This window comes from Sorangium sp. So ce1153, assembly GCF_051521595.1.
In the GTDB taxonomy this organism is placed as follows: domain Bacteria; phylum Myxococcota_A; class Polyangia; order Polyangiales; family Polyangiaceae; genus Sorangium.
This window is the reverse complement of record NZ_CP150361.1, coordinates 4,831,372-4,946,714: the sequence shown is the minus strand read 5'-3', so window position 1 is coordinate 4,946,714 and position 115,343 is coordinate 4,831,372. Positions and strand designations below refer to the sequence as shown.

At 72.0% G+C, this 115,343-nt stretch carries 71 protein-coding genes (2 of these 71 only partly in view); 32 read left to right on the top strand and 39 right to left on the bottom strand.

Annotation, left to right across the window (positions count from 1 at the left end; all coding sequences use genetic code 11):
* Both WME85_RS17635 and WME85_RS17630 read right to left on the bottom strand, forming a co-directional pair.
* Positions 1–1,081: the 5' portion of a GTP 3',8-cyclase MoaA gene (locus WME85_RS17635; protein WP_437839713.1), read on the bottom strand. Its footprint begins 32 nt before the window's first position; only the first 1,081 of its 1,113 coding nucleotides appear in the window; it begins with the start codon at positions 1,079–1,081; the stop codon falls past the left edge of the window.
* Between the two features lie 18 nt (positions 1,082–1,099).
* On the bottom strand, positions 1,100–1,351 hold the full coding sequence (locus tag WME85_RS17630; RefSeq protein ID WP_437310501.1) for a MoaD/ThiS family protein: 252 nt from the start codon (positions 1,349–1,351) through the stop codon (positions 1,100–1,102).
* A gap of 126 nt (positions 1,352–1,477) precedes the next feature.
* Here WME85_RS17630 and WME85_RS17625 point away from each other — a divergent pair, with 126 nt between their 5' ends.
* A complete protein-coding gene (locus WME85_RS17625; RefSeq protein ID WP_437839712.1) occupies positions 1,478–5,023 on the top strand; it encodes a protein kinase domain-containing protein in 3,546 nt (1,181 codons plus the stop codon).
* Positions 5,024–5,149: 126 nt separating this feature from the next.
* Here the strand turns inward: WME85_RS17625 and WME85_RS17620 are convergent, their stop codons facing one another.
* Positions 5,150–5,842 carry a hypothetical protein gene (locus WME85_RS17620; RefSeq protein ID WP_437839711.1) on the bottom strand — a complete coding sequence of 231 codons (693 nt, stop codon included), beginning with the start codon at positions 5,840–5,842 and terminating at the stop codon, positions 5,150–5,152.
* A gap of 315 nt (positions 5,843–6,157) precedes the next feature.
* Between WME85_RS17620 and WME85_RS17615 the strand changes: the two genes are divergently transcribed.
* On the top strand, positions 6,158–8,161 hold the full coding sequence (locus WME85_RS17615; RefSeq protein WP_437839710.1) for a PAS domain S-box protein: 2,004 nt from the start codon (positions 6,158–6,160) through the stop codon (positions 8,159–8,161).
* Between the two features lie 21 nt (positions 8,162–8,182).
* Here the strand turns inward: WME85_RS17615 and WME85_RS17610 are convergent, their stop codons facing one another.
* The 3 genes from WME85_RS17610 to WME85_RS17600 form a co-directional block, all read right to left on the bottom strand.
* Positions 8,183–11,770 (bottom strand): protein kinase domain-containing protein, encoded by a 3,588-nt coding sequence (locus WME85_RS17610; RefSeq protein WP_437839708.1) that lies wholly within the window; start codon positions 11,768–11,770, stop codon positions 8,183–8,185.
* Between the two features lie 377 nt (positions 11,771–12,147).
* On the bottom strand, positions 12,148–13,023 hold the full coding sequence (locus WME85_RS17605) for a fibro-slime domain-containing protein (RefSeq protein ID WP_437839707.1): 876 nt from the start codon (positions 13,021–13,023) through the stop codon (positions 12,148–12,150).
* A gap of 161 nt (positions 13,024–13,184) precedes the next feature.
* Complete coding sequence (locus tag WME85_RS17600) at positions 13,185–14,057, bottom strand: hypothetical protein (RefSeq protein WP_437839706.1); 873 nt, start codon at positions 14,055–14,057, stop codon at positions 13,185–13,187.
* Between WME85_RS17600 and WME85_RS17595 the strand changes: the two genes are divergently transcribed.
* Positions 14,040–14,780, top strand: a complete 741-nt coding sequence (locus WME85_RS17595; protein ID WP_437839705.1) for a hypothetical protein — start codon at positions 14,040–14,042, stop codon at positions 14,778–14,780. The genes WME85_RS17600 and WME85_RS17595 overlap by 18 nt on opposite strands.
* A gap of 162 nt (positions 14,781–14,942) precedes the next feature.
* On the opposite strand, the gene WME85_RS17590 is transcribed toward WME85_RS17595, so the two are convergent.
* From WME85_RS17590 to WME85_RS17580, 3 genes are all read right to left on the bottom strand, one after another.
* Positions 14,943–16,877, bottom strand: a complete 1,935-nt coding sequence (locus tag WME85_RS17590) for a L,D-transpeptidase (protein WP_437839704.1) — start codon at positions 16,875–16,877, stop codon at positions 14,943–14,945.
* 79 nt (positions 16,878–16,956) lie between these two features.
* The gene (locus WME85_RS17585; protein ID WP_437839703.1) at positions 16,957–18,318 is read right to left on the bottom strand and encodes a DUF1552 domain-containing protein; all 1,362 of its coding nucleotides are present in this window, start codon (positions 18,316–18,318) and stop codon (positions 16,957–16,959) included.
* Entirely contained in the window at positions 18,315–20,012 is a 1,698-nt protein-coding gene (locus WME85_RS17580; protein ID WP_437839702.1) for a DUF1592 domain-containing protein, read from the bottom strand. The genes WME85_RS17585 and WME85_RS17580 overlap by 4 nt, the downstream gene beginning before the upstream one ends.
* Positions 20,013–20,317: 305 nt before the next feature.
* Here WME85_RS17580 and WME85_RS17575 point away from each other — a divergent pair, with 305 nt between their 5' ends.
* The 3 genes from WME85_RS17575 (at position 20,318) to WME85_RS17565 (ending at position 24,928) form a co-directional block, all read left to right on the top strand.
* Positions 20,318–21,712, top strand: coding sequence for a hypothetical protein (locus WME85_RS17575; RefSeq protein ID WP_437839700.1), 1,395 nt, complete (start codon positions 20,318–20,320; stop codon positions 21,710–21,712).
* A gap of 25 nt (positions 21,713–21,737) precedes the next feature.
* Positions 21,738–22,352: a hypothetical protein gene (locus WME85_RS17570; protein WP_437839699.1), complete on the top strand. Its 615-nt coding sequence runs from the start codon at positions 21,738–21,740 to the stop codon at positions 22,350–22,352.
* Between the two features lie 131 nt (positions 22,353–22,483).
* Positions 22,484–24,928, top strand: coding sequence for a hypothetical protein (locus tag WME85_RS17565; protein WP_437839698.1), 2,445 nt, complete (start codon positions 22,484–22,486; stop codon positions 24,926–24,928).
* A 158-nt stretch (positions 24,929–25,086) separates the two neighbouring features.
* Here the strand turns inward: WME85_RS17565 and WME85_RS17560 are convergent, their stop codons facing one another.
* The 3 genes from WME85_RS17560 to WME85_RS17550 all read right to left on the bottom strand — a co-directional run bounded on the left by WME85_RS17560 (position 25,087) and on the right by WME85_RS17550 (position 29,280).
* Positions 25,087–26,712 carry a hypothetical protein gene (locus WME85_RS17560; protein ID WP_437839696.1) on the bottom strand — a complete coding sequence of 542 codons (1,626 nt, stop codon included), beginning with the start codon at positions 26,710–26,712 and terminating at the stop codon, positions 25,087–25,089.
* A gap of 136 nt (positions 26,713–26,848) precedes the next feature.
* Positions 26,849–27,757, bottom strand: coding sequence for a hypothetical protein (locus WME85_RS17555; protein ID WP_437839694.1), 909 nt, complete (start codon positions 27,755–27,757; stop codon positions 26,849–26,851).
* Entirely contained in the window at positions 27,754–29,280 is a 1,527-nt protein-coding gene (locus tag WME85_RS17550; RefSeq protein ID WP_437310485.1) for a hypothetical protein, read from the bottom strand. The genes WME85_RS17555 and WME85_RS17550 overlap by 4 nt, the downstream gene beginning before the upstream one ends.
* Positions 29,281–29,563: 283 nt before the next feature.
* Here WME85_RS17550 and WME85_RS17545 point away from each other — a divergent pair, with 283 nt between their 5' ends.
* Entirely contained in the window at positions 29,564–33,454 is a 3,891-nt protein-coding gene (locus tag WME85_RS17545) for a serine/threonine-protein kinase (protein WP_437839693.1), read from the top strand.
* A gap of 81 nt (positions 33,455–33,535) precedes the next feature.
* On the opposite strand, the gene WME85_RS17540 is transcribed toward WME85_RS17545, so the two are convergent.
* The 8 genes from WME85_RS17540 to WME85_RS17505 all read right to left on the bottom strand — a co-directional run bounded on the left by WME85_RS17540 (position 33,536) and on the right by WME85_RS17505 (position 58,169).
* Entirely contained in the window at positions 33,536–35,170 is a 1,635-nt protein-coding gene (locus WME85_RS17540) for a serine/threonine protein kinase (RefSeq protein WP_437839691.1), read from the bottom strand.
* Between the two features lie 197 nt (positions 35,171–35,367).
* Complete coding sequence (locus WME85_RS17535) at positions 35,368–46,899, bottom strand: tetratricopeptide repeat protein (protein WP_437839690.1); 11,532 nt, start codon at positions 46,897–46,899, stop codon at positions 35,368–35,370.
* A 76-nt stretch (positions 46,900–46,975) separates the two neighbouring features.
* Positions 46,976–47,884 carry a tetratricopeptide repeat protein gene (locus tag WME85_RS17530; RefSeq protein ID WP_437759194.1) on the bottom strand — a complete coding sequence of 303 codons (909 nt, stop codon included), beginning with the start codon at positions 47,882–47,884 and terminating at the stop codon, positions 46,976–46,978.
* 540 nt (positions 47,885–48,424) lie between these two features.
* Positions 48,425–50,467 (bottom strand): AgmX/PglI C-terminal domain-containing protein, encoded by a 2,043-nt coding sequence (locus WME85_RS17525; RefSeq protein ID WP_437839689.1) that lies wholly within the window; start codon positions 50,465–50,467, stop codon positions 48,425–48,427.
* Between the two features lie 89 nt (positions 50,468–50,556).
* On the bottom strand, positions 50,557–50,805 hold the full coding sequence (locus WME85_RS17520; protein WP_437310479.1) for a hypothetical protein: 249 nt from the start codon (positions 50,803–50,805) through the stop codon (positions 50,557–50,559).
* A gap of 284 nt (positions 50,806–51,089) precedes the next feature.
* Positions 51,090–52,541 carry a tetratricopeptide repeat protein gene (locus WME85_RS17515; RefSeq protein ID WP_437839687.1) on the bottom strand — a complete coding sequence of 484 codons (1,452 nt, stop codon included), beginning with the start codon at positions 52,539–52,541 and terminating at the stop codon, positions 51,090–51,092.
* 29 nt (positions 52,542–52,570) lie between these two features.
* Entirely contained in the window at positions 52,571–56,425 is a 3,855-nt protein-coding gene (locus tag WME85_RS17510) for a hypothetical protein (protein ID WP_437839685.1), read from the bottom strand.
* Positions 56,426–56,516: 91 nt separating this feature from the next.
* The gene (locus tag WME85_RS17505; protein ID WP_437310476.1) at positions 56,517–58,169 is read right to left on the bottom strand and encodes a tetratricopeptide repeat protein; all 1,653 of its coding nucleotides are present in this window, start codon (positions 58,167–58,169) and stop codon (positions 56,517–56,519) included.
* 631 nt (positions 58,170–58,800) lie between these two features.
* Here WME85_RS17505 and WME85_RS17500 point away from each other — a divergent pair.
* Positions 58,801–59,664: a hypothetical protein gene (locus WME85_RS17500; RefSeq protein WP_437839684.1), complete on the top strand. Its 864-nt coding sequence runs from the start codon at positions 58,801–58,803 to the stop codon at positions 59,662–59,664.
* A 7-nt stretch (positions 59,665–59,671) separates the two neighbouring features.
* A complete protein-coding gene (locus WME85_RS17495; RefSeq protein ID WP_437839682.1) occupies positions 59,672–60,370 on the top strand; it encodes a YraN family protein in 699 nt (232 codons plus the stop codon).
* A gap of 149 nt (positions 60,371–60,519) precedes the next feature.
* On the opposite strand, the gene WME85_RS17490 is transcribed toward WME85_RS17495, so the two are convergent.
* Both WME85_RS17490 and WME85_RS17485 read right to left on the bottom strand, forming a co-directional pair.
* Positions 60,520–61,389 (bottom strand): HAMP domain-containing protein, encoded by an 870-nt coding sequence (locus WME85_RS17490; protein ID WP_437839680.1) that lies wholly within the window; start codon positions 61,387–61,389, stop codon positions 60,520–60,522.
* A gap of 76 nt (positions 61,390–61,465) precedes the next feature.
* Positions 61,466–62,233, bottom strand: coding sequence for a HEAT repeat domain-containing protein (locus WME85_RS17485; RefSeq protein WP_437839678.1), 768 nt, complete (start codon positions 62,231–62,233; stop codon positions 61,466–61,468).
* Positions 62,234–62,726: 493 nt separating this feature from the next.
* Between WME85_RS17485 and WME85_RS17480 the strand changes: the two genes are divergently transcribed.
* From WME85_RS17480 to WME85_RS17440, 9 genes are all read left to right on the top strand, one after another.
* Positions 62,727–64,490: a carboxypeptidase regulatory-like domain-containing protein gene (locus WME85_RS17480; protein WP_437839677.1), complete on the top strand. Its 1,764-nt coding sequence runs from the start codon at positions 62,727–62,729 to the stop codon at positions 64,488–64,490.
* A gap of 124 nt (positions 64,491–64,614) precedes the next feature.
* On the top strand, positions 64,615–65,991 hold the full coding sequence (gene ftsY / locus WME85_RS17475) for a signal recognition particle-docking protein FtsY (protein ID WP_437839676.1): 1,377 nt from the start codon (positions 64,615–64,617) through the stop codon (positions 65,989–65,991).
* Positions 65,992–66,484: 493 nt separating this feature from the next.
* Complete coding sequence (locus WME85_RS17470; RefSeq protein WP_437839674.1) at positions 66,485–67,396, top strand: outer membrane beta-barrel domain-containing protein; 912 nt, start codon at positions 66,485–66,487, stop codon at positions 67,394–67,396.
* Positions 67,397–67,469: 73 nt separating this feature from the next.
* Positions 67,470–68,336 carry a hypothetical protein gene (locus tag WME85_RS17465; protein WP_437839673.1) on the top strand — a complete coding sequence of 289 codons (867 nt, stop codon included), beginning with the start codon at positions 67,470–67,472 and terminating at the stop codon, positions 68,334–68,336.
* A gap of 162 nt (positions 68,337–68,498) precedes the next feature.
* Positions 68,499–69,260 (top strand): HEAT repeat domain-containing protein, encoded by a 762-nt coding sequence (locus WME85_RS17460; RefSeq protein ID WP_437839672.1) that lies wholly within the window; start codon positions 68,499–68,501, stop codon positions 69,258–69,260.
* A 268-nt stretch (positions 69,261–69,528) separates the two neighbouring features.
* Positions 69,529–71,163, top strand: a complete 1,635-nt coding sequence (locus WME85_RS17455) for a hypothetical protein (protein ID WP_437839670.1) — start codon at positions 69,529–69,531, stop codon at positions 71,161–71,163.
* Positions 71,164–71,246: 83 nt separating this feature from the next.
* The gene (locus WME85_RS17450; protein WP_437839669.1) at positions 71,247–72,662 is read left to right on the top strand and encodes a cytochrome c3 family protein; all 1,416 of its coding nucleotides are present in this window, start codon (positions 71,247–71,249) and stop codon (positions 72,660–72,662) included.
* A 108-nt stretch (positions 72,663–72,770) separates the two neighbouring features.
* A complete protein-coding gene (locus WME85_RS17445; RefSeq protein WP_020735484.1) occupies positions 72,771–73,025 on the top strand; it encodes a hypothetical protein in 255 nt (84 codons plus the stop codon).
* Between the two features lie 77 nt (positions 73,026–73,102).
* Positions 73,103–74,218, top strand: a complete 1,116-nt coding sequence (locus tag WME85_RS17440; protein WP_437839668.1) for a hypothetical protein — start codon at positions 73,103–73,105, stop codon at positions 74,216–74,218.
* Positions 74,219–74,234: 16 nt separating this feature from the next.
* Here WME85_RS17440 and WME85_RS17435 read toward each other — a convergent pair whose 3' ends face one another.
* Positions 74,235–75,131 (bottom strand): diguanylate cyclase, encoded by an 897-nt coding sequence (locus WME85_RS17435; protein ID WP_437839667.1) that lies wholly within the window; start codon positions 75,129–75,131, stop codon positions 74,235–74,237.
* Between the two features lie 75 nt (positions 75,132–75,206).
* Between WME85_RS17435 and WME85_RS17430 the strand changes: the two genes are divergently transcribed.
* Both WME85_RS17430 and WME85_RS17425 read left to right on the top strand, forming a co-directional pair.
* Positions 75,207–76,028, top strand: a complete 822-nt coding sequence (locus tag WME85_RS17430; protein ID WP_437839666.1) for a DUF3105 domain-containing protein — start codon at positions 75,207–75,209, stop codon at positions 76,026–76,028.
* Positions 76,029–76,099: 71 nt separating this feature from the next.
* A complete protein-coding gene (locus WME85_RS17425; protein WP_437839665.1) occupies positions 76,100–80,566 on the top strand; it encodes a sigma 54-interacting transcriptional regulator in 4,467 nt (1,488 codons plus the stop codon).
* A gap of 73 nt (positions 80,567–80,639) precedes the next feature.
* Here the strand turns inward: WME85_RS17425 and WME85_RS17420 are convergent, their stop codons facing one another.
* The 7 genes from WME85_RS17420 to WME85_RS17390 form a co-directional block, all read right to left on the bottom strand.
* Positions 80,640–81,359, bottom strand: a complete 720-nt coding sequence (locus WME85_RS17420) for an SCO family protein (protein ID WP_437839664.1) — start codon at positions 81,357–81,359, stop codon at positions 80,640–80,642.
* 52 nt (positions 81,360–81,411) lie between these two features.
* The gene (gene cyoE, locus WME85_RS17415) at positions 81,412–82,425 is read right to left on the bottom strand and encodes a heme o synthase (RefSeq protein WP_437842315.1); all 1,014 of its coding nucleotides are present in this window, start codon (positions 82,423–82,425) and stop codon (positions 81,412–81,414) included.
* A gap of 390 nt (positions 82,426–82,815) precedes the next feature.
* Entirely contained in the window at positions 82,816–83,709 is an 894-nt protein-coding gene (locus WME85_RS17410) for a carboxypeptidase regulatory-like domain-containing protein (RefSeq protein ID WP_437839663.1), read from the bottom strand.
* 186 nt (positions 83,710–83,895) lie between these two features.
* Complete coding sequence (locus WME85_RS17405; protein WP_437839662.1) at positions 83,896–84,966, bottom strand: hypothetical protein; 1,071 nt, start codon at positions 84,964–84,966, stop codon at positions 83,896–83,898.
* Between the two features lie 257 nt (positions 84,967–85,223).
* Positions 85,224–85,730, bottom strand: a complete 507-nt coding sequence (locus tag WME85_RS17400) for a T3SS (YopN, CesT) and YbjN peptide-binding chaperone 1 (protein WP_436617531.1) — start codon at positions 85,728–85,730, stop codon at positions 85,224–85,226.
* Between the two features lie 44 nt (positions 85,731–85,774).
* The gene (locus WME85_RS17395; protein ID WP_437839661.1) at positions 85,775–87,529 is read right to left on the bottom strand and encodes a hypothetical protein; all 1,755 of its coding nucleotides are present in this window, start codon (positions 87,527–87,529) and stop codon (positions 85,775–85,777) included.
* Between the two features lie 294 nt (positions 87,530–87,823).
* A complete protein-coding gene (locus tag WME85_RS17390; protein WP_437310456.1) occupies positions 87,824–88,669 on the bottom strand; it encodes an SDR family NAD(P)-dependent oxidoreductase in 846 nt (281 codons plus the stop codon).
* 235 nt (positions 88,670–88,904) lie between these two features.
* On the opposite strand from WME85_RS17390, the gene WME85_RS17385 reads away from it, so the two are divergent.
* On the top strand, positions 88,905–89,699 hold the full coding sequence (locus WME85_RS17385) for a J domain-containing protein (protein WP_437839660.1): 795 nt from the start codon (positions 88,905–88,907) through the stop codon (positions 89,697–89,699).
* A gap of 3 nt (positions 89,700–89,702) precedes the next feature.
* Here the strand turns inward: WME85_RS17385 and WME85_RS17380 are convergent, their stop codons facing one another.
* Both WME85_RS17380 and WME85_RS17375 read right to left on the bottom strand, forming a co-directional pair.
* Entirely contained in the window at positions 89,703–90,437 is a 735-nt protein-coding gene (locus WME85_RS17380; RefSeq protein WP_437310454.1) for an OAM dimerization domain-containing protein, read from the bottom strand.
* A gap of 389 nt (positions 90,438–90,826) precedes the next feature.
* Positions 90,827–92,371 (bottom strand): lysine 5,6-aminomutase subunit alpha, encoded by a 1,545-nt coding sequence (locus WME85_RS17375; RefSeq protein ID WP_437839659.1) that lies wholly within the window; start codon positions 92,369–92,371, stop codon positions 90,827–90,829.
* 194 nt (positions 92,372–92,565) lie between these two features.
* Between WME85_RS17375 and WME85_RS17370 the strand changes: the two genes are divergently transcribed.
* The 4 genes from WME85_RS17370 to WME85_RS17355 all read left to right on the top strand — a co-directional run bounded on the left by WME85_RS17370 (position 92,566) and on the right by WME85_RS17355 (position 97,455).
* Entirely contained in the window at positions 92,566–93,153 is a 588-nt protein-coding gene (locus WME85_RS17370; RefSeq protein ID WP_437839658.1) for an FxsA family protein, read from the top strand.
* Between the two features lie 502 nt (positions 93,154–93,655).
* Positions 93,656–94,171, top strand: a complete 516-nt coding sequence (locus WME85_RS17365) for an NUDIX hydrolase (protein WP_437310451.1) — start codon at positions 93,656–93,658, stop codon at positions 94,169–94,171.
* Between the two features lie 274 nt (positions 94,172–94,445).
* The gene (locus tag WME85_RS17360; RefSeq protein WP_437839657.1) at positions 94,446–95,129 is read left to right on the top strand and encodes an oxidoreductase; all 684 of its coding nucleotides are present in this window, start codon (positions 94,446–94,448) and stop codon (positions 95,127–95,129) included.
* Between the two features lie 217 nt (positions 95,130–95,346).
* Positions 95,347–97,455, top strand: a complete 2,109-nt coding sequence (locus WME85_RS17355) for a RecQ family ATP-dependent DNA helicase (protein WP_437839656.1) — start codon at positions 95,347–95,349, stop codon at positions 97,453–97,455.
* 139 nt (positions 97,456–97,594) lie between these two features.
* On the opposite strand, the gene WME85_RS17350 is transcribed toward WME85_RS17355, so the two are convergent.
* The 4 genes from WME85_RS17350 to WME85_RS17335 form a co-directional block, all read right to left on the bottom strand.
* Entirely contained in the window at positions 97,595–97,807 is a 213-nt protein-coding gene (locus WME85_RS17350) for a hypothetical protein (protein WP_437839655.1), read from the bottom strand.
* Positions 97,808–98,406: 599 nt separating this feature from the next.
* Entirely contained in the window at positions 98,407–99,462 is a 1,056-nt protein-coding gene (locus tag WME85_RS17345) for a tyrosine/phenylalanine carboxypeptidase domain-containing protein (protein ID WP_437839654.1), read from the bottom strand.
* A 174-nt stretch (positions 99,463–99,636) separates the two neighbouring features.
* Positions 99,637–100,956, bottom strand: coding sequence for a PhoH family protein (locus WME85_RS17340; RefSeq protein ID WP_437310446.1), 1,320 nt, complete (start codon positions 100,954–100,956; stop codon positions 99,637–99,639).
* Positions 100,957–101,124: 168 nt separating this feature from the next.
* Positions 101,125–102,486, bottom strand: coding sequence for a sigma-54-dependent transcriptional regulator (locus WME85_RS17335; protein ID WP_437310445.1), 1,362 nt, complete (start codon positions 102,484–102,486; stop codon positions 101,125–101,127).
* A gap of 460 nt (positions 102,487–102,946) precedes the next feature.
* Between WME85_RS17335 and WME85_RS17330 the strand changes: the two genes are divergently transcribed.
* The 3 genes from WME85_RS17330 to WME85_RS17320 all read left to right on the top strand — a co-directional run bounded on the left by WME85_RS17330 (position 102,947) and on the right by WME85_RS17320 (position 106,348).
* Positions 102,947–104,626: an aminotransferase class I/II-fold pyridoxal phosphate-dependent enzyme gene (locus WME85_RS17330; protein WP_437839653.1), complete on the top strand. Its 1,680-nt coding sequence runs from the start codon at positions 102,947–102,949 to the stop codon at positions 104,624–104,626.
* A 206-nt stretch (positions 104,627–104,832) separates the two neighbouring features.
* Positions 104,833–105,567 carry a glutathione S-transferase family protein gene (locus WME85_RS17325; protein WP_437839652.1) on the top strand — a complete coding sequence of 245 codons (735 nt, stop codon included), beginning with the start codon at positions 104,833–104,835 and terminating at the stop codon, positions 105,565–105,567.
* Positions 105,568–105,640: 73 nt separating this feature from the next.
* A complete protein-coding gene (locus WME85_RS17320) occupies positions 105,641–106,348 on the top strand; it encodes a hypothetical protein (protein ID WP_437839651.1) in 708 nt (235 codons plus the stop codon).
* A gap of 43 nt (positions 106,349–106,391) precedes the next feature.
* Here WME85_RS17320 and WME85_RS17315 read toward each other — a convergent pair whose 3' ends face one another.
* A complete protein-coding gene (locus WME85_RS17315; protein ID WP_437839650.1) occupies positions 106,392–107,996 on the bottom strand; it encodes an alpha-amylase family glycosyl hydrolase in 1,605 nt (534 codons plus the stop codon).
* A 543-nt stretch (positions 107,997–108,539) separates the two neighbouring features.
* Here WME85_RS17315 and WME85_RS17310 point away from each other — a divergent pair.
* Together WME85_RS17310 and WME85_RS17305 are read left to right on the top strand one after the other, a co-directional pair.
* Positions 108,540–109,445: a hypothetical protein gene (locus WME85_RS17310; RefSeq protein WP_437839648.1), complete on the top strand. Its 906-nt coding sequence runs from the start codon at positions 108,540–108,542 to the stop codon at positions 109,443–109,445.
* Between the two features lie 199 nt (positions 109,446–109,644).
* Positions 109,645–111,099 (top strand): serpin family protein, encoded by a 1,455-nt coding sequence (locus WME85_RS17305; protein WP_437839647.1) that lies wholly within the window; start codon positions 109,645–109,647, stop codon positions 111,097–111,099.
* A gap of 24 nt (positions 111,100–111,123) precedes the next feature.
* On the opposite strand, the gene WME85_RS17300 is transcribed toward WME85_RS17305, so the two are convergent.
* On the bottom strand, positions 111,124–112,020 hold the full coding sequence (locus tag WME85_RS17300) for a PAS domain-containing protein (protein ID WP_437839646.1): 897 nt from the start codon (positions 112,018–112,020) through the stop codon (positions 111,124–111,126).
* Between the two features lie 411 nt (positions 112,021–112,431).
* Here WME85_RS17300 and WME85_RS17295 point away from each other — a divergent pair, with 411 nt between their 5' ends.
* Both WME85_RS17295 and WME85_RS17290 read left to right on the top strand, forming a co-directional pair.
* The gene (locus tag WME85_RS17295; protein ID WP_437839645.1) at positions 112,432–113,601 is read left to right on the top strand and encodes an acyl-CoA dehydrogenase family protein; all 1,170 of its coding nucleotides are present in this window, start codon (positions 112,432–112,434) and stop codon (positions 113,599–113,601) included.
* Positions 113,602–113,710: 109 nt separating this feature from the next.
* Entirely contained in the window at positions 113,711–114,766 is a 1,056-nt protein-coding gene (locus WME85_RS17290; protein WP_437839643.1) for an LNS2 domain-containing protein, read from the top strand.
* Positions 114,767–114,835: 69 nt separating this feature from the next.
* On the opposite strand, the gene WME85_RS17285 is transcribed toward WME85_RS17290, so the two are convergent.
* Positions 114,836–115,343, bottom strand: the end of a protein-coding gene (locus tag WME85_RS17285; RefSeq protein WP_437839642.1) for a vWA domain-containing protein. Its footprint extends 740 nt past the window's final position; 508 of the gene's 1,248 nt are visible here — the last part of the coding sequence; its start codon lies beyond the right edge, outside the window — the gene reads right to left on this strand; the stop codon is at positions 114,836–114,838.

Sequence of the window (115,343 nt, the reverse complement as noted above, 5' to 3'; positions counted from 1 at the left end):
ACGCCGTCTCCTCGGTGCAGCCCTTCCAGACCGTGCCGTCCGGCTTCAGGCGCCACGCCTCGTCGAGGCGCCGGCGGATCGCCGCGTGGTCGCCGACCTGCGCCTCGCGCGAGGCGTCGACCCCATCGTCCGTGGCGAGGCACGGCCGGAGCACGCCCGTCGACGAGACGCGCAGGCGGTCGCAGCTCTCGCAGAACGTGTCGCTCGTGCCGGTGATGAACCCGACGCGGAGCGACGGGTCGTGGCGGGCCCGGACGTACCTGGCCGGGCCGAGGCCCGGGTCGGTGGCCGCCTCCTCCTCGAGGAGGTGCTCGGCGAGGCGCGCCCGCATCTCGGCCGCCGTGACAAGGTGCTCGCCGACGAGCCTGGCCCCCTCCGCGATCGGCATCACCTCGAGGAAGCGCGGGATCATCCGCAGCTCCCAGGCCCAGAGCGCGATGCGCTCGATCTCGTCGTCGTTCACGCCGCGGAGGACGACCGTGTTCAGCTTGATGCCGGAGAAGCCCGCCGCGATCGCGGCGCCGAGGCCCTCCAGCACCCGGGCGAGCTCGCCGCCGCGGGTCACCTCGCGGAAACGCTGGGGATCGAGGGTGTCAATCGAGACGTTCAGGCGGTGCAGCCCGGCGTCGCGGAGCGGCCCGGCGAGCCGCGCGAGCTGCGACGCGTTCGTCGTGAGGGCCAGATCCTCGAAGCCGAGCGAGGCGAGGCACGCGACGATGGAGACGATCTCGGGGTGGAGGAGCGGCTCGCCGCCGGTCAAGCGGACCCGCCGGACGCCGGCGTCGCGCAGCGCCTCGAACATGGTGCGCCAGGCGGACGTCATCAGCCGGCCGTCGGTGTAGCCGTCGTGGCGGGACGGGCGGCAGTAGGTGCACGCGAAATCGCACCGGTCCGTGACCGAGATGCGCACGCTCCGCGGCGCGGGCCTCGGCTGCGCGCCGGGCGCATCGACGTCCCGGTACGGGATCGCGGCCGCCCGGCGCGGGGCGTCTCCGCCGCCGAGGAGCGGCAACGAGCGCCGCCGCAAGGCCGATGTGTCGACGGAGAGGGGCGCCGGGTCGAGGCCAGTCGAAGAAGGCATGCTGTCCCTCGCGGCCCGCTAGCCGCCCGCCACCGGCGGGATGAGCGCTACCTCGTCGCCGAAACCTACAGGATCGCTCGGCGTCGCATACATGCCGTTCACCGCCACCCGGATCGATCCCTTGTAAGGAGCGAGCCCAGGATATCGGGCGCACACGTGCTCCAGGAGCTCCGCCGCCGTGCAGGGGCCAGCGAGCGGCAGCGCGACTTCTCCGGCGCCGAGAACATCTCTCGCACCTGCGAATGCAAGCACGCGAACAGCGGCATCCATGGGCGGAACCTAGCATCGCTGCGCTGCCGCGACACGACGAACTGGGGCCGAGCGCCCCCGGGAGGCCCCCGCGAGATGAGCCTACCGGGCAGGGCCGGCACGGCTATCATCGGACCGCTCACCGCCATGTCCGAAGAAGGCTTTTTACCGGGCACCATCCTGGCCGGTCGCTATCAGGTCCGTCGCGAGCTGGGGCGCGGCGGCATGGGGGTCGTCTATCTCTGCCGCGATCTCGTGATCGACGAGCGCGTCGCCGTGAAGCTCCTCGACCGGCCAGGCGCGGCCGCGCGCCCCGAGGACGCCTGGTGGTTCCAGGAGGAGGCCCGGGCGCTCGCCGGGCTGTCGCACCCGGCGCTCGTGAAGGCCCGCGACTTCGGGTCGCTCGCCAACGGGACGCCGTACCTCGTGATGGACGCCGTGCCAGGGCGGTCGCTCCACGAGTGGCTCTACCTCGCCCGGCTCGAGGACCCGCTGCCCTGGCCGATCATCTGGAGCGTCATCGACCAGGTCCTCGGCGCGCTGGCGCACGCGCACGCGCGCGGCGTGATCCACGGCGACCTGAAGCCCTCGAACGTCCTCGTCGATCTGCAGCACGGCGGCGAGCCGCCGATCGTGCACGTGCTCGATCTCGGGCTCGCCTGGCTCATCCAGGACCGGATCGATCACCGGCTCGACGGCTCCCGGGAGAGCGAGCCGACCGTGCGCTGGGGCGCCGGCACGCCGGGCTGGATGGCGCCGGAGCAGATCCGCTTCGCGGCGCCCCACGTCGGGCCGGCGACGGACCTCTACGCGCTCGGCTGCATCCTCTACGCGCTGCTCGCCGGCGGCGAGGTCTACGACGGATCGAACGACGAGCTCCTCCAGCAGCACCGGAGCGCGCCGATCCCGGATCTGCCGCTGCCCTCGGAGGTGCCCGGCGACGTCGCGAAGTTCGCGAAGCGGCTGCTCGCGAAGCGGCCGTGGCACCGCTTCGACTTCGCGGGCGACGCGCGGCGGGTGTGGAAGCGGTTCGAGCCGCGCAGCGACGTGAACGTGGCCGCGACGCCGCTGCCGATCGCCTTGCTGACGAGCGGGCGGCTGCCCCCGAGCCGCAAGGAGCTGCTGACGCCCGAGCTGATCGAGCCTCCAGACGACGACCCGCCGCCGTCCGTGACGACCACCGGCCTGCTCGCCCTCCGGCCGAGCCCGTTCGTCGCGCGCACCGGCGAGCGGGCGCGGCTCATGGAGGTCGTGGCCGAGATGGTCGACGCGCCGAAGGCGATGCACCGGTTCGTCCTGCTCGCGGGCGAGGCCGGCGTCGGCAAGAGCCGGCTGGCCGAGTGGCTCTGCGAGGAGGTCCACGAGCGCGCGCTGATGGTGCCGCTGCGCGCGCGCTACCGGCGCATCGCGGCGCCGCTCGACGGCGTCCTCGGCGCGGTGACGCAGCACTACCGGCTGGAGCGGGCCGAGCGCGAGATCGTCGAGAAGGTCCTGATGAACCTCTGGGAGGTCCCGCCCGAGGACGAGGTCGGCAAGACGTGGGTCGCCGCGACCGCCGAGTGGATCAAGCCGTCGCCCCCCGGCAGCGAGGCGGTCGGCCCGACGGGGAAGCGCTTCCGCCTGGATCGCCCGGAGCTCCGCTGGCTGATCATCCGCAAGACGCTGGAGCGGATCGGCCGCGACCGGCCCGTGCTGCTCTGGCTCGACGACCTGCACTACGCCTCGTCGACGACGTTCGAGGGGCTCCTCACGCTCCACCGCGACGCGCCGAACACCGGCCTGCTCGTCGTGGCGACCGTCCGGAGCGAGGCGGTCGAGTCCGATCCGGTGGCGGCGAAGCGGCTGGAGGGCGCGCTCGCGGCGTACGGCGGGGAGCGGCTCGACGTCGCCCCGCTGAACCCGGTGCAGACGCACGCGCTGCTCCGGGAGACGCTGCCGCTCGACGACGCGGCGGCCGAGGCGGCGACGCAGCGGAGCAAGGGGAACCCGCTCTTCGCGCTGCAGCTCCTGCACGCGTGGGCGGGCGGCGGCCACCTCCAGCTCCGCGCGGGCAAGTACTTCGTGCCGAGGGGGTCGATGGCCGTGCAGGCGGCGACCACCGCCGACCTCTGGGAGGAGCGGCTCGCGGCGCTCCCGGAGGAGCTGCGGGCCGGCGCGCGCGCGGCCGCCGCGCTCGGCGGCGACATCCGGCGCGAGATCCTGCGCGAGATGCTCACCTCGCTCGACATCCCCGCGGACCGCGCGATCGCGTCGATGCAGCGCGCGCAGATCCTCCTCGCCGTGGGCGATCGCCTCCGCTGGCCGCACGCGCTGCTCCAGGAGCACCTGCTCTCGCAGCTCTTCCTCGAGCCGGACGCGGCGCGCGTCTTCCGCGCCGCCGCCGACGCGCTCGGCGCGCACCCGGCGGCGTCGAGCCGCCGCATCCTCCGGCACCGGGTGGTGAGCCTGCTGCGCGCCGGCGACACGGACGAGGCGGCGGCGCTCATGCACGCGCACGTGGCCGCGCACTGGCAGAGCTCGCGCGACATCGCCGCGACGCTGCGCGATCTCGCCGTGCTCGACGGCAAGCTGCCCGGGGGGAGCGACTCGCGCCCGGGCTTCAGGGGCGGCGTGGAGACGCGGCCCGTGCTGACGGGGACGCGGCTCGGGACGCAGCTGCGCTTCCGGGCCGAGGCGCTGCGGCTGGCGGGCAGGCTCGACGAGGCGCGGCGCGACGCCGAGGACGCGCGCCGCATCTTCGAGCACGCTGGCGACCGGGAGAACCAGGCGCACTGCCTGCGGCTGCTCGGGCACATCGCGTCGGACGTCGGCGCCGAGGCGCAGGGGCGGCGGCTCGTGGCGCGCGCGCACGCGATCTTCGACGAGATCGGCCACCGCCACGGGCAGGCGCAGTGCGAGGTGCTGCTCGGGGAGATCGACTTCCAGCTCGGCGAGCACGCGCGGGCGCGGGCGGTGCTCGCGTCGGGGGAGGCGCGGTTCCTGGAGGTCGGCGATCGGCTCGGCCGGGCGCAGTGCCTGCTCCTGCAGAGCATGGTCGAGCAGGCCGGGGCGCTCGCCGAGCCGGCGCGGGCGCTGCTCACGACCGCGCGCGCCGACTTCGACGCGATCGGCTACCGGCTCGGGCTGGCGCAGTGCGACCTGACGCTCTCGCACGTGGAGCACCGCCTCGGCCGCTTCGATGCGGCCCGCACCGGCGCGATCTCGGCGCGGCAGAGCTTCCGCGATCTGGCGAACCCGCGCGGCGAGGCGGGGTGCGAGCGGCTCCTCTCGATGGTCGCGCTCGACGCGGGCGCGCCGGAGCTCGCGGAGGAGCACGCGCTCGCGGCCGGCAGGCTCTACGAGACGCTGGCGGACCCGTGGGGCCTCGTCGAGGCGCGGCTGCTCTTCGCGCAGATCTCGCTTCACCGCGGGGACGCGGAGCAGGCGCGCGAGCACCTCGTCGCCTGCGAGGCGGTGGCGCTCGCCGAGGCCGAGCCCCGGCAGCACCGGCACCTGACGCTCGCGTGGCTCGCTTACCACGAGGGGCGGTTCCACGAGGCGGCGCGGGAGCTCGACGCGGCGCGGGCGTCCTTCAAGGACAGCCGGACCGGGGATCACACGCCGCAGCTCCTCGAGCGGTTCGCGAGGATGGGTTGGCCCAAGCCGGCGGGGACGCGGATCAGCGGATGGATGCGCACCCTAGCCCCCGCCTGACACGCCTGGCGTGGAGGATGGGGTCGGGTTTGATCAGCAACCGCCGGCGCGGAGGCGCACTCCTGTGCGCTGAGCACCGAAAACGTCGAGGTGGGCCCGTATCCGAAGCGGGCGAGCCCCGCTCGCTCAAAGGGGGAGCCAGAAGTCGGGGCCAAAGAGGCGGCGCGCGGCCTCGATCGTGCGGAGGGCGCGCGGGAGGTCGAGCTTCGCCTGGTGCTCGGCCAGCTGCACGACGTAGGGGATCCAGAGCGGCCGGCAGACGACCAGCGCCGCGAGGTGGAACTCGGCCTCCTCGGTCTGGCCTAGATCCGTCGCGACCTTCGCGAGGATGGTGTGCACCGGCACCGGCGAGCCGAGCGGCGCGATCGCCGTCGCGCAACGCCGCACCCCCTCCGCAGCCTGCTCGCTGGGATGACGCCGGAACTCCTGGAACGCCTCCTCGAGCTCGTGCTCGTCGCTGACCTGCTCCGGCAGGTGCTCCGCGACCAGCTTCTTCCAGTGCTCGACGAACGGCAACGCCGCGAGCGCGGCCGACCTGTCCGCATGGGCGACGAGCAGATCGGCCTCCTTCCAGTCGCCAGCCTCGCGGGCGAACTCGAGCCCGGAGACGACGCGGGCCTCCTCGTGAAGCCCCGGCTCCTTCGTCAGCAGCCACCGCTGCCAGTAGAGCGCCCCCCGAAAGGCCACGCGCGCAAGCGGCTCCTTGCCCTCGGCGCGCATCTGCAGCGCCACGCTGATGAGCGCGCTCTTGTGCCGCTGCACGTCCTCGACCACGAGGCTCGCCGGCCAGGCGCAGAGCCCGCACGCCTCGGAGATCATCGCGCGCCCCTCGCGCCGCGCGCTCGCTGCGCGCCGGCAGGCCGTGCAGAAGGAAACCTCTGCGACACAGAGCAACGCTACCACGACGCGCGCGCCACGCGAGAGGTCGTCAGGGGCAGGTGGGAGGCAGACCACAGCGCGACGCTCGCGGGCACGTGGACCTCCACCGAGGCTTCCTGCACAATGGACCGCTGGCGGCAGCGACCGAGCGGTGGGGACGGCGGCCGCTCGAGGTGCTGCGAGGTGCTGATTGACAGGCGAGCTCGTGAGGACAGTCCGGCAGCGTGGCGCTCGTGGCGGTAGGCGGCGCCGACCATGAGCCAGCGCGATCTCTACCACGCCGCGTTCGAGGCCGCCGAGGACGCGCTCCTGCTGCTCGAGGGCGGCCGCGTGATCGAGGCCAACCCGAGCGCGACGCGGCTGTTCGCGGGCAGCGCGGACGGCCTCCTCGGGCGCGCGCTCGCGGACCTCTCGCCGCTCCTTCAGCCCGACGGGCAAGACTCCGCCGGGGGTCTGAAGCAGCGGGTCGACGCCGCGAGCCGCGGCGAGCCGCAGCGGTTCCGCTGGCTCTTCCGGCGCCCAGGCGGAGGCCTCATCGTCGCCGACACGCAGCTCGCGCGGCTCGCCCTCCCCGACAGCGCCGCGCCGATCCTGCGCGCCGTCGTGCACGAGGAGGACAAGGAGCAGCGGCGGCTCTACGCGCTCGCCGTCGACATGCTCGGCATCGCGACGCTCGACGGGCGCTTCAAGGAGCTCAGCCCGTCGTGGGAGCGCACGCTCGGGTTCAGCCGCCAGGAGCTGATGGCGCGGCCCTACCTCGACTTCATCCACCCCGAAGACAAGGCGCGGACCCTCTCCGAGACCGATACGTTCTCGACGGGCGCGCAGACGCTCACCTACGAGAACCGCTTCCTCTGCAAGGACGGCTCGTACCGGTGGCTGGAGTGGAACGCGATGCTCGCGCTCGACGAGGGGCGCGTCTACTTCGTCGCCCGCGACGTGACGCGGCGCAAGAGCGCCGAGCTGGCGCTCCGCGAGTCCGAAGAGAAGCTGCGGGCGCTGTACGAGGGCATCCCGTACTACCTGACCGTCGTCGACAAGGACGCGCGGATCGTCTCCGCGAACCGGTCGTACCCCGGGGTCTCCGTGGAGGGCCTCCGCGGCCGGAGCCTCTACGATTTCACGGCGCCGGAGTACCGGGACACGGTGAGGCAGGCGCTGGAGACCGTGCTCACGACCGGCGGCCGGGCGCACTACGAGGTCATCGGCGCCGGGGCGAACGGCGGGCGGGCGTGGTACGCGAACCACGTCAGCGCGATCCCGGGCGCCGGGGAGGCCGCGAGCGCGCTCATCGTCTCGGAGAACATCACGGAACGCCGGCACGCCGAGGAGCAGCGCCGGCAGACCGAGGCGCGGTTCCACGCGGCCGTCGAGGCCAGCATGGACGCGTTCCTCACGATGACCTCCCGGCGCGACGAGAGCGAGGAGATCGCCGATCTCGTGATCACCGGGCTCAACGCGCGCGCCGCGGCGATGCTCTCGATGCCCCGCGAGGAGCTCCTCGGCAAGCGCCTCTCGGAGCTCGAGCACTCGGTCGAGGCCGACGTCCTGCTCGACAAGTGCCTGCGCGTCGTCCGGAAGGGCACGCCGCTCGAGGAGGAGATCCTCCTGCCGGCCCCGCCGGGCCAGGCGTCGCGCCCGGGTGCGTGGGTGCACCACCAGATCGTGCCGATCCAGGGCGGCGTGGCCGTGACGATGCGGGACACGACCGATCGCAAGCGGCTCGAGGACCAGCTGCGCCAGTCGATCGATCGCCTCGAGGCCTACGCCGAGGAGCTGGAGGGCAAGAACCGGATGCTCGCCGAGGAGAACGCCGAGCGCGAGCGGACCGCGAGCGTCCTGCGCCAGCAGCAGGAGGCGATCCGCGCGCTCTCGACGCCGATCATCCAGGCGTGGGAGGGCGTCCTCGTGCTGCCGATCATCGGCGCGCTCGACAGCGGCCGGGCCACGCAGATCATGGAGAAGCTGCTCGGGGAGGTCGTCCGCACGCAGGCCCACTTCGCCGTGCTCGATCTGACCGGCGTCGAGGACGTGGACGCGCCGACGGTCGACCACCTGCTCCAGGTGGCGCGGGCGGCGAGCCTGCTCGGCAGCCGCTGCCTCATCTCCGGGATCTCCCCCGGCGTCGCGCAGGCGATCGTGGAGCTCGGCAGCGACGCGCGGACGTTCGAGACCTTCGGCGAGCTCGAGGACGCCCTGCGCCACGCGCTGCGCGTGTCGGGCGCCCGGCTGCCGCGGGTGCGGCGCGGGCAGCGCTGAGGCGCCCGGCGGAGCCGCGCGCTACGCCTCGTCGGCCTCGATCTCCTCGCGGAGCTCCCGGGCCCGCGCCGCGTGGCGCGCCGCCTCGACGCCCTCGCCGATCGAGTCCGCGTACGTCGCGGCGCGGGCGTACGCCGCCGCCGCCGCCCGCAGATCGCCGCCCCGCTCGTAGTGGTGGGCGAGGAGGGCGGCGCACTCGTCTCCCAGCGCGCGCGCGCGGTGCTCGAGCCAGTCGGCGACGAGCAGGTGGATCCGCCGCCGGATCTTGAGGCTCAGCGTCTCGTAGGCGACCTCGCACGTCGCCTGCTCCGCGAAGACGTACTCGCGCTCGCCCGGGAACGTCGCCGGCGAGCGGAGCCGGATCAGCTGGCGCTCGCAGAGGCGCGCGAGCAGCTCGGCGGTGGACGCGCCGGCCCCGTGGCGCACCGAGAACGGCGGATCGAGGTCCTGGAGCTCCGCGAGGATGCGCTCGCTCGACATCGGCGAGCGCGCCTGCGGCGCGTCGTTCCGGAGCCGCTCGACCGCGCCCTCCCAGAAGGTCCGGCCGACGACGGCGGCCTGCGCGAGGAGCCCGCGCGCGTCGGCGTCCAGCCGATCGAGGCGGGCCTGGACCAGGCCGTGCACCGTCGGCGGCAAGCTCAGCGTGCCCAGCGCGTCCTCGCGGACGCGCCACGCGTCCCCCTCGGCCTCGATGGCGCCGGCGTCCACGAGGTGCTGGAGCATCTCCTCGACGGTGCGCGGGTTGCCCTCGGCGCGCTCGGCGAGCGCGCGCACGAGCTCAGGGTTGAGCTCGGGGACGCAGCGGAGCCGATCCCGGATCATCTCCTCCGCGTGCCGCCGCGCCAGCGGGAGCGCGTCGACGCGGACGTAGGCCTCCTTGGCGATGCCCCAGTCGGGGCGGCGCTCGTAGAGCTCGGGGCGCGCGGCGCACACGACGCAGAGCGGCAGCCCCTCGGCGTGCGCCACGAGCTCCTCGAGGAGATCGATCGTCGCGTCGTCGGCCCACTGGAGGTCGTCGCAGACGATCACCATCGGCGTCCGCTCGAGCGCGAACGTGACGAGGTGCGCCAGCGCGGAGGCGATCCGGCGCTTCGCCAGGACGCTGCCGCGCGCTGCGGAGTCGAGGAGCCCGGCGGGCGCAGGCCGCGCGCCCAGGATCGCCGCCAGCCGGGCGAGGATGTCGTCGAGATCGCTCGAGCCGAGCGGCCTCGCCAGCGACGGGGAGGGATCGAGCTCGTCGTCGTCCTCGTACCGCACGGCGCCGGCCCCCCTGCGCCCGGTGACGGTCGAGCTGATCGGCCCGCGCAGGGGGATGGACGACGCGCGGGTCACGACGGGCGACGCGCCGCCGAGCGCGGCCCGGGTCCCGGCGCCGGCGGCCTCCCGCTCGGCGCGGGCGCGCGCGCGCGCGGCGCGCAGCCGGAGCCAGCGCAGGCCGCGGCGCAGCTTGCGCAGGATGACCTGGGCCGGATCGGCCTCGAGGATCCCGAACCACCGGCGCAGCAGCGCGCCGGCCAGGCCGTAGCTCGTCTCGCGCGCGAGCGCCGAGCACTGCGCCAGGAGGACGAACGGCTCCCCGGGCGACGCGGAAGCGGGGCCGTGCTCGGACGCGGGCGCGCCGCCCTCCGGCGCGCCGCCGCGCAGGCCCGCGAAGAGCTCGGTGAGCATCCGCGTCCGGCCCACACCGGGCGCGCCGACCAGCGTGACGAGCCGCGGCCGGCGCTCGTGGAACGCGGTCTCGACGAGGTCGCGCAGGCGCTGCATCTCCGCGCCGCGCCCGACGAGGCGCGTCGCGATCCCGTGGAAATCGGGCGGCGCGGGCGCGTGGTGGGGCGGGCCCTCGCCGAGCACGCGGTAGCTCGGCGGCGCCGCGCCGCGCGCGGGGGGCTCCGGCGCGGCCCTGCTCGCGGCGGCGCCCCCCTCGAACGGCTCGACCCGGAACCGCCCGAGGACGAGCCGGTGCGTGTCGCGGCCGATCACGATCGCGCCGCGCGGCGCGCTCTGCTGGAGCCGCGCGGCGCCGTCGACCGCGTCGCCGATGACGGCGAGATCCTGGCGCGACGAGCCCGCGGCGCCGACGAAGACCCGCCCCGTCGTGATCCCGATCCGCACCGAGAGGTGCACCGATCGCGCCGCGCGCGGCAGCGCCAGGCGCGGGATCGCGGCCTGCGCGCCGAGCGCGGCGACGATCGCCCGCTCGGCGTCGTTGTCGGTCGAGCGAGGGACGCCGAAGACGGCCATGACGCGCCCGCCGATGGGCCGCTCGACCACGCCGTGCATCTGCTCGACGTGCTCCGCGAGCACCTGGTAGCAGCGGTCGACGACGTCCTTGACGTCCTCGGGGTCGAGCCGCGACGACAGCCCCGTCGCCTCGGACAGATCGGCGAACAGGACGGTGCACACCCGGTGCTCCCCGCCGTCGAACGGCGCGACGGCGCGGCCCCTCGGCGCGCTGCGGTCGGGGCTCACGGTCCCCCTCACGCCGCTGCTCTCCGGCGCCCACCGCGGCGGCGATGGCGGCGGCAGCGACGCCGGCCGCGGCGACGGCGGCGGGACCGACAGCGACGGCGGCGGCGGCAGCGGCGGCAGGTGGACGGCGGCGAAATCGAGCAACCCTTCGTCGTCGTCGTCGGCGGCCGCGCCCGGGCTGAAGGCGGGCGCGCGCAGGGTGTCGCGCGCCACCACGACGACGCTCGCGCGCTGGGCGGCTTCCAGGGCGGACCACATCTCGCCGAGGTTGTGGAACCGCTGCGCGGGGTGGATCGCGAGCGCCCGGCCGAGGACCGCCTCGACGTCGACGCTCGCGTTCACCCCGCGGGCGCGGAGGCTCGGCCGGAGCGCCTCGTCGCTCGACGAGACGAAGAGCTGGATCACGTCGCTGCCGGAGAGGGCGGGATGGCCGCTGGCGACCTCGATGAGGATGAGGGCCATCGCGTAGACGTCCGTCCACGGTCCCGTGGCGCCGAACCGCGGGCTGAACTGCTCCGGCGCGCCGTACTGCGGCGTGAAGGCGCGGAACGTTCGTCCCGTCTGCACGAGCGCCTCGGCGAACTTCGGTGTCTCGGCGAAGACCTTGGCGAGCCCGAAGTCGAGCACCTTCATGCGATCGCCGAGCAGGAACAGGTTGGCCGGCTTGACGTCGCGGTGAGAGACGTTGCCGTCGTGGGCGACGGCGAGCGCGGACGCGACCGGCGCGAGGAGCTTGAGCGTCTCGGCGAAGCTCCTCGGCGGGAGGTTCTGGGCGCGGCGGCGCTTGAGGTCCTGCTCCAGCGTCTCGCCCTCGAGCCACTCCATCACGATGTACGGCGTCCACGGCCCGTTCGGCGCGGCGGCGGCGCCGATGTCGAGCGCCTGGACGATGCCCATCGTCCGTCGCGAGAGCTGGTGGAGCAGGCGCGCCTCCTCGCGGAACTTGGCGAGGAACGCCTCCTGCTGATCAGGGCTCAGGCCCGTCGGGATCTTGAGGCACTTGACGGCGACCGGGGCGTCGAAGCCGAGGTGCCGGGCCCGGTAGACGACGCCGAAGGCGCCCTCGCCAGCCAGCGCCTCGACGGCGAACTGGCCGTCGATGATCGACCCTACCCAGCCGAACGGGTCGCTGGCCTGCATCGTTGCCTAGGCTACCTGTTGCGATGAACCACGAGCAAGGTGGCAGCGGCCGTCATCGAGCAGCGGCCGTCGTCGAGGGGATGTGCGCGGCGGGGCGGGCGTGGGGCCCCGCCGAACTCGCACAGGCCGCTCGTGCCGCCCTCGCTGCGCGAGGACGACACGAGCGGCAAAGGGTGCTCAGACAGCGGCCCGTCCCCACGCCCGCCCCGCCGCGCACATCCCCTCGACGACGGCTCCATCGGGGGGAAAGGGGGGCGGTCGGCGCGAGACGCTGGGCGGGATAGGCGCGGGCGGGGCGGTGAGCCGAGGAACGCGGACAGTGGGAAGATGAAGGGCGCTGTGGGCTCAGGTCGCGCCGGGCCAGCGGACGGCCGAGCTCATCTGACGATCGGGGTGAAGCAACCGATGGACGTGTCGATGCGGAAGTTCGACTCGGTCGTGCGGCGCTCGGCGAAGAAGAAGTCGAGCGCGTACTTGTTGCCCGGCGTGATGCCGAGCTCCTGCGCGCGCGCGTCGAGGTCGATCGTCGCGCTCTCCGGCTTGTGAATACCGCCCAGATCGATCGCGAGATGGCCGTTGATGAAGGTGAAGAGGTCGTCGTCGCCCGAGAAGGTGAACACCTCGCCACCCTTGTATTCAAACTCGGTGTGGAGCTCGAGCGTGAAGTGGTAGTTGTGGGGCCGGTCCTCGTTGCCAAACCCCATGTCGTCGATCGGGAAGAAGTCGGAATTGTCGTACGTGGACGTGCCGTTCCCGTTGTCCGTGAGCGAGACGGATACCTGGATGGCGGTGTTCACGTCGGGCACGTCGCGGAACCACTGATCGAAGGCCTCCTTGCCGGACGTGGTCAACGTGCCCTCGCTGCCGCCCGCATAGACCGGCTTGCCGTCCGCGCCGAGCTGAGCCTCCACGATGCCCCGGTCCTCCCCGGGCCGGACCTCGAAATCCGGGTGCGTGTCCTTGAAATCGCGGACGATCGCGATGAGGTCGCTGCCGCAGGCGTCGCCGCCCGCGTTCGGGTCACCGCCCGAGCTCACGCTGCCCCCGAAGTCGCCGCCGATGTCTCCCCCGAAGTCGCCGCCGCTCGCCGACCCGTCGCCGCTCGCCGACCCGTCGCCGCTCCCTGACCCATCGCCGCTCGCCGACCCGTCACCCTCCGAGCCAGCGTCGCCGATACCCGCTCCGCACGCGGTCGCCGCCACAAGGGCCACGAGCGCCGTCACCGCCACCATGGTCCGCCGATAAGCCGTCATGTCTTGCCCCTTTTCCCGAGCGCCAGAAGTCATCGAATCCGCAGGGAACGACGTCGGAGACGCCACGCCGCCAATGTCCTCCCCGGTGCGCGGGGGTGCGTCGAAGGGGTCAATTTTTTTTCAGAAAAGGATCGACGTCCGAGCGCCCTCGGCGCCGCAGCTCACGCCTGCGACCGCCGCGCAGGGACTCCGTAGAAGTAGTACCCCTCGCCACGGAGTGGGAATCTGTAGGTGCCGTACGCCCACGTGAACGCGTCGCCGAGCGGGGCAACCATCTCCCGCAGCTCGGCCTCGGAGTAGACGCGGAGCGTGCTCACCAGGCCGTCCCACACGCTGGCCGCGGCGGCGATCGGCGTCGCCCACGTGAGCCACGCCTTGGCGGCCCGGGAGCGGCGCGTGAGCAGCGGGTTCGCGGCGAGCGCGGCGACGCCGACCGGGACCATCGGCAGGAACCCGAGCGGGTTCCGCTCGAACCCCTCGGACAGGAAGATGCCGGACGAGCCGCGCACCGCGTCCGCGAGGATGGCGCGCGCGAGCTCGGGAGCGAAGTGGTGGAACGCGTTGATCATCAGCCGCGCGCGGCCCTCGGCGAGCGCGGGCGGGATGCGCGTCGCGTCCACGGGCGAGGGCTCGAAGGCGACGAACGACGGGTGCCGCGCGGCGGCCTCCGCCCACGCCTCCGGTTGCGGCAGGAGATCCGTGAGCACGAACCGCGGGGGCGCCACGCCCGCGCGCAGGAGCTCGCCGATGAGCACCTCCGACGGCCCGGCAGCGCCCGCGCCGAGCTCGATCACCTCGGTCGCCCCGGAGGCGGCGAGGAAGCCGCGGAACGGCTCGATCAGCCCGCGCAACATGCCGCCCCACCGGATGGTCCGGCTCAGCGACTCGATGATGAGCTCGCGCAGCGGACCGGGAGCCCACGGCGAGTCGTTCCACTCGAAGAGCGAGAGGCGAGGCAGGGAGCGCCGCATCGGTTTACCGTCGACCGCCCTCGGCGGCGGCGCCATCCTGAACACATGAATTTCCTGCTCCATCGCCACCTCGCGGCGCGCGACCTCGGGTCGGTCGCCGCGGGCGCAGGAGCGATGCTCCCGGACCTCTGGCGCATGGCCGACCGGCGCGTGAGGCCCTCGCGGGCAGCCGAGCGCCCCGCTGCCTTGCCGCCCCGCCTCGCCGAGGTGCTGGCCGGCATCGATCACCACGTCGCCCTCGACCGCTGGTTCCACGCCGCGCCCGTGTTCGTGGAGGGGGAGCGCCGCCTCGCCGAGGCGCTGCGCGGCGCCGCGCTCGGCGCGCCGCGGCTCGGGCTGTTCGCCCACGTGCTCTGGGAGATGTGCCTCGACGGCGCGCTCCTGCGCCGGACCGGCCTCGCGCCTGCCCTCGAGGCCCTCCGCGCCGGCCTCGCGGCCATCGACGGCGCGCCAGGCGAGACCGCGGCCTCCATCCACCACTTCCTCCGTCGCGCGCCCTCGCCCGCCGACGCCCCCTCCCCCGCCGACGCGCTCGCGGACCGCGCCGCCTTCGAGGCGCGGCTCCGGCGCATCTACGACGAGCTCGCCCGCGGCCCCTGGATCGCCGGCTATCAGGACGGCGCCGGCCTCGCGCTGCGCCTCTCCGGCGTGCGGTCGCGGTTCGGCATGCCCCCGTTCACGCCGGAGCAGCACGACCGTCTCGCCGCCCTCCTCGACGCCCTCTCCGACGCGGCCGACGCGGCGGTCGACGACATCCTCCGCACCGCGCCGAAGCGCAGCTCCTGAGCGTCTCCGTCCCCGCCCCTCTCTGAAACGGACGACGGATCGCGGCGGTCACCCGCACAGGAGACGGGCCCAGATCGGCGTTTTCGGCGCGGAAGCGCACTCCTGTGCGCTGAGCACCGAAAACGTCGAGATGGGCCCGTATCCGAAGCGGGTGGCCGCCCCTCATTCGTGGACGATGATCGTGGTCCCTTCGCCCAGCTCCTCGCCCGTGTTGATGGCGTGCCAGCCCGGCGGCACCCTGGGCTCGGTCCACAGGAACACCCGGTGCGCGTCGATGGGGGACATGTTGATGCAACCGTGGCTGCGCGGCGTGCCGAAGACGTCGTGCCAGTACGCGGCGTGGAGCGCGTAGCCGCTCGCGAAGTACTGGATGTACGGCACGTCCTTGAGGGCATAGGTGCCCTCCCCGCGGCGCCGCGTGACGCCGTACTCGCCGTCGCCCTTGCGGGGAGGCGTCTTCTGCCCCTCCGCGGGCTTCGCCGCCGCGCTCGCGCCCGGCTTCTTCGCGGCGCGCTCCTTCGAGGAGCCGCCCTTGTCCGGCTTCGCGCCGCGCGAGGCCGAGGGGGCGTCGGCCGTCGTCTCCGCCCGGCCGCCGACGCTCGACGACTCGTTCGAGTCCATCGTCGCCGTGATGTGCTTGTTGCGGATGCGGAAGATGCCCCGCACCGTGGCGGTCGTCGTCTTCGGGTCGGCCACCCCGGCCTGGCCGGTCGAGACGAGCGTCGCGTAGACGGGGCGCTTGCCCTCCCAGAGGACCAGCGTCTGGTGCTGGATCGACACCTCGATCCACTTCTCGCCCTTCTCGGCGACCTCGGGCCAGACGGACGGGGCGACCGCGAGCCCGACATCCAGCTGGCTCACGTACCGCTGATCCCGGGTGCGGTAGTACTTCACCCCCTCGATCCGGCGCATCCGGCCCGTCAGCGGGATGACGTCGCGGAACGGGAGCTCCTTGCCCGGCGCGGCCCTGTCCCCCTGGATCTGAACGTCGCGCGCGCCCCGCGCCCGGACGAAGGCGAGCGGCAGCGTGAGCTGGTCGTTCAGCTCGACGCCGTGCCAGGGAGAGCCCGTGTCCGGCTTGATCTTCGTCGCGGGCGCGAGCCGCAGATCGGTCGTGATCGCGAACCGCCGGTTCAGCGACTCCGGCCCGGTCGGGAACGATCCGATCAGCGACAGGCCCGTGAAGCGCCGCGCGCGATCGGCGAAGGCCGCGTAGTCCGGGACCTTGAAGTCGCTGATGTTGCGGATGAGGCGCTTGCCGCCCTCCAGCCAGAACGGGATGGGGTCGCTCTCCCCTGCCGCGCCGAGCAGGGCGCCCTCGCCGAGCTCGAGCGAGTTCTTCCCGAGGCCGAGCTCCCCGAGCTGCTTGCCCGGCAGCGGGACGCCGCGCTCGTCGATCGCCACGTCGTTCGCGCCGAGGACGACCCGCTGCACGGTCGCCTTGTTCTCCTCGAACCACGCGAGGTGCTCATCGAGCTTGAACTCCGATTTGCGCTGCTCCTCGGCCGTGGGGACGCGCAGGTAGAGGGGCAGCACGGCGCGGACGAAGGCGTACTTGTACGGGAGCGCGGTCCTCAGGTTCGGCCCCGGGCCGGCGGCCTTGAGGATCGGGTCGTCGAGGTCGAGCGTCGCGTCCTCGCCGACGCAGAGGAAGCCGCGCGGCTCGATCGCGTACCAGCCGCCCGGGCAGCCGGCGGTGCCGGCGGGCTCCGCGGCGCGGGGCACCCTGGCGCCGACGCGCAGGTAGCCGAGCTTCTTCGACGTGTCGCGCGGCTCCTTGTAGACGGTCGCCACGAAGGCGGTCACGCCGAGCAGCGGCCTGTCGCTCGGCACCTCGGCCGCGGCGCGCTCGTCCGCGCCCGCGGTCGCCGGCTGCGCCGCGAGCGCCGCGCCGGTCGCTGCCGCGCCCGCGCCCGCGTCGTCGGCGACGGCGGCGGCCCCGGCGTCCGCCGGCGCGCCCGCGGGCTTCTGGCACGCGCACGCCCCGCACGCCGCGGCAGAGAGCGCCGCGAGACCGGCGAGACGAGGAAAAATGCGCGCTGCGCGCAGCGAGCGCAGCGCACGACGAGGCTTCCCGGAGGACAGCAGGCCGCCCATGCGGGCCTACTTGCCAAAATCGGCGCGCGACGAAAAGCCCAAAACACGCGGGGGACGGCGGCGCGGGCGCCGCGCCCGCTCAGGCCAGGAGCCCCGACAGCGGCCCGGTACAGTACGCGGGGTTGCCGAAGGTCGAGACGTCGACGCCCATCGCGTTGCACAGCGCGACGAGCAGGTTGTTGTGGGGGTCGCCCGCGTAGCTCAGGAACCGTCCGGTCCGGAGGGCCCCGCCGGCCCGCCCCGCGATCACGTACGGCATGTCGCGCCGCGAGTGGCTCTGCCCCGCCGAGATGTCGGTGCACCAGAGGACGATCGTGTTGTCGAGGAGCGTGCCCGCGCCCTCCGGGACGGCGTCGAGCTTCCCGAGCAGGTACGCGAGCTGCTCCGCCTGCCAGCGGCCGATGTCGACGAGCTGCTGCTGCTTCGCCGCGTGGCCAGGGTTCGAGTGCGAGAGCGCGTGGTGCGTCTCCGACTGCCCCAGCCAGGTGAACACCTTCCCCGCCTGCGTCGCGCTCCACTGGATCGACGCGATCCGCGTGAGATCGCAGGCGAGGGCCATCGCCAGCAGATCCATCTGCAGCCGCCCGATCGCGGGGAAGTTGTCGTTCGCGTAGACGTCGAGCCGCTCGCCCAGCTCCGGCACGGCGCACGCGCCGCCGAGGAGCCCCGGCGCGTCGAGGCGCTTCTCGATCTCGCTCACCGCCTCCAGGTGGTGCTCCAGCTTCTGCCGGTCCTCGCCCCCGAGCTGCCGCGAAAGCGAGCCGTAGTCCTCCATGACGCTGCCGAGCACGCGGCGGCGCAGCGCGCGCCGCCGCGCGAGGTCCGCCGGATCGGCGCTGAGATCGTTGAAGAGCCGGTCGAACACCGCGCGCGGATCGTCCTCGGGCGGGACCGGCTGGCCCGGGCCGAGGTACGAGATGCGCGACGAGACGTTGGCATACTGGACCTGGACGCCGAGCTCGAGCGACGAGAGCTTCGTGCGCTGACCGAGCCTCGCGGCGAGGAGCTGGTCGACGGAGATGCCGCCGCCCCACCCGACCAGCGCGGCGGGGTCGCACGCGTACGGGAAGAGCGTCCCCTCCTGGAGCTCCGCGCCGGTGAGGGCCTGGCCGATGCCCTGCTGGTGCGGGTCGCCCGGCCCGTTGTAGGCGGACTCCATGTCGACGCCCTCGATGACGAGCAGCTTGTCCCGGTAAGGCGAGAGCGGGGCGAGGATCTCCCCGAGCTCGAACGCCGTCTCGGTCCCGGTGGGCTGCCAGGCCTCCTTGACGGTGCCGAGGCCCGTGAAGAAGACGACGAAGCGCTTCGGGAACTCGACGGCGCTCGCCGAGCCGGACATGGCGTCGAGGAACGGGAGCGCGACTGCGAGCCCGCCGGCCCCGCGCAGGAAGGTGCGGCGATCGAGGCGCCACCGCGACGACCGGCGCGCGGCGCCGCTCACGGCTCACCCCCGGCGCCGGGCCCGCTCCGGCGGTAGCGGAACGCGTCCGTCTGGGTGAGCGCCACGAGCAGCGCCTTGATGTTGTACCCGCTCTCGGCGAACGCCTGCTGGATCTCGCTCATGCTGCACTCGTCCTCGGCCTGCTCGGCGCGGCCGTAGCCGAAGCGGAACCACTGCGTCGCGACGCACTGGCGCACCTCGTCGCTCTCCGCGAGGCGGTGCGCGAGCTCCACCGCCCCGTCGAAGCGACCATCCGCGCCGCGGCTCCCGACGATCTCGCCGCTCGCGTCGACCGGGACCTCCTGGTCGACCTCGCGGTAGAGGCCGATGCCGTCGTAGTGCTCGAACCCGAAGCCGATCGGATCCATCAGCCGGTGGCAGCCCGCGCACCCCGGGTCCTGCGCGTGCCGCTCGAACTGCCGGCGGGTCGGGATGCCCGGCCTGACCGCGGGCGGCTGGATGTCCACGTCGGGCGGCGGGGGCGGCAGCGTCTGACAGAGCAGCCGCTCGCGGACGAACTTGCCGCGGTGGACGGGCGAGGACTGGTCCGGCTTGGCGAGCACCGACAGCAGGCTCGCGTGCGTGAGGAAGCCGGCGCGCTGCGACGGATCGAGCGGCACGACCTCGAGCTCGCCGGGCGGCGCCGCGCCGTCGGCCGGGGGCTCCAGCCCGTAGAACGCGCGGAGCTCGGCGTTCATCAGCGAATAGGGCGCCGTCAGCAGGGTCGCCACGTCGCCGGCCTCGTCCTCGAACACGACGTGGTCGAGGAACGCCTCGGTCTCGGCCCGGAAGAGCGCCGGGAGCCCGTCGTGGTACCGCGGGTAGACCGCCGCGTCCTTGGAGAGGGTGCCGATGTTCGTCAGCTGCAGCCACTGCGCGTGGAAGTTCGCCACCGCGGCGCGGGCGCGCGGGTCCTCGAGCAGCCGCCGGGCCTGCGCGGCGATCTGCTCGGCGGTGCGGAGCTCGCCCGCGTCCGCCGCGGCGAACAGGGTGTCGTCGGGCATCGAGCTCCAGAGCAGGTACGAGAGCCGGGAGGCGATCTCGTGATCGGAGAGCGGCACCACGCCCTCCCCGGCGGGATCCGGCGTGCCGAGCTCGACGCGGTAAAGGAAGTGCGGCGACTGGAGCATCGCCTGGATCGCGAGCTCGACGCCGGTCGAGAAGCCGTGCTCGTCGTTCCCCCAGGCGAAGAGCCGCTCGAGGCGCTCGAGCTCCGTGGCCGTCAGGGGCCGGCGGAACGCGCGCTTGCCGAGGCGCTCGATGAGCTCCGCGGCGCACGCCTCGGGGCCCTGCACCGCCGGGTCGCAGCCCTCGAGGAGCCGCTCGAGGTCCTGCGCGGCCCGCGCCGCGACCGCCTCGGAGGCCTTCATGAGCTGCTCGGCGAGCAGCTGCGTGACGCCGAGGGCCGCCGCCTGGTTGTTGAACCCGAGCGCCTCCTCCTCGATGACGAAGGCGTCGGCCGGCGCGCTGTCGTCGCCGAGGAGATCCCGGATCGTGTTGTTGTACTCGAAGCGCGTCATCCGCCGGAGCGGCGAGGCCCCCGGCCGGATCTCCGCGCAGCGCCGCGCCTCGTCGCTCGCCCCGCCGCCGGGCCTCCCGGAGCAGGCGGCCGCCGTCGCGAGGACCAGCGCGAGCCCCGGTGTCCTGAAAGGCCCGCGCCCGGCGCGGGGGTGCCGTCCTCTCGAGCGATCCATCTGACCTCTACCCCGGACGTGGTGGACCACGATGCGTCGCGTTGCGGCGCAGCGCATCGTGCGACGACTTTTCTTACTCCACTGAAGGCAGTTACGGAAGGCAGCGGCGGCGGCGAGACCCCGTGAGTCCGGTTCTAACGGAGTCTCGTAGCGACACTGCGTGTCACTGGAAAGATCGCCCAGGGCATCGAAAAGACGCTGGATTCTGTGGGGTGGTCGCCGGTAGGCTCGCGCGCGTGCAAGCTCCGGTCGACGTCACTGCCGCTAGCGAGAGGCCCGTGCGCAAACCCTTCAGGACCACAACGTTGTTCCTTTCTTCTATGAGCCTCTGCGGGCGGATCCTGCTCGGGCTCTCCGCCGCTACCGCCGCGACGTTCGCGCTCGCGCCCGTCGCGCTCGCCGCCCCCAAGGCGTCGAAGTCGATCGCCGTTCGCATCGAGGGTCCCAACGCGGATGACATCCGCGAGGACATCCTCTCCATCGTGCCGGAGACGCTGGGGGTCGTGGAGCCTGACGCGTTCTCGAAGGCGCTGAAGAGCGCCGGCCAGACCAAGCCCGTCGGGGACGCGCTGGTGTCGAAGGCCCAGCGGAAGAAGGCCATCGACCGCATCCGCAAGGCAGGCAAGGCCGCGAAGGCAGAAGGGGTGATCTACGGCGTCTCGCGGACCAACAAGAAGAAGAAGAAAGAGGTCCACCTCGTCTACGTCGACGAGAACGCCGGCGACCTCGCCGTGGACAGCGCGGTGCCGCTGAGCGGCTCGCGCGACGACCGCAAGAAGGCGCTGGAAGAGCTGCTCGGCCCGACGCTGGCGCAGATCGCGCCGCCGCCCGCCGCGGACGACGGCGACAAGGCGAAGGGCGACGGGGAAGGCGACGGCGACGGCGACGGCGAGGACGGCGCGAGCGACGAGGAGAAGGGCGAAGGCGGCGACGAGAAGGACGAAGGCGACAGCGGGGCGGGCGACAAGGGCGGCAAGCGCAAGAAGAACGAGATCGGCTCGGCGCTCTTCTCGGTCGAGCTCGGCGTCGAGTTCATCGGCCGCTGGTTCGACTACTCCGATCCGCGCACGCAGAACCTCCGGCCCTACGGCGTCTTCGGACAGCCAGCGATCTCGGTCTCGGGCGAGCTGTATCCGCTCGCTTCCACGAACATCGCGGTGCTCAAGGGCCTCGGGATCACCGCGGGGTACGCGCAGGCGCTCGGCCTCAACTCGGCCGTCGGCGGCGGCGACCCGATCAGCACCACCTACCAGCGCATCAACCTCGGGCTCCGGGAGCGGCTGTCGCTCGGCGAGAAGTCGGTGCTCGGGATCTCCGCCGGTCTCCGGTTCCTCACCTTCGAGATCGACGCGCCGGCGGACCTCGCCAGGACGGTGCCGAACGTCTCCTACACCCTGTTCCGGGCAGGCCTCGACGGGCGCTTCCCGGTCGGCCCGGTCGCGCTGGGGCTGGGCGCCGAGTACATCCTGCCGCTCTCGTCAGGCCCGGTCTACGAGCGGTTCACCGGGGCCAGCGTGCAGGGCATCGGCGCGCTGGCCGGGGTGATGATCCCGGTCGCGACCGGCATCGAGGCGCGCCTGCTCGTCGAGTACGCCCGGTTCTTCTCGTCGTTCCAGCCCGAGCAGGGCGACACGTACATCGCGGGCGGGGCAATCGACCAGTACCTGGGGCTCCGGCTCGCCGGAGCCTACGTCTATTGAGAGAGAGAGGTAGCACGTGACGTTCATGACTTCCCTTTACGGGCGCGCTGCGCTCACCACGGGCGCCCTGCTGACCGGCGGCGCGCTCCTCATGAGCTGCGCTGGGACCCTCGACGACGACGAGTTCCCCCCGGACGAGCAGGGCAGCGGCGGCGGCGTCACCCAGGGGGCCGGCACCCCCGCGGCGACCACCGGCGGCGGCGGCACCCCCGCGGCGACCACCGGCAGCGACGCCGCCGCCACGACCGCGGCCACCGGCGGCGACGCCGCCGCCACGACCGCGGCCACCGGCGGCGACGCCGCCACCACGACCGCGGCCGCTGGCGGCGAGCCGACCGGATGTGCCGAGGCACCGGCGCTGGTCACGAGCAAGTGCGCCAACGCGGGCTGCCACGACGCGAACTCGAAGCAGGCGGGCGTCTCGCTGGCCTCCGGGTGGGAGAACACGGTCCGGGGGCAGGCTTCCGCGTGCGGCGGCGGCGCCAGCGTGCTCGTCCCGGGCGACCCGGACGCCAGCACGGTCTACACGAAGGTCACGGCGACCCCGCCGTGCAACAACCGGATGCCGCTCGGCGGCCAGCCGCTCAGCGACACCGAGATCGCGTGCATCCGCGACTTCATCGCCGCGCTCACGCCCTGAGGAGCTGAGCGAGCTTCTGGCCGCCGCGCCGCCGCGCCGCCGCGGCGGCGCGGCGGCGCGGACGGTGCGGTCGTCTCCTCGATGAGACCGCCTCGTTGGCGCCACCGCGGCCAGACGCTACGCTCGCCGCGATGCTGCGCCGGCGCTCGTTCTGGATCGCCGCGGCCGCCGTCGCCTACACGGCCTTCGCCGCGCTCCGGGCTGCCGGCGGCCACGGGCCCGCGTGGCTCGCCCTGCTCGGGCTGCCGGCGCTCCTCGGCCTCGGCTTCCGGTGGGTCGAGCGGCCGCCGCGCGGGGAGGACCGCATCGAGCCGGCCGCCCGCAGCGCGGCCGCCGTCTGCCTCACCGGCGCCGCGATGCTCGCCGCCGCGCGGAGCGGCCCCACCGGCCTTGCGCTGATCGCGCTCGGCAACCTCGGCGCGGCCATGGCGGCGATGGCCGCCCTGGTCGGCCTCGCGCGCGTCGCGGGCCTCGGCGGCCTGCTCGAGGCCCCGCCCAGCACGCGGCGCCTCGACGCGGCGGCGTTCGCCTCGCTCTTCTGGACCGTGGCGGTCGCCCTGCCCGCCGTCTCGGCGGTGGCGCCGGCGCGCGCAGCGGATCTCGACCCGCTCTTCGTGCACTACGCGACCTCCGCCGCGTCGCTCGGCTCGCTCACGGTGATGCTCGTCGCGCTCGCGCGCGTGCGCATCGCGCGGCGGCTCGAGCTCGGCGTCGCCGACCGGGTGGAGGCCGCGCTGCTGCTCTCGGCGACCGCGCTCGCGGTCGGCCTCGCCGCGGCCTTCGTCGGCGTCGCGAGCCCCGAGGCGATCCTGCCCGTCACGAGCGCGGTCGCGGCGGTCTGCGTCGCCTTCTGCACCGTGGCCGCGGACGCCGCGCAGGTCTCGCGCGCGCTCCGCCTCACGCTCGCCCTCGCGACGCTCGCGACCCCCCCGGCGCTCCTCGCGGTCTACGCGGTGCATGAGGCGCCGCGCGGCGACCTCGGGCTCCGCGGCGCGCCGCAGTCGTCCATCGGCGTCGCCGTGTTCAGCGCGTGCGCGATCTGCGCGCTCGCCGGGCTCCTTTCGCCTGCGCTCGCGCGCCGGTTCGCGCCGGAGGGCGCGCGCTGGCTCGGCGCCTTCGACGCCGCGACGCGCGCGGCCATGAACCCGGAGCCGGAGGCGGCGCTGGAGACGGCGCTCTCCGCCCTGCGGGAGGCGTCGGACGCCGGCGCCGCGGGGCACGCCCCGCCGGCGCTGTACCTGCTCTCGCCGCCCGAGCGGGTGACCGTCGACCGCGCGGGCTACGCGCACACCGAGCCGGCGCAGGTGCCGGCGCGCCTCATCGAGCTCGCGCAGGTCGAGCCGGAGCGCGTCCTGCGCGTCGAGGCCGCCGAGGCGGTCCAGGTCCGGCGGCCGGAGGTGCGCCCGCTCCTCGCCTGGCTCGCCGAGCGCGACGTCGGCGTGGTGGCCCTGGTGAACGACGCGGAGGGCCCGATCGGGGCGCTCGCGATCCCGCGGGGCCGGCGCGCGTCGCCGATGACGCTGGAGGAGGTGAGCGGCCTGCGCGCCGTCGCCGACCGGCTCGGGGCGGTGATCGCGGTGTCGGCGATGCTGTCCGGGTCGCGCGGGCGGGAGGTCGCCGCCCGCCGCGAGGTCGAGGAGCGCGCGCGCGAGGTGAGCCGGCTGGAGCGCGCGCTGGCGCAGAGCGCGGGGCGGTTCCGCGCGATCGCGGGGCTCCTCGCGCGGCCGGCGCGCGCGGCGGCCTACAGCCCCGCGGCGCGCGCGGCGATCGAGCAGCTCGAGCGGCTCGGCGCGACCGGCGCCGCGGTCACGCTGCTGACCGCGCCCGGGATCGACGCGGTGGCGTGGGGCGCGGTCGTCCACCTGAGCTCCGCGCGGTCCGAGGGCCCGCTGGCGATCGTCGACGGCGCGGCGCCCGCGCCCGAGGCGTTCGCGCAGGCGTTCGCGCAGGCGCGGGGCGGCGCGTCGGGGCGCGACGGCGAGGCGCCCGCCGCCGGCTCCGACGAGACGCCGCGCGCGCTCGCCCTGTGGCGCGATCCGGACAGCTCGCCCATCGAGGCGGCGAGGGGCGGCACGCTGCTCGTCCTCGACGCGCAGGCGCTGTCGGCCGAGGTGCAGAGCTACCTCGGCGCGGCGCTGCCGGACGACGTCGGGCTCGTCGTGGCGGTGCCGCAGACGGTCGACGCGCTGGTGGCGACCGGCCAGATGAGCGAGCGGCTCGCCGACCGGCTCGGCGATCGGGCCGTCGCGCTGCCGTCGCTCGCGTCGCGCGCCGAGGATCTCCGGGCGCTCGCGCTGGACCACCTCGCCCGCATCGGCGTCCGCCTGCGCGGACGGCCGTTCGGGCTCGATCTGCGCGCGCTGCAGGCCGTGCTCGACCATCCGTGGCCGGGCAACGACGCGGAGATGGGCGCGGTCCTGCTCCGCGCGGCGCTCGTGGCCGAGGGCGACGTGATCGGCGAGAAGGAGCTCTCCGCGATCGGGTTCACCCCGCAGCCGGCGCCGTTCGAGCCAGCAGACGGCGCCCGGAGCGAGGCGCGCCGCGCCCGGCGGCGGCGAGCGGGCAAGGCGGGGTAGCCCGGGCGGCCGGTGGGGGGACCGCCGACGGCACGCAGAACGCCGTGGGGGGACCGCCGCCGACATGCAGAACGCCGTGGGGGGACCGCCGCCGACATGCAGAACGCCGTGGGGGGACCGCCGCCGACATGCAGAACGCCGTGGGGGGACCGCCGCGGTCAGTAAAAGCGGTAGCCGAGGCTCACCGGCGCCGCGATCACGAAGCCGTCGAGCCCCTTCATGAACGTCGGCCAGGCGCTCAGGAGGAGCGCGCCCGACGTCCAGCTCGAGCTCGGCCAGTCCGCGAGCACGAGCGAGACCTCGACGCTCCCGCCGAACGCGAGCGTCTGGACCAGCGCCGTCTCGGGGAGGCTGCCCTCGCGCGCGTTCACGTTCACCTCGGTCCGGCCGTAGTTGAGGCCGACCAGATCGGAGGGGATCTCCCCCTTCACGCCGGTGACCTTCGCGTTCTGCCCCACGGCAGCGGCGAGCCCCGAGAGGCCGAGCCAGAGGCGCCCGAAGCGCATCGAGGCGGAGGGGCCGCCCGCGAGGAGGTAGCCGCCGCCGAACCTGTAGCCGCCGAGCGCCCGGATGCCGAGGTGCAGCTCCTCGGAGAGCGCGACGCCGGCGAAGGCCGTGCCGCCAGCGAGAGGCCCGATCGCCGGGTCGAAGCTGGCGTGGCAGACATCGTCATCGCAGGGCGCGATGAGCTCGCCCTCGCGTACATTGTAGCTGTACGAGTACGAGCTCAGGTTGCCGAAGCTGCCGGCGTCGATCAGCCCGATCAGCGCGCCGCCGGCCAGGCCGGCCTCCAGCACGAAGGTCCCGGCGTGCTTCGGCGCTGCCGCCGGGGTCGGCTCCGGCTCCTCGGCCGCGTCAGGCGTGGCGGACGCCGCGCCCTCCTCCGCCTCCGTCCCTGCCGCTTCCGCGCCCTTCCCGGGCTTCGCGGCCGCCGCGCCCTTCCCTGCCCCTTCCGCGCCCTTCCCGGGCTTCGCGGCCGCCGCGCCCTTCCCTGCCGCCTCCGCACCCTTCCCTGCCCCCGCCGTGCCGCCCTTGTCCGGCGCCGCGGCGACGGGCGGCGCCGCCTCCTTCGCGGGCGCCTCCGCTGCCGGCGCGGGCTCCGGCGCGGCCGACCCGTCCTTCGCGAGCGCCGGGACCGCCACGGCCTTCCGTTCGCCTCGCTTGATCGTGACCGTCAGCTCCCACCGCTTCCTGCCGGGGGCGCTCGCGCTCACCTTGTGCTCGCCGGGGTCGATCGGCCTGGCCTGGCCCCAGGTCCCGCTGTCGACCGGGGCCCCGTCGAGCGTCACCTCGAGCCCCTCGACGGCGGCGGCCCGCGGCACGTTCAGCGTGAGCCGCGGCAGGCGCAGCTCGAGCTTCGCTCCCCTCGCCTTCGCGTCGGCCTCGAGGCGCTTGTTGCCCTCCTTGCGCGCCGCGGCGCCGAGGTCGATGTACTCGGCCCAGGCGGTCGCCAGCTTGCCCTGCTTCTCGTGGCAGGTGGCGAGCGCGAGGAGCGTCGCCGACCTCTGGCTCAGCCGGTAGCTCTCCTCGAGCTTGGGGCAGGCCTCCGCGAGCTTGCCCTTCTTCATGAGCTGCTTGCCCTGGTCGAGCAGCGCGTCCGCCTGGGCGAACGCGACGCCCGAGCTCACCGCCAGCGCGAGCGCCAGCGCGACGCCGGCGACGCGCGGCCCCAGGTGCCGGGAGCGCCGCGCGCGCCGGGCCACCTCCTGGCAGGCGCCGCGGCGTGAGACGCAGCGGGGAAAAGAAAGCTTGTTCTCGGAGTTCTCAGCGTCTTGCCGGTTCAAACGGATCGTCGCTCCAGAGCGAGGTTCGTGAAAGAGGGGGCTGGAGCGTATCACGCCCCATTTGGGCCGATCAAAGCCGCGCGCCGCGCGGCGGCCGCATGGAGCGCACGCGGCGGGCGCATGGAGCGGGCGCAGCTCACGCCGCCCCGGGGCGCTCGTCGAGCAGCTTGATCCCCGCGGCGACCTCGCTGGCGAACGACTCGGCGAGCGTCCGGGCCTGACCGAACCGGGACGGCACCTCCCTGGCCGCGCGCGCGAGCGCCGCGACGGCGAGGTCGTGGGGCTGGCGCAGGAGCACGCGGTACGCGAGGCTCCGGCCAGGAGGGGTGGCGACGACAGCCAGCGTCGACGCCGACCACGCGAACGGGGGGCTCTTCCGGGTGGCGGTCGCGAGATCCGTGAGCGGCGTGCGCGTCAGCCAGAGCGAGAGCGCGTCGGCGAAGTCCGGCGGCGCGAGCCCCGGAATGCCGTGGCCCATGTCGGCCAGCGCGACGCGCCGGGTCTCGACCTCGACGCCGCGCAGCTGCCGCCACTTGAGCAGCCGCGCAGGCGGGCGCTGGCCGCGGAAGCTCGCGTGGCCGGTCCACCAGGCGACGTGCGCGTCCGTGCGGAAGCAGTCGAGCACGCGCGCGAAGGTCGCGTGCCGCGAGAGCGCGGTGGCGACGTCCGCCGGCGCGGGCACGAGCTCGCAGAGGTCGCGCACGCTCGCGAGCAGGCGGGGATACCGGCTGCGCGTCAGGGCGCCGGCGAGCTCGTGGTTCGTGAGCTGGAGCAGGTCGTTCAGCGCGGCGAGGAGCGCCCAGTCGGCGGCGGCGAGCTCCGGGAGCGTGTCGATCGGGGCGATGAGGCGCGCGACGCGGACGCGGACCAGATCGATGCGGGAGCCGAGATCGCGGTCGATCGCCGGCGCGCCGTCGGCGAGGAGGAGCGCGAGCCGGACCCCGAACGGGCGCACCGGGTAGAGAGGGCCGCCGAGCACGAGCGGGGCGAGCACGCTCGCCTGGAGCTCGGAGACGCGCTCGGCGACGGCCCCAGGAGCGTTCATGCCCGGCCGGCGCCCGGCGGGAGCGCCTTCGGCTCCGCGGCCGCGTCGGGCGGGGCGAGGTCGCGCAAGGGCCGGATGCCGACCCCGCCGAGGACGACCTCGGGCAGCTCCGTGGCGAGCGCGGCCGTGAGCCCCGTGGACCGCGCGGCCACCGGCGACCACTGCTGCGCCTCGAGGAGCGCCGCCTCGAGCGGGACGAACGCGTCCTCGGGCACGCCGATCGCGCGCCCGTCGCGCCCGATGAAGAGCGCCTGCCCGGCGGGGGCGCCGAGCGCGCGGAACAGCACGGCCGGCGCGACGGCCGGGACCGCGTCGTAGCCGGCGGGGATGTACAGCCCCGCGTGGACCTCGCGGAAGAACTCGCCGACCGGGATGCCCTCGATGCCGGTCGGGTGCCGGAGGAACGCGCCGGCGGCGGTGAAGGCGATGCGGGCGCGGCGCAGGGTGTCGGGGCCGAGCGCGTAGGCGACGTGCCGGAGCAGCTGCATCTCCTCTGGCCGGATCCACGACGCCGTGACCGATCGCCACGGCTCCGAGCTCGGGACGAGGCGGAGCGACAGCACGACCGACGCGGGGCGCTCGGCGTCCGCCGTCGCCCTCGCCACCGCGGGCTCGCGGCCGAGCTCCACCCGGGCGAACGCGGAGACGTCGCCCATCGCCGGCAGCTTCGCGATCTCCAGCGCCTCGCGGCCCCTGCCGCGGAAGAGCACGAGGCCCGCCTCGCTGAACACAGGGCAGGCGCGGAGGTTGACCGGGTGCCGGAAGCCCACCTCCACCGCGGCGCCCGGGGCGACCGGGACGAAGTACCCGAGGCCCGGCGTGCCGGTGAGCAGCGGGACCATCCGGCCGGGGATGGCCGGCACGCGGAAGAGGTACCGGAGGACCGGGGCGTCGTCGAAGCTCGACTCCGGCGGCCACTCGCAGAGGCCCACCTCGGCCTCGACGCTGCTCCGGGAGAAGTAGCGGATCAGCGCGGGGCCGAGCCCCGACTCCGCGAGCAGCCAGCGCGGCCCAGGCTCGCGCCCGGCGGCGGGGTCGAGGTGCGGCTCGAGCCGGAGCAGCAGCCCGCGCACGTCGAGGCGCCGCTCGACCTCGTACGTCTGCGAGAAGGCGTTGTGGTAGAGCGAGAGCGCCGCGTCGCTGGGCAGGATCTGCGGGACGTCGTACCCGAACGGCGCGGCGGCGTCGCGGTACTGCACGAAGTGGCGGCTCGTGCCGGTGAAGCTGTAACCGCCCGCCAGCCGGGCGATCTCGGCGACCCGGTCGAGCCGGTCGCTGCTCTCCGCCGCGAACAGGAGGGTCACCTCCCGCGCCCCCAGCTTCGATCGCACGATCTCGACGACGAGCGAGCGGAGGATGTCCCCGAGCGAGCCCTGCCGCGTGTAGAGCGCGAGGAAGGCGACGAGCCGATCGATCGACGGCAGGAGGATGAGCCCCTTGGCCCCGAGCGCGACGCCCTTGGCATCGAGCCCGAGGCCGGGCGTGCGTAGCCGGGTCTGATGAACGGCGACGCGATCGAGCATCGATTGGCTCCCGACGTTAACGCAGATCCGCGACCGTAGGAGGAGCCGCCGGATCCGTCAAGGGAGGCCCGGCGAGCTCGATCGACCGGCGCGTGGTCACGCCGCGCGCGGCGTGACCACGCGCGACCGCGACACTGGAACTGCCATGAACGACGGCGTACTCTCGTCTCCGATGCGCCCAGTCGGAACACCGCAGGCCCCACCGGCCCGGCGCCCTGAGCTCGCCTCTCCACCGCGCCCGCGCCGGAGCGCCCTCGGCGCCCATCCCTCCCTCGGCTAGCGCATGGACATCGTGCGCATCGAGCCAGCAAGAGCGCTGATCGCAGGCCGGTTCCACATCGAGCGCGAGGTCGGCCGGGGCGGGGTCGGCACCGTGCACCGCGCGTTCGACGTGCAGACCGAGCGGTATGTCGCGCTGAAGATCATCACGGCGGTCGGCGTCGACGCCGAGGGCCAGGCGCGGCTCTCCCGCGAGGGGCAGATCCTCTCGGAGCTCGACCACCCGGGGATCGTGCGGGTCGTGGCGTTCGGGACGCTCGAGTCGGGCGGGTCGGACGCGGAGGGGCACCGCATCGAGGAGGGGGCGACCTTCATCGCGATGGAGTGGCTCGACGGCGAGGACCTGGCGACGCGCCAGCGGCGCTCCCCGCTCTCGCTGCGCGACGGGATCGAGGTCGGGCGGCAGGTGGCGAGCGCGCTCGCTGCCGCGCACGACGCGGGCGTCGTCCACCGCGACATCAAGCCTTCCAACATCCTCCTCCTGCGCGGGGCGCCGGACGGGGCGATCCGGATCAAGCTCGTCGACTTCGGGGTGGCGGCGTCGAAGGAGGTCGTGCTCACGACCGACGCAGGCGGCCTCGTCGGCACCCCGGCGTACATCTCGCCGGAGCAGGCCCGCGGCGACGCAACCGTCGACGCGCGCAGCGATCTCTACTCGCTCGGCGCGACGCTGTTCGAGCTGGTCGCCGGCCGGCCGCCGCACATGGGGCCGACCTCGATCGCGACCCTCGTGCGCCTCGCGACGACGCCCGCGCCGCGCCTGTCGGAGTTCCTGCTCGACGTCGTCCCTGCCCTCGACGACCTGATCCACGCCCTGCTGCTCGCCGACCGGGAGCTCCGGCCGAGCTCGGCGCGCGAGGTGGCGGAGAAGCTCGCGGCGCTCGTCGACGAGCCGCACCTGCCCACCCCGTCGCCGCTGCGCGTGAGCGACAACCCGCCGGGCGTGATGGGCACGCGGCTCGTGACGACGATCGTGGCGCTGCACGTGGCCACCGGCGAGGAGCGGCAGCGGGAGCTCGAGGCGCTGCGGCGCCGCGGGGCCGACGCGCTGCCGCTCGGCACCGACTCGATCGCCGCCCACCTCGGCGTGCGTCAGGCCCACGGCGACGAGGCGTCCCGCGCCCTCGAGCTCGGGCTCGCGCTCGGCGAGCGCGGCGGCCGCGTCGGCGTCGCCTCCGGCCGCATGCGGGTGGACAGGACGCGCTCGGCCGGCGAGGTCGTGGACCGCGCGGTCGCCCTCGCACGCGAGGCGGGCCTCGGCCGCGCGCTCGCGGACGCGACCACGGTGGAGCTGTCGCGCGGGCGGTTCCTGTGCGAGCCCCAGGAGGGCGGCGCCGTGCGGGTGCTCTCGCGCGCGCCGAAGCGGCCCGACGCGCAGACGCCGTTCGTCGGGCGCGACGCCGAGCTCATCACCACCGTCGCGGCGTTCGACCGCTGCGTGGAGGACCGGACGCCGGTCGTCGTCAGCATCTCGGGCCCGCCGGGGATCGGCAAGAGCCGGCTCGCGCGGGAGTTCGTCGCCCGCATCTCGGACCGCCCCGATCCGCCGCGGCTCGTCCAGCTGCGCTGCGAGTCGTTCGGCCGGGCGCAGGCGCTCGGCGTCGCGACCGACGCCCTGCGCGTCCTCATGGGCCTGCCGAAGGGCGCGTCGCTGGAGCAGGCCGACGACGCCGTGCGCGCGCGGCGGCTGCACCACGGCGACGGCGGTCTCCTCGCCCGCCTGCTCGCGAACCAGCCGTTCCCCGACGGCATCGACCTGCGCGGCGCGCGCGACGCGCTGTACCTCTCGATGACCGACATCGCCGTCGGCGCCGCCTCGATCGAGCCGTGCGCGCTGCTCGTCGAGGACGCGCAGTGGGCCGACCCGGAGAGCATCGCGTGGCTCGATCACCTGCTCGGGCGGGCCACGGGCAGGGCGCTCTTCACCATGCTCATGGTGCGGCCGGCGTTCTGGCGCGACCAGGGCCAGCGCTTCACCGGCCGCGACCACGTGCGCGTGGAGCTGCGCCCCATCGCGCGGCGGGCCACGCGCGAGATCGCGCGGGCCGTGTTCAGCATGGCCGCCGCCGCGCGGCCGTTCGACGACGCGACGCTCGACCGCGTCGCGCAGCAGGCGGCCGGCTCGCCGCTCTTCGCCGAGGAGCTCGCGCGCGTCATCGCCTCCGGCAAGGACGCGGCCACGGCGCCGACCATCGAGGCGGCGATCCAGGTGAGCCTCGACGCGCTCGACGAGTCCACCCGCGAGGCGGTCGTGCGCATGAGCGTCTTCGGCCTGTCGGTCTGGGACGCGGGCCTCGCCGAGGTCGGCGTGATCGAGCCGGAGACGGCGCTGAAGAAGCTCATCGCCGCGGAGCTCCTCGTCGAGCAGCGCGCGTCGCGCTTCCCTGTCGCGCGCGAGTTCCTGTTCAAGCACGCGCTCGTCCGGGACGTCGCGTACGCCTCCGCCAGCGAGGAGCTGCGCCAGACGCTGCACGCCGCGGCCGCGCGCTGGCTCGACCGGCTCGGCGAGGACAGCGCGACGGTGGCGCAGCACTTCGACCTCGGCGGCGAGCACGAGGAGGCGGCGATCCGCTGGGAGGCCGCCGCGCGGCGCGCCCTCGCGACGAACTCGCTCCGCGACGCCGTCACCATGGCCGATCGCGCCCTCGTCTTCTCGCCCGACAAGCCGACGGCGTTCGCGCGCGCGGTCCTCCTGGAGGACGCGTACTCGCGGCTCGACGCGCGCTCGCCCGAGCGCGACTCGGCGATCCGGGCGATGGGGGAGAACGTCTACGACGAGGCGAGCGAGCTCCGCACGCTCACCGCCCGCGCCCGCTACGACCACGCGTGCGGCTCGGGCATCGACCTGGAGGGGCGCCTGACGGCGCTGCGCGACCGCGCCCGGGCGATCGATCTCGTCGAGGAGGAGGCGCAGTGCTCCGCCACGCTGGCGCAGGTCCACGCGTTCGCCGGGCAGCTCGCGATGGCCGAGCAGGAGGCCACGCACCTGCTCGATCTCGCGGCGCGGCGGGGACTCGTCTGGGCGGCGGTCGACGCCTGGCAGACGCGCGCCGTCGCGCACCAGACGCGCGGCGAGCCCGCCGCGGCGCTGGAGGCGCGCCGGAACGCGGCGCGGGCGGCGCGCCGCGCGGGGCTGCAGGAGCGCGAGGCGATGCTGACGATGAACCTGGGCTTCGCGCTCACGACCATCGGCGCCCGGGCGGAGGCGCTCCAGGAGATCGAGGGGGGCATCGCCAGGGCGCAGGCGATCGGCAGCTCCGGGGCGGCGCGCCACGGGCAGATGATCCTGCTCTGCTGGGCGGCGACGTTCGGCCCCGAGCCGCGGCTCGACGCCGCGCTCGCGGAGCCGCGCGCGAGCGCGGACGAGGCCGCGGGGAGCATGTGGGTCGTGCGCGACCGGGTGACGCTCGGCATCCTGTTCTACCGGGGCTGCGAGCTCTTGCGCTTCGAGTCGTCGGGCCTCGCGCGGGCGCGCTCGCTGCTGAAGAAGGCGACGGAGGCCTACCGGGTCACGGAGAACCGCGACGTCCTGCCCGTGGCGCTCGGGTTCTGCGCGGAGGCGGAGCGCCGCTTCGGCGACGCCGAGCAGGCGCGCGAGATCGCGCGGGAGGCGGCGGCCCTGGTCGAGGCGGGGGCGCCGAGCCTGCTCAACGAGGCGCCGATCTACCTCGCGCTCCACGACGCGTGCGTGGACATGGGCGATCTCGAGGGCGCGCGGGACGCGATGGAGCGCGCGATGCCCCCGCTCCTGCGCCGGCTGAAGGGCCTCGAGGGGACGCCCTACGCGAGCTCGTTCCTGCTCAACCTGCCGCAGAACTCGGCGATGCTCGCCGCCGCCGAGGCCTACGGCTGTGTGCCGCTGCAGATCGAGGCGATGCTGAACAGCAGGCCCTAGCGCCGCGAGCCGGCGCCGCGCGCCCGCGGCGTCACCGCGCGGTGGCCCGGGGAGGCCGCGGGAGGCCCACGGTCCTGCCCGTCACTTCCGGGGCGAGGTGCCGCCCCCGCCCTTGACGGGCGCCTGCACCACCGGGCGCAGGTTGATGGTCAGCACCTCGTCGCGCGTGAACACCACGAAGCGCGCCTCCGGCGTGTACCCGTCGGCCGCGACCCGGATGCGGTGCCCGGTGCCATCCCGGCTGAACCTCGCGAAGAACGGGTTGCTCGGGAGCTCGACGTCGTCGAGGTAGATCTTCGCGTCGAGCGGCGTGGCGATGATCCGGAGCTCGACGAGGTTGGGGTTGATCGTGGGAGCGGGCGGGGGGGGCGTCGGCGCCGTGGCCGTCAGGTCGGCCTGCGTGTCGTCCGGAGTCGGATCCGACGGCGTCCACTTCATCGTGACGATGGCCCACGCGCCGGCGATCAGCAGCATGGAGAACGCGGCGATCGCGGCGCTCCACAGCGCCTTGCGCTTGGTCGACTTGGCGTTGGCGACCATGATCGTGGGGATCGTCTGCCGGTTCGAGATGCTGTCCTCGCGCGATCCCTCGTCGCCGAGCGTGTGGTCCGGCACCGGCGCCGCGTACTGCTGCGACATCTGAGACATCTGGGACATCTGCGACATCGGCATGCGCTGCGACCACGGCACGGCGGCGCGATCCTCGAGCACCGGGAGGACCTCGAACTCCTCCGGCCCCTCAGCGGTGTCCGCGTGGAGCCGCCCCAGCTGATCGCTGATCGCCGACCTCACCTCGGCGCGGCGGTTCGCGAACGTCTCGCCGATGAGGCGGCCGATCTCCGCCGAGGAGGGGCGGCGTCCCATCGTCGCCAGGTAGGCCTCGACGTCCTCGCGCATCTGGGCCGCGGTGGCGTACCGGTCCTCGGGCGCCATCGCGAGCGCGCGCGAACAGATCCGGTCGAGCGCCTCGGGCGCCGCGGGCCACCGCTCGCGCAGCTGCGGGATCTCGCCGAACGTGAGCCGCTGGAGGATCTGCACGTCGGAGAGATCCCCCCAGAAGCGCTCGCCGACGACGAGCTCCCAGAAGATCAGGCCCATCGAGAAGATGTCCGCGCGGCGATCCACCATCGTCGCGAGCGCCTGCTCCGGCGCCATGTACCGGATCTTCCCCTTGACGACGCCGGTGCTCGTGTCGGCGTCGCGCGTCGCCCACTTCGCGATGCCGAAGTCGACGACCTTCGCCTGCCCGTCGTAGGTGACGAAGATGTTGTGCGGGCTGATGTCGCGGTGGACCACATGGAGCGGCTGACCGTTGAAGTCCATGAGGTCGTGCGCGTAGTGCAGCCCGGCGAGCGCGTCGGAGAGGATCGCCAGGTAGACAGCGCGGTGCCGCGAGGGGTCGATCTTCCTGCAAATCCGATCGAGCGAGTGCCCCTCCAGGTACTCCATCACGATGTAGTACTGGTCGTCGATCTGGCCGCACTCGTACGTCTGCACGACGTTCGGGTGGTTCAGCCGCGCGGCGAGCCTCGCCTCGTCGAGGAACATCGCGTTGACCTCGGGCTCGGTCGCGATCCCCGGCTTCAGCCGCTTGATCACGACCAGCTTCTCGAACCCGAGCGGGCCGCGATGCGCAGCGAGGAAGACCTCGGCCATCCCTCCCTGCCCCAGCTTTGCGATCAGCCTGTATCTCCCGAAGCCTCTCGCAGACTGCACCGGGAGCCGGACGATCATCGATGACGAGGTCACAGCACCCGATCGTTCGTAAGGATTGCTAACTCGTCAAGCAGACTCATGGAGATGTGCATCCCGACGACACCGGGGAGCCTCCGGGCCAGGAGCGGACGGCTCCCGGCCCGGAGGCTCCGATTAATGAGGTGAATTTCGCTACTTAGGGCCTGATCAGCGCGCTCTCACCCCTCGCCAATCGCGATCCCGAGCGCTTGACGCAGCGCGAAATACTGATCGCTTGTCGAGAAGGTGATGAGCTCCTTCAGCTTGTCCTGGGGCGGGAGATCCCCGGGCTGCTGCGGCTCCGCGGCGATGATCTTCTTGGCGATCTCGAGGTCGCCCGAGAGGAGCAGGCCGGCGCGCGCCGCGGTGATGTCGACGCACTGGACCCACCGCTTGATGTTCGCCTTCGCGCCCTCCGCGAGGAACTTCTTGACCACCATGCGGAGCCCCTCGAGCTGCATGGGCTGCATGAACCCGCGGAGCGTCTGCGCGGTGGCCATGATCTGCTTCTCGATGTCCTGCGGCACCGGCGTGTCGGGCGCGACGAGCTTGATCCCCGCGAAGAGGAGCACCGTCAGCTCGGTGACCGTCGGGAACAGCGTCTTGATGTAGTGCTCGCCGCGGTACATCGCGAGGTGCTTGCCCACGATGAAGGTGAGCTCCTGCGGCGAGAACCCGGTCAAGACGGTCTGCCCCGCGACGGACGCCGGCTGCTCGTTCGCCACCGCGACGAGCGCGCCGGGCACGTCGCTCCGCACGTAGAGCCGCGGCGCCGGGAGGCCGAGCACGTTGGCCGCCCAGCCGAAGGTCCGGGCGAACGTCACCGTCGAGGTCGCCGGATCCTGCAGGAACCGCTGGTCGAGGACCGGCAGCTCCCGCCGCTGCTTGAGCGTCTCGATCTTCGCCCTGAGCGCGGCCCCCGCGATCATCTCGAAGATCTTGCCGACGTAGAGGTTCTCCTCCTCGTGGAACAGGTTCCTGATCCACTGCTCGTTGTCGAGCCGGCTCTTCGCCTGGATGAGGCCCTGCGGGCGGTAGTCCTCGAAGTACTGCTGCTCGTCCGGATCGGCCTTGCGGAGGAACGCGAGCGCCGCCGCCACGCACCACGCCTGGTCGTACTGCTTGCCGTCCACGTACAGGCGGTAGAGCCGCTTGTACGGGTCGATCTTCATCGGATCGAGCTTGACCATCGCCTGGAACTCACCGGTGGCCTGATCGAACTGCTCCGCCTGCTCGTAGAGCTCCGCCAGGATGAGGTGCTCCGTCGCGTCCTCGGGCTTGAGCCGCGAAGCCATGCGGAACGTCTCGACCGCCGCCGTCCTGTCGCCGAGCCGATCGCGGTAGATGAGCCCGAGCGCGTGCCAGAGGCTGTACTCGAGGTCCGTGTTCCCCTTGCCGGCGACCCGGTGCAGCATCTTGCGGTACGCCCGCTCGAGCTGCTTCCACTCCTTCTGCGCCGTGAGGATCTTGTTGATGCGCTCGAAGGCCTCGAGGGAGTGCGGGTTCAGGTCCAGCGTCTCGTTGAACAGCTCCACCGCGCGCGCCGGGTCCTCCAGCTTGTCGCGGTAGATCTGCGCCATCGTGTAGAGGTAGCGGCTCTTGCGATCCGGCTGCGGCTCGAGGTCCGCGATGCGCTGGAGGCAGTCCACCATGCGCTCCCACTGCCCCGTGCGCTGGTACAGCTGGAGCAGCTTGTGGAGCAGCACGTGGTTCTGCGGCTCCAGGTCGAGCGCCTCCTCCAGGGCCTCGACGCCCTTCGGGATGTTGTTCTCCTTCTCGACCCAGATGTCGCCGATCTCGTTCAGCATCTTGAACCGCTCGGCGCCGTCCATGATGTTGTCGAGGATCAGCCGCTTGTAGTGGCAGACCTGCTTGTAGTCCTTGAGCGCGTCGTAGACGGAGACCATCGCCTCGAGCGTCGGCCGGTGCGAAGGCTCGGCGCCGAGCGCCTTCTCGAAGTTGTTGACCGCCTGCTTCGACTGGCCCTGCGCCTGCTTGATGCACCCGAGCTTGTAGTAGACCGTGGCGCGCTCCTCGGTCTCGGCCTCGTCCAGGCTGGTGAGCACCTTCTGGTAGTTCGTCAGCGCGCTCGCCCAGTCGCTGAGCTTGAAGCTGACGTCCGCGAGGCCCCTGATCGTCTCCTGGTCGGTCAGGTCGAGGTTGTGCGCCGCCGTGTAGGCCTTCAGCGCCGCCTCGTCCTTCCCGAGCCGCTCGAGGACCCTGCCGAAGGTCCGCTGCAGCCGGTGCTGCTCCGACCGGTCGCGCTTGCCGCTCTTCCGGACGAGCATCTCCGCGAGCGGCTCGGCCTGGGCCCACCGCTCCGTGGAGACGTACTCGTTGAGGAGCGGCATCGCGGCGTCCTCGTTGTCGGGGTCGCTCTGGAGCGCCATCTCGTACGCCTGCACCGCGAGCGCGTGCTCGCCGAGCATGTCGTCGCGGAGCTTGCCGAGCTCGACGAGCAGCCGCGCCTTGGCGCGGGGCGCGTCGGTGTTCATCTGCTCCTGCTCGAGGTAGCGCGCCGCCCGGTCCCAGTCCGCCGCGTCGATCGCGATCACCCGCAGCGCGGCCAGCGTCGGCACGTGGGACGGGTCGAGATCGAGCGCCATCTCGAACCGCTCCTGCGCCAGGCCCCGCTCGCCGAGCTTCTCGTCGAGCTGCCGGCCGATGCGGTAGTACATCTCGACGCGCTGCTTGCCGTCGGCCGTGAGGTCGGCGACGCGCGTCATGTACTCGATGGCCTTCGACGAGTTGTCCTGCTTCTCGTAGAGCTTGGCCAGCGCCTCCAGGGCCGGGATGTGCGTGTCCTGGATGTCGACGATGTTCAGGTACGCGTCGATCGCGCGATCGAGGTCCTCGATCTCCTCGGCGTAGACCTTCGCCGTCTGAGACCAGAGCTCGATCTTCTTCTGGCGGTCCTCCGCCGCGTTGATGTGGCGATCGTAGGTGTTGATGAGATCGTGCCACTGGCGGAGCCGCCGGTAGCACCGCTCCAGGGCCTCGAGCGCGGGCTCGTGCGACGGGTCGATCTCGACCACCTGCTCGAGCCGCGCGGCCGACAGATCGGGCTTCAGGAACTGCTCCTCCTGGAGGGTCGCGATCTTCATCAGCACGTCGATGCGCTCGCGCTCCGTGGTGACCACGTCGAGCTGCATCTCGAGGACGCGCACGAGATCCGGCCACTGGTGCGTGGTCGTGTACACACGCTCGAGCCCCCGCATGGCGAGGAGGTTCGAGGCGTCGATGTCCAGCACCTCGCGGTAGACCGAGCCGGCCTTGTCGATCAGGCCGAGCTTGGTCTCGTAGAGGCCGGCGGTGCGCAGCTTCACGGACGCGACGACATCGGGCTCGCTGACGGCCCGCGCCTTGCGGAGCAGGACGTCGACGAGATCGTTCGACTGGTCGCGATCCGTGTAGATCCGCTCCAGCGCCTCGAGGGCCGGCAGGTGGAGCGGATCGACGTCGAGGGCGCGCCGGTAGAAGCTGAGCCCCTGCTCGACCTCGCCCATGTGCTTCTCGAGCACCTCGCCGAGCTCGGTCAGGATCTCCTTCCGGTCGACGTCGGTGACCGCGACGTTCAGGGCGCTCGTGAGCATCTGGCCCTGCTGCTGCCACTGCCCGGTCTTCTTGAGGTAGTTCGCCATCTGGCGAAGCACCGCGACGTTGTTCGGGTCGTACGCGAGGATCTGCTGGTAGTACGGCTGGGCGTACTCGGGGTGGCCGAGGTCCTCCGCGTACCACTTGGCGAGCCGCAGGCAGAGCGTGATCTTCTGGAGCGGCGCGGTCTGCTGCTGCAGCCAGCCGTTCACCGTCTGCACGAGCTCGGGCCAGCGGTTCGTCGCCTGGGCCATGCGCTCGAGGTAGCGGACGGTATCCATGTCGGAGAAGTCCATCTCGAACGCCGTGAGCAGCGCGTCGAACGCCTGGGGCTTGTCCTCGAGCTGCTCCTCGAAGACCCGGGCCACCTTGCGGAGGATCTCGGTCTTCTCGTGGACCTCCTCGCGCGACTCGAGCCGCGCGAGGTAGAGCTCGATGAGCGGCTCGCTCCGCCGGGCCGCGTCGTGGAGCTGCTCGAGGGCCGCGAAGGCCTGATCGTGCGTCGGCTCGAGCTCCAGGACCTTCTCGTACGCGAGCGTGCCCCGGTCCCTCTCCTCGACCTGGTGCTCCCAGATCTGCGCCACCTCGAGGTACTCGCGCACCTTGTCGGCCGGCGACTCGTAGGCCGCCGCCCGGCCCATCTTCACGTCGATGACCTCGACCCAGCGCCCCTCGGCGCGGAGCAGGTTCTCCAGGGCGGCCATCGCCTCGAAGTCCTTCGGGTCGACCTCGAGCAGCTTCCTCCAGGCGTCGATGGCGTCGTACGACTGCCCGAGGACGTGCTGGTAGGTCGTCCCGAGCTCGCGGTAGAGCGCGATGACGTTCTCGGCCGGCAGGACGTCCCGCGCCCGGTCGACGGTCTGGTGGAGCGCGCCGACGATCTGCTCGGGCTCGTTGCGCAGCCGCCAGATCGCCGCGATGGCGTAGAGCGCCTCGAGGTTCGCGTAGTCGATGTCGAGGACGCGCTGGTAGTCGTCGAGCGAGGAGTCATCGCGGCCGAGCTGCTCGTGGAACAGCTTGGCGCGGCGGAGGAGCACCGCGACGCGCGACTCGTCGTCGATCGCGATGTCGTAGTGCCGCTCGAGGACGTCGCAGAGCTCGGCCCACTGCCCGACGCGCTCGTAGAGGTTCGACAGCGCCCCGAGCGCCTCCGGATCCTCGCCGCGGAGGTCGAGGACCCGCTTCCACGTCTCGACCGCGCCCTGGACGTCGTTCAGCCGGTCGGCCAGGAGGTGCGCCATCTTGGCGCGGATGTCGGCCTCCTGGCTGTCGCCCATCGCGTTCTCGAGCTCCCGCTCCAGCACGACCTTGAGCTGGGTCCAGGCCCCCTTGGTCGTGTAGATGCGCTCGAGGGCGCTGATCGCCTGCTCGTTCGTCGTCTCGAGCTCGTCGAAGATGCGCCGGAAGGCGCGGATGGCGTCGTCGAGCTGCCCGAGCCGCTCCTCGTACGTCTGGCCGAGCCGGAGGTACAGGTCGACGAGCTCCGGGCGATCCTCGGTCGCGCGCACCCGCTGCTCGAGCACGCTCGCGAGCTCCGGGTACTGCTCGAGCTGCGTGTAGATCCGGTCGAGGTTCGAGAGCGCCTCCGCCTCGAGCGGCTCGATGCCGAGCACGTACCGGTAGGTCTCCTCCGCCTTGGCGACGTCGCTGAGGTCGGTCTCGAAGACCCGCGCCAGCCGCTTGCCGATGCTGGTCTGCACGTCCTTGTCGGCGTGGATGCCCAGCACGTCGGCGTACGCGTTGGCGAGCAGCTCCCAGCCGCCGTCGACCGAGCCGGAGAGCCGCTCGACCTCCTCGAGCGTCTTCTCGTCCCGCGGGTACTCCTTCAGCGCCCGGATGTAGACGCCGAGGGCCCCGTCCGGCGAGATGAGCCGCTCCTCCTGGAGCTCGCCCAGCCGGTAGAACATCGCCAGCCGGTCCGACTCCTGGGTGAGGTGGGCGAGCTCCGCCTCGAGCACGCCGCCGAGCTTCTCCCACTCGGCCGCGGCCTGGTAGAGCGGCTCCAGGATCGCGCCGATCTCGATCTGCTTGATCCCGGCCGCGAAGAGCCCCTCGAGGGCCTCCAGCGTCGGCGAGTGCTCGGGGGCCGCGGTGAGCACCTCGCGGTACGCCGCGATGGCCGCCGGCAGGTCGTTGAGCCGCGTCTGGTGCACCACGCCGAGCCGGTACTTGAACTCGAGGATCTCGTCCGGCGACTGCGCGATCTCCGCCTCGCGCGAGAGGATCTCGACGAGGTCGCCCCACCGCTCGGTCGCGGTGAAGAGGCGGTCGAGCGACGCGATCGCGGTCTGGTTCTCCGGATCGACCTCGAGCACGCGCCGGTAGCGCGCGACGGCGCTGTCGATGTCCTCGAGCTGCGTCTCGAAGATCTGCGCGAGCCTGAGCCCGAGCTCCACGAAGCGCGACGGCTCCTCGCCGAGCCGCCCGAGCTCCGCGTCGTACAGCGCGGCGACCTGCGGCCAGCGGTTCACCACGATCGCGAGCCGCTCGAGGTTCGAGAGCGACTCCTCGTTGCCGATGTCGCACGTCACCGCGCGCGCGTACGTCTCGAAGGCGGAGACGTGATCGCTCAGCATCTCCTCCGAGAGCCGCGCGATGCGGTGGAGCAGATCGACCTTCTCGTACGGGTCCTCGGCCACCTTGACGCGGACCTCGAGTACGCTGATCAGCTTCTGCCACTCGCCGGACGCGTCGTAGATCGGCTCGAGCACCAGCGCCGCGCCGAGCGCGTCGCGGTTGCCGTCCTTGATCTGCTCGAGCGCGCGGAGCGTCGGCTCGTGATCGGGCATCTGCTGCAGGAGGTCGCGGTAGAGCTCGATCGCGCGGGTCACGTCGTCGAGGTGCTTCTCGTAGAGCTCGGCGATCCGGTACTGGTAGCTGATGCCCTCGGCCGGGTCCGAGGTGATCTCGGCCTCGTGCTGGAGCACGCTGAGCAGCTCGAGCCAGTTCTGCGAGGTCTGGTAGAGCACGTCGAGCCGCCCGAGCGCCTGGAGGTCGTCCGGGTCGATCTCGAGCACCCGCTGGTAGGTGTCGATCGCGCTCGCCACGTTGCCGAGCTCGCGCTCGTACACCGCGCCGATCTGGTAGTAGATGCGCTTCTTCTCGCCCGAGTCGAGGACGAGATCGGCCTTCTTGGCGTAGACCGAGAGCAGCTCCTGCCAGCGCGAGAGGCTGAGGTAGAGCTTGGTCAGCGCGTCGATCGCCCGCAGATCCTCGGCGTCGAGCTCGAGCACCTTGCCGTAGACGGCGATCGCCTGGTCGTGCCGCTCGAGCACCTCCTCCTCGATGCTCGCGGCCTGGAACAGGGCGAGCTTCTTCTCGTTCAGATCGTCGAGGATGTCCGCCTTCTGCTGGAGGATCTGCGACAGCTCGTTGTAGCGCTCCGCGGTCCGGAACAGCCGCTCGAGCGACTCGGCGGCGTGCAGGTTGCGCGGATCGATCTCGAGCACGCGCCGGTAGTGCCCGACGGCGCTGTCCATGTCGCCGAGGTCGCTCTCGTAGATGCGCGCGCTCATCGTGTAGAGCGTGCTCGCGAGCTCCGCGTCGGTCTGCTGCGCCGCCAGCGTCTCGAACACGCGCGCCAGGTCGGTGAAGCGGCCGGTCGCGCGCGCGAGCCGGTCGAGCCCCTCCTGGGTCGACTCCGAGGCCGGGTCCTGGCTCAGCGCCCGCGCGTAGGTGTCGAAGGCCGAGCTGAGGTCGCTGCCCGCGTCCTCGTAGAGCACGGCGATCTGGTGGAGCAGCTCGACGCGACGGGTCACGTCGTCGCTGCGGCGCACCTGGACCTCGTGCACCCCGATGAGCTTCTGGTAGTCGCCCGACTGGCGGTACAGGGGCTCGAGGATCTCCGCGATCGCGACCTCGTGCTCGGGGAGCTTCCCGAGCCGCTCGAGGGCCGCGAGCGCCTCGACGTTCGTCGGCTCGCGCTCGAGCACCTGCCTGTAGATGTCGATCGCCGAGTCGACGAGCCGCATCCGCGACTCCCGGAGCGCGGCGAGCCGCAGCATCAGCCGGATCTGCGCCTCCTCCTCGACCGCGATGCTGAGCTGCGCCTCGAGGTTGTCCGCCAGCTCCTCCCACATGCCCTGGCGGCTGAAGAGCCCGTCGAGGGCGGTCAGCGCGACGAGGCTCGTGTTGTCGATGGAGAGCACCTCGCGGTACGCGGCGATCGCCTCCTCGGGCTGCCCGAGCCGCTGCTCGTAGACCTCGGCCATCTGCGCATAGAGGCCCTCGCGCTCGGTGGGCTCGTGCACGAGCTCGATGCGGCGCCGGTAGACGCCGATGAGATCGCTCCAGCGCTCGGTGCGCCGGTACAGCGCGTCCATCGCCTCGAGCGCCTCCGAGTCGGCGGGGTCGATCGAGAGCACGCGGAGGTAGCCGTTCGCCGCCTCCTCGACCTTGCCGAGCCGCTCGTGGGTGCTCGCGAGCCGCATCCAGTACTCGCGGCTCAGCCGGGCGTCGCTCAGCGAGTCCGCGATCTCGCTGAAGATGACGTCGAGCCGGTCCCAGGCGCCCGCCTGCGCGGCGAGCGACTCGAGCTCCGCCCGCGTCTCGGCGTGCGACGGGTCGTCCTTGAGCGCCCGCGACTGCGCGTCGAACGCGCGGCCGAGGTCGTTCAGGCTCTCGGCCGCCGTCCGCGCCACCTTCCGGAGCAGCGAGACGCGCGTCGCCGTGTCGCCCTCGGCCGCCGCGAGGATCTCGAGCGCCTGGATCAGCTTCTCCCAGTCGCCACGCCCCTCGTAGATCTCCTGCAGGATGGCCGCGGCCTCGGCCCGCAGCGACTCGTTCGAGAGCAGCGCCTCCAGCGCGAGCCGCGCCGCGTCGTTGCCCGGATCGAGGATCAGGATTTCCTTGTAGTTCTCGAGCGCTCCGGCCGCATCGTTCAGGTGCTTCTCGAGAGTGCTCCCGAGCCGGAACTTGAGGTCGATGAGCGCGTGCTCGTCGAGCGGCGAGTCGATCCGCTTGCGGAGCACGTCGACGTAGGACTCCCAGTCCTGCTGCTCGCGGTAGAGCTTGTCGAGCGCCGCGAGCGCCTGCGGGTCCGTGGGCTCGTCGTCGAGCACCTGCCGGTACGTCGCGATCGCGCGCACGGGGTCGCGCAGCTCCCCTTCGTAGAGCTCCGCGATGGCGTAGAGGATCTGCTTGCGCTCCTCGGGCTCGGTGATGATCTCGAGCTTCTTCTCGTAGATTCCGAGCAGCTCGCCGAACCGGCCCGTCTCGCGGTACAGCCGCTCCAGCGCGCTGATCGCGGCCTGGTTCTCGCCGTCCGCCTCGTACACGGCGCGGAACTGCGCCAGCGCCTCGTCGATGCGCTTCACCTCGTCGAGGAGCACCCGCCCGAGCCGGAGCCGGAGATCGACCCCGAGCGCGATGTCCCCCTCGCTCTCGGCGCGCGAGATCGCCGTCGAGTAGGCCTGGATGAGCGCGTCCCACCCCTCGGTGGAGCGCGCGGCCCGCTCGACGTCGTCGATGCACTGCTCGTCCTGCGGGGCGAGCTGGAACGCGGAGAGGTAGCGCTCGAACGCCCGCTGCGGCTCCTTGAGCCGCGTCTCGTAGAGCGCGGCGACCTGCCGGTAGAGGTCGAGCCGGGAGGCGTCGTCCTGGTCGTGCGAGAGCTTCACCTCGATCGCGCCGGCGAGCCCCTTCGGGTTGTTCGCCTGCGTGTAGAGCGGGATCAGCGCCTCGGCCGCGGCGAGGTGCGCGCCGTCGATCGACAGCACCTTCTCGTAGGCGCGCGCCGCGCGATCGGCCTTCTGCTTCTGGACCATCCAGAGCTCGGCGATCTTGAGCAGCAGGCTGATCTTGGCCGCGTCGTCGGTCTCCTTCGCCTCCTGCGACTCGAGGACGCGGATGAACTCGTCCCACTTGCCGCTCTCGGCGTAGAACACCTCGAGGTCGTCCCAGCGCTGGAGCTGGAGGTACGCCTTCTTGAGCGCCTCCTGGGCCTTGCGGTCCTGGGGGTTCAGCGCGATCACCTCTTGCCACGCCCTGACGGCCGCCTCGTCGTCCTTGAGGCGCTCGCCGTAGAGCTGCGCGAGCTTGCTGAGGAGCGCGAGCTTCTGGGTGCTGTCGAACGTCGTGTCGACCTGCTTCTGCAGCACCCGCGCGAACGCCTGGTAGTCCTTGTTCTTCTCGTAGAGCCCGGCCAGCGCGTTCAGGGCCTCCGGGTTCTCGGGGTCGTTCGCGAGCACCTCGTCCCAGAGCTCGATGCAGAAGTCGACCTTCTTCACCCGCTCCGACGCGAGCTTCGCGATCTCGAGGTACTTCGCGGCGCGCTCGCCGCCCTCCGGGAGGGCCGCGGCCTCGCGGCGGAGCAGCCCGATGAGCTTCTCCCAGTCGCGCCGCTTCTCGTAGCTCTGGCGGAGGAAGTCGATCGCCTGCGGGTGCTCGCCGTCGATCGCGAGGATCGCCTCGTAGCACTTCACCGCCTCGGCCGCGTTCGAGAACTTGCCCGAGTAGAGCTCCGCGGCCTTCGAGTAATTCTCGATCTTCTCGGCGGGATCCGAGACCGCCTCGGCGATCTCGATCAGCGTCTTGACGTACTCGTTGTACCGCTTGGCCTGCTCTTGCTTCTGAGCCTTGGCCTTGAGCTCCTCGACCCGCCCCGCCATCTCGGCGGCGGGGGGCGGCGGCGCCGTCGGCCGCCGGCCGATCTCCGAATCGGCGGGCCTGCTCTCGGCGGGAGCGCGCGGCGGCGGCTCGGCCGCGACGACCGACGTCCTCGCGCCGCCGTCGTCGTCCGACGAGGCATCGGCCGGGACGTCCGCCGGCGTGCTCGCCCTGCCGCTCACGGGCGCGGGCGCGCTGACCGGCGCGGGCGCGCTCACCGGCGCAGGCGCGCTCACCGGCGCCGGCGTGCTCACCGGGGCCCGCACGCTGACCGGCGCCGGCGCGCTCACGGGAATGGGCGTGGCGTCCGCAGCCCGCTCGACGGGCGCGGGCGCGACGGCCACGGGCGCCGCGACCACGGGCGTTGCGGCCACGGGCGCCGCGGCCGCGGCAGGCGCTGCGGCCGTGAGGCGCTCGCCGATCTGCGCCTCGAAGGCGCTCACGCTCGGGTGCGTCGGCGCGACCGCCACGAGCCGCTCGAACCAGCTCCTGGCGCGGATCAAATTGCCGAGCTGCCGCCAGGCGACGCCGCCCGCCTGGGCGATCATGTACGGCGAGCTGCCGTTCTGGTTGGCCGCGCTCTCTGCGAGCGACGCGACGCGCTCCCAGTTGCCCTCCTTCGTCCCCCAGAGCTCGCGCAGGTAGGCAAACGCCGCCTCGTTCGACGGGTCGTACCGGAGCGACTCTTCCAGGAGCTTCGAGCCGATCTCGACGTTCTGGTGCCGCGTGGCCCAGCGGACGCCGAACTTGAACGCCGCCTCGCCGCGCGCCACGCCGGTGCGCGCGTCGAGGATGCGGCGCTGCGTCTCCACGATGGTCTGCGGCCGCTCCTCCTCGGCGAGCAGCCCCTCGAACATCGCCGCGGCCTGCTTGTCGGAGGGCGCCGCCTCGTAGGCCCTCCTGAGCAGATCCTCGAGCTGGCCTCGATCGAAGCGCTTCGCGAGGCGCGCCGCGCGGAGCAGCAGCCGCTTGCGCTCGCTCGTGGTCGCGGCCGCGTCGGCCGCGTCGACGAGCTCCGCCATGTGCCCGGCCCACGACGACTGATCGACCTGCATGTCGCCGAGGCAAGCGCGCGCCTCCTCGCTCGTCCCGCCGGAGACGCCGAGCGCGCGCGCGTACGTCGCCGTCGCCCGCTCGAAATCGCCTGCGTCGCAGAGCACGTCGCCGAGCTCCACGAGGAGCTCGGCGGCCGCGGTCCCCTCCGGGGCGTTCCTCAGCTCGAGCTCCAGGAGCTTCTGGACCATGTTGGTCTTGCCCAGGTCCCAGTAGATGGAACGAGCCGACTCCAGCGCCTCGAGCAGCGCTGGATTCAGCTTGTAGGCGTCCTGGAAGTGCTTCAGCGCCTTGACGGCCTGAAGGAACTTCTCCTCGAGCAGCCGCCCGAGCTTCAGGTGATATGCCGCCTTCCGGGTCGCGTCCCCTTCGGCCGCAATCCCCTTCTCGAGCTCCTCGACGAGCCCTTGCCAGTCATGAACCGACTCGAGATGATTGAGACGCTGCGCAAGATCCATTGATTATCGACCCTCGGCCCCGACCTTCGAACGGATTGAAACGCTCACGTGCCCCGCGCCGCGCGCGGCACCACCGCTACTGGCCACCGAGCCGCGCGACCAGCGTGTTCGCCGTCTCGCACTCGGTCTTGAAGCTCGCCGCCTTCGATCCCTTGCAGGCGCGCGTTGTGAACCCCTTGAGCATCTGGATCGCCTCCTGCTTGCGCGGCGGATCCAGGGTCGCGTAGGTGCTCCCAAGACTCCAGAGGATCTGTACTGACTCAGGACCATCCGACGGCGCAACCGCCCGAGCGGCCTCTAGCTCGGCCACCATCTCCGCCGTGGACCCGCGGTCCTGGTAGACCGACGCGAGCAGGCTGTGTACGCCGAAGAGGTACTTGTCCCCGGGCTTCGCGAACGACTTCGCCTCCTTGAGCACCTGCTCGGCCTCCTTCGTGTAGCCGAGGCGGCTGTAGAGGTCGGCGAGCGCCGCGTAGTAGCGTATCTCGTTCGGGTTGTGCTCGATCGCCTTGGTGAGGTTCTCGAGCGCCTTCTGCTCGTCGTCCGTCCAGAGGTAAACGTTCCCGAGCTGGGAGTAGCAGTCGGCGAAGTTGGGGTCGTTCTCGATACACTTCTGGTAGGGCTCTTTGGCCTCTTCGTAGGAGATCGTCTTCTTCTTCGCCTGCTGCTCCAGCGCCCAGCCCCGCTCGAACCAGTAGTTGGCGAATTTCGGAGCGATCTGTGTGGCGCGAGCCAGCGTCGATGCGACCTTGTCCCACTCGTCCCGCTTCTTGTACGCCATCGCCAGCTTGTAGAAGATGCGATGGTTCGTGGGGTCGAGCTTGGTCGCTTGCTCGTACTTGTTGGCCGCACCCTCAGGGTTGACGGCGACCTCTTTGTCGGCCTGATTCGCGAGGATGACGGCCTCCTGGCGGTGCCGGCTGCAGCCCAGCCCCGCCGCGCTCGCCGCGACCAGTCCAACCATCAAGAATGCCCCAAGCTTCATCTAGCTCACCTTTCGAATGGATTCGGCTCTGCCGGCTCCCAAGTGACCGTGGGCGTCGCGCCGCCCCTCTCGAGCATACCGGAGACGGCTACGCCGCTCCGTCCGCAATCCGGAGACGGCTACGCCGCTCCGTCCGCAATCCGGAGACGGCTACGCCGCTCCGTCAGCAATCCCGGAGACAGCTGCGCCGCTCCGTCAGCAATCCGGAGACGGCTGCGCCGCTCCGTGTGGCACCGTCACAAGCGTCCTGAGGTGGCGCGCGTTCAACCTCGCGCGGCGTCGCGAGAATAGGCGGAGGCAACCGCGGAAGTCCAGGCCTTCAGATCCCGCTCCTGCGCCGGTCTGCGCGGCCTTCAGGCGAGGCCCCACGCCCTCCCCCGCCGCGACGCGCGCCGACCTGGTCGACCCCGCTGCCCACGACCCCGCGATGACCGCGGACGCCGACCGCGCCCGCGGCTCAGGCCGCATCCAGGGCTGAAATGGCGAACGCCCCGCACTGTCCGCGCGGGGCGTTCGGTCGAGCCGAGCTGTACGGCGAGCTCAGCCGCCGGGGCTGAGCATGATCGGGTAGACGACGGTGACGATACCGCCCTCGGGCTGCGGGAAGGAGAGGCCGTAGAAGGCCCGCACCACGCAGGAGACCACGCCGTTGTCGGGCAGGTCCGAGCCGCCGTTACCCACGTTGGACACCGCGCCGTCGCGCCCGATGACGAAGCGCACCGCCACGCGGCCCTGGAGGTTCGGGTTATTCCTGAGGCCGTTTTCGTAGCAGAGCCGGAACCTACCGAAGTTCTGGCGCACGATACGCTGGATGACCTCGGGCGGCAGACGGCCGCTCACGCTCGTCGCACCCATACGCACCTGCGGCGGCTTGGTGCGATGCGACCCGCCGAGACGGCCGTGACCGGAGCCGAAGCCCTGGCCGGTGCCGGTGCCGGCGCCGTGCCCGATGGTGCCGATCGAGCCGAGGCCGATGCCCTCGCCGCGACCGCCGCCGCCCTCGCCGATGCCGGAGAGGCCGAGGCCGCCGGCGCCGAACGAGTCGCCGATCTGGTCGCCCCACATGTTGCCGCGGGCGCTCAGCGCATCGTTGCCGAGCGAGTCGTCGCGTCCCCACGGCGCGGTCGGGGCGTTCGGATCGCCGCCGGCGCCGGCGTTCAGCAGGCCGATCATGCCGAACTCCGCGGCGTCGCGGAGCGCCGCCTGGCGGGCGATGTGCGGATCGGGGTTGTCAGCCGGACCCTGGACGCCGTAGCGGTTGCCCGTCGCCTTGGTGTTCGGGTTACCCATCGAACCCTCTTCACCCTTGGCGCGCGTGCCGGTGCCGCCCTCCTTGTTGTCCGCGGCGTTCTCGGCGACCTGCTCGGTCTCCTTCTCCTCCATCTCCTTCTCGGCGGCCGCCGCGAGGTACTGCTGGATGAGGAACTGCTGATCCGCGGAGATCCCGTCCTCGCCCGTATCGCCGAGCGGCGGCATGAAGAAGGCCATCGCCGCGAGCAGGCCGAGGTGCACCGCCATCGAGAGGCCGGTGTACAGCAGGCCCTGCGTGTCCACCTGGAAGTGGCCAGCCACGACGCGGCCCGCGTTCACGGCGGACACCTGGAAGACGATGCCGTCGAGCTCGACCTTCGCCTTGGCGCCGGAAGGAAGCGCCATCTGGTAGGCGCCAGAGAGCTCGGAGCACGGCTGAGCGCGTCCCTGGTCGATCGCCTGCTGCACCGTCAGCTTCGGCTGCCCAGGGATCTCGATCGTCCCTGTCGCGCGGGGCAGGAGCACCACGGAGACCGAGCCGGAGCGGTCCGCGAGGACGATCGGCGCCCGCGTCGTGCCGAGCTTCTCCGACGGGATGAAGTAGTCACACTTGAAGTTCTTGCCCTCCTCCTCGCCGACATAGAAGGAGCGCGGCGGGGTGAGGTGCGCGACGTGCAAGACGGCGGCATCCCACAGGATCATCACCTCGACGGACGCCGCCGGGACCTCGACCTCCTCGCTCGGCACGTCCGGCCCGTTCTTCACGAGCGTGTACGTGTAGGAGCCCTCCGGCGCGTCCGGAGGGACCTCGTCGACGGAGGGCGCCGACTGCGCGAACGGGTTGTTGTACGCAAACGGGTCGGCCCCGCTCGCGGCGGTCGCGGCGAACGGGTTCGCCGGGGCGGCGGCGGCGAACGGGTTCGCCGGGGCGGCGGCGGCGAACGGGTTGCCGGGCGCCGCAGCGAACGGGTTCGCGGGCACAGGCTTCGCAGGGCCCGCCGCCGCGGCGACGGCCACCGGCTCGGCGCGCTCCAGCATGATCTTCGTGCCGCCGATCTGGAGCTGATCGCCTGGGCTGATCTTGCACTTGTTGACGCGCGCCCCGTTCACCATCGTCCCCGGCTCGTTGCCGAGATCGATGAGCGTGATGTCCTGCGGGGAGGCGACCTCGATGACCGCGTGCATGCGCGAGGCAAGCTCGTCATCGACACGCAGATGGCTCTTCGCGTCCTTGCCTACCTTGACGATATCCTGCGTGATCGTCTCCCGACGGACGAGCGCTTCGTTTTGGTAGAGCGCAAATGTGAGAGCGACCCTTTGCTTGCCTTCCATCTCCGCCAGCCTTCCCTATGCGCCCCGCGGCGCATGCCCCCAGCACCGGGGGATAAATCGATAGGGCAGGTGCCAACCTGCCCGGCACATCAGAGGTTCTCGACCGACTTGAGCATCTCCGGAACGAACGAGGTGCGGGGCCGGATCAACGTCGTCCGGACCGGGCCGGGCCGTACGCGGATGGTGGCGTCGTTGGGACCGAACCCACCGGCGTTCAGCGGATCGTCGGAGAACTCGTAGCCGTAGCCGTCCTCCTTCTTCCCGCCACCGCCGCCGGCCGGAGCCGCCTCCTGCGCGATCGCCGTCGAGGCGACCACGCTCATAAGAACGGCAGCCACGACTCCCGCACCCAATCGGGTCAACCCTCTCATTCCAGCCTCCTCAAAATGATCCGACGCAGTTACAGTGCCATTGTACCGCCTTACGCGGCGGCCGGTCAACCAGCTTCGCATTTCATCGAGACGGGCGAGGCGACAGAGAGCACGACCCACGCTCACCTCGACAACAGATTCAACCCAAGGTTCCCAGAGCGATGCGACGAAAGTGACGAGCCCCCCTCTCCTTCGCATGGCGAGAGAAGGGGGCTCGTCCGACAGCGCCAGGGGACGGGCTCCGCGGCTGCCTAGGGAGCCGGAGTCGCCCCTTCTGCCCCTTCGCCCTCGCTCCCGGCAGCGGCCTCCTGCTCGGCTTCCTTGGTCTTCATGTCGGCCTCGGATGCCTTGCGCTCGGCCTCGGTCTGCTTGTTGAAGGCGATGATCTGGTCGATCTCCTCCATGCGCTCCTTCGACCGCTTCACCGCGTCAGCGAACTCGGCCGTGGAGCCCGCCTTCTGGATGAACTGGCCGAACAGCCCCTTCGCCGACTGGAGGGCGCCCTCGGCGGCCTTGCCGCCCGACTTCGCCTTGTACTCCTGGGTGAGGATCGCCTCGTTGTAGTAGGTCTCGGGGCGCTCGGGGGCGAGCTTCTTCGCGGCGTCGAGCTCCGCGCTGGCGGCCGCCACCAGGCTGTCGAAGTTCGAGTCGTCGATCTGACCGCGCAGGGCGAGCGCGAGGCCCAGGTGAGCGTCGTAGTCGTTCGGACGCATCTTCAGGGCCGCGCGGTACGCCTCCTCCGCCTGCTTGAACCCGCGGAACGACAGGTTCACCGCCGCGTAGTTCATCTGCGCTTCGTAGAAGCTCGGGTCGAGCCGCCTCGCCGTGTTGAACTCCTGCACGGCGCCGTTCAGGTTCGCGAGCTCGACCTGGATCATCCCCGCGGTGTTGTGGATCGGCGCGTAGTTCGGGTTCTTGCGGATGGCCTGGGAGCAGACCAGCGCGGCGAGCTCCAGCGCCTGCGTGTCGACCTTCTTCTGCTTGCTGACGTTGGTCGCCACCGCCTTGCCCGACTTCCTGCCGGCCTTCTGCTTCGCCGTCTCCAGGTAGTAGATGGCGAGCTGGTTGAACGCCGGCATGAAGGCGTCATCGACGGCCAGCGCGCTCTGGATGTACCGCTTCGCGCGCTGGAAGTCGTTGGGGCCATCGCTGTCGGCGACCTGGTTGCCGCGCTTCATGTACAGGAGCGCGAGGTGCACGAGCGCCTCGACGTTCTTGTACTGGGCGTCGACGACGGCGGCCTGGCGCATCTCGCTGATCGCCGCGTCGATGTTCCGCTCGCCCGACTCGGCCAGGTTGTAGAGCGCCACCTGGACACGCGCCGGGTGGAACTTCGGGTTCTTCTGGAGCGCCTGCTGGAAGTACTTCTTCGCCTCCGAGTCCTTCTTGCAACGCTGGTACGCGAGCCCCGCGTTGTAGATGGCCTCGGCGAACGTCGCGTCCCCTTGCTCATCCGCCGCGTCGAGGAACAGCTGGGCCGTCGAGCTGCAAGTCGCCTCGGACCAATCCCCAGCCTTGTCGTGCTGGACCATGGTGTCCATGGCGGTCTTGAACTTGTTGGCCGCCTCGACCGACACAGCGTTCCCCTTGCTGTCGGTGATCGCCTTGCCGGTCGACGGATCCTTCGCCGCGCGGGCCGTGCCGCCGGAGCTCCCGCCGCCACAACCCGTCGCGGCCACAAGGATCGCCGCGACCGCTACCATTGAGGTGATGCTTCTCATGTTCCGCTCCATCACTTCTTGGGTCGGGTCGTGGCCCGATCGAGCGCCGAGCCTTCCTTGGATCCGCCGGACGCCGCCGGCGTTTCCTTCGTCTTCTCGTCGCCCTCTTCCTTGTCCTTGCTGGCGGCCGGCTTGTCAGTGGCCGTCAGCGCTTCGCGGAAGGGGGTGCCGTCGAGGTTCAGCGGCGCCGGGCGATCGCTCAGGCCGGAGTTGACGCGCGACGGCGCGCCGCGGAATTCGTCGATGAGGTGGTACTCGGCGCCGTAGTTCTTCGAGAGCCACACCTCGCAGGTACGCGAGTAATCGTCGAAGTACTGGTACTTCACGGACAGGTCGAGGCAGGTCTTGAACGCGCCCTTCGCCATCTGCTTCTGCGGCTCGCTCGCCTCGTCCAGGCGCGAGTAGTACTCACCCCGGATCTCGTCGTACGAGACGTCGGTTCCCGGCACCATTCCGTGGCCCTTCCACTCCTTCGGGATCGGCGCGGCCCGGAACTCGGCGACGAACTTGCCCCACATCTGACCGACGCGCGCGCCGGCGGCGATGACCCATCGCGGCGGAGGCGTCGGCTCCAGCTTGAGGATCTTCTGGTACTCCGCGTCGGCCGCCTCGATCGCCGGGCGCTTCTTCTTCACCCAGTCGGCGACCTTGGTGTTGATGTGCTTGAGGACGTCCTCGCGGTTCCCGGCGCCTTTGTACTCGGGGAACTTGATCTTATCGACGTCCTTCCGCTTCTGCTCGGCGAAGTGGAAGTAGGCCTCGCCCACCGCGGTCAGCACCTTGCCGAGCCGGCGCAGCTTCTCCGGCTCCTCGCCGCCGATCGCGTCGATCTTCTTCAGCGCGGCCGCCGGGTCCTTCCAGTAGCCCCGGACCTTGTTGTACTCGCCGTTCGCCGGGGTCACGCTCTTCGTCTGGAGCAGCACGCGCGCGTACATCGCGTGCGCCTGCACCTGGACGTCGAACGTCGCGTTGCGGTCGATCTGCGGCATCGCCGTCGACAGCCGCCGGCGCGCCTGATCCCAGTCCTCGCGGTCGATGTAGTGCGCGCCGATCGCGAACGCGATCTGCGCGGTCTGCGCCGGCTTCGCCTTGCCGTAGTTCTTGTTGAAGAGGTCGGCGTCCTTGATGGCCTGGTCCTCCTGGCCGAGGCCGAGCCGCAGCACGACCGAGTCCTGGAGCGCCTCCGCGGCCTTCTCCCCCTTCGGGTTCTCGCGCGCGTAGCGCTCGTACCAGTTCGCCGCCTCGTCATAGACCGCGATCGCCTGGTAGTTGCCGCCGATCTCGTAGATCGACGTCTTCGCCAGCTCGGTGTTGTGGAGGTTGTACCGCGGGTCGAGCAGGATCTTGCGCGCCGCGATCGACTTGGCGATGAGGCGGGCGGCCTGGAACGCCTTCGCGGCGTTGTAGAGGACCTCCTCGCTCTTCTCGCAGGCGGGCTGCTTGGCCTCGCAGGCGGCCTCGCCGTACTTCTTCCACATGTCCATGTACGCGACGGCGGCCTTCTCGTAGTTCTTGAGGGCCTCGACGCCGCCGGCCGCGTCGGCCGCCTCGACGAGCTTCTGGGCGCGCAGGCGCTCGATGTCGCGCTGGATGCGGATCAGGATCCCGCACTGCTCGGCGTTCTCCTTCTCCTTGCCGCCCTTGCAGTAGAGGTCGATGAACTTGGGCACGTCCGCGGCCATGTCGTCGTAACAAGACGGACGCGGCGGGTCCATGTTCGCGCCGAGGACGTTGAGCGACTCGAGGTAGAGCTGCGAGGCGTAGATGCCGACTTCCTTGTCGGCGTGGTTCAGCGCCACGTCGCGGAACGCGAGCGCGGCCTCCTCCCAGTGCTGCGCCTCGAAGTACGTGCGGCCACGCGCGTACTTCACCTCGACGTACTGCTCCTGCGCCTCCTTGTCGTTCGCGGCGGGCTTGATGTAGCAGACGTAGCGGTTGAAGGCGGTGATCATGCCCTTCTGGCTCTCGTTGAACTCCTTGGGCAGGAACTTCGCCTTCTCCGCCTTCTTGTCCTTCTCGCCCTTCTTGCCCGTCCCCGGGTCGGGGAGGTTGCCGGAGCCCTTCTTGTCAGAGCCGTCCTTGTGCGTCTCGGTGTAGATGTTCTGGTAGCAGAGCACCGACGCGTACGCGGCCTCCGGGGCCTGCGGGCCGCTCGGATCCTCCGCCACGACCGAGTCGAAGGCGGGGCCGCACTTGGCCCAGTCCTTCTGGAAGTACAGAAGGTCGGCCATGGCGTACTTGATCTTGAAGATGTTCGGCCAGTCCTCCTTCAGGATGCGGGGGAACTCGAACTTGGCGAACTGCTCCTGCTTGAAGTTGTTGACGACCTTGTCGTAGAGCTGCGCGGCGAGCTGCATCGTCTTCTTGTCGCCGGTGCCGCGCACGCCGCCCGAGCCGACCGCCTCGAGGTGCCAGGCCATCGCCGTCTCGGTCAGCAGACCGGCGGTGATGTTCGAGCACTTCAGCTTGGCGTCCGCGGGGTGCCCCTCGCCCTGGAACTTGTTGTGGACGTCGAGCTGGCGCCCGAGCTCGCCCATGATCTGGTCCTTGTTGCCAGACTTCATGGCGAGCGTCGCCTCGGCGATGTGCCCCTGGTACACGCAGTACCTCGGGCCACGATCGCGGGTCATCAGGTCGGTGTAGAGCTCGATGCCCTCCTTGTAATGACCGGTGTCGAGGTAGTTCTGCCCGAGGTCGTCCATCATCTTGAACGTCTTCTCGGAGCTGCCGCTCGCGTCGCCGCTGAGCGGCCGGAGGAAGTCGTGGGACTTCCGCGGATCGCCGGCGAGCGCGTAGACCGGGATGATGTCGCGCCGCGCTGAGACCGCGAGCTGGGCGGCGTTCGGCATCTGCTGGTACTGCTGGCCGTACTCGATCGTCTTCTTGAACTCGCTGATGGCGCGGGCGAAGTCGCCCTTGTTCCAGTAGACGTACCCGAGCTTGTAGTGGGCGTAGCCCCAGACCTTGTTCTCGGGCGGCGGGTACTGGGTGACCTTGACGTACGACTGCTCGGCGAGGTCCCACTTGGACGGGTCGCCCTGCGCCTCGTTGAAGAAGAGCTCGCCGAACGCGAGGTACGCGTTCGGGATGTACTTCGAGCTGGGCCAGTTCTTGATGAGCTCGAAGTAGACCTTGCGCGCGTCCTCGAGCTGCTGCGCCTGCTCGTACTCGTAGGCGAGGTAGTAGAGCACCTCGTCCGTGCAGCCCGTGCTCTTCGCGGGGTCGGCCGCGTTGGTGCTCTGGCAGTACTTGGGGTACTGCGTCTTGAGCTGCGTGTAGTACTTGATCGCGCTCTTGCGCGCGGCGGCGAGGATCTTGTCGGCCTTGCCGATCTCCGCCCGCAGGCCGGCGACCGCCTTCGGGTTCTTCCGCTTGGCCTCGTCGGCCTTGATCTGCCCCTCGGTCTTGTCACGGAAGGCGGCCGACTCGAGCTCGACGTAGCCCTCGGCGAGGCGCCGCATCAGCTTCGGCCGATCCGGCGCGTTCTTCGGCGTCGAGGCGTACAGGCTCTCGAGGCCCTGGATCTCCGTGATCAGCAGGCTCCGCACCTTCGGGGCGAGCCGGTTCCGCCGCTCGTCGCGCTGCGCCGAGGCCTGTGAGGCGGTCGGGTTGGCCGGCTTCGTGAGGTCGTCACGCTTCTTCAGGTTGATCCCGGTGGGGGCCGACTTGAAGCTGACCTGCGGCTTCTTGCCGGCCGACACCTGGAGCTTGCCGCCCGGACAGGCGGCGATCGCGTCCTTCGCCGGCTGCGTGATGCACGCGTCGGCCGCGGTCGCGGGGCTCGCCGTGGCCGCGCATGCCGCCACGGCCAACGTGCCTGCCGCCGCGCGGAGCGCATGCAGTACACTGAACTTCGACTGCTTCATCTCCATCTCCGTCCCTCCGCCACGGACCCCCGTGAGGAAGCGCTGTCTGCCCCGCGCGCTCGGGCCGCGGGGCGAACCATGAGGAAACCTCTCACTTGCTGCATTTCGACGTCACGACCTGCCGGTAGAAGCCCAGCTCATCGCGCCAGTACTCGCCGTCGAACGGCCAGAGCACGTGCTCGTCGTCGGGCTTGACGACGCCGTAGGTGAGGGCGTCTTCCTTCGACAGCTGGCCGCTGACGACCTGCTGATCGAGCTTGTTCCGCTCGGCCGCGGTGATGTCGATGAGGATCTTCGACGAGTCGCGGAGGTGCTCGTTGAGCTCATCGAGGTTGCGCTGGTAGCGCTCCCGGCCGAGCGTGCCGGCGTTCCGGACCGCGAGGCTCCGCGCGAACTCGAGGGCGTCGGTCACCTCGCTGCCCACCGGAGAGTTGCGGAAGTTCGCGGGCGCCTTCTTGAACCGCTGCGCCTCGTCGTCGAGCACGCGCACGTACTCCATGTTGCGGCGGAGCTGGCGGTCCGAGAGCGCGTTCTCGACGATCGGGCGGACCGTCGGCGAGATCTGGGCCTTGCCGGCGCCCACGTCCTTCAGGAACTGGAAGAAGCGCTCCTCGTTCCCCTCCCCCTGGAAGCGGTTCAGGATCGCCTCGAGCTCCTTCTTGATCGGCTCGTACTTCTTCTTCATCTTCGCGACGGTGATGGTCGCGTCGCCGTACTGGCAGATCGTGAACGAGACGACGGCCTTCAGGATGTCGGCCTCGGGATAGAACGAGTTCGGGAAGTAGGGCGACTCGATCGTGTGGATGTTGCCGAGGGCCTGCGGGTACAGCCCGGCCATGAAGTACGCCCAGGACTGCTCGAAGAGGCTGTCCAGCCAGTACTCGCTCGCGACGTCGACGCGGTTCCAGTACTTGACCGCGGCCGAGAGCTTCGCCGCGTCGATCGTCGGGACGTTGTTGTCGTCGAGGCGGACAGAGGCGGAGTAGTAGGTCCGCGCCATCGAGAGGAACGCGAGGTCGCGCATGCGCGCCTCGTCCTCGACGCCCTCGACGCCGTCGTCGATCGCCTGGACGATGCGCTGGAACGACTTGACCGCCGGCACCGACTTGCGCAGCTGCACGTACGAGATGCCGCTGAAGAACTGGGCCTGGACGTAGTACTTGCTGTTCGGGTCGACCTTGGCGAAGAGGCTGATGGCCTCCTCGTAGTTCCGGTTGCGGTACTTGTAGCGGCCGAGCAGGTAGTTGAGCTGCCAGTAGAGGTCGCGCTGCTGGGGGTTGTTGAACCGCGCGACCTGCTCGGTCTTGTACTTGCCGACGCGCTCGATGATGTCCGCCGGCTCCGGGAGCTGCGTCGCGAGCTTGGACAGCCAGAGGAGCGTCTCGTTGAACTTGAGGTGGTTCGGCTTGTCGGCGATCTGCGAGAAGATCGCGTAGCTCGCCTGGTAGAACTGCAGGCGGTACAGCGCGATCGCGAGGTGGTACTGCGCGATCTGCCGGTTGCCCTCATCGTCGCCGGTGTCGCCGTCGACGACGCGCTTCAGCTGCAGCGCGGCGTCGCTCCACCGCTCGCTGTCGAACAGCCGCTTGCCCTGCGCCGCTTCCTCGGTCATCTGGCCCGCGGTCACGGGGCCCGCATCCTCGTCGAGGTTGATGGGCTTCTTGCCCCCATTGGCGTCCGCCTTCTCAGCCGCGCCGGGCTTACCCTTGCCGGCCTGCGCGTGCCCCACGGCGGGGGAAAGCAACAGGGCAGAAGCTACAAGGCAGATACTCGCCAGCCGGTTCCGCATCGTCGTTCCTCGCTTTCGGCGACGTAAAGATCGTGGCCCCTTCGCCCCGTTCGCGGCTCCACACACGGGAAGCGCGCGCCGTAGACCCCCGAGGCAACTCGGTCGAGAACCAAAAAGTTCAATGAGAATCAACGGATACTTGCGTGTGGCCGGGGATGGTAGGATTGTGGCGCGCGGCTTGTCAAGCGATGCCAGCCGACGGCTTGCTCTACATTCCCGCCCTCAGACACCGGTCGCCGCGTCGGGCTTGGGGTGGCGCACTGCGTAGGAGTCGACGGTGGAATTATTGAACCGATGCGCGAGCGCTTCCGTAACGGTCTCGCCTCGCCGGCGCGTCATGCCGGCGGCGTCACCGACCGCTGCCAAGGGAGTGACGAGCGCAGGGTCGAACGGTCCGCGCCGCCGGCGGACGCACCTCGGCGGCGGCGCGCCCCATCCGGCTGTTGACGCTCCAGGCGCCCTTCGTCTAGGGTCCAACCGCTGACGTTGTGCCTTTGAGCACCTCGACTTGAGCGTTTTCTTGCCTCCCGTCCGCGCGCCTCTGCCGAGGCGATGGCGCGCACCGCCGCCGAAGGAGCACGTTCTGATGACCCGTTCCATTCTGTCCGGCCTGCTCGGCCTGCTCAGCGTCGTCGCTATGGCGAGCCTGCCCTCCGCGTGTGAAAGCGGCGGCGTGGGCGACCCGTGCCTGCCCGAAGACGAGTACGATCCGCAGTTCGCTGGCTTCAAGGTGACGGAAGAGAACATCGAATCGCGGTCCTTCCAGTGCCAGACGCGGATCTGCCTGGTGAACCACTTCCAGGGGCGCGTGAGCTGCCCCCTCGGTCAGGAGGCACCTGCGACCTGTAACCCCGCCGCGCCCGGCGACTGCAAGGACTGCAAGCTGTCGGGATCGTATGCGCCCGACTGCGAGAACGACGGGGAGTGCCTCAGCGGCGACTGCGATGAGGCAGGCGGCTTCTGCCGGTGCGGCACCCCGGGCACCGACAACCCGAACTGCCCCACCGACTGGAGCTGCGGGGAGGACGGCGTGTGCAAGCTGCACATCTGCCGCGACGGCCTCACCAACCCCGACGGCAGCACCAAGTGCCAGGACCCGACCAGGTCTGATAACGAGGGCAAGGCCTGCTGCGTGCCGGGGACCGAGGATCTCGTCGCGTCGCCCGTGTGCGGCCAGTGCGCCGGCGACTCGGACCGGAACGCAGAGCAGGCGGTGTACTGCTCCTGCCGGTGCGGCGTGGCCGACGGAGAGCCGGACGACCCGAACTTCAACTTCTGCGAGTGCCCGCAGGGCTTCACCTGCTCGGAGATCCGCCCGAACGTCGGGCTCGGCGACCCGAACATCACCGGCAAGTACTGCATCAAGCAGGGCTCCGAGTTCACGGGCGAGCAGGCCTGCGGCAAGGTGCAGGGCCGCTACAACTCGGAACAGTGCGAAGGCAACCCGTAGGAATCGGGTGACGGGCCGCCGCGCCTCGCGCAGCCCTCGGCGAGCGCCGGCCGAACAGGCCGGCGGCTCCGTACCTCCCAGCGACGACTCAAGCTCACTCGAAGGCCTGCGCGCCAGGCGCGCGGCGCGAGCCGAGCCTCCGCCGACCCTCGGGATCGGCGAGAGCGACGGCCCCGCGGCACGCGGCGGCGCGCACGGCGCTCTGACGGCGGCGACGGCGGCGACGGCGGCGACGGCGGCGACGGCGGCGACGGCGGCGACGGCGGCGACGGCGGCGACGGCGGCGACGGCGGCGACGGCGGCGACGGCGGCGGTCCGCCAGGCCATGGCGGCAGCGGCGGGGCACGCGCGGAGGGCGATCGGGGCGCGCGCGGAGGAGGCCGTCGTCGCCCATCTCGCGGCGCAGGGGATCGAGGTCATCGCGCGCAACGCGCGCGTCGGGCGGCTCGAGATCGACGTGATCGCGCGAGACGGCCCGGTCATCGCGATCATCGAGGTGCGCACGCGCGGCGCCGGCTCGTACGTTCGCGCCCTCGACAGCATCGACGCGAGCAAGCGCGCCCGCGTGCGGCGGGCGGGAGAGCAGCTCTGGCGCGCCCGCTTCTCGCGCGTACGCGGCGTGGAGCGGATGCGCTTCGACGCCGCGTCGGTGACGTTCCTCCCGACCGGCGAGGTCGAGATCGAGCTCGTGAAAGCCGCCTTCTAGCGCCAGCGCCTGGGAGCGAGCCGCGCGGCGAGGAGCGGCGAGGAGCGGCGCGTTCGCGCTGAACCTTCGGATTGATCTCGGATCGGCTGCGAGCTGCTGCGACGGCAGCTCGACCCCTCGCGCAGCCGCCCGGGCCGCGCGCGGGCAGGTCATGCGTCGAGCTGCTCTTGCATCTCGCTGCGGAGGCGCTTGAGCTGCGCGAGCCCCTCGGGATCGATCTCCGCCGAGCCGTTCTGGGCGCGCGCGTCCGACTCGAGCTTCTCGAGGACCACATCCATCTTGGCGATCTTCGACTGCTGCCGCGCCCTCAGGTCCTCGACCATCTTCTCGAACGCCTCGAAGAAGTGCTGGAGCTCGTCGCCCTTCCGCAGCCGCTCGCGCACGACCAGCTTGCCCTCGCCGACCTGGCGGAGCAGCCGCTTCATCTTGAAGATCGGGCCGGCGATCTTGTGCGTGAAGACGATGCCCGCGACGCCGACGCCGAGGACAAGCAACGACAGGAGCGCGACGATCAGGCGGAGCAGCATCTGCTGGTTGTGCGCGACGTCAGCGGCCTGCCGCCCGAGCGCCTCGGCGCGCTGCTGGAGCATCGCCGCGTCGCGCTCGAGCCGCGCCTGCTCGTCCTTGAGCTTGCTCTCGTCGCGCTGCGCCGCCTCGCCGAACGTCTTCGCGAGCTCGGGGTCGTCCTTGTACTCCTTCGCGATGTTCATCGCGACGACCTCGCTGACGCGCCGGCTCTGGACGAGCACCTCCTGGCCGCGCTTGACGGTCTCCTGACCCTGCCGGACCGTCTCTTGCCCCTGCTGCACGGCGCTGCGGCTCTGCTCGATGATCTTCGAGCTGGCGTTCCAGAGGAGGATCCCGAGCGCCACCGAGAGCGCGAGGCTGATCCCCACGAGGAACCCCGTGTATTTCAGCTGGAATCTCTGATCGATCAGGTAGTTCCGCGCGCTCCGCTGGTAGCGCGCTCTGACCTCCGGCGCGGAGGTCTGCGGGGCCGTGCTGGAAGCGTCGCTCATGGGATCCTCGAAGCTGGCTGGAGATGACAAGGGTCGTGGCGCACTGGGAAAGCCAATGTCGAGCAGCGATGGTGCATCACAGCGACGCGACGACCTTGTGGAAGGTCTCGACCGCGTTCTCGACGCACATCTTCATCAGGATGTTCTCGCTCTGGACGTCTTTCTTCGGGGTGCCGCTCTGCGTGAGCTTGGGCGCGAACTCACCCTGGAGCGACTTGGACGGATAGGTCCACATGCTGACGCGGACCACCTGGGTGAGGTTGCCGCCCTGGTACAAGGCCGGCTCGACCGTGGCGAGGAGGTAGAAGCCCTTCAGCTTCTTGCCGCCCACGATCTTCTTGCCTTGAGCCGCCGTCTCGCCCTTGGGGGCGACCGCGTAGCCGGCCTTCGACAGGATCTTCGACTGGATCGCGGAGCGGACGATCGCGTCGATCTCTGCCTCGGGGCGGCCGGTCTTGTTCGTGACCTCGATCGCCACGTAGTACTTCGTGTCCGCGCCTGGCGGAGGCGGCGTCGCCGCGCCGCCCGCGCCGCCCGCGCCGCCGGCCGACAGCGTCGCGATCGACTTCTGCATCTGCGACTTGACCGCAGGCGTCTGCTCGCGGGCCTCGGCCCGCTCCAGGCACGCGAGCCCCGCGGGCTTGCCGAGCCTGCCGAGCGCCGCGGCCGCCGCGACCTTGACGGACGCGTTGCTGTCCGTGAGCGCGTCGCAGAGCGGCTTCGTCGCGGCGTCGTCTCCCGACGCCCCGAGCGCGAGCGCCGCCTGCGTGCGGACACGGTAGTCCTCGTTCGTCTTGAGCTGCTCGGCGAAGTAGCTCGTGCGCTGATCCGCGTAGAGCCTCATGGGCATCAGCGAGAGTACGAGCGTCACAACCAGCGACACGAGCACAGGAGAGGGCCGGCGCATTCCACTTCCGACGATACACGAGGGGCTCGCCGCCGTGGCGATCGGATGATCGGTTCCAGATCCAAAATTTGGTGCGCACACGCTCGCACTTTTGCCTTGCATTCGCTCGCTCCTCGCTGCCGCCGGACTGAACGGTTTGACGCGCCCTGCCCGCGGGGCTTCAAGGCCTGAAGCATGTTGGGCCCAGGGCGAACACGACATCATCATCCACTTATCGACCCGACGTCGACGTCGACCTCGACGCCGCGCCCACGCTCTCGAGTGCACGTCCGCTCACGTCCGCTTACGTCCGCGCTCGCCCTCACCGCCCGCGCGGCCAGGCGAGCGCGAGCGCAGCGCAGCGGCGGCGCTGCTTCCCCTTGCCCGGGCTCCACCCGCGTGACGAATAATGCGCGATCATGACGAGAGGCTTGCCGGACGGTTTCGCGGGGTGCGCGGCGTGACGCGGCGCTGGCCGGGGGCGATCCTCGCGACGACCGCGCTCGTCACGGCGCTCTCCGCGCACGCGCAGACGCGAGGTGCGCCGCTCCGCATCCATGTGCGGGGAAGCGCGCAGATCGACGCCGTCGCGTGGACCGAGCCCGACGGGTTCGTCGTGCGCGGCAGCGTCGTCGACGACGCGCGGAGCGCGGTCGCGGAGGCTCCGCTCGCCATCGAGGGGATCACGCGCAGCGGCGCGCCCGTGGACCTGCCGCCGGCGGAGGCGTGCGACGGCGCGGACCGCGTCGGCGAGCACCGCGCGTCCCAGGGCGGGTACGAGATCGCGACCGACGAGCGGGGCGGGTTCTGCCTCCGCGGCCGCGCGCCCCTCGCCGACGCGGCGCTGCGCATCCGCTTCGCGGGAGGGAAGCTCTACGAGCCGGTCGAGGTGAAGATCCCGATCGAGACGCACGCCGCGCCGCTCGCGCCAGTGTCGCTCCGGTTCGATCCGCCGGTGGACGCGATCGACCTGGATCGACCCACCGTCAACATCACCGTCGCGCTCCGGATCGATCGCAGCGGCGCGCTCCTGGGCGGCGCGCCGTTCGAGCGCGAGCGGCTCGCGATCGTGCTCGAGGACGAGCGCGGCGCGAAGGTCGCGGAGGCCCTGACCGGCGGCGACGGTCGCGCGCGGTTTGAGGTCGCGACGGAGGGCCTCGACGGCGCCGGGCAGGGCGTGCTGCGCGCGCGCTTCGACGGGAACGACCAGCTCGCGAAGGCGAGCGTCAGCCAGGGTGTCGTGCGGTACGCGCAGGTGACGCTCGCGCTCCCCCACCCCGTCGAGCCGGCGCGCGCGGAGGACGGCGTGCCGATCGACGTCGACGTGCGTTCGAGCCGCGGCCCGGTCGAAGGCGGTGTGGTCGAGGCGCTGCGCGCGGGCGAGCCCGTCGGGGCGGCCCCCGTGAGCTCCGGCAAGGCGCGCGTCATCGCTGCGTTCACGGCGGAGCGCGAGGGGACCGTGCCGATCTCGCTGCGCTACGTGCCCGCCGCGCCGTGGTGGATCCCCGGCGCGGAGCTCGCGATCGACGTGCCCGTCGCGGGCCCCGGGGTGTGGCGGCAGATCGCGCTCGGCGCGGCCGTCCTCGCGATCGCGGGCTGGGTGCTCGGCGGCTGGCGGCGCGCCCCGAAGCGCGCCGTGGAGCGCGCGAGCGACGAGAAGCCGCCCGCGCCGCCCGGGCGCGCGGGCGTGCGGATCATGGGGCCGCTCGAGGACGCGACCGGCTGGCGCGGCGCCGTCTCCGACGCGCACGACGGCGCGCCGATCGCGCAGGCGGAGCTCACGATCGTCGTGCCCGCGTTCGAGGGCAGCGGCGTCGTCGCGCGCGCGCTGACCGACGACGCCGGCGAGTTCGCGATCGAGGCGCCGTACCGGAGCGACGCCAAGCTCGTGGTCCGCGCGCCGACGCACAGCAGCTACGAGCAGGCGCTCCCGGCGCCGAGCAAGCTGGGGATCGCGCTGGTGACGCGCCGACGCGCCGTGCTCGATCGTCTCGTCCGCTGGGCGCGGCGGCAGGGCGCCCCGTTCGAGGGCCCGCCGGAGCCGACGCCCGGGCACGTGCGCCGCGCGGCGAGCAGGGCACAGCAGCACGAGGTGGAGCTCTGGGCGAGCCGCATCGAGCACGCCGCCTTCGGCCCCGACCCCGTCGACGAGCGGGTGGAGCAGGACCTCGGCGCGTCGGAGCCGAAGCCGGGCATCTCACAGCTCGCCCCCTGATCGGGGCGGCCTCCCCGCCGCCCCGGCCTGCAGTTTCGATGGCCGGATCGGGCGCCCGCGCGAGCGCACGTTGACGTATGGGGTACGTCCCATATAGTCGGCTCCCTCGCCGGAGAACGCCAACGTGGAAATCGCCCTAATTATCGTCGGCCTCGTCGTGATGGCGGCGATCGTCTACTTCATCACGAAGAAGGCGCCGCCACCCGAGATCGAAGCGCGCCCCGAACCGAAGAAGCTCCCGGAGAAGGCGAAGCAGCCCACCGACAAGCCGGCCGACAAGCCGACCGATAAGCCGGCAGACAAGCCGCGCGCCCCGAAGAAGCCTCTGGCGGAGGAAGAGCCTCCGGCGAAGGCGAAGCAGCCCGCGCCGCGGGAGGAGCCGCCCGTCGAGGCGCCCTTCCCCGTCGAGGTGCCCGTCGTGCCGCCCGCCGCCGAGACGGCGGCGCCCGCGCCCGTGGTCGAGGAAGCTCCCGCCGCGCCCGTGGTCGAGCCGCCGGTGGTCAAACCGGCGCCCGCGAGGCCCGCGCGCGAGACGACCCCCCCGGGCGCGCGCAAGCGCGACATCGAGGGGCTCCGCAGGGGCCTCACGAAGGTGCGCGAGAGCGAGGGGTTCTTCGGCCGGCTCAAGGCCCTGTTCGCCGGCAAGAAGGAGATCGATCCCAACGTCGTCGAGCAGATCGAGGAAGTGCTGCTCACCTCCGACGTCGGCGTGAAGACGACAGAGCTGCTCCTCGACGAGATCCGCTCGGCGCTCAGCAGGAACGAGCTCGCCGACACGGACAAGGTCTGGGACGCGCTGCGCGAGCACGCGAAGCGGATCCTGCGCGTCGGCGCCGGCGGCGGGCTCTCGCTGAAGACGCAGCCGACCGTGGTGATGGTGGTCGGCGTGAACGGCGTGGGCAAGACGACCACGATCGGCAAGCTCGCGACGCAGCTCAAGGCAGAGGGCAAGACGGTGGTGCTCGCCGCGGGCGACACGTTCCGCGCGGCGGCGGTGCAGCAGCTCAACGTCTGGGGCAAGCGCGTCGGCTGCGAGGTCGTGCGCGGCAAGGACGGAGCGAACCCTGGCGCGGTGATCTTCGACGCGATCCAGAAGGCGAAGGACACCGGCGCCGACGTGGTCCTCGCCGACACCGCGGGCCGGCTGCACACGAAGACGAACCTCATGGAGGAGCTGGCCCGGGTCGCGCGCACCATGAACAAGGCGCTCGAGGGCGCGCCCCACGAGACGCTGCTGGTGCTCGACGCCACGAACGGCCAGAACGCCATGCAGCAGGCCGCGCTCTTCAAGGAGGCGCTGCCGATCACCGGCATCGTGCTGACGAAGCTCGACGGCACCGCCAAGGGCGGCGTCATCCTCGGCATCTGCGCCGAGCATGGACTGCCGGTCCGCTACGTCGGCATCGGCGAGCGCGCCGAGGACCTCCGCGAGTTCGAGCCCGACGAGTTCGTCGAGGCGATGCTCGGCCGCGCCAGCGGCTCCGAGGACGCGGCCGCCTGACACGCGCGCGGCTGCGCCTGCGTCAGGCGACCCGCGCTCGGCCCGGCGACGAGCGATCTCGACCTCACCTCCCAATCACTTTCCTCGACATCGGTCAAAGAAACGGGCGAAGATCCGGGCCCGCGGATCGTCGCGCTCGCGCCGCTGAACCGTCAGGAGCCGCCACCGTCATGCACCCCCCAGCGCACGCACATCGGCGGATCCGGGCCCGCGGTGATTCTGCAGTCCATCGACCGTCGCGCGAAGCCGCCTGGCGCGCGGTCGCGGCAGAGCACGGCGAGGCTCGCGGTCTGGCGGCTCGCCCGGTCGTCCATGGCAAAAGGATTTGGTTGTTGATCCTTTGATTTTCGGCGTGATATAGTCCGTCGGGCTTGGCGGTTGACCGAATTATTTAATTATTTCGAGTAGTTAGGAAGCTGTTCTACCTGGGCGTTCGAGAACGATCGCTCGCATCGCACGGACTTCGGAAGGGATGGCGATGAACCAGGCTCGCGTGGGGCTTCTCGTTGCGGCTGCGCTGGTCGCGGTGCCGCTCACGGCGTCGGCTCAGCCAAAGGAGCAACCCAAGGAAATCAACCTCGACGAGCCAGAGACTCCTGCCGAGGGCACGGAGCCGGCGGAGGCCCCCGAGGCTCCGGCCGAGGGCGGCGACGAGGCGGGGCTTGGGGACATCTGTAAGATCGACCCTTCGGCGTGTCCCACGATCGATTTGAACAAGGAAGCGGCGAAGGATCTCAAGCCAGAGACCTACGCGGTGCAGCAGATCTACGCGCTGCGCTATCACCGCTTTGAGGTGAACCCGTACTTCGGGCTGACCATGAACGACCAGTTCGTCGGTCACAACGGTCCCGGGCTCGCGATCAACTGGTACCTCACCAACGTCCTCGCGATCGGGGTCAACGGTAACTGGTACGCCGGCCTCAACACGCCGTCGGACTTCAACTTCCAGACGAGCAGGGCGGCGCGTATCGGCGAGCCGATCACCGAGTATCAGTGGAACGCGAATGCGAACTTCACGTACGTCCCCGCGTACGGCAAGTTCGCGGGGTTCAGCGACTTCATCTTCCACTACGACTTCTACGTGCTCGGCGGCGTCGGCGCGATCTCGACGCGGCCCATGGCCGTCGTCGATCCGGACAACCGCTCCTTCGACTGGAAGCCGAAGCTCGCCTTCCACGTCGGCGGTGGCCTCCGCATCTTCTTCAACCGCTGGTTCGCGGCGATGGCCGAGGTCAGCGACTACGTCTTCTTCGACGAGCTCGAGGCCGCCAGCGTCAACAAGGACAGGCCGCAGGACAAGAGCACGTGGCTCGAGAGTGAGAAGAGCTTCACCAACAACGTGCAGGCGCAGGTCGGATTCTCGGTCTTCCTGCCGTTCTCCTGGGAATACCGGCTGCCGAAGTGAGGCCTTTGGACGTGGGGACGCGCGGACGCCCAGCGCGAGACATGGGATGATTCAGCCAAAGACGGGGACAGGCATGATGCGTCGATTCGTCCAGAGCCTCTGCACCGTGGTGGCAGGGCTTACCGGCTGTGCACTTCTGATGACCGCTGCGCCCGCCGAGGCGCAGGAGATTCAGCTTACGGGCCCTCTGGCAGGCGCGCCCGCCGTGCGGAAGCTCCGGCTCCACCGCGACGGGCGGTTCGAGGTCGCTCCTGGCGCATCGTTCACGCTGCTGGACGAGTACCGGCGGACGATCATGCCGGGGATGCGCCTCACCTACCATCTCACCGACTGGTTCGGCATCGGCGCCTGGGGCGGCTACGGGTTCCAGTACAACACCGGGCTGACGGACGAGCTCCAGCGCGTGGCGATCGACGCGCGCGACTGCTCCAACCGGTCGTTCACCAAGGAGTGCCAGCTGACCAAGGTCAACCTGACGCGGGGCGACCTCACGAAGGATCAGCTCGCCCAGATCCAGTGGGTCGCGGCCCCCCAGCTCACGTTCGTGCCCTTCCGCGGCAAGCTGGCGCTGTTCTCCGAGCTCTTCGTGGACACCGACGTGAACTTCTTCGCGGGGTTCGCGGCCGTCGGGGTGAAGGAGCGCAAGGTGTGCACCACGAACTGCGCGAGCACCTTCGGGCTCGAGAGCCGCGTGGCCTTCGCGCCGACGTTCGGCCTCGGCTTGAACTTCTACCCGTCGGACTTCCTCGGCTTCGGCGCGGAGTGGCGCGCCCTGCCGTTCGCGTGGAATACTTCCGGCTTCGACAACCACGGTCTCGGCACGGATGAGGCGTTCCCCGACAACAAGGTGGACGACAAGGATCGCGAGTTCCACTTCACCAGCATGGTCACCGTGAGCCTGAGCATTCAATTCCCCACCGCCATCAAGACGACGGAGTAGACGGCCGCGCCGGCTCGGTTCGACCGAGCCGGCTCGTCCGGGACGACCCGGGCGAGGCGCGCCACTTGCCGGGGGCCACAAGCGCGGCCCCGGCCGTGGATAGCGGCGGCGATCGCCGGTCGGCTCGGACCGCGGCGGCGGGACAGCCACCAGAGGTCAGCGTTGGGTATTTTCGATTTTTTCCGCAAGAGCAATCCCCCCGCCGGAAGCGCCTCCTCCGACAAGAAGGTGGCCGGTCTGGCCAAGGTCGTCGCGGACAAGCGGGCGCAGACGTACGACCGCCTCGACGCCATCCAGTCGCTCGCCGCGATGAAGAACGCCGATGCCGCGGCGGCGCTCCTCCGGCGCTTCACGTTCTCGATCGACCCCTCGATCACCGATCAGGAAGAGAAGGATCTGGCGTTCCGGGGGGTCGTGGACGCCGGCAGGGACGCGGTGCCGGCCGTGGTCGAGTTCTGCCTCAAGGCCGAGGCGCTCACCTGGCCGCTCAAGATCCTGCGCGAGCTGCTCGACGAGGCCGACTACCGCACCGAGCTCGTCCGCCTGCTCGACCGGTTCGACACGGAGTACGCGCGCAACACCGAGCCGAAGCAGCAGCTCATCGTCGCGCTGGGCGACATCAAGGGTGACGACGTCCGGGTCGCGGTGGAGCGGTTCCTCGAGGACGTCAACGAGACGGTGCGGTTCCACGCCGTGCAGACCATCTTTTCCCAGGGCGACGAGGCGAGCACGCCAGCGCTGGTGAAGATCCTGGCCACCGAGGAGTCGGTCCGGGTGAAGAACAAGGTGGCCGAGGGGCTGCTGGGCCGGGGCTGGACGGTGCCGGCCGAGCTGCGGAGCGGCGCGAACCAGGCGCTCCAGGACTCGAACGGCTTCAGCGTCGGCCCGGACGGCAAGCTCCGGAAGGGCGCTGGATACGGCTGAGAGCGCGCTTTTGCGACAGCGCTGCTCGTCCTGCGATCGGGTTGACAGCATCACCGGGCCTGGACGAAACTCCCCGCCATGCTTGTCCAGCCCTCCGCGGCTGCTGTGAGCGAAGGCCGCGCAGATCGGCCCGCACAAGAGGAAAGCGAGCGCAGATTCCGTGACTGAGCACCGCTCGTCGATGGCGGAGCTCCCGTCACGACGCCGTGAGCTGCGCTCCTGCTCCGGCAGGACGCGGCCAGGAACGCCCCAACGAAGAGCGCGGAGCGTGTCGCTGTCACGCGCGCTTGCGGCTGCCTGCCTGTTGCCCTGCGCGCTCGCCCCGCGCGGGGCAGCCGCGGCCGACTTCGAGGTCGAGTCGACCACCGGCTTCCAGGCCTACGAGGTCGCGAGCCCCTGGGGGAACACGAACATCGAGCGACGGCGTCTCCTGCAGACGCTGGGGCTCGCTGTCTACAACCTCCAGGGCGACTCGGCCCCAGGCCAGGCCGACTACTCGGCGACCCTGCGGCTCCGGCTCGACGCGGACTTCGGGCTGAACGGCCACCTCGAGGGCGCGCAGCAGGGCGGCGAGACCGACTTCAGCGTCGCGGGCGGCTCTCGCTTCATCCCGGGGCTCCACGAGGCGCCGCTCGACCTGATGTACGCGTATGTCGAGGGCCGGAACGTCGCCAGCGGCTGGCTCGGCTTCCGGGTCGGCCGGCAGTACGTGAGCGACGTGCTCGGGTGGTGGTCGTTCGACGGCGCGCTCGTCCGGGTGACGACCCCCTATTACGTCCAGCTCGAGGCGTACGGCGGGCTCGAGCAGCGCGGCGGCTTGCCGCTCTCCACGTCGCGCTACGAGCGGCAGGGGGTCTGGCGCGGCAGCCGCCGCGGCTTCGGCAGCGACCGGACGCAGCCTGACAGCCCCGCCGACTTCCCGTCGTATCAGGAGGCCGCTCTGGCCCCGGCGTTCGGCGCCGCGCTGGAGAGCGCCGGGCCGAGCTTCCTCCACGGCCGGCTGACCTACCGGCGCGTCTACAACCTCGGGAGCTCGATCACCCAGCAGTTCCCGGACCAGGACGGAGGCGTCCAGACGACCGACGGGTCGCGCATCTCGCAGGAGCGGCTCGGGTACGCCGCCGACATCAACAAGGCGGATCTCGGCGGGATCAAGGGCGGCGTGACGTACGACCTCTACAACCAGCTCGTCGGCTCGTTCTACGGCGGCCTGGAGGTGTACGCGGGCAGCCGCGTCACGCTGGGCGCCGACGTCGACTACTTCGTTCCCACGTTCGACGCCGACTCGATCTGGAACTGGTTCACCCACGCTCCGATCACCACGATCACGGGCCGGGTGGCGGTCGACATCACCCGGGAGGTGGATCTCGCGGCCTGGGGCGGCACGCGGATGTGGACCGCCGAGGGGAACCCGGAGGAGTTCGGCGCGGATCAGTGCGAGACCGCGGACCTCCCGCGGAATTGCCTGGGGACGACCGTGCTCGATCCGTCGAGCGACAGCGATCTCGAGGACTTCGCGCGCGACGAGGCGAACCGCGCCGCGACGGTCACGACCGACGTGCTCGCGAACCTCGCGGGGCGTTACCGGACGCGCACGTCGACGGTCGAGCTGCGCGGGATGCTGCAGACCGGGGAGCGCGGGCGCCGGACCGGCGGCGATCTGTCGGGGGAGAAGCGGCTGCAGGGGCAGCGCTACGCGCTCGGAGCGCGGGTGTCGCTGTACAACTGGGAGGATCCTCTGAGACCTGACCGGGGCGCGACGTCGTTCGGGTATGTCCTCGGGGCCGGGTACCGGCCGGGCGAGGTCGCGGATTTCAAGCTCGAGTGGGAGCACGACATGAACCGGCTGGTAGGCCAGCGCTTCCGGGTCGTCGGCCTCGTGAACCTGCGGGTGGCGCCGTGAGCGAGGATCGCATGGACGCAACGCACGCAACGCACGCAACAGATGAACGCCGGCGCGGCGCGCGGCGGGACGAGGCGAGGTTCGTGCCCGGATGGGTCGCGATCGTCGCGTGCCTGGGCGCGCTGGCGCTCGCGATCGTGGGCCCCGAGGCGTCCGCGCAGCCGAAGTCGCCGGCGGCGACCGAGGACGACAGCGCGGCGGCGGACGACGCGGAGGAGGGCGACGCCGAGGAAGGCAGCGCCGAGCAGGGCGCCGAGGGCGCAGCGGGCGCGAAGCCGCCGCGCGGCGGGTACACGTCGGGCCTCCACCCGATGCCTGGCGACGCCGAGGTGCCGCTCGCGTGGATGCCGCCCGGGACGAGCGCGACGCCGGTGCCGAGCGACGAGATCTACCCGCCGCAGACGCTGACGATCCGCTTCAACCACAAGAAGCACGTCAAGGGGCTCAAGCAGACGTGCAAGTCGTGCCACGCGGCGGCTTACGCGAGCAACGCCGTGTCGGATCGGCTGCTGCCGAGGCCCGGCGAGACCTGCGACAACTGCCACGACGTCGATCACTCCGACCTCACCCAGGTGAAGGCGGGGACGAACGAGAACGGGCAGTGCGCCTACTGCCACATCGGGGAGGACGCGGGCAGCGGCGGAAAGGTGGCGCCGCTCGTCCTGCCGCACGCGAACCTCCGCTTCCCGCACCAGAAGCACGTGGGCCGGAACATCAAGTGCAGCCAGTGCCACGGCCGGGTCGATCGGCTCGAGCTCGCCACGCGCGAGCAGCTGCCGCGCATGGCGGGCTGCTTCACGTGCCACAACATGAGCGGCGCGGCCCAGGGCGACGCGAAGAGCGACTGCGACGTATGCCACCTGACGCGCCCCGACGGGCGGCTCGTGACCACGTTCGCCACGGGCGATCTGCTGCCACCCCGGTGGCTGCACAACGCGGGGCACACGCCCGACTGGCTCGAGCGTCACAAGCAGATCGCCGCGAACGACAGCGCCTTCTGCGGGACGTGCCACAGCGCGAACTACTGCACCGACTGCCATGACGGGAAGGTCCGTCCGCGCAACGTGCACCCGAACGACTTCCTCTCGATGCACGCGCAGGCGGCCCGACAGGACAATCCGCGCTGCGTGAGCTGCCATCAGGAGCAGACGTTCTGTGCAGACTGCCACCGGCGGACGGGCGTGGCGCGCGACGCGCCGAGCGCCACGCGGCCGACAGGGCGCCGCTTCCATCCGCCGCCGGCGGAGTGGACCACCGCGCCGCGGAGCGCGAAGCACCACGCCTGGGAAGCAGAGCGAAACCTGAATGCGTGCGTTTCCTGCCACACCGAGCGGGACTGCGCGACTTGCCACGCGACCCGGGGGATGTCAGGCGGGCAGGGGCTGAACCCGCATCCGCTCGGGTTCGAGAGCAAGTGCAAGACGGCGTTCTCCCGGAACCCGCGCCCCTGCCTCGTGTGCCATCAGTCGAGCGACACGTTCCTGCAGCGTTGCCAATGAAAAGTCAAAATCGGTCAGTATATTCCTTGCCCTGGCCTTCCGGCGACGGGTATAGCGAGGTGCGCGCGGCTTCCCTAACGATCGCCGCGAACGCCAAGGAGAACGGGCGTGAAGGAGCTGATCAAGTACCTGATCGACAACCTCTATCTCGATTTCCAGGGGGAAATCACGCTGGAGACAGTGCGGGGCTTCCTCCGCGAGGACGACGGACGGGAGGCACGGCAACTTTTGTCGAAGCTCATCGAGGAGAAAGGGGTCGACGACATGCTGATCACGCTGGCCGACTGTCTCAAGGAGCACATCCAGAGCGGGGTGAACGAGAAGGTCGTCCGCGAACAGCTCTCACTCTACGCCGAAAGCTGAGCAGGCCAGCCCGCGCGGCGCGCCTTGCTCCCCTTCCCTTCTGCCTCCTCGCGGCCCTCCCAACGGCGGGCTGCGACGTGGGCGAGGCCTCGTACCAGCCGGTCGACGCCCCTCCGGTGAACCTGATCGAGGCGCGGGCGACGACCAGCCTCGACCAGAACTACCAGCCCGTCCGAACCGCGCTCGATCCGAGCGGCGCCACCCAGGTGCTGTCGACCGCGAGCATCGTGCTGAAGTTCGATCGCTTCCTGCTGCCCGGCTCCGTGGACGCCGCGGCGGTCGGCCCCGACTTCGTGTGCCTCTCGGGCGACCTGGCCACGCAGGTCAAGACGCAGGCAGACTGCGTCAACCCGATCCCCCTCTCGGCGACGTACAACCCCGTCCAGCGGGAGGTGATCCTCCGCCAGGTCGAGGGCATGCCGGGGCTCGTCCCGGGCATCCGGTATGCGCTCACGGTCCTCAAGCCGGCGGACGAGTCGGCGCCGTCCGGCGTCCGCGCGTTCGACGGCGCGCCGCTGCGCGACAACGTGCGCGTCGAGTTCACCGTCGCGGCGACGAACCCGCCCCAGGCGATGCCGGAGTTCAGGCTGCCGAGCGGCGACTTCTACTGCCAGCGAGACCTCGAGTGCGTCGCGGCGATGTGCCCGGACGACCCCCTGTGCGGCACCTGCGTGAGGGGCGCGGCGATGCTCCTCTACACCTGCGTGGGCTGCCACATCCAGGGGAACCAGGCCGCGGGGCTGAACCTGAACGTGGGAGCGCCGCTGTTCAACCAGGTCGAGCCGCTCTACGAGACCGCGATCGGGCACGCCGCCCACCAGACCCAGATGGGCGAGCACGCGTACGTGGCGGACCAGACCCCGGAGCGCTTCGGCAGGGCCATGCCGCTCATCGACCCGAACAACCCGGGCAACAGCTACCTGCTCTACAAGATCATCGTCGGGGAGAGCGCGCTCGACGCCTCGTTGACCGGCGAGGCAGCCGAGCATCTCCGCGAGGAGACCGAGCGGCTGCGCGCCGCGTTCGTGATGGGGATGCCGATGCCGCCCCCGGAGTCAGGCCCCGCGTTCAGGTTCTTCCCCGAGCAGCCGGGCGATCCGTACCTCACGGCGTACGTGGACGGGTTCGACATCCTGTCCGCGTGGATCGTCGCCGGCGCCGTGCCGCGCGACTGCTCCACGCCGGCCCCGTGACGGCGCCGGCGCGCCGTCACATCACGCGGTTCCGCCCGCCCTTCTTCGCGTGGTAGAGCCGCTCGTCGGCGCGGCGGTAGAGCTCCATCGGCGAGACCGGCGCGTCCGGCGTGACGCCGGCGACGCCGAAGCTCGCGGTGACCGCGATCTCTCCTTCCTCGTAGCGGAACGGCGTGCGCTCCACGATCGTGCGCAGCTTCTCGGCGACGTGGCGCGCGCTCTCGACCGGGATCTCCGGGACGAGCAGCGCGAACTCCTCCCCGCCGACCCGCGCGAGGATGTCGTCGCGGCGGACGTTCGCGGCGGCGAGCGCGGCCATCTGGCGGAGCACCGCGTCGCCCGTGAGGTGCCCGCGCGTGTCGTTGATGCTCTTGAAATGATCGATGTCGAACATGACGAGCGAGAGGTGGCGATGGTAGCGGCACGCCCGCGACACCTCTCGCTCGAGCGCGACCTCGAAGGAGCGCTTGTTGTGGACCTGCGTCAGCCCATCGAAGGTCATCAGGCGGTAGATCTCTTCGTGGTACGAGAGCTCGACGTTCCCCCCCTGGATGAACTTGAAGATCGTCCGGCCGATCTTGACCTGGTCACCGTCCTTGAGCGCGCGCTCGTCGACGGAGACGTCGTTCACGTAGGTGCCATTGGTCGAGCCGAGATCGCGGACAACGTAGTTCATCCCCGTCCAGGAGATGCGCGCATGACGGCGGCTCACCGCCTCGTCGTCGAGCGGGATATCGGTCTGTATCGCGCGCCCGCACTCGATCGCCCCGGTCCCGAGCGCGATCCGGCGCCCGAGCTCCGTGCCGTAGATCACGACCAGGCACGCGGTGCCAGGCTCCACCGGGAGCGCGGGCGGCGCGATCGAGGTGCAGGTGACGAGCGTCTGCCGATGATCGTTCTCTTGCTTCGCCACGCTGGAGGACAAGTACACCAGAGCCGGCGTTCCAGGGCAACGCGCGTCGCGCGTCGGACATGGTAGCCTGCGGCCATGAAACGCGGCGGTTTCACGCGGATGTACGGGACTGTCACGGCGGCGGCTGCCGTGCTCACCGCGCCCTTGTGCGGGTGTGGTCAGAGCGCGCCCCCGCTCGACGAGCACGACGCCTCGACCTCACCGGGGTCGCCCGAGACTGTCACCCTCTTCCCGGACGCCCCGCCGCTCCCGGGCGAAGCCGAGTGCAAGGTCGTCATCCGGACGGGGATCGGCGTGACCGCCGCGCACGTGCCCGCGTGCACGCCCGTCCAGTACGCGACCAACCCACCGAGCGGCGGCGATCACTGGCCGCTGTGGGCCGAGTACAAGGGGTACGAGGCGGAGGTCCCGCGGGAGCTCTATGTGCACAACCTCGAGCACGGCGCGATCGTCCTCGCCTACCGGTGCCCCTCGACCGGCTGCGCGGAGATAAGGGCGACGCTCGAAGAGGTTCGCGCCGAGGCGACCTCCGACCCGCGGTGCCTCACGCTGTCCGGAGGGCCGGAGGCGCGCTTCGTGATCACGCCCGACGGCGCGCTGGACACCCCGGTCGCCGCCGCCGCCTGGGGCGCGACGTACACGGCGACGTGCCTCGACAAGGCGTCGCTCGCGCGCTTCGCAGCGGACCACTACGCCCAGGGCCCGGAGGACACGTGCAGCAACGCGGGGGCCGTCGATGTCGATCGGCCCGACGGCGGCGCGCCGAGCTGCGCGGGCGGGCCGCCGGATGGCGGCGGGGCCGGCGGCGGCGGGGCGGGCGGGGCCGGCGGCGGCGGGGCGGGCGGGGCCGGCGGCGGCGGGGCGGGCGGGGCCGGCGGCGGCCCCAAGGGACCGTAACCGGGTTGACAGGTGGCCCGCGGGCCACGAGCATCCAGGGGATGCTCGGATCGTCAACCCTGACACCTAGGTTGGCAGATCGCTTCCGGCTGCTGGAGCTCGCGGGCTCCGGCGGGTCGGCCGAGGTCTGGAAGGCCGCCGACCAGGAGCGCGGCGGCGTGGTGGCGCTCAAGATCGAACGGCGCGACCGCGGCGCGTCCCGGGAACAGCGCGCCGCGGTGCGGCGGGCCCTGGCCCGCGAGGCGCTGCACGCCGCCCTGGCGCTCTCGCCAAGGCTGCCAGAGCTCGTCGACGTCGGCTTGCTCCCGGCGCGGGCCGGCGCCGCGCGCGCAGAGGGCGCCCCGGGCGAGGAGGGGCGCGCCTTCGTGGCGATGCGCTGGATGGAGGGGCGATCCGTGGCCGAGGCCGTGCGCGGCGTGTCGCCGGGCGAGCGCGCGGCGTTCGCGCTCGCCGTCGCGCGCGACGCGGGCGAGGCGCTCGGCGACCTCCACGGCATCGGCCTGGCGCACGGAGATCTCAAGCCGGAGAACCTGATCCTGACGCCGGAGGGGCGGATCGGGATGATCGATCTGGGGCTCGCCTGCTCGATCCACGAGGCCTCCGTCGAAGGGGCGACGCTCCGGTACATGGCGCGCGCGGACGCGGAGCTCGGGGACGCGCGGGCGAGGGATCTGCTCGCGCTGGGGACGCTGCTCGCCGAGATCGCCTTACCCGACGTGGCGGCCGCGGCCGACCCCATCGGGGCGGCGCGCGCCGCGGTGGCCATCGAGAGCGCGGCGAGGGCGCCCCTCGTCGCGATCTGCAGGGCCCTGCTGTCGCCTGGCCCCGCGGCGCGCCCGTCGTCGGCGTGGGTCACCGAGTCGGCCCGCGCCGCCCTCGCCGGCGCGCAGCCGGCGCGCGATCCGTGCGCCGGGCAGCGTCCCGGGGCGGCCGGCGCGGAGCGCGACCGGCAGGACCGCGACGCGCGGCGCGTGCGCGCGGCGTACCTGCGCCTGCGCCGGCACGAGCTCGAGACCGCGCTCGGGGTGCGCGACGACGTGGCGTCGTGGCTCGCGGACGCGTTCGCGGTGGTGCAGCGGGCGCGCGCGCTCGCCGGCGCGGAGGTCGGCGCCGGCGAGCGCGCGCCGGCGAGCGCGCGCGCCGGCTCGCCGCCGGGCGAGGCGCAGCGGCTCGGGCGGCTCGGCCCGGACCGCGTCGCGCGGTGGCTGACCGCGCTCGTGGGGACGAGCGCCGCGGCGTGGCCGATGGGGATCATCGCGTCGGCGCCGGAGCGCGCGCTCGCGGACGCGCTCGTGGCCCTGGCGCGGCAGATCCCGCCGCGGGCGTGGACGTTCGCGGACGTGGAGGCGGCCGCGCTCGGGGACGGCGCGCGGCGGCGGAGCACAGCGGCGGCGAGGGACCGCGTCGCCGCGGCGGGCGCCCTGGAGGCGGAGCGCATCGGCGCGACGGAGGCGGCGGAGCTCGCGCTCGCGATCGCGCGGGTGCCGCCCGAGCCGCTCGCGCTCGAGGCGATCGAGCAGCGCGACGACGCCCCCGCCAGCCTGGTCGTCGCCGCGGCCAACGCGCTCCGGCTGCACGGCGATGTCGGGCGCGCGCGGAGCCTGGTCCTGCGCGCGTGCGTGCGCGACGCGAAGGAGGCGGCGCCGCTCGCCGCGGAGGTGCTGCGGCGCGCCGGGGATCGCGCCCTCGCCGAGGAGCGCGCCCGCGCCGCCATCGACGCCGACGCGGACCCGGACGGGCGCGCTGCCGCGGTGCTCGCGCGCATCGCGATCGACGCGGGGGCGCTGGGCGCCGCCGAGGCGCTCGCCGGGGAGGCGGTCACCGCGCCGCTCTGCGAGGTGCGCGCGCTGATCGCCGTGCTGCGCGGCGACACGGCGCGGGCGCTGGCCGAGGTGGCGCGCGGCGAGGCGCTCGCGAGCTCCGTCGAAGAGCTCGCGAGGATGGCGGCGGTGCGCGGCTACGCGTGGCACGCGAGCGATCCGGAGCGCGCGCACGCGTCGTTCAGCGCCGCTGTGGACTACGCCGTCCGCGCCGGGGCCGTGGTGGAGGAGGCGACCTACCGGACCGGCGAGGCCGCGGCGGCGGTGGACCTCGGCGATCTCGGCGGCGCGATCGCGACCTCGACCCGCGCGGCGCTGCTCTGGGAGCACCTCGGCCGGCCAGCGCAGGGGGCGCGCGCGCTGCTCGCGTGCGCGGCGGCCTACGCGACCGCGGGCCTCGCGCACGAGACCTGCCGGATGGCGGAGGACGCCATCGCGCGGGCCCGCGACGCCGGGGACGCGAGGGCGGAGGCCTACGCGCTGTGGGCGATCGCGGACGTGGCCGCCGCGCGCGGAGAAGGCGCCGCGAGCCCGGAGCTCGGGTCGCACCAAGGCGCGCGCGCGGCGGCGGCGCGGGCCGCGGCGCTCCTCGCGGGCGGCCCCGCGGAGGACGCGCTCCGGGCGGCGGCGCGGCTGCTGCGCCACGGCGCGGGCGAGCTCGATGGCGCCCGCGTCGACGAGCTCGACGAGCTCGCGAGCAGCCCGGAGATCGCGGCGGCCGCGCGGCTCGACTGGTGGGGCGCGCGCGCGGCGCGCGCGCTCGCGGCGGGCGACGGCGGCGGCGCGACCGCCGCGGACCACGTCGGCGACGCGATCGCCGCGGGCGACGGGCCGGGCGGCGCGGCGCGACCGGCGGAAGAGGGCGGCGTCCGCGATCGCGCGCTCGCCGCGCTCGCCGCGCTCGCGGGCGCCCGCGCGCCGATCGCGTCGCGCGGCCCGGCGCTCGCCGCGGCGCACGCGCTCGCGGTGAGGACCGGGCAGACGGACGTCGCGCACCGGGTCCTCGCGGCCCTCGCCGAGGCCGCGCGCGAGCTCTGCAGGCGCAACCCCGACGCGGGCTCGGCCAGCGCCTCCGCCGCCTCGCCCGCCGCGCCGGAGCTCTCGGGCGCGGTCCGGTCGCTGCCGTGGGTCGCGCGCGCGCGGGCGCTGCCGGAGGGCGGACTCGGGCCCGAGCAGGCGCGCGATCTCGAGGCGCTCGTCGGCGCGCTCGGCGAGCGCGAGCGGCTGGCGCCGCTGCTCGACCGGGTCGTCGACGCGCTCGTGCTCTGGACGGGCGTCGAGCGGGGGCTCTTGCTCCTGCCCGCGCCGAACGGGCGCCTCGTGCCGCGCGCGGCGCGCAACCTGGCGCGCTCCCAGCTCGGCGCGGAGCAGATCGAGCTGTCGCAGACGCTCGCGCGCCGCGCCCTGGAGGCGCGCGAGCCGGTCATCGCCGTCGACGCGGCGGGGGAGCTGCCGAGCGTGCACCGCAGCGTGCACGCGCTGAAGCTACGGAGCGTGCTCGCGGTGCCGCTCATCGCGCGCGGCGAGGCGATCGGCGTCGTCTACCTCGACGACCGCGTGCGCCGCGGCGCGTTCGGCGCGCGGGAGCTCCGGTGGGCGCGCGCCATCGCGTCGGTCGCGGCGCTCGCGATCGCGGACGCGCGCGCGCAGGTCGAGCTGCGCCGCGCCGCCCGCCGCGCGGAGCGCGCCTCGTCGCGGCTCGCCGACGAGCTCTCGCGGCGCGAGGCCGAGCTCGACGCGGCGGCGCTCGAGCTCGCCAGGGCGCGCGGCGGCCGGGACACGCGCTACAGGTACGACGCCATCGTCGGCGAGAGCGAGCCCGTCCGCGCGATGCTGCGCCTCGTCGACCGCGTGACCGCCTCCGAGGTGCCGGTGCTCATCAGCGGCGAGTCCGGCAGCGGCAAGGAGCTCGTGGCGCGGGCCATACACCAGAACGGCCCGCGCGCGGCGCACCCGTTCGTGACGGAGAACTGCGGCGCGATCCCGGAGGGCCTCCTCGAGTCGGCGCTGTTCGGCCACGTGCGCGGCGCGTTCACGGGCGCGGAGCGGCCGCGCGCCGGGCTCTTCGAGGTGGCGGATCGGGGCACGCTGTTCCTCGACGAGATCGGCGAGATGAGCCTCGGCATGCAGACGAAGCTGCTGCGCGTCCTCGAGGACGGCCTCGTGCGGCCGCTCGGCTCGGAGCGGGCGCGCAAGGTCGACGTGCGCGTCATCGCCGCGACGCACCGCGATCTGGAGGCGCTCGTCCGCGCCCGCGCGTTCCGCGAAGACCTCCTCTACCGGCTGAACATCATCACGATCCGGGTGCCCCCGCTGCGCGAACGGGCGACGGACGTGCCCCTCATCGTCCAGCACCTCATCTCCAAGCACAGCCGCGGCCCGATCCGCGTCACGCGCGGGGCCATGGAGCGGCTCTCTGCTCACGGGTGGCCGGGCAACGTGCGCCAGCTGGAGAACGAGATCCGGCGGGCGCTCGTGCTCTGCGACGGGACCATCGATCGAGAGCACCTGTCGCCGGACGTCGCGCACGGCGGCGGCGGCGCCGCGCCCGGCGACCTCGGCCTCAACGTCCGGGCGCGCATCGACGCGCTGGAGACGGAGCTCGTGCGCGAAGCGCTCGAGCGCACGCGCGGAAACCAGACCCAGGCCGCCAAGCTGCTGGGCCTGTCCAGGTTCGGACTGCAGAAGATGATCAAGCGGCTCGCGATCGACGTGTGAGCGCGACGCGTGAGCGCGACGCGTGAGGACGACGCCTCAGGGCGGCGCCGTGAGGGCCCCCGGGCGACCGCCGCTACTTCACGAGCGCGCCGGCGTCGCGCAGGATCGCGGAGATCCCCTCGTCGTTCGCCTCGTAGTAGCCGCGGATCACGCCCTCCTGGTCGACCAGCACGAGGCGCTCGCCATGGAAGATGCTGAAGATGCCGGGGCTCGACTCGTTCTTGCCCATCGCGATCTTGAAGCCCTTGATGATCGTCGACTCGATCTGGTCGAGGGGGCCTGTCAGGAGCGTCCAGCGCTCGAGCGGGAGCCTCTGCGACGCAGCGTAGGCTGCGAGCACCTCCGGCGTGTCGTTCTCCGGGTCGACGGTGAACGTCACGAGGTGCAACGCGCCGCCGAGGTCGCGGCTCCGGAGCTCGATCTCCTTCATGCGCTCCGTGAGCTTGGGGCAGACGGTCGGGCAGGTCGTGAAGATGAAATCCGCGATCGTGACGCGGCCCCGGAGCTGCTCCAGACCGAACCGCTGGCCCCGCTGATCGGTCAGCTCGAAGGCCGGCAAAGGGATGCGGATCGAGGGCGGCTCCGCGGCGTGACTGCGGACCGCGCGGCCCACGAAGAAGAGCGCGATGAGCCCGATCAACGAGACGAGCGCGATCCAGAGGAGCGGCCTGGGGACGCGCGCCCCGCTCCCGGGCCTCTGCGCGCGACCGCGATCGGACGGGAGCAGCGGGCCGCTCGGCTCTGCAGCAGGGAGGTCGCCGTTCGCTGGGCGCATCGGCTCGATGGACGCCATCGGACGATGGCTTAGGAGCCGGTACCCGGCGCGTCAAGCCGGCGGGCGCGGCTCACGCGCCGATCATCAGCGCGGCGAAGAGGAGCACCAGATACACCATGGAGGCGATGAAGACCTTGCGAGCCCAGCGGTCGCCGGCCCCCGCCAGGAGGCCGCGAGCGCCGAGACCGAAGAAGGCGCCGCCGAGGACGATCGCGGCGCCGAGGTAGACAGGACCCCCGACGCCGAGCGGCACGAAGAGCACCGAGGCCAGCACGAGCAGCGCGAGGTAGCCGACCATGTGGAGCCGCGTTGTGCGCTCCCCCTTCTCGATGGGCAGCACCTTGAGCCCGGCGCGCTGGTACTCCTCGCGACGGAACGTCGCGATCGCCAGGAAATGCGGGATCTGCCAGATGAACATGACCGCAAAGAGCAGGAAGCCAGGCGCGTCGATGCGCCCGGTGATGCTCGTCCACCCGAGCAGCGGGGGGATGGCGCCCGGGATCGCCCCGATCGGCAGCGCGAGCGTCGTCCGGCGCTTGAGCGGGGTGTAGACGAGCACGTAGCTGAGCAGCGCCAGCGCGGCGAGGGCGGCCGTGGTCGCGTTCACCCACGCGAACAGCAGCGGAATCGAGGTGGCCGAGAGCGCGATCCCGAACCAGAGCGCGACCTCGGGCGCGAGCCGCCGCGCCGGCAAGGGGCGGTTCCGCGTCCGATCCATCAGGAGATCCGTATCGCGCTCGATGTACATGTTGAGCACATTGGCGCCCGACACGACGAGGACCGTCCCGAGCAGCGCCAGGAGGAGCTGTGTCGCCGGCACCGCCGCGCGCTCCATCGCGGCCTCTCCGGCCAGCCCGGAGCGGAGATAGCGGCTCGCGACCCACATGCCGCCGAGCATCGTGGCGACCACCATGCGCGTGACGCGCGGCTTGGTGAGGCTCACCAGATCGGCCGCCGCCTTGAGCAGCGGGCGCGCGCTCGTGGGGAGCGCGCCGTCGTCATCGCCGTCGCTCGCGGACGGCTCGGCCTGGCGAGCGTAAGGGACCGGGACCGGAGCCCGCTCGGCGGCCTGCTCGACGCTCATGGTCACGCGCGCACCTCGCCGCCGTGTCCGGCGCGAGCGCCCAGCGCCAGCGCGACACCTCCGAAGACATCTGTACGCGGGGTAGCCAGGTCGGAAAACGACATCATCGCCGGGGCGCGGGTGGCAGGGTTGGACAACATCTGGGCCGGGAGACTAGCGCGCGCAACGCGGCTCGGGGAGTCGAGATCGTCAGTTGTTCGCGCTTGGCTGCGATAGGGGAAGAAACAGCGTTCGGCAACGGTCGCGGCGCGCGCGGCGCGCGCGACGTCAGAGCGCAGGCCTGCAGCAGGCGAGATCCGGGACGGGCCGCTCGCCTGCCCCGCTCGCTCCGCGCGGTCAGCCGAGCGGCCTCGGGCGCCGCCGCTCGCGCCCAGCGCGCCGGGTGCCTCCTCACCAAAGGCCCTTGAGCTCGTCCTTGTTTTCCGCCGGCTCAGGCTCGGTGCCGGCGTACGTGAACGTGACCTGGGCGGGCTTGTCGTCGGCGACAGAGACCTCGGCCGTCTTCAGGCCATAGCGCGGGTGCCACGCCTCGAGCTTGTACTTGCCGGCAGGGACCTTCTCGATCGTGAAGGAGCCGTCATCGCCGCTCACAGTGAAGAACGGGTGATCCGTCACCACGACAAAGCCGCGCATCCACGGGTGAATGTCGCAGGTGAGCTTGATGATGCCGTCCTTCCACGTCTTCGTGAGCGGGTCGCCGCCCCTCGGCTGCGCCTGGTTGAACAGCGTCTCAGAGCCCTTGTAGGTGTGCACGTTGTGCAGCGTCCGGTCGCTGTTCTTGATGTCGACCTGCTGGTCGGCGACCACGCCCTGGATGCGCGGCTCATACATGCAGTCCTTCTGGTCGACCACCGCGTGCGTGTCAGGCGCCTTCCAGCTGCCCTGCACGCCCCCGACAGCGATGCGCACGAAGGTGTCCTTGAGCTTGCCATCGTTGACGATGACAGCGTTGTACGCGACTTCCTTGTCCTGGCAGAACGGGGCGTCCTTGCGCGCGGTCGGGACCTTCATCTCGACCGGCTTGCCGGTGAACTTGACCACCCCCTTGATCGTCCCCTTGCCTTCGGGCGTCGGCGGCGACGCCGGCGCCGCCGCCTGTCCCGTGACCTGCGGCGCCTGCGGCGCCTGCGACGCCGCGCCGGGCTTCTCGGCCGAGGCAGCCGGCGCTGCGCCCGTCGTGGCCGCAGCACCTGTAGGCCGCGAGGGCTCCTCGGGACACCCGACGCCGAGCGTCAACGCGGCGAGCGCGAGGGCGGAGAGCGGGGCGAGATCGCGAGCGTGCATGGATGACTCTCCCGGGCCCGAGGCGCGCTACAGCAGCGACCCGGGTCGCGCCCCACCGGGCCTGCGTGGAGAGGACCGGCGGGACCGGACGGCCCCCACGTCATTGCGGCGGCGGGCAGCAGGTGGAACGCCGCGCGCTGATCTTCCGCGCAGCGAGGGCGTGCTTAACGAGTGTCGTCGCTCGCGTCAACCTGACGCGCCCCCGGTGGGGTCCGGTTTCCCGGGGCCCGGGAGCGCGGTCGAGGTGCGCTCGCGCTCGGTCGCGAGCACGGCCGCCCAGAACCCGCGCTCGTCCCGCGAGGCGAGCGCGACGCAGAGGGCGGCGATCACCAGCGAGAGCGCGCCGAGCGGCACCTCGGGGGCGCTGCGCGCGACGAGCAGCAGCGCCAGCGCGCCGCCCAGCGCCGGCAGCCGGGGCGGGGCGATGAGCGCGAGCGCGACGACGACCACCGAGAGCGCGGCGGCGAAGAGCTGCATCGACAGCGGCACCACCGGCGCGGGGCGGGTGAGCAGCCGGTCGAGCGCGCGGCGGAAGAGCGCCTCGACCATCGACGCGTCGTCCCCGGCGCCCGCGAGCGCCGCCCGCGTGGCGAGCAGCGCCGACGCGAGCGCCGCCAGCGAGAGCGGGCTCACGAGGCGCGGCCCCGGCCGGTCGGCGTCGCGCGGCCGCGCCTCGCGGCCCGCGCCGAGCGCGACCGTTCCGACGAGCACGGCCAGCGCGTCGAGCGCGAACGCGGCGGTCGCGACCGAGCTCGTCGCGCCGGCGAGCGCCTTCGAGCCGCGCTCGTTCGCCCAGACGGCCAGGAGGACGCCGGTGAGCCGCACGAGCGCGGAGGCGCCGACGAGCCCGAGCGCGGCCGCGACCGGCCGCATGAACGGGACGCGGAGCGCCTCCCAGGCGCTGCCGAGCGCGAGGGTCGCCGCGCTCACGCCGATGAGCGCCGCGGATAGATCGGGCACGCGCTGCACCGTCGCGTGCAGGACGACGAGGATCACGAAGCTGCCCGCGACGATCGCGGCGATCCGAAGCGCGTACGGGACGCGGCTCCGCACGACCGCGCCGATCAGCGCCATGGCCATCACGATGGCGCCGATCGCGAAGAGCTGCGACGCGCCGGCGCCGGCGAGCTCGACGATGTGGGCGGCGCGCTCGATGCCCACCGCCAGGCCGACCATCGCGGGCGCGAGCATGCGGCCGAGGACCATCGCGAGCAAGGCGAGCACGGCGAGCGCCCGGATCGGCGAGAGCACGGCCATGCCGGCGAGCGGGGGCCGCCCGGCGGTGGAGGACCGCGGCTCGGCGGGCGGTGCGTCGCTTCCCCGCGCGCCGCCAGCTGAGGCAGCGGGGTCCGACGCGGCGGCGCCGCCAGCTGAGGCAGCGGGGTCAGGCGCGGCGGAGGGAGGACGGCCTTCGGGGAGAGGAGGGCCTTCGGAAGAAGGAGTGCCGTCGCGGGGAGGAGGGCCTTCGGGGGGAAGATCGATGTTGAGGAGCATTGAAGAAGAGCGCCCGTCGCTCAGCCCTTGTCCCAGGCGCGGGGGACAGGGTCGAGATCGGTGAACACCGCGGCGGTGGCCGAGGCGTCGATCAGGTCCTGCATCCGCTGGCCGCCGGCCTCCTCGACGATGCGATCGTCGTACTCATCCGCGAGCACCGACAGATCGCGGAGGGCGACCAGGAGCTCGTCGGCGTCGAGCGTCTCGCCGCCGAGGAGCGTGTGAACGATGACCACACACGAGCCCTGCGCGACGTACCCGAACGCGCCGAAGCGGATGCGCGCGTTCAGGCGGAGCAGCTTCATCGCGAGATCCGGCGTCATCTCGACGCCGCGGGCGAGCTGAGCGACGAGCCGCACGAGCGCGCGATCCGGCGCCCACGGCAGGACATGGAGGTAAACGTACGCCGTCCCCTGGCGGACGACGTAGAACTGCGGCTCGACCCGGGTGAACGCCGGGGAATCCGCGAGCGCCGCCTCGATGCGCGCGTTGGTCACTTGAACGGCCGCGTCGGAATCCTTCGGCATGACGCCGAGGATACATCGCCGCGGTCCCGATGCAGAGCCGGGACCTACCGCCGGAGCGGGAGCAGCGGTCCGGACGGCGTCATGGTCTTCTCGTCGCCCGGCACCGGCCGCGGCGCCCTGCGCACCGGCGCTGGCTCGACCGGGGCGCCTTCGGACGGCGTCTTCAGCAGGAAGGGGCGGGCGTTGCGGGTGGAGCACGCGTCGTACGGATCCCGGTGGAACTCCCAGTGCAGGTACACGTTGCCGTCCGGCGACACGATCGCGTCCGGCGCCTTTCCGAACGGCGACGCGCGGTGCACCGAGCTCAGCGCGACGATGTCGAACGCCGTCATCCCGCTCGGCCGCGTGACGCCGAGGCGAACGATGCTGCCGTTGTCCTTGTTCAGCACGATCTCGAGGTGCGTCACCCGGTTCTGGTTGAACGCGTGCCCGGCGGGCAAGCTCTCGAGCGACGCCAGGAACTCCTCCGCGAAGATCGGGTGGAGCCGGTTGTGGATCATGTTGATGTACGTCGCGAACGGCACCCGCGCGGCGTTGAGCGAGGTCTGGTTGCCCGGCTTGACCGAGGGGTCGTAGTTCTCGATCGCGGCGCGCCACTTCTTCCACTTGTCCGTCGTCTCCCACGAGCCCCGGTGCGCGCTCTTGCGGGACGCGCCGTCCGAGGCGCGCTCCGCCCTGAGCTTCTCGTTGCCCACGGCCGCCTGCACGCCGGCCATGTTCAGGTTGAGGTTGGGCCCGCCGGGGATCCCCGGCGCGCCGAGGCCGATCGAGCCGACGCGGACCGGGCTCTGGTAGGGCTGCGGCGTGGCCTTCTTGCCGGCGACGCGGCTCTTGCCGTCGCCGCCCGGGTTCGCCGGATTCAGCGTGTAGCCGCCTTGGGCGCTGTCGACGACCTCGGGGGACGCCGGGCCCGAGCCTCCGGCGGCGCCCTTCTCCGGCGCCGGCATGGCGGGAGGCGCCTGCGCGACGCGACCGCCGCCGCTCGCGCCCGGCACGCTCGGGGGCGGCGCCGACCGAGCGGGCGTCTGCGCCGGAGACGCCGGGCTGTGGTGCTCCGCGCTCTCGCTCTCGGGGTTCTTCTCACCGGGCGCGTGCTTCTCGTTGCCGGCCCGCTCCTCGCTGTGGCCGCTGTGATCGTGGTCGCTGTCGCCGACCTTGTCCTTCGGCCCCATCGGGCCCGACGGGGTGCCGGGCGTCGGCGCGGGATCGTCCTGATCCTTCGACCGGATCTGCGCCATGGTCTCCTCGGCGACCTTGTTGGCGTCGTCCGCGATCCGGTTCGCCTCGGGGTTGTCCTCCTGGTCCTTCTGGACGTGCTGGCGAACGGCGATCCGGCGATCCGCCGGCGGCAGCGGCGGCGGCGGGGGCGCCGGCTGGACCGGCACGACCTTGGCCACCTCTTCCTTCGGCGGCTCCGGCTTCGGCGGCGGGGGAGGAGGCGCCTTCTCGCGGGTCGGCGCCGGCTTCGGCGGCGGGGCCTTCGCCACCTTGACCGGCTCGGGCTTCGGCGGATCGGGCGGCGTGGTCCTGTCCGGCTCGCTCTCCGCCGCGGCGTCCGACGGTCGCTCCGGCGGCGCGAGCGGGGTGGGCGGCGGCGTGGGCGCCACACCGTCGGTCAGCACCTCGAACGTCATGTCGCCCGGCCGCAGGCCCTCGCGCACCGCGTGGACCATCTGACGGAGCTGGGCCCGGTCCTCGATGACCTGCGCCACCTCGACCGCGCCGCCGCCGCCCGCCATGTGCGCCACGATCGCCGCGCAGATCCACAGGGCGAGCGGGATGTGGGCTTCGCGCGACATGGTGCTCAGCGCCCCCGCGCTGCAGAGGCCGCACCGCGCGACGGGGCGCAGCCGTAACAGCAGCGAACGACGGTCACCGGTGGCACCTCCAGACTCCGCGTGAACGACCTGCTCGAACAGTACGCCGATGCGCCAATCGCACCCAGGAAGCGGTTCGAACCTAGCATCCGGGGATCAGCACAGCAACGGTCGGCGCGCGCGGAGCCCCCTCGCGTCCGTCGCGTCCGCCACAGCCGCCTCCCGCTCCGGCCGACGCGCCGGCGAGGCCGCACCGCCGGCGCGCCGGCGCTGCCATCACAGCTTGTTGATCGCGTCCCAGTGGTCGGCGATCTCCTGCGCGGTCCAGATGCCGCCCTCGTCCTTGAACTTCCCGGGGCTCTGGACGACCTTGTAAATGTACATCTGCGCGCCGGCGACGGCGAGGACGTTGCCGGTCCGGTCGGCGCACAGGTCGGACGCGAGGAACAGCGCCGCGGGCGCCACGTGCGCCGGCGTGAGCGTGTCGCCGGCGGACTGGAACATGGGCAGATCCTCCGTCATGCGCGTCTTGGCGATGGGCGCGACCGCGTTGACCGTGATCCGTTGCTTCTGCAGCTCGATCGCGGCGGTGCGCGTGAGGCCGTAGATGCCGGCCTTGGCAGCGGCGTAGTTGGCCTGTCCGAAGTTGCCGAGCATCCCCGAGACGCTCGTTGTGTTGACGATCCGCCCTCCCCCGCCCTGCGCGATCATCTGCTTCGCGGCGGCCTGCGTGCACAGGAACGTGCCCTTCAGGTGAACGGCGACGACCGCGTCCCACATCCCCTCATCCATCTTGAGGAGCGTCTTGTCGCGGAGGATTCCCGCGTTGTTGACCAGGATGTCGACCCTGCCGAACGCGTCGACCGCCGCCTTCACGATCCTCGCCGCCCCCTCGGGGGTGGTCACGCTGTCGAAGCTCGGCGCGGCCTGCCCGCCCGCGGCCCGGATCTCCTCCGCGACCTGGGCCGCCATCGCGTCGCTCGAGCCCGACCCGTCGCGCGCGCCGCCGAGATCGTTGACGACGACCTTCGCGCCCTCGCGGGCGAAGAGCAGCGCCTCCTCGCGGCCGATCCCGCCGCCGGCCCCCGTGATGATCGCGACCTTTCCGTCGAGCAAGCCCATCGCAGATTCCTCCTGATCCGCGCGCCGGCGCGGTGCGCCGGGCCGTTTTCGCGCGGAGCTTCGCACACCGGGCCTCGGCCAGGGCGCACATTCGTGCGCGCAAATCCGCCATCGTGCGCGCGGGCGGGCCCTACCAGTCCCGTCCACGCCGCGCGCCGAGCCCACGGCGCCGGCGCGCCGAGCCCGCCGCTGCTTCTTTGCCCGATCGCGGGCGGCGGTGCTAACGCCGCGTTCGATGCAACTGCCCAGCCGCCTCTCCACATCGACCCTGGGAGACCTGCTCGGCGCGCTGCACCGTGAGAGGACGACCGGGCTCCTCGAGCTCTGCGAGCTCCGGACGCCGACCGGCTCCACGGTGCCCGGCCGCCAGCACCGGATCCAGCTCTTCTCCGGCCTCGTGACGGCCGTCGAGACGCCGCTGCAGGTCCCCCGCCTCGGCGAGATCCTCGCGCAGGACGGCTCCGCGCCCGGGCCCTCGATCCAGCGGCTCGCGTCGCTCGTCGCCGCGCACCGGGGGCGCCGGACCGGCGAGGTGCTCGTGGCCGCCGGGCTCATCCCGGAGAGCGCGGTCGAGCGTGCGCTCCGGATCCAGCTCCGCGCCCGCCTCGAGGCGCTCTTCGCCATCGAGGAGGCGACCATCTGCTTCCACACCGCGAGGCCGCTCGCCGGGTCGCTGCGGCAGACGGGCCCGCTCGCGCCGAGCGATTTCCTCCACGGCCGCCCGCGCGCGCGGGATCGCCACCGGCGCGTCGCGAGCGCGGGCGCCGCCCGGAGCGCCTCGACGGGCGCGCCGCCGCGGGGCGCCTCGACGGGCGCGCCGCGCGCCGCCCGCGTGGACGAGCCGCGCCGCCGCGCGCTCGAGGTGCTCGGCCTGCGCGAGGGCGCGACCGAGGCCGAGATCCGCCGCGCCTTCCGCCGCATGGCCGCGGTCCTGCACCCCGACCGCGGCGCCGGGCAGCCCGGCGAGCACGCCCGGCGCACCGCGCGCTTCGCCGAGCTCTCGGCCGCCTACCACCTGCTGGTCGCCTGATCGCTACGCCCTGCCCACGAGCCGCTCGACGAGGAACGACGCCACCGTGATCGGCTTCGTGCCCGGGCCGAAGCCGGCGTCGAAGCCGAGCTCGACGGCGAGGTTGTGATCGATGCGCGGGCCGCCCAGCAGCAGGATCACCTTGTCCCGGAAGCCCTGCCGTGTCGCCATCTCGATGAGCGCCGCCGCGTTCTCCTTGTGGCAGTTCCGCTGCGTGATCACCTGAGAGACGAGGATGGCGTCGGCGCCGAGCGCCTTGGCCTTCTCGCAGAGCTCGGCGTTCTCGACCTGGGCGCCGAGGTTGTGGGCGTCGAAGCACTTGAAGCTCTCGAGCCCCTTCTCTCCGGCGAACCCCTTGTAGTTCAGGATCGCGTCGATGCCCACGGTGTGCGCGTCGCTGCCGGTGCAGGCGCCGACCACGACGATCTTGCGGCCGAGCTTCTTCGCCTGGGCCTCGATCTGGTCGCGCGTGAGCGGCTGGGCGGCGAGCTCCTCAACCTCGATGTCGGAGATGTCCACCCCGTGCTGGGAGTGTCCGTAGACGACGAAGTAGGTGTGCTCCCGGCTGGCCTGCTCCATGGCCGTGACCAGCGGCTCGCGCAGGCCGTGCGCCTCGGCGAAGCGCTTCGCCGCCTCTCGCGCGCGGTCGCCCGGCAGGACGCGGAGCGTGAACGACATCTGGACCATCCCGTCGCCCTCGCGATCGCCATATGCACGCAGGATGTTTCGCTGTGTCATGCTCACCTCTGTCTCCAGGGGAAGGCGCCGATACCCCCATCGACAGTAGCGCCTGGCGGCCTCGCGTGGCTAGGGCCATCGCATGATCGCGGGCGCGCGCAGAGGCGCGCCAGACCGGGAAGAACGTCTTTCGAAGACCTCAGTGAGTTGGCTTTCGAGAGCGGCTCGCGCGCGATGTTGGCAAAAGCCTGGCAAAAGCCTGGCAAAAGCGCCCATCCAGCGCGGCGCCCGGACGAGAGAGGGACAATCCGCCAGGACGCCAGGAGCGCCAGAGATCTCGCTTCCTGACGACTCATGGCAAATGGCGCGCCTGCCGACGCCCGCCGCCTCGGCGGGATCCCTTCCGTTCCCGTCGATCTGGCTCGTCAGCGCGGAAAAGGCCGGGCGGTCTACGGCCGCTCCAGCACCTCGAGGATCGGGTTCAGGTACTCCGGGTGCCGGACCACGACCCCCGAGTACCCCTTCCCGCCTGTGCGCGTCCGCTTCACGTCGCCGAACGCCCCGCGGCCGATCGCGTCCCAGAGGGTCTCCCGCTCGACCTCGCGCAAGAGCGCGTGCGCCTTGTCGAGGACCTCGCGGGCGCGCGACTCGACGATGCCGCCCGGCTTCCACTGGATCTCGTCGCCGAGGTGCCGCGCCGCCGTGAAGATGTAGCGGGCGCTCTTCAGCGAGAGATACCGATCCATGAGGAGCGGTGTGTGGACGGCCTCGCTGAACATCCCGAGCAGCTCGATCGACTGGCCCGTCGTGATCCCGACCAGGTTGAACATGGCGTCGTGGACGTGGCTGTGGAAGATGTCCCCTGTCTTGAACTTGGTGGGCGGCATCCACTTGATCGGGTGGCGATCGAAGATCTGCCGGACGAGCTGGGCCTGGGCGAGCTCGAACAGGAGGCTGTCCTCGAGCCAGGGGTTGATCTCGAACGCGTGGCCGAGGCCCATCTGCTCCTCGCGGAGGCCCGCGCGCCTGGCGAACGCCTCGTTGATGAACTGCGACGCGAGGACCGTGTGGGCCTTCTCGACCGCGTCGGCGGTCGTGAGGTAGTTGTCTTCTCCCGTGTTGATGACGATCCCGCTCCTCGCGATGATCCTGCGGGAGAAGTACTGATCGATGAACGTCCGCTGCATGTTGATGTCGCGGAACAGGATCCCGTACATCGCGTCGTTGAGCAGCATGTCGAGCCGCTCGACCGCCGCCATCCAGGCGATCTCGCTCATGCACAGGCCGGACGAGTAGTTCGTCTGCGCGAGGTAGGTGCCTGTGTCGCGGGTCGCCTCGTCGGTGGCGCGGCGGATGATCCTGAAGTTCTCCTGGGTCGCGTACGTGCCGCCGTACCCCTCGGTGGTCGGCCCCTCGGGGACGTAGTCGAGGAGGGACTGCGCCGTCGCGCGGATCACGGCGACGATGTCGGCGCCAGCGAAGCCGGCGGCCTTGGCCTGCACGGCGTCGTCATAGATGTTGCCGGTCGCGACGATGACGTACTTGAGCGGCGCGACGCCGACCCGGTGCGCCGCCTTGTTGGCCTCGCGCTCGTCACGGGCCCTGTCGATGCGGGCGATCGCCTCCCGCGTCGCCGCCTCGAGCGCGCCGCGCGCCTCGCCCACGGACGGGCCCGGACCGAGCTCGGCCGCCTCGCTGAACGCCAGCATCTCGGCCGCCTCCTGCACGGACGCGGCGCCCTCGCACAGCGCCCGGCCGAGGTGGTACGCCACGCCGCGGCCTGCCTGCCCCGCCTTGTGGATGCGATCGACCAGCGCGTTCGCGAGCGGCGTCCCCTCGGCGTCCGCGCCGACCACGCCGTAGGCGCGGGCCACGGTGCGCTCGACCCCCACCGTGGTGTGGCGGTCGATGAAGCGCTGCACCTCGTCGGCGATGTCGGAGGCAAATGCGCGGCACGCCTCCACTTTTTCCTGCTCCACCGGGACAGTCGTCATGGATTTCTCCGGGACAGGCGGTCTTAGCGCACTCTCACCGCGGCCGGTACTCCGGCGCGGGATCCGCGGCAGAGCGGCCGACCGCGAGAAGGCCGGCGGGCCGTGTCGCGGCGCGGCGGCGCGGCGGCGCGGCGCCGCGGCGACGGCCGGCGCGACGACGTGCGCCGCGCGGCGGGCGGCGCTAGACGGGGGTCATGGGCAAGCTCATCCTGCTCTTCTCGGTGGTTCCGATCGTGGAGCTCTGGCTGCTTCTCTCGATCGGCGATGTCATCGGCTTCTGGCCCACCGTCGCGATCGCGCTCGGAACAGCGATCCTCGGGGCGGCGCTCGGCAAGCGCGAGGGGCTCAAGGTGCTCGCCGCCTGGCGGGGCGCGATGACCGAGGGACGCATCCCGGACGAGGGGCTCACGGGTGGGCTGCTCGTGCTCCTCGGGGCGGCGCTGCTCATCACGCCGGGCGTGCTGACCGATGTGGCGGGGCTGCTGCTCCTGTTCCCGCCCGCGCGCCGCCGGATCGCGGCGGCGGTGCGGGAGCGGCTCGAGCGGCGGGTGGTCGCGGCGAGCGCCGCCGGCTTCGGCGGACAGGGCCCGAGCCCCGGCGCTTTCTTCAGCATGCGGGTCATCGACTTCGGCGGCGGGCCGTTCGGCGAGCACCCCGGCGGCCGCGCCGGCGCGTCCCGAGGACAGCCAGCGGCCGGCCAGGTCATCGACGTCGAGGCGGAGGTGACCGAGGACGACGAGCGCGGCCGGCCGGCACCGAAGGTCCGACAGCTGCCCCGCTGACACGCCGATGACACCGGTCGCTCGGCGAGCCCATGTGCGCTCGCCCGCCCGGCGAGCCCATGTGCGCTCGCCCGGTCCGGGGCATCAACGACTCTCGCCCAGCACGCCCGAACACCTGCGTCAGGAGCTCGCGAAACACGCGAGCAACAACGCAAGTTGATGATTCACGCTCGGGCTGCACGAATGAAACGACAATGAAACAGAGCCCATTGTAGGCTCTTCAACGTCGTCGGAGCGGTCCGACATGACAGGAGGAACGGCATGAAGATCTGAGCCTGCTCCCCGTGACGCGACAACGCACAACGCACCCAACGCAACACCCTATGCTAGATCCAACTCGAACCGTGATCCCATCGACCGAACCGCGCCGCTCGGAGAGCGGCACGAAGACCGGCTCTGGCGCGACGTCCAGCCCTGAACAGCTCCCGCGCCCTCGCCGGAACGGGCGGCGCGCGGCGATGAGCCAGCGGCCCCACCGCATGCCCGCGGGGAGGGTGGACCGATGAGGCTCATCCGATCCATGGCCGGCTGGCTGCTCGGGTATGTCGACCCGAGGGAGCCGATCGGCAGCTCGCTCATCAACGCCATTTCCAGGCTCCCGATCCACCTCGCCGCGGACGCCGTGTGCCTCCGGAAGAACGCGGACTCCGGCGCCCTCGAGGTGCTCCTGACCCAGCGCGGAGCGTCGGAGTCGGAGCCCGGAGCGTGGGGCTGCCCCGGGAGCGTGCTGTCGCCGGGCGAGCAGCCCGAGCACGTCCTCGATCGGGTCGGGATGGCGATCTCCGACTTCACGTTCATCGGGGATTACTTCTCGGCCGCCGCGCGCGGCTGGATGCTGTCCCGGGTCCACCAGGCGAAGCTCGCCGAGGTCCCGGCCACGGGCACCTGGTGGCCCGTCGAGCAGCTGCCGCACAACACGGTTCCCAAGCATCGGGAGCAGGTCATCCCGATGGCCGTCAAGGCGTTCCACGCCCAGCGTACGAAGATCTCGCACAAGGCCAGCGCCGCGCCCGCGTGAGCCGCGCGCCGCGCCGCCCCCGCGCTCTGCAGCGCGCGACGGCTCTGCCGTCCCGGCTGCACGCCCCAGCGCGCTTTGCGCGCGGTGAACCACAGACAATGTAGAGTCCGAGCGCACGAGGAAAGGAGGCGTGGGAGTCCAGCTCAGCCCGCCCGCCCGCGCCACGCGCGGACGGCCGCTATCGATCGGGCGCTGCTTCGGTTACGCTGCGCGGTAGGACTGTGGATCTCCGCGGCGGCGCGCTCCGCGGGTGATTCCGCAGCAACAGGAGCTCATGACGGTCGACAAGACAGCTCTCATCGTGGGAGGAACAGGCCTCGTCGGCGGCCATTGCTTGCGCCTCCTCGTGCAGCAGCCCGCGTACGGGCGGGTCATCGCCCTGCTGCGCCGCCCCGCCCCGATCGAGGATCCGCGGCTCTCCCAGCGCATCGTCGACTTCGACGAGCTGGACGGCGCCGAGTTCGCCGGGGTGACCGACGTGTTCTGTGCCCTCGGGACGACGATCGCCAAGGCCGGGTCCGAAGAGGCCTTTTACCAGATCGACTATCGCTACCCGATCACCGTCGCCCGGCTCGCCGAGAAGGCGGGGGTGAAGCAGTTCGTCCTCGTCTCGTCCGTCGGCGCCGATCCGCGCTCGACCAGCTTCTACCTGCGCGTGAAGGGCGAGCTCGAGCAGGAGCTCTCCGCCGCGAGCTTCGCGTCGGTCCACGTCCTGCGCCCGAGCCTGCTGCTCGGCGAGCGGGGCGAGGCCAGGAAGGGTGAGGCCATCGGCGTCGCGGCGGCGCAGACGCTCCGCTTCACGATGAAGGGCGGCCTGCGCAGGTACCGCCCGATCGACGCGAGGACCGTCGCCGGGGCGATGGTCGCGGCCGCGCTCCAGGGGAGCCCCGGTCGCCACGTCTATCACTTCGACGACATGGAAACGCTGGCCAAGGGCATCGGCGTCGTGCAGGCCTGATCGCCGCCCGCGGGCCGGACACCGCCCGGCCGGGCCCCCGACGAGGATGGGGCCGGGCCGCGCAGGCCCCGCGCCGCGCCGGGCGCCCGCGCCGGCGGTGGCTGCGCCGCCATGGCGCCGCCACCGCCGGCGCGACGCAAGCGCGCGGAAGTGCTAGGGCTCGCGGCGGGCACGGCGCTCGCTCGAGGCCGCCGCCATGGTCTTCGCGGAGCCCCCCTTGTCGAATCTGACCGAGCGCCTCGCCCCCTCGCTGCTGCGCCCCCCCGAGAGCTCGCCGCCGTCGATCGACGCCGTGCTCGCGGACCGGTTCGGCATCGCCGCGTTCCGGCCGTGGCAGCGCGAGGCGATCGACGCCCTGCTCGGGGGCGCTGGCCGCGTCCTCGTCGTCGCGCCGACCGGCGGCGGCAAATCGCTCTGCTACCAGCTCCCGGCCGTCGCCCTGCCCGGCACGACGCTCGTCCTGAGCCCGCTCATCTCCCTGATGGAAGATCAGGTGCGCGCGCTCGATGCGCGGGGCATCCCCGCCACGTTCGTCGCGTCCAGCCTCTCGCGCGAGGAGAACGGCCGGCGCCTCGCCGCCCTGCGCCGCGGCGAGTACAAGCTCGTCTACGCCGCGCCCGAGCGCCTCGCCCTCGACGGCTTCCTCGAGGCGCTCGCCGCGAGCCGGCTCTCGCTCGTCGCCGTCGACGAGGCGCACTGCATCGTCCAGTGGGGTCACGACTTCCGGCCCGACTACCTGCGCATCGGCGCCGCCATCGCGCGGCTCCGCCCACCTCGGGTCCTCGCCTGCACCGCGACCGCGACCCCCGACGCGCGCGACGAGATCATCCGCCGGCTCGGCTGGCCGCTGGCGTCGTCCAACGCCGATGCCGGCGCCGACGCGGTCGAGGACGGGCGCGGGTCCGAAGAGCCGCCGCCCAAGGTCATCCTGCGCGGGTTCGCCCGGCCCAACCTCCACCTGCAGGTCTCGGCGGTGGACGGCCCGCGCGAGGCCGGGCGCCGCACGGCGCGCGCGCTGCTGGACGCCCTCGGCGATCCCGGGCGGCCCCGCGGCGCGGGCATCGTGTACGCCGCGACCCGCAAGGGAGCGGAGCGCCTCGCCGAAGCGCTCCGCGACGCCGGCTGGAACGCGGAGGCGTACCACGCCGGCCTCGCCCCCGAGTCGCGCGCCCGCCTGTCTGCCGGCTTCGCCGATCGCAGCCTCTCCGTCGTCGTGGCCACGAACGCCTTCGGGATGGGGATCGACCGCCCCGATGTCCGCCTGGTCGTGCACGCCCAGCCGCCGTCGTCGATCGAGGCCTACTACCAGGAGGTCGGACGCGCCGGCCGCGACGGCGATCCGGCCCGCGGCCTCCTGCTGTTCGCGCCCGCGGACATCGCGCTGCGCCGCCGGCTCTGCCAGCTCGGCGAGGGGGGCGTCGAGGCGAACGCCGACGACGCCGCGCGCGCGTGGGGGCTCTTCCGCGAGCTGCTCCGCTACATCGACGCCGCGACGTGCCGGCACGACTTCATCCTCCGCTACTTCGGGGACGAGGCCGAGTCGCTCGGCGGCTGCGGCCACTGCGACGTCTGCCTCGAGGTGGACGCGCTCGAGGCGAGCGACCCGGCCGCGCTCGCCCGCGACAACGACCTCGTGCGCCGCGCGCTGGCCGGCGTCGCCCGGGCGAAGGGCGGCGCCGGGATGCAGGCGATCGCGTCGATGCTCGTCGGCGACTCGAACGAGCGCGTCCGCCGCATGGGGCTCGACCGGCTCTCCACGTTCGGCGTCCTCGATGGGAAGAGCCACGACGAGGCCATGTCGATCCTGCGCGTCCTGCTCGCCAACGCGTGGATCGATCTCACCACCGGCGAGTTCCCCGTCCCCCTCGTCACGCCGGCGGGCTGGCGCGTGATGCGCGGCGAGGTGCCCACGCGGGTGCGGCTGCCGGTTCCCGCCGCGCGCCGGAGGCCGCTGCGCCGTGCGGCGCCGGGCCCAGCGGCCGCCGTGCGGTCCTCCGGGACGACGGCGGCGCCCTCCGCGCCGGCGCGCGCCGCCCCGGCGGCCGCGGGGGGAGCCTCGTCGGCAGCGCGGGCGGAGCCCGGCGCGGAGCTCGAGGAGCAGGACGCGCCGCTGTTCGAGGCGCTCCGCGCCCACAGGGCCGCGCTCGCCAAGGAGAAATCGCTGCCCGCTTACGTCATCGCGCACGACCGGACGCTCCGCGAGATCGCGCGGATCCGGCCCGCGTCGCTCGACGATCTCGCGCTCGCGCGGGGCATGGGGCAGGCGAAGATCTCGAGCTACGGGGAGGGCATCCTCCGCGTCGTGCGGGAGTTCTCGGGCCCGTGAGCGCCGGAGGAGCGCGCGGGCGCGGCCGGTCGCTGGATCTGTCCGGGTGCACACCAGGAGAGGCGCGAAGGCGCGGGGGAATGTTCGAGGCGCTCTCCCCGTCTCCGCGCCGCCCTGCTCAGCGCCGCGTGGTCCTCGTTCAGGCGTGACCCGCGACGCGGAGCTCCGCGATGAGCTGGCCGTCCAGGCTGACGAACGTCGTGAGCCGGCCCTCGACGTTGATGAACACGTCGAGCATCACGCCAGCGCCCAGGTCGACGACGTGAAGGTCGTCCTTGAGGAGCACCGTGGGGGCCTCACCGCCCCGCGGCGCCCGTCTCGGCCTCCTCTCCATGACCTTCTTCGAGTTCATGTCCCCCTCCGTCCGTTGACCCCACCGCGCCGGGCCCTCCGGGAGCCGGCTCCGCGGCGCGCTGTCGACCGGATCGCGCCCCCGCGCGCGGGACGACCTGCTTCCCGACGGACACGACAAGCGCGTTCCGTGCCGCGCTCGCACGGCTGAAGTGATCCTTCCCTTCACGCAGCATCCTTTCGCTCCGCTCACGAACCGGTGGTCCTCCATTTCACCGGATGGGCTCGACGGGAAGGTGTGAAGTTCAGGGGACGGCCGGAATTTTCTTCCGGGTTTCCCATCCTCCCGCTCGAACCAGGCAACCGAGGTCGCCAGCTCACCACAGCTCACCGCAACCACGGTCGGCTCCCCTCAACCTGGGACGGCCGCTGCTCTCTCAACCTGGGTCGGTCACCTCAACCTGGGTCGGGCACCTCAACCTGGGTCGGGCACCTCAACCTGGGTCGGGCACCTCAACCTGGGTCGGTCACCCCAACCTGGGTCGGTCACCTCAACCTGGGTCGGGCACCTCAACCTGGGTCGGGCACCTCAACCTGGGTCGGGCACCTCAACCTGGGTCGGTCACCCCAACCTGGGTCGGGCACCTCAACCTGGGTCAGTCAGCTCACCCCCGCCCAGGACGAAAGCGACGCTGCCGCGCTCACGGAGACCCTGCCCGAGGCGAGCACCTGGCCGAGCGCCGGCTGCGCCAGGAGCAGCGCCTCGACGCGCAGCAACGCCGGCAGGTAGACCACCTCCCGCGCCAGACCGCCGCCCCGGTGGACCCGCGCCGCGATGCGCAGGGCGTCCCCGGTCGAGCGCGCCCCGCGCACCTCGAGCAGCCGCGCGGTCTCGACGAAGCCGGCGCCACGCTCGACGCTCCGCGCGGCCAGGTGGCGCAGCCCGAGCTCGGTCCGGCGCGCGCCGACCAGGTAGCCCGCGGCGCGCTCGCGCGCGAGCGCCCACCCCTCCTGATCGTCGCCGCCGTGCGCCGTCCCGATCAAGAAGATCCCGAGCGGGAGCCCCGCGGCGCGCACCCCCGGCGCCGCGTGCCCCTCGATCTCGTGGAGCACCGTGCGCTCCACGTCGTCGCGCGTCAGCATGCGCCCCCTCGCGATCTGGATCACCCCGTCGCCCGTCGCGGCGAGCGGCGCGATGTCGGCGATCACCACCCGGAGCGGCAAGCGCCGCGCCCCGATCTCGCGCCGCATTCGCGACACGAGCGACCCGGGCGACCGCGCGTCATCGCTCCGCACCCGCGCCTCCTCGCTCGCCGCCGCGCCAGCCGCCTCCTCGACCCAGGTCGCGGCGAGCGCGTCCGCCTCCTCGTCGAACGCGTCGCGCGCGGCGTAGCGACGGCGTGCCGCGGCCCAGCACCCCACCCCGCCCGCGGCCTCGCAGATCGCGGCCTCCGCCGCGAGCTCTCGCGCGCGCCCGGCGTACACGGCGCCGAGCTCCCCCTGCCCCGCGAGCCGCTCGGCGGCCGTCTCCATCGCCCTCCGGAGCTCGCTGTGATCCTGCGCCGGCGCGTAGGCGAAGCGCGGGAGCTCGGCGCCCCCCCGCCCCCACGCGGCGGCGAGCCGCGCGAGCTCCTCGACCAGGTTCACCGGCGTGCTCGCGCCGACCACGCGGATCCGCCGCGCCGCGGCGCCGAGGAGCCGATCGGCGTCCGGCACCCAGGCCGGCGGCGCCGCCTGCTCCGCCGATCTAACCCGAGGACGCCGCGCCACGGCCCTCCGCTCCCTTCCCTCGCGCTTCACCTCCGCTCGCCCCGCCCCTGCTCGCCCCACCCCTGCTCGCCCCACCCCTGCTCGCCCCACGATCGCGCCGCGCCCCCGGCGCCGCCCGCCTCAGAGCAGGTTCGCCGCGAGCTCCGCGAGCTCGCTGCGCTCGCCCTTCGCGAGCACCACGTGCCCCGCGATGCGCTCGCGCCTGAACCGCTCCGCCACCACGAGCAGGCCGTTCGACGCGTGGTCCACGTACGGATTGTCGATCTGCTGCGGATCGCCGGTCAGCACGATCTTCGTCCCCTCGCCGCACCGCGTGATGATCGTCTTCACCTCGTGCGGGGTGAGGTTCTGCGCCTCGTCCACGATGAGGTACTGGTGCGGCAGGCTGCGCCCGCGGATGTACGTCAGCGGCTCGACCTGGATCCGCCCGCTCTCCAGGAGCTCCACGAAGCCGCGCGCGTCGCGCCCCGGCTTCGTGCCGCCGTTCGAGAAGAGGAACTCGAGGTTGTCGAAGATCGGCTGCATCCACGGGTTCAGCTTCTCGTCCACGTCGCCCGGAAGGAAGCCCAGATCGCGCCCGAGCGGCATGATCGGCCGGCTCACGAGCAGCCGGCTGTACGCGTTGTCCTCCGTCGTGCGCTTGAGCGCCGCCGCGAGCGCCAGGAGCGTCTTGCCCGTCCCCGCCTTGCCGATCAGCGTGATCAGCCGGACCGAATCGTCGAGCAGGAGGTCGAGCGCGAAGGCCTGCTCCTTGTTCCGCGGCCGGACCCCCATCACCCCCTCCCGCCCGACGCGCAGCGCGACGATCTGCCCGCGCGCCGCGTCGAAGCGGCCGAGCGCCGTGTGGCTCGGCGCCCCCGCGTCGCGGAGGAGCACCGCCGAATTCGGCAGGAGTTCCGCGAGGTTGGCGCCGGCGAGGAAGCCGTTCTGGAAGAACGCGTCGACCTCGGCGCCGGGCACCTCGAGCTCCACCACCGACTGCTCGATGGCCGGGTCGTTCACCCGCTGGTTCTCGTACGTCTCCGCCGGGATCCGGAGCGCGTCGGCCCGGATCCGCAGGTTCGTGTCCATCGTCACGAAGATGGTCGGCCGATCCTTGTGCCGGTCGCGGATGTCGATCGCGGTCTGCAGGATGGCGCTGTCCTGTGAGCCCGACTCCAGCCCCACGAGCAGCTCCGGCCGCCGCTCCGGGATCGCGATCCGCAGCGTGCCGCCGCTCTCGAGGAGCACGCCCGTCGCGAGCGTCCCGGCGCCGCGGACGTCGTCGAGCAGCCGGGCGATGGTCCTCGCGTTGCGCCCGCGCTCGGAGCCCTCCCGCTTGAACTGGTCGATCTCCTCGATCGCGTAGATCGGGATGATGACGTCGTTGTCCTCGAACTTGAAGATCGCGTGGGGGTCGTGGAGCAGGACGTTCGCGTCGAGAACGTAATTCTTCTTCATGGGGGAGCGCGACGACGTACCCCCCTGAAGCGACGGGCGCAAGGGACCTGTTGTGTCGCCCTCCGAGGATGTCGTCACCCGTCCATCGACGGGAGCCATCCCGGACATCGGAGGAAATATCGACCTTCGACTCGGCCGGATCGCCGTGCCCTGGACGCCGCGCGCGCGTCAGAGATCGATCCGGTAGTCCTTGATCTTGTAGAGCAGCGCACGATGGCTGATCTCGAGCACCTCGGCCGCCTTGGTCCGGTTGCCCTTGGTTTTCTGGAGCGCGCGCCGGATGAGGATCTCCTCGATCACGCGCGACGTCTTCTTGATCGACAGCTCTCCGCTCGTCAGCTGCATCTGGATCGGGTCGCGCGCCTCGCGGATGCGCTCCGGCAGGTCGGCCTCGCCGATCCGCTCGCCCTCGCAGAGCACCATCGCGCGCTCGACGGTGTTCTCCAGCTCCCGGACGTTCCCGGGCCACCGGTACTCCAGGAGCAGCCGGCGCGCCTCGGGCTCGAAGCCGCGGATGTTCATGCCGAAGCGCGCGTTGTTCCTCGCGAGGAAGTGGTCGAGGAGGATCGGGATGTCCTCGCGCCGCTCCCGGAGCGGGGGGATCGCGATCGGCAGCACGTTGATCCGGTAGAAGAGGTCCTCGCGGAACCGGCCGGCCTGCGTCTCGGCCGACAGGTCGCGGTGGGTCGCCGCGAGGATGCGGACGTCGACCTTGATGTCCCGGTTGTCCCCCAGGCGGCGGATCGTCTCCTCCTGGAGCACCCGGAGCAGCTTCACCTGCAGCGACAGCGGCAGCTCGCCGATCTCGTCGAGCAGCAGCGTGCCGTGGTTCGCCTGCTCGAACAGCCCCGCCCTGTCGTTCATCGCGTCGGTGAACGCGCCCCGCTTGTACCCGAAGAGCTCGCTCTCCAGGAGGCTCTCCGGGATGGCGCCGCAGTTGACCGCCACGAACGGCCCGCCGCGCCGGCCGGACCGCCGGTGGATCGCCCGGGCCACGAGCTCCTTGCCAACGCCGCTCTCGCCCGTGATGAGCGCCGTGGTCTTGTACTCGGCCACCTTCGCGATCGTCTTGAAGATCGCCTGCATCGGCGGGCTCTTCGCGAGGATCTCCTCGAAGAAGTTCTCCCGCCGGATCTCCTGGCGCAGGGCGCGGTTCTCGCGGCGGAGCGCCTCCCGCTCCTCGGCCTTGCGGAGCGTGAGCAGCACCTCCTCGGCCTTGAACGGCTTCTGGATGTAGTCGTAAGCGCCCGCCTTCATCGCCTCGATCGCGAGGTCGACGTTGCCGTACGCGCTCATCACGATGACCGTGGCCTCGTTCCCCTTGGCCTTCAGCGTCGCCAGGAGGTCGAGCCCGCCCATCCTGGGCATCCGGACGTCGGTGAGGATGACATCGGGCCCGAACGTCTCGACCATCGCGAGCGCCTCCTCGCCGCTCGAGACCGCCTCGACCTCATAGCCGTCCCGCTTGAGGAAGGTGCGCACCACGAGGCGCAGGTTTTCTTCGTCGTCAACGACTAGGACACGGCGCATAGACCCTGAAAACTTTTCCTACACCGGCGCCCATCACTCCGCAACGAGTTGCGCCTCAGCCGATGCCGCGGTGCGCCCATCTGCGGGGAGTCGGGCCCGGGTGCGGGGTGCGCGGGGCGCTCGGGCGGAGCGCTCGGGCGGGACGCGCCGTGCGCGGCGCGCGGGCGGGCTCTGCGAAGGTGGCCGCGCACCGCGCGAAGCCCGCTGCGCGACGCGGGATGCGGGGATGCGGCGCCGTCGACGCGCGCGCGGCCCGCTGCGCGACGCGGGCCGCGCGCGCGTCGACGGCGCCGCGCGGCGATCGCGAGGGGGTCTGTCCGGCGAGGCTGTGGCAGTTGACGCAGGTCGCGCAGGCTGCTTTAGCGGCGACGCGCACCGGGTGCGAGCTGGGCCGCGCGGCCCGGCGCGGCTTTCGCAGGCAGTACCGCATCCCTTAACAGATCGCGTGAGGAGCCAGGGCATGAGCATGAAGGATCGTCTGGTCGACCAAGCAAAGAAGCTCGCCTCGTCGGGCAGGGTCGTCCGTGTCGTCAGCAACGATCGCGTGATGCGGCTCGCCACCGGGGTCATGGATGCGAAGAACCGCCTGCGCGCCGCCCGGGAGCGGGCCGCGGAGGCGTGGGACATCCTGCTGAACGGGCACGCGCTCCCGAACATCGACCCGGCGCTCGACGACGAGGCCGGCGTCCACGGGGCGGCCCCGGCCCGCGCGGCGTCCCCCCGGCCCGCCGCGGGCGGCGCGGGGCTGTCGACCGTGGAGGAGGCCGTCAGCAGCAGCAAGGCGCCGCCCGCGTCCGCCCGCGCGCACGTGAACGGCGTCGGGACGAACGGCGCGGGCGCGAACGGCGCCGCCAACGGCGCGGGCACCTACGTCGCGGCGGCGGCCGAGCAGCAGCTCGCGACCCAGATGGCGTCGCGGACGTCGCTGGCGCGGATCGGCGGGCGCGACGTGTTCGAGAAGGCGTACAAGTTCATGACCGCGGACAACGCCCGCGCCATGGGGGTCTACCCCTTCTTCCGCCCGCTCGACTTCAATAACGGCCCCGAGGCGCAGCTCGAGGGCCGCACCGTCACCATGCTCGGCTCGAACAACTACCTCGGGCTGACGACCCACCCGAAGGTGCGAGAGGCCGCGAAGAAGGCGATCGACAAGTACGGCACGAGCATGACCGGCTCGCGGCTCGTGAACGGGTCGATGCGCCTCCACAACGAGCTCGAGGAGAAGCTCGCCGCCTACCACGGCAAGGAGGCGGGGCTCGTCTTCACGACGGGCTACCAGGTCAACATCGCCACCATCTCGGCGCTCCTCAGCAACAAGCGGAGCGTCGCGATGATCGACAAGGACGATCACGCGTCGATCTACGACGGCGTGCGGCTCGCGCAGGCGGCCGGCGCCCGGATGGTGCGGTACAAGCACAGCGACCCGGCGGCGCTCGACAGCGCGCTCTCCGAGATCACCGACACCGAGGGCGCCCTCGTGATCACCGACGGCGTCTTCAGCGCCCAGGGCGAGATCGCGAGCCTGCCGGGGATCGTCGAGGTGGTGAAGAAGCACAAGGCGCGGCTCCTCGTCGACGACGCGCACGCCCTCGGCGTCATCGGCCCGGGCGGCCGCGGCACCGCGGCGCACTTCGGCCTCGGCAAGGAGGTAGACCTCATCGGCGGCACCTTCTCGAAGTCGCTCGCCTCGATCGGCGGCTGGCTCGTCGGTGAGCGCAAGGTGCTCGATTACATTCAGCATTTCGCCTACAGCTTCCTCTTCGCGGCGAGCGCGGCGCCGCCCTGCGTCGCCGCCGCCATGGCCGCGCTCGAGGTCATGCAGGAGGAGCCCTGGCGGCAGGAGAAGCTCCGCGAGAACTTCACCTACATGCGCACCGAGCTGCAGCGGCTCGGCTTCGAGCTCGGCAAGACCGAGACGGCCGTGATCCCCATCTACATCCGCGACGACCTCAAGACCGTGATGATGTGGAAGTCGCTCCTCGACGACTACGCGCTCTACGTGAACCCGTTCATCACCCCCGGCGTCCCGCCCAAGCAGCAGGTGCTCCGCACGAGCTACATGGCGACCCACGAGCGCAAGCACCTCGATCACGCCCTCGAGGCGTTCGAGAAGGTCGGCAAAAAGTTCGGCGTCATCTGAGCGGCGGTCACCCGCTGCGGATACGGGCCCATCTCGACGTTTTCGGTGCTCAGCGCACTGGAGTGCGCCTGCGCGCCGAAAACGCCGATCTGGACCCGTCTCCTGTGCGGGTGACCGCCGCTCTGGATGCGCGCGCGCGGCGGGGGTGGCGGCCGGTCTCGGCAGGAGCGCTCCGCCCCTCGACCCGCCCATGGTATCGGGGAGCGATGACGATCGTCCTCCATCGCTTCCCGCTCAGTCACTACTCCGAGAAGGCCCGGGCCGCGCTCGACTTCAAGGGGCTTGAGTACCGGATCGTGGAGCACCGGCCCGGCCTCGAGCAGCTCGCGATCTACCGCCTCTCCGGCCAGCGCAAGCTCCCCGTGATCGAGCACGACGGCAAGGTCGTCGCCGACTCCACCGAGATCGCCCTCTACCTGGAGCGCACCTTCCCCGAGGGGCGGCGCCTGCTGCCCGAGGAGCCCAGCAAGCGGCTCGAGGTCCTCGCCCTCGAGGCGCAGCTCGACGACACGCTCGGCAAGGTCGGGCCGCGCGTCTGGCTCCGGCACGCGCTCCGCGACGAGCAGTACCTCGACGCCATGGGCGCCGCCACGTCGCCGCTCTTCAGCGCCGGGCTCCGCGCCATGGCCGCCGTCCTCCCGCTGGCCGAGCAGCAGGTCGGGGCCATCGAGCGGCGGTTCGACGAGGCGGAGCGCACCCTGCGCGCCACCCTCGACGACCTCTGCGTCCGCCTCGAAGCCTCGAAGTACCTCGTCGGCGACGAGCCGTCGCTCGCCGACATCGCCGCCGTCGGCCTCGTGCACTTCTTCAAGTTCCCGCCGTCGAAGCACCTCTTCAAGCCGGGGGTCGCGGGCGCCGCCGTGCGCAGCATCGCCGAGCACCCCGATCTCGCGGCCTTCTTCGACTTCCGGGACCGGTTCTACCGCGACTACCTCCAGTGAGTGAGCGGGCGCCGCGGCGCCGTGGCGCCATGGGGGTTTGCGCCCCGCCGCGGCCGTGGTGAGCTGGGCTGTCATGGATCTTCGACCGTTCGTGCAAGGCGTCGCCTCGGCGCTGGGTCCCGCGCTCCGCTCGTTCTTCCTGACCGCCGCGACCATGTCGCTCCTGGCCGTCGGCCTCGCTGGCGCCTCGTACGCGATCGCGGCGGACGGCTCGGCCCTGCGCGGGGCGCTGGCGGCCGTCGTGGCGCTCGCGCTCTGCGCCGTGCTCGGCTTCACGCTGTCGTGGAAGCGCGCGCTCGGCACCGGCATCCTGGAGGTCGTGCGGGCGAGGCGCGTCGGCGGGACGCTCGTGGCCGCGGTGTTCGAGCGGCTGCTCGGCGTCTCCGAGCTGGCCGAGGCGGGCGCGCGCGGCGGGCGGGTGGCGCAGGCGGTGGAGCGCGTGCCGCTCAACGACGCGGTGAAGCGGCTGCGCCTCGCGGTGATCCACCGGGTGCAGGCGGCGCCGCAGGGCGGCGGCCTGCGGGGGCTCTTGCGCCGCAAGATCGAGGCGCGGCTGCTCGGGATCATCGAGACGCTGACGCTCGCGCGCTTCCGGGACGAGGCCAACCAGAAGGGGGGCATCGACCTGCTCAAGGTGCGGGACGAGCTCGCGCAGGGGGTGGACGGCCTCGTCACGGACCAGATCGAGGGGACGCTGCTGAAGATGACGCTGCTCCTCGTCGGGGCCGCCGCGCTCGCGTCGCTCGGCGCGGCCGCGGGGATCCAGTACATCCCGCTCTGAGCGAGGGCAGAGGCGCCTCCCTCCGAGCGGGGCGGCGTCCCTCTCAGGCCTGCGCGCCGGCCACCTCGGCGATCAACCCCTCGTCCGGGCCCAGCTCCGTTATCGCCTCCAGCCGCTCCCCCGCCCGATCGAGGCCCGTGGCCAGCAGGACGCGCCCTCCGGCGACGCCGCCCGGGAGCTCCAGCCGGCGGGGGTGCGAGGAGAGGTTGAGCACGACGACGAGCCGGCGGCCCGCGTGCGCTCGCTCGTAGGCGAGCAGGTCCTCCCCCGCGGCGAGCGGGGCGTAGCTGCCGATGGCGAGCGCCGGCTCCGCCCGCCGGAGGGCGATGAGGGCGCGGTAGAGCGACAGGATCGAGCGCGGGTCTTCGCGCAGCGCCTCGACGTTGGTGCGGCCGGCGTCCGGCGCGAGCGGCAGCCACGGCGCCCCGGTCGTGAAGCCGCTGTTCGCGCCGCCGTCCCACTGCATGGGCGTGCGCTCCGGATCCCGCCCGACGCCGAGGCCGGGCACGTTCTTCTCGAACGGGTCCTGCACCTGCTCGGGCGCGATCGGGACATCGCTCATCCCGATCTCGTCGCCGTAGTAGAGCGTCGGGGTGCCCCGGAGCGTGAGGAGCAGCATCGCCGCGACGCGGGCCTGGGCGGCGCCGATGCGGCTCCTGATGCGGGGCTTGTCGTGGTTGCCGAGCACCCAGTTCGGCCACGCGCCCGGCGGCAGCGCCGCCTCGTACTCCCGCACGACCTCCGCGATCGCCCGCGCGCTCCACGGCGCGCCGATGAGGTGGAAGTTGAAGGGCAGGTGCATGCCGGACAGGTCCTGTCCGTAGTAGGCCATCAGCCGATCGAAAGGCAGGTAGGCCTCGCCGATCAGCACCCGATCGTCGTACTCGTCGAGGACGCGGCGCATGGCGGCCACGGCCTCGTGTACCTCCGGGCGGTCGGTCGTGTACAGCCGGAGGAGCTTCCGGTGCGGCGGCATGCCGGGCTTCCAGTGGGGGTTCGGCGGGTTGTCCCGGAGCTCGCTGTCCTTGATGAGATGGTGAATGGTGTCCACGCGGAAGCCATCCACGCCGCGGTCGAGCCAGAAGCGCAGCACCTCGAGCATCGCGGCGCGAACCTCGGGGTTGCGCCAGTCGAGGTCCGGCTGCTCCTTCAGGTACGCGTGATAGTAATACTGGCCTGTCGCGGCGTCCCACTCCCACGCAGGGCCCCCGAACTCGCTCTGCCAGTTCGTGGGGGGACCGCCGTCAGGCGCCGGATCGCGCCAGATGTACCAGCCGCGCTTCGCGCTGGCGTGCGACGCGCGGGACTCGAGGAACCACGGGTGTCGATCGGAGGTGTGGTTCGGCACGAAGTCCAGGATGACCCTGAGACCGGCCCCGTGCGCGTCGTGCACGAGCGCGTCGAGCTCGTCCAGCGTGCCGAAGCGGGGATCGACGCCGCGGTAGTCCGACACGTCGTAACCGAAGTCGGCCATGGGCGATGTGTAGATGGGAGAGACCCAGATCGCGTCGACGCCGAGCCACGCCAGGTAGTCGAGGCGGGACCGGATCCCGCGAAGATCGCCGACGCCATCGCCGTTCGAGTCCATGAACGAGCGGGGGTAGATCTGATAGACAATCCCCTGCTGCCACCAGCGTGCATCCAGCATGTCGCGCGCTCCGTCCGAAGCTGTTGCGGCGCGACGATAGCACGCGACGCCGGCGGCACCGAGCGCCCTCCCCCCCAGCGCGGCGCGCGGCGGGCTCGGCAGGAAGGCGGACCGGCGCGTCCCCGGAGAGAGCCCGAGAGCGCCCTCGCGAGCGCGGGTCGGCAGCGAACCTCGCCGCGCTCGCGCGAACCGCCGCGGCAGCGCGGAGCGCCGCCGTCATCGCGGAGCGCCGCCGTCACCGCGGAGCGCCGCGCCACCACGCGCGCGTGACGCAGGCCACGTTCAGCACATCCGCCGGGCGGCGCTCCCGTCAGGGCCGCCGCCCGCGGTGGGCGCCGTGCGCGTCGGGCGGGCGAGCGCGCCGCGGCTCCTTGGCCGCGAGCGCGGCGGCATCTCTCACGCCCCTGCACATCGGCTTTGCTTCGCCGCTCCCGATTACGTTACTGTCACCCCGCTGCCGTCACGTTTCACGTTGCCATCACGTTTCGTGTTGCTGTCATCATGTTGCCGTCACGTTTCATGTCGTGCAGAGGAGGCAGGTCCATGAGGGAGAACGGTGTAGGGAAGTGTTGCTCGGCGCTCGCTTGTGTCGTGGGATTGCTCGCGGCGCCGGCCGCATGGGCCCAGGATCCAGCGCCGCCCCCGGCCGATCCGGGCGCAGCGGCGGACCCGGCCGGGCCGGCCACGACACCGCCGCTGCCCCCGGCAGAGCCGACCGCGACGGCGCCCGCAGCAGCGTCGACCGCGACGGCCGGTGAGGCGACGCCCGTCACGCCGGCGCCGGGCACCACGGAGCCGGTCGGGGAGCCCAAGGCCGAGGAGAGCCAGATACCGAGCTGGTTCCGGTTCGACGCGGACAACTTCGGCCTCCAGGTCTGGGCCGGCGCCTCGCACAAGCTCGGCCCCATCGACCTCGCGAGCGACATCTACCTCACGACGAGCGGGTATGCGGAGTTCGACACTGGCCCTGCCTTCGTGCTGGGCCCGGTCATCGTCAATCCGATGGTGGGTATCGGGTTCGACTTCATGAACCACCTGACTGCCACGCTGGTCGCGCCCCAGCTCTACCTCTACGTCGACGCGAAGCCCGTCTACTTCGAGTCGTGGAACATGATGCAGTTCAACAGCGTCTTCAACGAGGCGATCCAGAACTACTACTACTCGCGGCATTTCCTCCTCCTCTACCCGGTCGACGACTTCGGCATCGGCCCGCACCTCGAGCTCACCGTCGACGTCAACGAGCTCCCGGGCGCCACGGCCGAGGAGACGGACGAAACGGGCCTCTCCAGCCTGCAGATCGGCGGCATCATTGGCCTGAACTACGGCACGGGGAACAAGCTGTTGATGTACCTCGGCTACGAGACGCAGGAGGAGGGTCGCGTCAACGTTGCCACCGGAACTGAGGCGGGCAAGCTCGCTGGCCGGTTCACGTTCGTCCATAATTTCTGAGGCGCGGACGCGGGCCGGTCGGCCCGTGCCGGTCGGCCCGTGAAGGCGCGTCAGGCCCAGCCACCCGCCGCCAGCGCGGTGTGCCCCGGGCGCTCGGGGTCGAGCGCGTGACGCCTGCCCGGCCCCGCCCGTCGCCCGCTCCCTTCCCGCCAGTCGCAGGATGCTTCCCAGCGCCCCTGAGCGCTGGTACCGAAGCGCCATGGCCCAACGGTTCCTGTTCGCCACCGCGCTGTTCAGCCTTCTCGGACTCGGGTGCCAGGCCCAGAATCACGCCCCGCCGGCCGGGCCGGACCCGAGCGCGTCCGCGTGCCAGCCCGCAGACTGCGGCCCGCTCGCGAAGATCGCCCGCATCTGCGACGACGGCTCCACCGGCGACCCGCAGTGCACGCGCGCCGAGGGCGGCGCGTGCCGCTGGGAGCACGTCTGCCCCGGCACGAAGCCGGCCGCCGGGACAGCCGCCCCCGGGCCGAGCCAGCCCGCGCAGCCGGACGCGCCGCAGCCGGGCGCGCCGCAGGCCCCGGCGGGCTTCGCCGAGGCCAATGCGGCCTTCGCGCAGCGGCTCTACGGCAAGCTCGCCGCCACGACAGGCAAGCTCTTCTTCTCACCGGCGAGCGTCTCGACCGCGCTGGCCATGACCTACGCGGGCGCCCGGGGCGAGACGGCGGCCCAGATGGCGAAGACGCTCGAGTTCACCCTCGCGCCCGAGGCGCTGCACCCCGCGTTCGGCGGGCTCGTCAAGGAGCTCACGCAGGCGACCGGCCCCAAGGCGCCCGAGCTCCGGATCGCCAACCGGCTGTGGGGCCAGGCCGGGTTGACGCTCGATCCTGCGTTCCAGAGCACGACCCAGCAGCACTACGGGGCGGGGATCGAGCTCGTCGACTTCAAGGGCAAGAGCGAGCAGGCGCGAGGGAGCATCAACCAGTGGGTCGAGCAGCAGACGAACGCGAAGATCAAGGATCTGATGCCGCCCGGCAGCATCACCCCCCTCACGCGGCTCGTCCTCACGAACGCCATCTACTTCAAGGGGAAGTGGGCAACGCCCTTCGACAAGAAGGCCACGAAGAGCGAGCCGTTCACGGTCAAGCCCGGCGCGGCGCCGGCGGTGCCGATGATGCGCAAGACCCTCCAGGCGAAGCTCGGACAGGCCGCTGACGCCTCGGTGCTGGAGCTCGCCTACGAGGCGCAGAACCCCGAGCGCCCCCTGGCCATGGTCGTCATCCTGCCCGCGCAGGTGGACGGGCTGCCGAAGGTGGAGCAGCGCCTGTCGGCCGGGCAGCTCAAGGAATACGTGGAGGCGCTCCGGCCGGCGCGGGTCGACGTGGCGCTCCCCCGCTTCAAGATGACCGCCGAGTTCGAGCTCTCGAGGGCCCTGAGCGAGCTGGGGATGCCGCTCGCGTTCGACCAGACGAAGGCAGATTTCTCGGGGATCACGCGGGCGGAGGCGCTCTTCATCTCCCAGGTGCGGCACAAGGCGTTCGTGGAGGTCAACGAGGAAGGGACCGAAGCCGCCGGCGCCACCGGCGTCGTCATGACGACGCGCGCCGCCCCGGCGCCGCCGACGGTGTTCCGCGCCGATCGTCCGTTCGCGTTCCTGATCCGCGACGTGGCGACCGGCGCCGTGTTGTTCATGGGGCGCGTGACCGACCCGCGCTGACAGGACCCCAGGGGAGAGGGGGAATCAGGCCGGACGGGCGCTCTCCGGGGCGCCCACCCTGGCCAGCGACTGGGCGACCGCGATGCCCGCCTGCAGGGTTCCGGACGTCATGATCCCGGCGAGATCGATCTGGAGCGAGACGAGCATGTGCGCGACCTCGGGCCGGATGCCCGTGATCACCACCCGGGCCCCCATGAGCTGCGCCGCCTTCGCGGAGCGGATGAGGGCGCTCGCCACGTACGTGTCCACCAGGGCCACGCCGGTGATGTCGATGATCGCGACCCGGGCGCCCGTCCGGCCGATCCCGTCGAGCAGGGTGCTCAGGACCTGCTGCGCGCGGTGCGAGTCCATCAGCCCGATGAGGGGCATGGCCACCACGTGCTCGCTGATGGGGACGAGCGGCGTCGACATCTCCCGCAGCGACTCGCTCTGGCGCCGGATGAGCTCCTCGGCGGTGCGGCGCTCGTCCACGTCTTGCCAGAAACCGACACACTCGATCGCGTTCCCGGACGCGTCCCTGGACAGCGCTACGTCGTCGTGGACCCAGCGCCATCGCCCGTCCCTGTGCTTGAACCGATACTCGTGCTTCGTGTAGTCGTGCTCGGAGAGCTTCTCCAGCGAGCGAAAGATACGATCCATGTCGTCGGGGTGAACGCGCTCGGCCCAGAATGACGAGTCCGAGGTGAAGTCCTCTGCTGTGTACCCGAAGAACCGGTGCACGTTCTCGCTCATGTAGGTCACGCCGTAATCGCCCGACGGCTTGCAGGTGTAGATGACGATCGGGCTCGCGGAGACAAGCCCGCGGAGGCGCGCCTCCTTCGCGGCGACGTCGGCGAGCTCCCGCTCGAGCTCGGCGATCCTGCGGCGGGCGACGTCCAGCTCGCCTCGAACGCCGCCAGCCTCCATTCCGGATCCGGTCATGCTCTGCATCGACAATCCCCCTTCCCTGGGCGAGGCGCAGCAGCATTGTCGTCACGGCGCATGGTCCGCGCGATCGCCCCCGCACAGGTGACGCCTCCCTTACCACGAGACGCCCGCGCCACACCACCGCAACATCCCTGATCGCGACCTGCTCCGAGCGGGGTGCCCGGGGCAGCGCTCCTTTTTCGCCGGGCCGCGAGCGCATTCCTCGCGCCATGCTGGATGAGCTCGGCAAACATGCATCGGTGTCGGTGTGGTCGCATGTCCTCTTCGAGACCTGCCCGATCGAGGCCCACCTCCTTCCCGCGAGCAGGGCTGAAAGTCCGCGCGGCGCCGGACAGCCGAGCTACGATGAGCCGTTTTGCCAGGCCTCCACGGGCTCTACCACCCCTCGACGTCAAGGAGCGAGCGATGAGGAATGAAGACGCAGCGAAGGTGCTGCAAGCCGTCCGTGATCTTGCCCCCACGCTCTCCTCGCGCAGCGCGGAGATCGAGGAGGCGCGGCGCCTGCCGGCGGATCTGCTCGGGCAGCTCAAGGCCGCGGGGTGCTTCCGGATGTTCCTGCCGAGGAGCCACGGCGGCCACGAGGTGGACCTGCGCACGGGGATGGACGTGCTGGAGACGCTCGCCCGCGCGGACGGGGCCACCGGCTGGACGGTGATGATCGGGTCGGAGAGCCCACACCTCTTCGCGCTGCTGTCGCGCGAGCGCTTCGACGCCGTGTACTCCGGCGGGCCGGACGTGATCATCGGCGGCGGCTTCAACGCGCAGGGCGAGGCCCACGCGGCCGAGGGCGGCTACCGCGTCACGGGGCGCTGGAGCTTCGCGAGCGGCTGCGAGCACGCCAGCTGGCTGTTCGGGAACTGCGTGCTCATGGACGGCGGCCGCCCGCGGATGGGCCCGGCGGGCGACGTCCCGGAGCTGCGGGGCATGCTGTTCCCCGCCAGCGAGGTGCGCATCATCGACACCTGGTCGGTGCTCGGCCTGCGCGGCACGGGCAGCCACGACATCACGGTCGAAGGGGCGTTCTGCCCGGCGGCGAACAGCTTCGACATCTTCCAGGGCCAGCCGTCGATCGCCGGCCCGGGCTTCGTCGCGCCGATCCTGCACTTCATGCTCCACATGGGCGCCGTGGCGGTCGGCATCGCCCAGGGGGCGCTCGACGACGCCGTGACGCTCGCGCGATCGGGCAAGAAGCGGCTGTACGCGCGCGCGGAGCTCGCCGGGTCGCCGGTGTTCCAGGTGCACCTCGGCCGCGCCGAGATGAGCGTGCGCGCCGCCCGCGCCCTGCTGCGCGACACGGGGGACGAGCTCTGGGACGCTTGCGTCAACAACCCCGCCGCCGCCGCGGCGATGGCGCCGCGGATCTCGGGCGCCCTCGCCTGGGTGACGGAGGTGGCGGCCCGGGCCGTGGACACCTGCTATCAGGCCGGCGGCGGCGGCGTCGCCCGCAACGCGTCGCCCGTGCAGCGGCGGTTCCGGGATATCCACACGTTCTCGCAGCACGCCGCCGCCGCGGAGGGGTGGTTCGGCCAGGCCGGCGGCGCGCTCCTCGGGCACGCGACCGGCTTCTGGACCTGAGCCCTCGCCGCGGTCCTCGGGACGCCCCCGCCCGGGAGCGCGCGCGGCCACGCGCGCCGCGCTACCGCGTCGCGCCCCGCCGCGCCGCCGCGGTATAGGTGGTTCCGCCTTGCGCTCCGCTCCGCTCGCCCCGCTGGCCCTCGCCGCCCTGTCGTTCGCCGCCTGCGCCGGCGCCCCGCGCACGGTCGCCGCGCCCGCGCCCGCGCCGCCGCGGGAGGGCGCCTGCCCCGCCCGGCCGGCCTGCGACGCGCCGCCGCCGGCCGCCTTGCCGCGCGGGTTCAGGCACACGCGCTCGCGCCACGTCGCGAGCGGGTGGCCGCGCCACCGCGGGCGCGACCTCTTCGTGCGCGCCGAAGGGCCGCAGTGGGCCATCGCGAAGTTCGCCTACGGGCCGCTGGACGACGACCTCGAGGACGAGGACGTCGAGGCCTATCTCCTCCGCGGTTGCAGCGGCGACTGGGAGCGGCTCGGCGCCTTCCGGACGAGCGACGACGACCACCTGCACCCGACCACGGAGGGCATCCCGGACACCGGCGGGCGCGTTTACCTCGATCTCACCGCGGGGCGGCGCCTCGACGTCGGCCGGCACCGCGTCCACCTCGCCGTCGCGGGCGACGGCACGAGCGCCGACCTGTTCATCGAGGTCCTCCCGCCCGGCGCGCGGGTGGCCGTCACCGACATCGACGGGACGCTCACCTCCGGCGAGGTCGCCGTGGTCGGCGAGCTCCTCGGCGGCGCCCCGCCGGCCGCCCACCCCGGCGCCGCCGAGGCGATGCACGCCCTCGCCAGCAGCGGCGTTTACCTGTTCTACCTGACCGCGCGCCCCGAGTGGCTCGTGGGCAGCACCAGAGTCTGGCTGAAGGAGCAGGGCTTCCCGCCGGGCATCCTCCACACCACCGTCGGCGTCACCGGCGCCTTCGGCCGCGCGGCGGCCAGCTACAAGACTAGCGAGCTCGGGTGGCTCAAGGCGCGCACGGGCGTCGTGCCCTCGTTCGGCTTCGGCAACATGCCGAGCGACGTGGCGACCTACACGGCCGCGGGGATCGCCCCCTCGCACTGCTATTATCACGAGCTCGGCGGCGACCTCCGCGGCGGCGTGCGCCACGACGACTACCGAGGCCTCGCCCCGGCGCTGTTCAGCCGGCCCGCCGCCTGCGCGCCCTGAGCGAGGCGCGCTCCGCCGTCGCGCCGGCGCGGCCTCGTCGAGGGCGCGCCGGCGGGTGAACGCCGCAGCTCAGAGCGGGACCTCGATCACGTCCTCGCAGGTGAAGTCGACGCCCAGGGACACCTCGAACTGGGCTTGCACCGCGGTGCATGTGCCGTCGCAGAGCACGATCGCGGTCGGGTTCGCGGGGTCGTCGTAGCGCCACGCGCTCTCGGTCGCGCAGCTCTGATCGTACCCGAGGATCGTCGGGACGCTGGTCGTGGCGCTCGTGTACGTCACGTTGACCTTCTGCTTGTCGAACGATCTCCCGTCGGGGGCCGGCGGGATCGGGATCGTGCACGAGACCGCGGCGCCGCGGATCTCCTCGATGGCCGCCGTGAACGCGGCCGAGGTCGCGGCGGCGTTGCCGGTGTCGAGGATGAACGCCTCTCCCGTGCCGCCCGCCTCCGCGAGCTGGTGCAGGTTGGCGAGGCTCGGCGGCGCGCCTTCCACCTGCGGGCTGTCGACCCCGATCACGAAGGTCGAGATGTCGCTGGCGCGCGCCTCGTTGACGCTCTCCGCGACGACGTCGATCGAG

Excerpts from the sequence above, each read along its gene's own strand:
- WME85_RS17630 (WP_437310501.1), bottom strand. The coding sequence starts at position 1,351 with ATGGATGCCGCTGTTCGCGTGCTTGCATTCGCAGGTGCGAGAGATGTT.
- WME85_RS17625 (WP_437839712.1), top strand. The coding sequence starts at position 1,478 with ATGTCCGAAGAAGGCTTTTTACCGGGCACCATCCTGGCCGGTCGCTAT.
- WME85_RS17620 (WP_437839711.1), bottom strand. The coding sequence starts at position 5,842 with ATGATCTCCGAGGCGTGCGGGCTCTGCGCCTGGCCGGCGAGCCTCGTG.
- WME85_RS17615 (WP_437839710.1), top strand. The coding sequence starts at position 6,158 with ATGAGCCAGCGCGATCTCTACCACGCCGCGTTCGAGGCCGCCGAGGAC.
- WME85_RS17610 (WP_437839708.1), bottom strand. The coding sequence starts at position 11,770 with ATGCAGGCCAGCGACCCGTTCGGCTGGGTAGGGTCGATCATCGACGGC.
- WME85_RS17605 (WP_437839707.1), bottom strand. The coding sequence starts at position 13,023 with ATGACGGCTTATCGGCGGACCATGGTGGCGGTGACGGCGCTCGTGGCC.
- WME85_RS17595 (WP_437839705.1), top strand. The coding sequence starts at position 14,040 with ATGAATTTCCTGCTCCATCGCCACCTCGCGGCGCGCGACCTCGGGTCG.
- WME85_RS17600 (WP_437839706.1), bottom strand. The coding sequence starts at position 14,057 with ATGGAGCAGGAAATTCATGTGTTCAGGATGGCGCCGCCGCCGAGGGCG.
- WME85_RS17590 (WP_437839704.1), bottom strand. The coding sequence starts at position 16,877 with ATGGGCGGCCTGCTGTCCTCCGGGAAGCCTCGTCGTGCGCTGCGCTCG.
- WME85_RS17580 (WP_437839702.1), bottom strand. The coding sequence starts at position 20,012 with ATGGATCGCTCGAGAGGACGGCACCCCCGCGCCGGGCGCGGGCCTTTC.
- WME85_RS17570 (WP_437839699.1), top strand. The coding sequence starts at position 21,738 with ATGACTTCCCTTTACGGGCGCGCTGCGCTCACCACGGGCGCCCTGCTG.
- WME85_RS17565 (WP_437839698.1), top strand. The coding sequence starts at position 22,484 with ATGCTGCGCCGGCGCTCGTTCTGGATCGCCGCGGCCGCCGTCGCCTAC.
- WME85_RS17555 (WP_437839694.1), bottom strand. The coding sequence starts at position 27,757 with ATGAACGCTCCTGGGGCCGTCGCCGAGCGCGTCTCCGAGCTCCAGGCG.
- WME85_RS17550 (WP_437310485.1), bottom strand. The coding sequence starts at position 29,280 with ATGCTCGATCGCGTCGCCGTTCATCAGACCCGGCTACGCACGCCCGGC.
- WME85_RS17545 (WP_437839693.1), top strand. The coding sequence starts at position 29,564 with ATGGACATCGTGCGCATCGAGCCAGCAAGAGCGCTGATCGCAGGCCGG.
- WME85_RS17535 (WP_437839690.1), bottom strand. The coding sequence starts at position 46,899 with ATGGATCTTGCGCAGCGTCTCAATCATCTCGAGTCGGTTCATGACTGG.
- WME85_RS17530 (WP_437759194.1), bottom strand. The coding sequence starts at position 47,884 with ATGAAGCTTGGGGCATTCTTGATGGTTGGACTGGTCGCGGCGAGCGCG.
- WME85_RS17525 (WP_437839689.1), bottom strand. The coding sequence starts at position 50,467 with ATGGAAGGCAAGCAAAGGGTCGCTCTCACATTTGCGCTCTACCAAAAC.
- WME85_RS17515 (WP_437839687.1), bottom strand. The coding sequence starts at position 52,541 with ATGGTAGCGGTCGCGGCGATCCTTGTGGCCGCGACGGGTTGTGGCGGC.
- WME85_RS17510 (WP_437839685.1), bottom strand. The coding sequence starts at position 56,425 with ATGAAGCAGTCGAAGTTCAGTGTACTGCATGCGCTCCGCGCGGCGGCA.
- WME85_RS17500 (WP_437839684.1), top strand. The coding sequence starts at position 58,801 with ATGACCCGTTCCATTCTGTCCGGCCTGCTCGGCCTGCTCAGCGTCGTC.
- WME85_RS17490 (WP_437839680.1), bottom strand. The coding sequence starts at position 61,389 with ATGAGCGACGCTTCCAGCACGGCCCCGCAGACCTCCGCGCCGGAGGTC.
- WME85_RS17485 (WP_437839678.1), bottom strand. The coding sequence starts at position 62,233 with ATGAGGCTCTACGCGGATCAGCGCACGAGCTACTTCGCCGAGCAGCTC.
- WME85_RS17465 (WP_437839673.1), top strand. The coding sequence starts at position 67,470 with ATGATGCGTCGATTCGTCCAGAGCCTCTGCACCGTGGTGGCAGGGCTT.
- WME85_RS17430 (WP_437839666.1), top strand. The coding sequence starts at position 75,207 with ATGAAACGCGGCGGTTTCACGCGGATGTACGGGACTGTCACGGCGGCG.
- WME85_RS17420 (WP_437839664.1), bottom strand. The coding sequence starts at position 81,359 with ATGGCGTCCATCGAGCCGATGCGCCCAGCGAACGGCGACCTCCCTGCT.
- cyoE (WP_437842315.1), bottom strand. The coding sequence starts at position 82,425 with ATGAGCGTCGAGCAGGCCGCCGAGCGGGCTCCGGTCCCGGTCCCTTAC.
- WME85_RS17410 (WP_437839663.1), bottom strand. The coding sequence starts at position 83,709 with ATGCACGCTCGCGATCTCGCCCCGCTCTCCGCCCTCGCGCTCGCCGCG.
- WME85_RS17405 (WP_437839662.1), bottom strand. The coding sequence starts at position 84,966 with ATGGCCGTGCTCTCGCCGATCCGGGCGCTCGCCGTGCTCGCCTTGCTC.
- WME85_RS17400 (WP_436617531.1), bottom strand. The coding sequence starts at position 85,730 with ATGCCGAAGGATTCCGACGCGGCCGTTCAAGTGACCAACGCGCGCATC.
- WME85_RS17395 (WP_437839661.1), bottom strand. The coding sequence starts at position 87,529 with ATGTCGCGCGAAGCCCACATCCCGCTCGCCCTGTGGATCTGCGCGGCG.
- WME85_RS17390 (WP_437310456.1), bottom strand. The coding sequence starts at position 88,669 with ATGGGCTTGCTCGACGGAAAGGTCGCGATCATCACGGGGGCCGGCGGC.
- WME85_RS17385 (WP_437839660.1), top strand. The coding sequence starts at position 88,905 with ATGCAACTGCCCAGCCGCCTCTCCACATCGACCCTGGGAGACCTGCTC.
- WME85_RS17380 (WP_437310454.1), bottom strand. The coding sequence starts at position 90,437 with ATGACACAGCGAAACATCCTGCGTGCATATGGCGATCGCGAGGGCGAC.
- WME85_RS17375 (WP_437839659.1), bottom strand. The coding sequence starts at position 92,371 with ATGACGACTGTCCCGGTGGAGCAGGAAAAAGTGGAGGCGTGCCGCGCA.
- WME85_RS17370 (WP_437839658.1), top strand. The coding sequence starts at position 92,566 with ATGGGCAAGCTCATCCTGCTCTTCTCGGTGGTTCCGATCGTGGAGCTC.
- WME85_RS17365 (WP_437310451.1), top strand. The coding sequence starts at position 93,656 with ATGAGGCTCATCCGATCCATGGCCGGCTGGCTGCTCGGGTATGTCGAC.
- WME85_RS17360 (WP_437839657.1), top strand. The coding sequence starts at position 94,446 with ATGACGGTCGACAAGACAGCTCTCATCGTGGGAGGAACAGGCCTCGTC.
- WME85_RS17350 (WP_437839655.1), bottom strand. The coding sequence starts at position 97,807 with ATGAACTCGAAGAAGGTCATGGAGAGGAGGCCGAGACGGGCGCCGCGG.
- WME85_RS17340 (WP_437310446.1), bottom strand. The coding sequence starts at position 100,956 with ATGAAGAAGAATTACGTTCTCGACGCGAACGTCCTGCTCCACGACCCC.
- WME85_RS17335 (WP_437310445.1), bottom strand. The coding sequence starts at position 102,486 with ATGCGCCGTGTCCTAGTCGTTGACGACGAAGAAAACCTGCGCCTCGTG.
- WME85_RS17330 (WP_437839653.1), top strand. The coding sequence starts at position 102,947 with ATGAGCATGAAGGATCGTCTGGTCGACCAAGCAAAGAAGCTCGCCTCG.
- WME85_RS17325 (WP_437839652.1), top strand. The coding sequence starts at position 104,833 with ATGACGATCGTCCTCCATCGCTTCCCGCTCAGTCACTACTCCGAGAAG.
- WME85_RS17320 (WP_437839651.1), top strand. The coding sequence starts at position 105,641 with ATGGATCTTCGACCGTTCGTGCAAGGCGTCGCCTCGGCGCTGGGTCCC.
- WME85_RS17315 (WP_437839650.1), bottom strand. The coding sequence starts at position 107,996 with ATGCTGGATGCACGCTGGTGGCAGCAGGGGATTGTCTATCAGATCTAC.
- WME85_RS17310 (WP_437839648.1), top strand. The coding sequence starts at position 108,540 with ATGAGGGAGAACGGTGTAGGGAAGTGTTGCTCGGCGCTCGCTTGTGTC.
- WME85_RS17305 (WP_437839647.1), top strand. The coding sequence starts at position 109,645 with ATGGCCCAACGGTTCCTGTTCGCCACCGCGCTGTTCAGCCTTCTCGGA.
- WME85_RS17300 (WP_437839646.1), bottom strand. The coding sequence starts at position 112,020 with ATGACCGGATCCGGAATGGAGGCTGGCGGCGTTCGAGGCGAGCTGGAC.
- WME85_RS17295 (WP_437839645.1), top strand. The coding sequence starts at position 112,432 with ATGAGGAATGAAGACGCAGCGAAGGTGCTGCAAGCCGTCCGTGATCTT.